General features: G+C 73.8%; 95 protein-coding genes (1 of these 95 running past the window's edge). 41 read left to right on the plus strand and 54 right to left on the minus strand.

The genetic code is table 11. From position 1 onward, the window contains the following. A partial coding sequence (locus Q0967_RS12795; RefSeq protein ID WP_299450363.1) for a PKD domain-containing protein occupies window positions 1-3,226 on the minus strand: 3,226 nt, incomplete at its 3' end. Between the two features lie 250 nt (window positions 3,227-3,476). On the opposite strand from Q0967_RS12795, the gene Q0967_RS12800 reads away from it, so the two are divergent. Together Q0967_RS12800 and Q0967_RS12805 are read left to right on the plus strand one after the other, a co-directional pair. Continuing rightward, complete coding sequence (locus tag Q0967_RS12800; protein ID WP_299450366.1) at window positions 3,477-5,354, plus strand: hypothetical protein; 1,878 nt, start codon at window positions 3,477-3,479, stop codon at window positions 5,352-5,354. Between the two features lie 20 nt (window positions 5,355-5,374). Next, on the plus strand, window positions 5,375-6,118 hold the full coding sequence (locus tag Q0967_RS12805) for a winged helix-turn-helix domain-containing protein (RefSeq protein WP_299450369.1): 744 nt from the start codon (window positions 5,375-5,377) through the stop codon (window positions 6,116-6,118). 14 nt (window positions 6,119-6,132) lie between these two features. Here the strand turns inward: Q0967_RS12805 and Q0967_RS12810 are convergent, their stop codons facing one another. After that, on the minus strand, window positions 6,133-7,065 hold the full coding sequence (locus Q0967_RS12810; protein ID WP_299450372.1) for an NADP-dependent oxidoreductase: 933 nt from the start codon (window positions 7,063-7,065) through the stop codon (window positions 6,133-6,135). Window positions 7,066-7,232: 167 nt separating this feature from the next. On the opposite strand from Q0967_RS12810, the gene leuE reads away from it, so the two are divergent. Beyond that, entirely contained in the window at window positions 7,233-7,883 is a 651-nt protein-coding gene (gene leuE, locus Q0967_RS12815; protein ID WP_299450375.1) for a leucine efflux protein LeuE, read from the plus strand. Here leuE and Q0967_RS12820 read toward each other — a convergent pair. Both Q0967_RS12820 and Q0967_RS12825 read right to left on the minus strand, forming a co-directional pair. After that, entirely contained in the window at window positions 7,858-9,159 is a 1,302-nt protein-coding gene (locus Q0967_RS12820) for a sodium:proton antiporter (RefSeq protein ID WP_299450377.1), read from the minus strand. The genes leuE and Q0967_RS12820 overlap by 26 nt on opposite strands. Window positions 9,160-9,165: 6 nt before the next feature. Then, the gene (locus tag Q0967_RS12825; RefSeq protein WP_298749800.1) at window positions 9,166-9,660 is read right to left on the minus strand and encodes an Lrp/AsnC family transcriptional regulator; all 495 of its coding nucleotides are present in this window, start codon (window positions 9,658-9,660) and stop codon (window positions 9,166-9,168) included. Between the two features lie 107 nt (window positions 9,661-9,767). Here Q0967_RS12825 and pdhA point away from each other — a divergent pair, with 107 nt between their 5' ends. From pdhA to Q0967_RS12840, 3 genes are read left to right on the plus strand one after another with little or no spacing between them, the layout of a single operon-like run. Further along, entirely contained in the window at window positions 9,768-10,895 is a 1,128-nt protein-coding gene (gene pdhA / locus Q0967_RS12830) for a pyruvate dehydrogenase (acetyl-transferring) E1 component subunit alpha (protein ID WP_299450380.1), read from the plus strand. Continuing rightward, window positions 10,892-11,911, plus strand: coding sequence for an alpha-ketoacid dehydrogenase subunit beta (locus Q0967_RS12835; RefSeq protein WP_299450383.1), 1,020 nt, complete (start codon window positions 10,892-10,894; stop codon window positions 11,909-11,911). The genes pdhA and Q0967_RS12835 overlap by 4 nt, the downstream gene beginning before the upstream one ends. Next, window positions 11,908-13,542, plus strand: a complete 1,635-nt coding sequence (locus Q0967_RS12840; protein ID WP_299450386.1) for a dihydrolipoamide acetyltransferase family protein — start codon at window positions 11,908-11,910, stop codon at window positions 13,540-13,542. Before Q0967_RS12835 ends, Q0967_RS12840 begins: the two co-directional genes overlap by 4 nt. 19 nt (window positions 13,543-13,561) lie before the next feature. On the opposite strand, the gene Q0967_RS12845 is transcribed toward Q0967_RS12840, so the two are convergent. Further along, a complete protein-coding gene (locus tag Q0967_RS12845) occupies window positions 13,562-15,427 on the minus strand; it encodes a cell wall-binding repeat-containing protein (protein WP_299450389.1) in 1,866 nt (621 codons plus the stop codon). 43 nt (window positions 15,428-15,470) lie between these two features. Here Q0967_RS12845 and Q0967_RS12850 point away from each other — a divergent pair, with 43 nt between their 5' ends. Continuing rightward, a complete protein-coding gene (locus tag Q0967_RS12850) occupies window positions 15,471-16,412 on the plus strand; it encodes an aminoglycoside phosphotransferase family protein (RefSeq protein WP_299450391.1) in 942 nt (313 codons plus the stop codon). 135 nt (window positions 16,413-16,547) lie between these two features. On the opposite strand, the gene Q0967_RS12855 is transcribed toward Q0967_RS12850, so the two are convergent. The 5 genes from Q0967_RS12855 to Q0967_RS12875 form a co-directional block, all read right to left on the minus strand. After that, complete coding sequence (locus tag Q0967_RS12855) at window positions 16,548-17,540, minus strand: electron transfer flavoprotein subunit alpha/FixB family protein (protein WP_299450394.1); 993 nt, start codon at window positions 17,538-17,540, stop codon at window positions 16,548-16,550. Beyond that, window positions 17,537-18,307, minus strand: a complete 771-nt coding sequence (locus tag Q0967_RS12860; protein ID WP_298749815.1) for an electron transfer flavoprotein subunit beta/FixA family protein — start codon at window positions 18,305-18,307, stop codon at window positions 17,537-17,539. The genes Q0967_RS12855 and Q0967_RS12860 overlap by 4 nt, the downstream gene beginning before the upstream one ends. Continuing rightward, window positions 18,307-20,904: an FAD-dependent oxidoreductase gene (locus Q0967_RS12865; protein WP_299450396.1), complete on the minus strand. Its 2,598-nt coding sequence runs from the start codon at window positions 20,902-20,904 to the stop codon at window positions 18,307-18,309. The genes Q0967_RS12860 and Q0967_RS12865 overlap by 1 nt, the downstream gene beginning before the upstream one ends. Before the next feature lie 176 nt (window positions 20,905-21,080). Beyond that, entirely contained in the window at window positions 21,081-21,875 is a 795-nt protein-coding gene (locus Q0967_RS12870) for an IclR family transcriptional regulator (RefSeq protein WP_298749819.1), read from the minus strand. A 65-nt stretch (window positions 21,876-21,940) separates the two neighbouring features. Then, window positions 21,941-22,651, minus strand: a complete 711-nt coding sequence (locus Q0967_RS12875; RefSeq protein ID WP_299450400.1) for a TetR/AcrR family transcriptional regulator — start codon at window positions 22,649-22,651, stop codon at window positions 21,941-21,943. Window positions 22,652-22,738: 87 nt separating this feature from the next. Here Q0967_RS12875 and Q0967_RS12880 point away from each other — a divergent pair, with 87 nt between their 5' ends. Further along, window positions 22,739-23,440 carry a DUF4386 domain-containing protein gene (locus Q0967_RS12880; protein WP_299450403.1) on the plus strand — a complete coding sequence of 234 codons (702 nt, stop codon included), beginning with the start codon at window positions 22,739-22,741 and terminating at the stop codon, window positions 23,438-23,440. Window positions 23,441-23,474: 34 nt separating this feature from the next. On the opposite strand, the gene Q0967_RS12885 is transcribed toward Q0967_RS12880, so the two are convergent. The 5 genes from Q0967_RS12885 to Q0967_RS12905 form a co-directional block, all read right to left on the minus strand. Beyond that, window positions 23,475-24,716 carry an RNA polymerase sigma factor gene (locus tag Q0967_RS12885; protein ID WP_299450406.1) on the minus strand — a complete coding sequence of 414 codons (1,242 nt, stop codon included), beginning with the start codon at window positions 24,714-24,716 and terminating at the stop codon, window positions 23,475-23,477. Next, window positions 24,700-25,092 (minus strand): YciI family protein, encoded by a 393-nt coding sequence (locus tag Q0967_RS12890; protein ID WP_299450409.1) that lies wholly within the window; start codon window positions 25,090-25,092, stop codon window positions 24,700-24,702. Before Q0967_RS12890 ends, Q0967_RS12885 begins: the two co-directional genes overlap by 17 nt. A 93-nt stretch (window positions 25,093-25,185) precedes the next feature. Beyond that, the gene (locus Q0967_RS12895; protein ID WP_299450411.1) at window positions 25,186-26,352 is read right to left on the minus strand and encodes an exo-alpha-sialidase; all 1,167 of its coding nucleotides are present in this window, start codon (window positions 26,350-26,352) and stop codon (window positions 25,186-25,188) included. A gap of 113 nt (window positions 26,353-26,465) precedes the next feature. Continuing rightward, the gene (locus tag Q0967_RS12900; RefSeq protein WP_299450414.1) at window positions 26,466-26,870 is read right to left on the minus strand and encodes a nuclear transport factor 2 family protein; all 405 of its coding nucleotides are present in this window, start codon (window positions 26,868-26,870) and stop codon (window positions 26,466-26,468) included. A 15-nt stretch (window positions 26,871-26,885) separates the two neighbouring features. Continuing rightward, window positions 26,886-27,728, minus strand: coding sequence for an AraC family transcriptional regulator (locus Q0967_RS12905; protein WP_299450417.1), 843 nt, complete (start codon window positions 27,726-27,728; stop codon window positions 26,886-26,888). A gap of 51 nt (window positions 27,729-27,779) precedes the next feature. Between Q0967_RS12905 and Q0967_RS12910 the strand changes: the two genes are divergently transcribed. Beyond that, window positions 27,780-28,334, plus strand: coding sequence for a TIGR03086 family metal-binding protein (locus tag Q0967_RS12910; protein ID WP_299450420.1), 555 nt, complete (start codon window positions 27,780-27,782; stop codon window positions 28,332-28,334). Between the two features lie 35 nt (window positions 28,335-28,369). Here the strand turns inward: Q0967_RS12910 and Q0967_RS12915 are convergent, their stop codons facing one another. Continuing rightward, the gene (locus tag Q0967_RS12915) at window positions 28,370-29,809 is read right to left on the minus strand and encodes a trimethylamine methyltransferase family protein (protein ID WP_299450423.1); all 1,440 of its coding nucleotides are present in this window, start codon (window positions 29,807-29,809) and stop codon (window positions 28,370-28,372) included. A 139-nt stretch (window positions 29,810-29,948) separates the two neighbouring features. Between Q0967_RS12915 and Q0967_RS12920 the strand changes: the two genes are divergently transcribed. Genes Q0967_RS12920 through Q0967_RS12940 form a run of 5 tightly spaced genes read left to right on the plus strand, consistent with a single transcriptional unit; the run spans window position 29,949 to window position 34,965 of the window. Then, entirely contained in the window at window positions 29,949-30,707 is a 759-nt protein-coding gene (locus tag Q0967_RS12920) for an IclR family transcriptional regulator (protein WP_299450425.1), read from the plus strand. Next, on the plus strand, window positions 30,704-31,381 hold the full coding sequence (locus Q0967_RS12925) for a corrinoid protein (RefSeq protein WP_299450427.1): 678 nt from the start codon (window positions 30,704-30,706) through the stop codon (window positions 31,379-31,381). Before Q0967_RS12920 ends, Q0967_RS12925 begins: the two co-directional genes overlap by 4 nt. After that, window positions 31,378-32,283: a dihydropteroate synthase gene (locus tag Q0967_RS12930; RefSeq protein ID WP_298749842.1), complete on the plus strand. Its 906-nt coding sequence runs from the start codon at window positions 31,378-31,380 to the stop codon at window positions 32,281-32,283. Before Q0967_RS12925 ends, Q0967_RS12930 begins: the two co-directional genes overlap by 4 nt. Then, complete coding sequence (locus tag Q0967_RS12935; RefSeq protein WP_299450430.1) at window positions 32,280-34,337, plus strand: ASKHA domain-containing protein; 2,058 nt, start codon at window positions 32,280-32,282, stop codon at window positions 34,335-34,337. The genes Q0967_RS12930 and Q0967_RS12935 overlap by 4 nt, the downstream gene beginning before the upstream one ends. 37 nt (window positions 34,338-34,374) lie before the next feature. Beyond that, on the plus strand, window positions 34,375-34,965 hold the full coding sequence (locus Q0967_RS12940; protein WP_299450432.1) for a DUF1638 domain-containing protein: 591 nt from the start codon (window positions 34,375-34,377) through the stop codon (window positions 34,963-34,965). 349 nt (window positions 34,966-35,314) lie between these two features. Here the strand turns inward: Q0967_RS12940 and Q0967_RS12945 are convergent, their stop codons facing one another. Further along, window positions 35,315-36,172, minus strand: coding sequence for a methylenetetrahydrofolate reductase (locus Q0967_RS12945; protein WP_298749848.1), 858 nt, complete (start codon window positions 36,170-36,172; stop codon window positions 35,315-35,317). A gap of 117 nt (window positions 36,173-36,289) precedes the next feature. Continuing rightward, on the minus strand, window positions 36,290-36,982 hold the full coding sequence (locus Q0967_RS12950; protein WP_299450434.1) for a dienelactone hydrolase family protein: 693 nt from the start codon (window positions 36,980-36,982) through the stop codon (window positions 36,290-36,292). A gap of 84 nt (window positions 36,983-37,066) precedes the next feature. Here Q0967_RS12950 and recC point away from each other — a divergent pair, with 84 nt between their 5' ends. The 3 genes from recC to recD are packed head-to-tail and all read left to right on the plus strand — an operon-like array spanning window position 37,067 to window position 46,055. Next, window positions 37,067-40,606 (plus strand): exodeoxyribonuclease V subunit gamma, encoded by a 3,540-nt coding sequence (recC, locus tag Q0967_RS12955; protein ID WP_299450437.1) that lies wholly within the window; start codon window positions 37,067-37,069, stop codon window positions 40,604-40,606. Beyond that, window positions 40,603-44,028, plus strand: coding sequence for a UvrD-helicase domain-containing protein (locus Q0967_RS12960; RefSeq protein ID WP_299450440.1), 3,426 nt, complete (start codon window positions 40,603-40,605; stop codon window positions 44,026-44,028). Before recC ends, Q0967_RS12960 begins: the two co-directional genes overlap by 4 nt. Continuing rightward, a complete protein-coding gene (gene recD, locus Q0967_RS12965; protein ID WP_299450443.1) occupies window positions 44,025-46,055 on the plus strand; it encodes an exodeoxyribonuclease V subunit alpha in 2,031 nt (676 codons plus the stop codon). Before Q0967_RS12960 ends, recD begins: the two co-directional genes overlap by 4 nt. Window positions 46,056-46,154: 99 nt before the next feature. On the opposite strand, the gene Q0967_RS12970 is transcribed toward recD, so the two are convergent. From Q0967_RS12970 to Q0967_RS13005, 8 genes are all read right to left on the minus strand, one after another. Next, window positions 46,155-47,000, minus strand: a complete 846-nt coding sequence (locus Q0967_RS12970; protein ID WP_299450446.1) for a hypothetical protein — start codon at window positions 46,998-47,000, stop codon at window positions 46,155-46,157. A 272-nt stretch (window positions 47,001-47,272) separates the two neighbouring features. Continuing rightward, complete coding sequence (locus Q0967_RS12975; protein ID WP_299450448.1) at window positions 47,273-49,756, minus strand: ABC transporter permease; 2,484 nt, start codon at window positions 49,754-49,756, stop codon at window positions 47,273-47,275. Further along, a complete protein-coding gene (locus Q0967_RS12980) occupies window positions 49,756-50,538 on the minus strand; it encodes an ABC transporter ATP-binding protein (RefSeq protein ID WP_299450450.1) in 783 nt (260 codons plus the stop codon). The genes Q0967_RS12975 and Q0967_RS12980 overlap by 1 nt, the downstream gene beginning before the upstream one ends. 137 nt (window positions 50,539-50,675) lie before the next feature. After that, entirely contained in the window at window positions 50,676-51,377 is a 702-nt protein-coding gene (locus Q0967_RS12985) for a response regulator transcription factor (RefSeq protein ID WP_299450453.1), read from the minus strand. Continuing rightward, complete coding sequence (locus Q0967_RS12990; RefSeq protein ID WP_299450456.1) at window positions 51,374-52,690, minus strand: sensor histidine kinase; 1,317 nt, start codon at window positions 52,688-52,690, stop codon at window positions 51,374-51,376. Before Q0967_RS12990 ends, Q0967_RS12985 begins: the two co-directional genes overlap by 4 nt. A gap of 78 nt (window positions 52,691-52,768) precedes the next feature. Beyond that, window positions 52,769-53,971 carry an imidazolonepropionase gene (gene hutI, locus Q0967_RS12995; protein WP_298749868.1) on the minus strand — a complete coding sequence of 401 codons (1,203 nt, stop codon included), beginning with the start codon at window positions 53,969-53,971 and terminating at the stop codon, window positions 52,769-52,771. A gap of 101 nt (window positions 53,972-54,072) precedes the next feature. Further along, entirely contained in the window at window positions 54,073-55,491 is a 1,419-nt protein-coding gene (locus Q0967_RS13000; RefSeq protein WP_299450459.1) for an amidohydrolase family protein, read from the minus strand. Beyond that, the gene (locus Q0967_RS13005; RefSeq protein ID WP_298749872.1) at window positions 55,488-56,741 is read right to left on the minus strand and encodes an allantoate amidohydrolase; all 1,254 of its coding nucleotides are present in this window, start codon (window positions 56,739-56,741) and stop codon (window positions 55,488-55,490) included. Before Q0967_RS13005 ends, Q0967_RS13000 begins: the two co-directional genes overlap by 4 nt. An 88-nt stretch (window positions 56,742-56,829) precedes the next feature. Here Q0967_RS13005 and Q0967_RS13010 point away from each other — a divergent pair, with 88 nt between their 5' ends. Beyond that, the gene (locus Q0967_RS13010) at window positions 56,830-57,315 is read left to right on the plus strand and encodes an aminoacyl-tRNA deacylase (protein WP_298749874.1); all 486 of its coding nucleotides are present in this window, start codon (window positions 56,830-56,832) and stop codon (window positions 57,313-57,315) included. A gap of 37 nt (window positions 57,316-57,352) precedes the next feature. Here the strand turns inward: Q0967_RS13010 and Q0967_RS13015 are convergent, their stop codons facing one another. The 5 genes from Q0967_RS13015 to Q0967_RS13035 form a co-directional block, all read right to left on the minus strand. Next, the gene (locus tag Q0967_RS13015) at window positions 57,353-57,778 is read right to left on the minus strand and encodes a PPOX class F420-dependent oxidoreductase (protein ID WP_299450463.1); all 426 of its coding nucleotides are present in this window, start codon (window positions 57,776-57,778) and stop codon (window positions 57,353-57,355) included. A 73-nt stretch (window positions 57,779-57,851) separates the two neighbouring features. Beyond that, entirely contained in the window at window positions 57,852-59,171 is a 1,320-nt protein-coding gene (locus tag Q0967_RS13020) for a YjiH family protein (RefSeq protein ID WP_299450466.1), read from the minus strand. A 1-nt stretch (window position 59,172) separates the two neighbouring features. Then, window positions 59,173-60,831: a urocanate hydratase gene (gene hutU, locus Q0967_RS13025; protein ID WP_367181623.1), complete on the minus strand. Its 1,659-nt coding sequence runs from the start codon at window positions 60,829-60,831 to the stop codon at window positions 59,173-59,175. 30 nt (window positions 60,832-60,861) lie between these two features. Then, on the minus strand, window positions 60,862-62,469 hold the full coding sequence (gene hutH / locus Q0967_RS13030; protein WP_299450468.1) for a histidine ammonia-lyase: 1,608 nt from the start codon (window positions 62,467-62,469) through the stop codon (window positions 60,862-60,864). Between the two features lie 174 nt (window positions 62,470-62,643). Then, entirely contained in the window at window positions 62,644-63,381 is a 738-nt protein-coding gene (locus Q0967_RS13035; RefSeq protein WP_299450470.1) for a glutamine amidotransferase, read from the minus strand. A gap of 25 nt (window positions 63,382-63,406) precedes the next feature. On the opposite strand from Q0967_RS13035, the gene Q0967_RS13040 reads away from it, so the two are divergent. Beyond that, a complete protein-coding gene (locus Q0967_RS13040; RefSeq protein WP_299450473.1) occupies window positions 63,407-64,042 on the plus strand; it encodes an ASCH domain-containing protein in 636 nt (211 codons plus the stop codon). A gap of 51 nt (window positions 64,043-64,093) precedes the next feature. On the opposite strand, the gene Q0967_RS13045 is transcribed toward Q0967_RS13040, so the two are convergent. Continuing rightward, window positions 64,094-65,113, minus strand: a complete 1,020-nt coding sequence (locus Q0967_RS13045; protein WP_299450476.1) for an NADP-dependent oxidoreductase — start codon at window positions 65,111-65,113, stop codon at window positions 64,094-64,096. 214 nt (window positions 65,114-65,327) lie between these two features. Between Q0967_RS13045 and Q0967_RS13050 the strand changes: the two genes are divergently transcribed. The 5 genes from Q0967_RS13050 to Q0967_RS13070 all read left to right on the plus strand — a co-directional run bounded on the left by Q0967_RS13050 (window position 65,328) and on the right by Q0967_RS13070 (window position 72,268). After that, the gene (locus tag Q0967_RS13050) at window positions 65,328-67,769 is read left to right on the plus strand and encodes a glycogen/starch/alpha-glucan phosphorylase (protein WP_299450632.1); all 2,442 of its coding nucleotides are present in this window, start codon (window positions 65,328-65,330) and stop codon (window positions 67,767-67,769) included. Between the two features lie 38 nt (window positions 67,770-67,807). Beyond that, window positions 67,808-68,572 carry an IclR family transcriptional regulator gene (locus tag Q0967_RS13055; RefSeq protein WP_299450479.1) on the plus strand — a complete coding sequence of 255 codons (765 nt, stop codon included), beginning with the start codon at window positions 67,808-67,810 and terminating at the stop codon, window positions 68,570-68,572. 124 nt (window positions 68,573-68,696) lie between these two features. Next, window positions 68,697-69,989, plus strand: coding sequence for a NupC/NupG family nucleoside CNT transporter (locus tag Q0967_RS13060; RefSeq protein WP_299450482.1), 1,293 nt, complete (start codon window positions 68,697-68,699; stop codon window positions 69,987-69,989). A gap of 116 nt (window positions 69,990-70,105) precedes the next feature. Beyond that, complete coding sequence (gene mraY, locus Q0967_RS13065) at window positions 70,106-71,218, plus strand: phospho-N-acetylmuramoyl-pentapeptide-transferase (RefSeq protein ID WP_298749894.1); 1,113 nt, start codon at window positions 70,106-70,108, stop codon at window positions 71,216-71,218. A 60-nt stretch (window positions 71,219-71,278) separates the two neighbouring features. Next, window positions 71,279-72,268 (plus strand): NAD(P)H-quinone oxidoreductase, encoded by a 990-nt coding sequence (locus tag Q0967_RS13070; RefSeq protein ID WP_298749896.1) that lies wholly within the window; start codon window positions 71,279-71,281, stop codon window positions 72,266-72,268. Between the two features lie 71 nt (window positions 72,269-72,339). Here Q0967_RS13070 and Q0967_RS13075 read toward each other — a convergent pair whose 3' ends face one another. Both Q0967_RS13075 and Q0967_RS13080 read right to left on the minus strand, forming a co-directional pair. Beyond that, window positions 72,340-72,852: an NUDIX hydrolase gene (locus tag Q0967_RS13075; protein ID WP_299450485.1), complete on the minus strand. Its 513-nt coding sequence runs from the start codon at window positions 72,850-72,852 to the stop codon at window positions 72,340-72,342. A gap of 133 nt (window positions 72,853-72,985) precedes the next feature. Next, the gene (locus tag Q0967_RS13080; RefSeq protein ID WP_299450487.1) at window positions 72,986-74,668 is read right to left on the minus strand and encodes an FAD-binding dehydrogenase; all 1,683 of its coding nucleotides are present in this window, start codon (window positions 74,666-74,668) and stop codon (window positions 72,986-72,988) included. A 56-nt stretch (window positions 74,669-74,724) separates the two neighbouring features. Here Q0967_RS13080 and Q0967_RS13085 point away from each other — a divergent pair, with 56 nt between their 5' ends. Then, window positions 74,725-76,470: a metallophosphoesterase gene (locus tag Q0967_RS13085; RefSeq protein WP_299450489.1), complete on the plus strand. Its 1,746-nt coding sequence runs from the start codon at window positions 74,725-74,727 to the stop codon at window positions 76,468-76,470. A gap of 242 nt (window positions 76,471-76,712) precedes the next feature. On the opposite strand, the gene thpR is transcribed toward Q0967_RS13085, so the two are convergent. Then, complete coding sequence (thpR, locus tag Q0967_RS13090) at window positions 76,713-77,285, minus strand: RNA 2',3'-cyclic phosphodiesterase (RefSeq protein WP_299450492.1); 573 nt, start codon at window positions 77,283-77,285, stop codon at window positions 76,713-76,715. Between the two features lie 47 nt (window positions 77,286-77,332). Between thpR and Q0967_RS13095 the strand changes: the two genes are divergently transcribed. Beyond that, a complete protein-coding gene (locus Q0967_RS13095) occupies window positions 77,333-78,235 on the plus strand; it encodes a thioredoxin domain-containing protein (protein ID WP_298749906.1) in 903 nt (300 codons plus the stop codon). Here Q0967_RS13095 and Q0967_RS13100 read toward each other — a convergent pair. After that, on the minus strand, window positions 78,195-78,752 hold the full coding sequence (locus tag Q0967_RS13100; protein ID WP_298749909.1) for a DedA family protein: 558 nt from the start codon (window positions 78,750-78,752) through the stop codon (window positions 78,195-78,197). The genes Q0967_RS13095 and Q0967_RS13100 overlap by 41 nt on opposite strands. 76 nt (window positions 78,753-78,828) lie before the next feature. Here Q0967_RS13100 and Q0967_RS13105 point away from each other — a divergent pair, with 76 nt between their 5' ends. Beyond that, the gene (locus Q0967_RS13105; protein WP_299450496.1) at window positions 78,829-79,755 is read left to right on the plus strand and encodes a carbamate kinase; all 927 of its coding nucleotides are present in this window, start codon (window positions 78,829-78,831) and stop codon (window positions 79,753-79,755) included. Window positions 79,756-79,925: 170 nt separating this feature from the next. Here Q0967_RS13105 and Q0967_RS13110 read toward each other — a convergent pair whose 3' ends face one another. Continuing rightward, window positions 79,926-80,240: a YciI family protein gene (locus Q0967_RS13110; RefSeq protein WP_298749913.1), complete on the minus strand. Its 315-nt coding sequence runs from the start codon at window positions 80,238-80,240 to the stop codon at window positions 79,926-79,928. Window positions 80,241-80,373: 133 nt separating this feature from the next. On the opposite strand from Q0967_RS13110, the gene Q0967_RS13115 reads away from it, so the two are divergent. Together Q0967_RS13115 and Q0967_RS13120 are read left to right on the plus strand one after the other, a co-directional pair. Continuing rightward, window positions 80,374-80,523: a CopG family transcriptional regulator gene (locus Q0967_RS13115; RefSeq protein ID WP_298749915.1), complete on the plus strand. Its 150-nt coding sequence runs from the start codon at window positions 80,374-80,376 to the stop codon at window positions 80,521-80,523. Then, window positions 80,520-81,242 (plus strand): hypothetical protein, encoded by a 723-nt coding sequence (locus tag Q0967_RS13120; protein WP_299450500.1) that lies wholly within the window; start codon window positions 80,520-80,522, stop codon window positions 81,240-81,242. Before Q0967_RS13115 ends, Q0967_RS13120 begins: the two co-directional genes overlap by 4 nt. A gap of 86 nt (window positions 81,243-81,328) precedes the next feature. Here Q0967_RS13120 and Q0967_RS13125 read toward each other — a convergent pair whose 3' ends face one another. Both Q0967_RS13125 and Q0967_RS13130 read right to left on the minus strand, forming a co-directional pair. Further along, window positions 81,329-82,426: a PLP-dependent aspartate aminotransferase family protein gene (locus tag Q0967_RS13125; protein WP_298749920.1), complete on the minus strand. Its 1,098-nt coding sequence runs from the start codon at window positions 82,424-82,426 to the stop codon at window positions 81,329-81,331. Between the two features lie 22 nt (window positions 82,427-82,448). After that, window positions 82,449-83,081: a CGNR zinc finger domain-containing protein gene (locus tag Q0967_RS13130; protein WP_298749922.1), complete on the minus strand. Its 633-nt coding sequence runs from the start codon at window positions 83,079-83,081 to the stop codon at window positions 82,449-82,451. An 88-nt stretch (window positions 83,082-83,169) separates the two neighbouring features. Between Q0967_RS13130 and Q0967_RS13135 the strand changes: the two genes are divergently transcribed. Next, on the plus strand, window positions 83,170-84,207 hold the full coding sequence (locus tag Q0967_RS13135; protein ID WP_298749925.1) for a DMT family transporter: 1,038 nt from the start codon (window positions 83,170-83,172) through the stop codon (window positions 84,205-84,207). Between the two features lie 18 nt (window positions 84,208-84,225). Here Q0967_RS13135 and Q0967_RS13140 read toward each other — a convergent pair whose 3' ends face one another. Continuing rightward, the gene (locus Q0967_RS13140; protein ID WP_298749927.1) at window positions 84,226-84,849 is read right to left on the minus strand and encodes a DUF4230 domain-containing protein; all 624 of its coding nucleotides are present in this window, start codon (window positions 84,847-84,849) and stop codon (window positions 84,226-84,228) included. Window positions 84,850-84,909: 60 nt separating this feature from the next. After that, window positions 84,910-86,424 (minus strand): S10 family peptidase, encoded by a 1,515-nt coding sequence (locus tag Q0967_RS13145; RefSeq protein ID WP_298749929.1) that lies wholly within the window; start codon window positions 86,422-86,424, stop codon window positions 84,910-84,912. Between the two features lie 151 nt (window positions 86,425-86,575). Between Q0967_RS13145 and Q0967_RS13150 the strand changes: the two genes are divergently transcribed. Continuing rightward, window positions 86,576-88,645: a M3 family metallopeptidase gene (locus tag Q0967_RS13150; RefSeq protein WP_298749931.1), complete on the plus strand. Its 2,070-nt coding sequence runs from the start codon at window positions 86,576-86,578 to the stop codon at window positions 88,643-88,645. Window positions 88,646-88,730: 85 nt separating this feature from the next. After that, window positions 88,731-88,967: a hypothetical protein gene (locus Q0967_RS13155; protein ID WP_298749933.1), complete on the plus strand. Its 237-nt coding sequence runs from the start codon at window positions 88,731-88,733 to the stop codon at window positions 88,965-88,967. A gap of 3 nt (window positions 88,968-88,970) precedes the next feature. Here Q0967_RS13155 and Q0967_RS13160 read toward each other — a convergent pair whose 3' ends face one another. Beyond that, a complete protein-coding gene (locus Q0967_RS13160; RefSeq protein ID WP_298749935.1) occupies window positions 88,971-89,438 on the minus strand; it encodes a MarR family winged helix-turn-helix transcriptional regulator in 468 nt (155 codons plus the stop codon). A gap of 60 nt (window positions 89,439-89,498) precedes the next feature. On the opposite strand from Q0967_RS13160, the gene Q0967_RS13165 reads away from it, so the two are divergent. Next, entirely contained in the window at window positions 89,499-92,765 is a 3,267-nt protein-coding gene (locus Q0967_RS13165) for an efflux RND transporter permease subunit (RefSeq protein WP_298749937.1), read from the plus strand. A 31-nt stretch (window positions 92,766-92,796) separates the two neighbouring features. Here Q0967_RS13165 and Q0967_RS13170 read toward each other — a convergent pair whose 3' ends face one another. The 9 genes from Q0967_RS13170 to Q0967_RS13210 form a co-directional block, all read right to left on the minus strand. Further along, window positions 92,797-95,412, minus strand: a complete 2,616-nt coding sequence (locus tag Q0967_RS13170) for a hypothetical protein (RefSeq protein ID WP_298749939.1) — start codon at window positions 95,410-95,412, stop codon at window positions 92,797-92,799. Further along, on the minus strand, window positions 95,399-95,743 hold the full coding sequence (locus Q0967_RS13175) for a monooxygenase family protein (protein WP_298749942.1): 345 nt from the start codon (window positions 95,741-95,743) through the stop codon (window positions 95,399-95,401). The genes Q0967_RS13170 and Q0967_RS13175 overlap by 14 nt, the downstream gene beginning before the upstream one ends. Next, complete coding sequence (locus Q0967_RS13180) at window positions 95,743-97,338, minus strand: phenylacetate--CoA ligase family protein (protein WP_298749943.1); 1,596 nt, start codon at window positions 97,336-97,338, stop codon at window positions 95,743-95,745. The genes Q0967_RS13175 and Q0967_RS13180 overlap by 1 nt, the downstream gene beginning before the upstream one ends. A gap of 54 nt (window positions 97,339-97,392) precedes the next feature. Beyond that, the gene (locus Q0967_RS13185) at window positions 97,393-98,760 is read right to left on the minus strand and encodes a glucose-6-phosphate dehydrogenase (protein WP_298749944.1); all 1,368 of its coding nucleotides are present in this window, start codon (window positions 98,758-98,760) and stop codon (window positions 97,393-97,395) included. 57 nt (window positions 98,761-98,817) lie between these two features. After that, a complete protein-coding gene (locus Q0967_RS13190; RefSeq protein ID WP_298749945.1) occupies window positions 98,818-99,528 on the minus strand; it encodes a VIT family protein in 711 nt (236 codons plus the stop codon). 83 nt (window positions 99,529-99,611) lie between these two features. Next, window positions 99,612-100,868: an MFS transporter gene (locus Q0967_RS13195; protein WP_298749948.1), complete on the minus strand. Its 1,257-nt coding sequence runs from the start codon at window positions 100,866-100,868 to the stop codon at window positions 99,612-99,614. A 121-nt stretch (window positions 100,869-100,989) separates the two neighbouring features. Next, the gene (locus tag Q0967_RS13200; RefSeq protein WP_298749950.1) at window positions 100,990-101,571 is read right to left on the minus strand and encodes a class F sortase; all 582 of its coding nucleotides are present in this window, start codon (window positions 101,569-101,571) and stop codon (window positions 100,990-100,992) included. Between the two features lie 20 nt (window positions 101,572-101,591). Then, on the minus strand, window positions 101,592-102,263 hold the full coding sequence (locus tag Q0967_RS13205) for a hypothetical protein (RefSeq protein ID WP_298749952.1): 672 nt from the start codon (window positions 102,261-102,263) through the stop codon (window positions 101,592-101,594). 177 nt (window positions 102,264-102,440) lie between these two features. Next, window positions 102,441-104,360, minus strand: coding sequence for a sodium:proton antiporter (locus tag Q0967_RS13210; RefSeq protein ID WP_298749955.1), 1,920 nt, complete (start codon window positions 104,358-104,360; stop codon window positions 102,441-102,443). Between the two features lie 130 nt (window positions 104,361-104,490). Between Q0967_RS13210 and Q0967_RS13215 the strand changes: the two genes are divergently transcribed. After that, window positions 104,491-105,477, plus strand: coding sequence for a hypothetical protein (locus Q0967_RS13215; protein ID WP_298749957.1), 987 nt, complete (start codon window positions 104,491-104,493; stop codon window positions 105,475-105,477). A 141-nt stretch (window positions 105,478-105,618) separates the two neighbouring features. On the opposite strand, the gene Q0967_RS13220 is transcribed toward Q0967_RS13215, so the two are convergent. Then, window positions 105,619-106,230 carry a biotin transporter BioY gene (locus tag Q0967_RS13220; protein WP_298749960.1) on the minus strand — a complete coding sequence of 204 codons (612 nt, stop codon included), beginning with the start codon at window positions 106,228-106,230 and terminating at the stop codon, window positions 105,619-105,621. A gap of 188 nt (window positions 106,231-106,418) precedes the next feature. Here Q0967_RS13220 and Q0967_RS13225 point away from each other — a divergent pair, with 188 nt between their 5' ends. Next, a complete protein-coding gene (locus tag Q0967_RS13225; protein ID WP_298749962.1) occupies window positions 106,419-107,438 on the plus strand; it encodes a 6-phosphofructokinase in 1,020 nt (339 codons plus the stop codon). A gap of 102 nt (window positions 107,439-107,540) precedes the next feature. After that, window positions 107,541-108,821, plus strand: coding sequence for a threonine ammonia-lyase IlvA (gene ilvA / locus Q0967_RS13230; protein ID WP_298749963.1), 1,281 nt, complete (start codon window positions 107,541-107,543; stop codon window positions 108,819-108,821). Between the two features lie 67 nt (window positions 108,822-108,888). On the opposite strand, the gene Q0967_RS13235 is transcribed toward ilvA, so the two are convergent. Next, the gene (locus tag Q0967_RS13235) at window positions 108,889-109,719 is read right to left on the minus strand and encodes a siderophore-interacting protein (protein WP_298749965.1); all 831 of its coding nucleotides are present in this window, start codon (window positions 109,717-109,719) and stop codon (window positions 108,889-108,891) included. Window positions 109,720-109,825: 106 nt separating this feature from the next. On the opposite strand from Q0967_RS13235, the gene Q0967_RS13240 reads away from it, so the two are divergent. The 5 genes from Q0967_RS13240 (at window position 109,826) to Q0967_RS13260 (ending at window position 114,405) form a co-directional block, all read left to right on the plus strand. Continuing rightward, on the plus strand, window positions 109,826-110,884 hold the full coding sequence (locus Q0967_RS13240; RefSeq protein WP_298749967.1) for an iron-siderophore ABC transporter substrate-binding protein: 1,059 nt from the start codon (window positions 109,826-109,828) through the stop codon (window positions 110,882-110,884). Then, window positions 110,881-111,939 (plus strand): iron ABC transporter permease, encoded by a 1,059-nt coding sequence (locus Q0967_RS13245; RefSeq protein WP_298749970.1) that lies wholly within the window; start codon window positions 110,881-110,883, stop codon window positions 111,937-111,939. The genes Q0967_RS13240 and Q0967_RS13245 overlap by 4 nt, the downstream gene beginning before the upstream one ends. Window positions 111,940-111,974: 35 nt before the next feature. Continuing rightward, window positions 111,975-112,985, plus strand: a complete 1,011-nt coding sequence (locus Q0967_RS13250; protein ID WP_298750307.1) for an iron chelate uptake ABC transporter family permease subunit — start codon at window positions 111,975-111,977, stop codon at window positions 112,983-112,985. Next, the gene (locus tag Q0967_RS13255; protein WP_298749972.1) at window positions 112,982-113,800 is read left to right on the plus strand and encodes an ABC transporter ATP-binding protein; all 819 of its coding nucleotides are present in this window, start codon (window positions 112,982-112,984) and stop codon (window positions 113,798-113,800) included. Before Q0967_RS13250 ends, Q0967_RS13255 begins: the two co-directional genes overlap by 4 nt. Before the next feature lie 191 nt (window positions 113,801-113,991). Next, window positions 113,992-114,405, plus strand: coding sequence for a hypothetical protein (locus tag Q0967_RS13260; protein ID WP_298749974.1), 414 nt, complete (start codon window positions 113,992-113,994; stop codon window positions 114,403-114,405). A gap of 173 nt (window positions 114,406-114,578) precedes the next feature. On the opposite strand, the gene Q0967_RS13265 is transcribed toward Q0967_RS13260, so the two are convergent. Then, a protein-coding gene (locus Q0967_RS13265) for an MMPL family transporter (RefSeq protein ID WP_298749976.1) crosses the window boundary here: on the minus strand, window positions 114,579-115,343 show its final stretch. The gene runs 1,482 nt beyond the window's last position; 765 of the gene's 2,247 nt are visible here — the last part of the coding sequence; the start codon falls outside the window, past its right edge; its stop codon occupies window positions 114,579-114,581.

Genomic DNA, 115,343 nt, shown 5'->3' on the forward strand with positions numbered 1-115,343 from the left:
CCGACGCCGCCGGCGACCCGTCACCGAAGTCCCACGACCACGCCACCACCGAGTCACCACCATCAGGGTCCGAGGACTCCGACCCGTCGAAGGCACACTCCAACAGATCACACACCGGCTCACCGACCACCGCCACCGGCGGCTGGTTGGCGAGGACGTCGATGTCGACCTCCGCGGTGTCGGTCGCCCCGAACTCGTCCTCGACGGTCAGGGTCACCGTGTAGCTCCCCTCCGCGGAGAACTCGTGGGAGACCTGCGGACCCGTCTGCTCGGGCGACCCGTCGCCGAAGTTCCACGAGTAGGACACGATCGAGTCGTCGGGATCCGAGGATGCGGACCCGTCGAAGCTGCACTCCAGGCGGTCGCACACCGGCTCGGCGATCTCGGCCGTCGGGCCCTCGTTGGCGACGACGTCCACCTCGGAGGTCGAGGCTCCGATGGCTCCCCTGTTGTCCGTCACCGTCAGGGAGACGGTGTAGCTGCCTTCGTCGAAGGTGTGCGTCGGAGCGACGTCGGTGGACGTCGTACCGTCACCGAAGTCCCACAGGTAGTCGACGATCTCCCCGTCGGCATCCGTGCTCGCGGACCCGTCGAAGCTGCACTCCAGACGGTCGCAGCTGACGTCGAAGACCGCGGTCGGAACCTCGTTGGGGGCGGGCGCCGGGCCGTCGGCGAGGAAGGCCGCACGTCCACGCCAGTCCATGTCGTCGATGTCCGGTCCGCTCACGACCACCGGTGCGCCGACGACGGTGCCGTCATCCCACCCGATCCGCGAGAGCGAACCCGTGGCGCGGTTGACGAAGTAGAGGTTCTCGGCTGCCTCGTCGAGGAAGATGCCGCCGAGGTTGGCCGGCGCGAAGCCGGGCACCTCGACCACCTGCTGGCGAAGGACACCGCTGTCGGGGGAGAACCCGCGCGAGTAGATGCGGTTCTGGCCGCTGCGCGTGTAGTACAGGCGCCCGTCGTCGTACGCCATGCCGGTGAGGCTGGGGATCTGGCTGTAGAACGAGGGCACCGTGCCCCGGAAGGTCTGGCCCGAGCCGGTCTCGATGCCGCTCCAGTAGGGGTCGTTGTAGGGGTCGATCTGCTCGGCCGCACCGTAGGTCGACCCGTCGAAGGAACGGCGGACGAAGCCACCGGCCGACGTCCCGTAGAACAGCTCACCGTCGATGACGACGGCACCCCTGACCTCGGCCCAGTCCACGTCGCCCTCCGGCGCCGGCTCGACCGGGTTGGTGACCTGCGCCCCGCCGTACCAGACGCGGCTCAGGTCGGACGCCTCGGGCTGCGGCTCGCCGTCCGGTGCGACCTCGGCGATCTCGATGGCGTTCACCAGGGGGTTCTCGGTGCGGTGCAGCCACTGCAGGTCGATGGTCCCGTCCGAGGTGACCTCGAAGGACTTCATGGTGCCCACCCCGTCACCGACGTCCGCAGCGATGTCGTAGGTGTCGAGGACGGGGTTGCCCTCGAGGGTCACGTCGAAGTTGCGCTGCCCGGGCTGGGTGGTGCAGGTGCATCGGTTCGCGAAGTAGAGCCGGACGACGACCTCTTCACCCGCGGGCACCGGGAAGGCCCAGGCCATCTCACCGCCGTCGTTCCGCGAGCCGGGGTCCCAGCGCTCGGTGTCGAAGAGCTGCACCGGCGTCCCCGCAGGAACGCTGCCGTCGAGGGCGGCGGAGGGGCTCCACCCGGCGGCGTTGCTCCCGCTGTTGCGCAGGGGGTTGGTCGTGCCGTTGTCGGCCGACCAGCTCATCCCGCCATCTCCCGCGGCCACCTCCGGTCCACCGGCGTTGACGCGGTAGAGCACGTCTCCGACGGCGGCCGCCGGTTGCGGGCTGGCCAGGTACACGTTGGACGGGAGCGAGCCGGTGGAGCCCTCGCCGAGGGGCGAGCCACCAGCGAGCGGGAAGAAGGCCAGCCGGGGTCGGCGGTAGCGGTAGTGCCCGATCTGCTCCGTGTCGCTGCCCACCCAGAGACCGTCCTCGGTGACCACGACGCTCTGGGCCCCCACACCCCGAGGGCTGCGCCCTGGGTTCCACGCGATCGGCACTCCGGTGGTCATGTCCAGTCCGCCCAGTCCGGGTCGAGGGACGGCACCCGGCGCCGGGAAGTCACGGCCACCGGCGTTGTTGTGCCAGCGCTGGTGGCCACCCGTGTAGACGGCAGCCCCGCTGGGCGTGGCGCTGTACAGCGTGTCGCCGCCCGTGTCGTCGATCCAGGTCGGCTGCACGGACTGCCCGCTGTCCGCGATGTCCCAGCGGGTCGCCGTGTCGCACAGCGACCCCGGGAACGGACCGCCGGTCGTGGCGACGGTGAAGAACGACCCGTCCGGCGAGGGCTCCACGTCACGGACGTAGGTGTCGAAGGCGTTGGTGGCGCACCCGGGGGCGTACCGGTCGGTCCGCCAGTCCTCCCGCACGGCCGCCTGCTGACCGGTGAGGTCGATGAGCACCATCTGACGCCGCTCCAGCCCGTCCGCCTTGCGGAAGTTGCCGATGACCGCCATCTGGGTGGCCTGCGGGTTCACCGCGATGGCCTTCGCACCGACCGGCGCCTGGGCCTGGCCAGGCTGCCCGGTGTAGTTGTGGTTCTCCGTCAGCGCGACCTGCAGGAAGTTCTCCCTCGCCCCGGTGGTGGCGTTGAGGGTCACCAGACCCCGGTGCGACTGTCCGCCGACGGTCGTGAACACCCCGCCGACGTAGAGACGGTTCCCGACGAGGGACAGGTCGTTCACCGCACCGTTCATGGGCGGGGAGACGAAGCTGGAGATGATCTGCCCGGAGGCGAGGTCCATGAGGACGACCTTGCGGTTCACCCCGTTGACCCCCTGGAAGGTCCCCCCGATGTACGCCGTCCCCGGGGTCGGGCCTGCTTCGACGGCTCGCACCTGTCCGTTCACGCTGGGCGCGAAGCTCGTGTTGATGGCGCCGTTGGTGGCGTTGAAGGCGAAGACGTTCGACCTCGCCAGCACCGGGCTCCCGCCGGCCGGTGCGACCTGCGAGAAGCTGCCCCCCACGGCGACCCAGTTGCCGCTCTGCGCGATGTCGAGCGTCTGCCCGTCGAGGATCTGGGGCGTCCACGGGGCCGGCACCTCGGACACGATGCGGTCGTGCACGGGCAGCGGGTCGACGATCGGGTCCTCGAGGGGGAGCTGCACCGCGGGCACGCCCTGGGAACCGGGCGGGGGGGCCGCCGATGCCGGCAGGGCCACGAAGACACTGAACATCAGGACGCATGCCGACAAGAGCGACGTCAGCTGGACACGACGACGCGCCGGGGTGGTGAACACCATGGGATTGGCCTAACTCGAACATCTTCGCGCCTGTGTAGCGAAGAACCCTGAGAAGCAGTATGCACGCTGCGGCCGCTGTTGACCAGACCCGATCTTGACCTTTTCTTGACCTTCTCTTTACTCTGCTGCAAGGCTCGCCATTGTCTCGTCCCGGTCGAGGCACGGCCTCACGGAGAGGATCTCGATGGGGGCACTGACCAGTCCACGGGTACCGCGCCGCTCGGTGCTGCTGTCGGGCACGGGCGGACTGCTGCTCGCAGGGGTGGTGGGATGTCGCCCGGCGACCACCGCTCCGGACGACCAGGCCGCGACGACCACCGCCGCGTCGGCCGCCCCTGAGCCCGCACCGGTGATGTCGGCGCTGCACGTGCACTCGAGCTTCAGCGAGGGCGCCGGCAGCATGCACGCCCAGCTCGAGCAGGCGGCCGCCCTGGGCGTCCAGGCCCTGTGGTGGACCGACCATGACTGGCGGATGAACGCCCGGGGCTACCTGGACCGCCTGTCACCCGGTGATCTCGCCGGGGACCGGGTGGCCTGGGAGGTCGACGGCAGCGCTGCAGGACCGGGGGGTTCGCACGCCGTCGTCCAGGAGACATCCGGCCGCGCCGCCTCGGCGAGCCCCGTCCTCCAGCTCGAGGCCCGCGCCGAGGGCAGACGGCGTGTGGAGCATCGGCTGCAGGCCCGGTCGGAGCGCTCGCTCTACAGCACCAGCCTGCACGGCCAGCGGTGGACGCTGGCCGTGCATCTCGAGGAGCGCGTGGATCGAGCCTTCCTGGCGGTGGATCTCCTGACCTCCTGGCGACCCGTTCTGGAGCAGCGCTCACCCGGCCCCTACCGGCTCTCCTACCGTTTCAGCGACCATCGCGAGGGTATCCAGGTGGTCGACCACGTGGCGGAGGTCTACATCCGCGTTCCCGTCGGGGCCTGGCAGGAGGTCGTCATCGACCCGGCCCGTGACCTCACGGCGGCCTGGCCGGAGATCGACGGTCGTGACGCCTCGTGCACCCAGCTCTCCGTCGCCGCCCTCGCGTGGGGCTCCGGTGCCGTCCGGGGCGCCGTGGGCGACATGGAGATCGCGCGCACCCACGTCGAGGGCCAGGAACCGGCGGCGACGCAGCGTGACGTGATGACGGCGTACGCAGCGCAGTTCCCTGACGTGCGCCAGATGCAGGGGGTGGAGCTGTCGGTGACGACACCGCACATCTGCTGGTACGGATCCCGCATCCGCCTCCCCGACGAGGACGACGGCGATCCCACGACCCTGGTCCCCGAGATCCGGAGCACGGGCGGGGTGGCCGTCTACGCCCATCCCTTCGGGGTGGCAGGGGGCACCTTGCCGCGGACCGACCAGGAGTCGCTCGTCGCGGCTCGGGCGGCTGACCTGGTCGACACCGGGGCGCACGGTTGCGCCGCCCTGGAGGTCGGCTACCGCCAGCGTGGTGGTGCCGACCTGGACAGCCACGAGCGCCTGTGGGACGAGTGCTCGCGTCGTGGCCTCTTCCTGACGGGCCTGGGGGTCAGCGACAACCACTCAGGGATGAACTGGGCGACGCAGACGAACAACTTCGTCACCTGGCTGTGGTCCGTCACGGCAGAGCAGGACGACCTCCTGGCCGCGCTCCTGCGGGGACAGGCGTTCTTCGGTGACCCCACCCTCTTCACCGGCCGGCTCGACATCCGCTGTGGTGACGACTGCCGCATGGGGCAGGTCGCCGTCGCCGGGAGCGGGTCGACGCGCGTCCGCCTGGTGGCCACGAACCTCCCCCCGCAGTCGAGGCTGGAGCTCGTCCGGGTCGACATGGACGCCTCGGGCCGCGGGAGCGCGACCGAGACGGCGGTCGTCGACCAGTTCGTGCCGGAGGACCTCGGTGCCGGCGAGGTGGAGGTCGACGTCTCGACGGGCACGGACTGCTTCGTCCGGACCCGGGTCCGTCAGGCCTCGGGCGAGGTCGTCGCCCTGTCCAACCCCGTGTGGCTCCTCGAACGACCCCGCGACTACACCGTCCCGTCCGCCCGCCTGCCCGGCGCCACGGCCCAGGGCCGGGAGCGCCCATGGTGGTGATGGCCTCGGACGTGGCACGCATGAACGTCGATGCCTCGGTCTGGCTGATCCCCGTGGGTGCTGGACCTGTCGAGGTGCGGCGCAGCCGCGACCTGCTCCGACGTCGCGCCCGGGCTGAGCTCATCGACCTCGAGGCGCTGCGCAGGCTCCTGGACCACCGACGGCCCAGGGCGGCGATCGTGCTCGGAGGGCCGGTCTCGGCCGCCCTCCTCGACGCACAGCGATGGCTCGACGAGTTCAGGGTGGCCACGCTGGTGGTGGTCGACGACCTCACGCCCCACTTCGAGGCGACCCTGCTCGAGCGAGGCGCGCAGGACGTCGTGAGCTCCTCCACCGCGGCACGCATCCTCGCCGCCCGTTTCGAGGCCCTGCTCCGCAATGCCAGCGGGTGGCTCGTGGAGCCCGGACCGGCCGCCATGCGCCTGCACATCGACCCCGAGTCGCGCTCGGTCCGCCTGGGCACGCAGCACGTGGATCTCACGCGCGCCGAGTTCGACCTGCTCCTGACGCTGACCAGACGCCCCGGGGTCGTGGTGACCCGGGACACCTTGGTCATCGACCTCCAGGACCACACCATCAGCCCCAGAGCCCTGGAGTCGCGGGTCAGCCGACTGCGCCAGAAGCTGCGCCGCCACGGCGCCGGGGAGATGGTGGAGACCGTCCGCAGCGTCGGCTACCGCTTCAACCCCGAGGGCACGTCGGGCCCACCGGACACACGTCCGGGCCTCGGCGACGGGCACCGCCGAGCCCCGTCGCCGTCCTGACGGGGGCCGTCGTCTCAGATCCGTACGGCGATCTTGCCGCCCGGGCTGCCCTCCTGGGAGAGACGGTGCGCGTCGGCGATCTGGTCGAGGTCGAATGTCGCGGCGACGGTGACGCGCAGCTCCCCGCGGTCGACCAGGTCGGCGAGCGCGTCGAGGTGCGCGCGCTCGGGCCGGACGAAGACGTAGTGCCCGCCGATCTGGCCCATCTGCTCGGCGTCGATGACCGAGGCGACCCGGGCGGTGTCCTTCACCTGCGCGGAGATGTCCGCCATGGCGTCGCCGCCGATCAGGTCGAGGACAGCGTCCACAGGTCCGCCGACGGTGCCGAGCTGCTCGCCGACCGGCCCGGCGCCGTGGTCGAGCACGTGGGTCGCGCCGAGGTCGCGCACGAGGTCGTGGTTCGCCGGTGAGGCGGTGCCGATGACCTTGGCGCCCAGGGAGCGGGCGATCTGGACGGCGAACTGGCCGACGCCGCCGGACGCCGCGTGCACGAGCACGCGGTCACCCTCGCCCACGGCGAGGGCCTCGGTCAGCGCCTGGTATGCCGTGAGCCCGGCGAGCGGCACCGACGCCGCCTCCTCGAAGCTCAGTCCGGCGGGCTTGAGCGACACCGTCCGCTCGGGTGCGGGCACCAGCTCCGCGGCCGTACCGGCGAAGACGTCGTCGCGGCGGACGTAGCCCCATACCTCGTCACCGACCTGCAGCCCGGTGCGCACGGCCGGGCCCACGGCCTCGACCACGCCGGCGACGTCCCAGCCCGGGACGATCGGCAGGTGGTGGGGGAAGGCGCCCTGGAGGTAGCCCTCGCGGACCTTCCAGTCCACCGGATTGACGCTGGTCGCCCGGGCCCGCACGAGGACGGTGTCGGGGCCGACCGGCGGGTCCGGCCGCTCACCGACGGTGAGGACCTCGGGGCCGCCGTAGGTGTCGTAGCTGGCTGCGCGCATGACCATCTCCTCCTGGGATCGAGGGTGCCCGGACCGGGCTCGGGGAGGTCAACACCACAGGCTCCTCGCTATTCCGCCGAGGGACGCCCGGGGCCGGGTCAGACCCATGACACGGGCCGGAGGTCCGGGACTTTCCGTGGGGGCCACGCCGGCCCTACGCTGGTCCTGTGCTCCTGGGGATCCCTGACTACGGGACGTTCTTCGTCGCCGCCCTGCTCATCGTCCTGCTGCCCGGTCCGAACTCGATGTTCGTGCTCTCCGAGGCGGCCCGCAGCGGGGTCCGCCGCGGCTGGGCGGCCGCCCTGGGCGTCTTCGTCGGTGACTCGGTGCTCATGGGCCTCACCTTCCTGGGGGCCGCGTCGCTGCTCCGCGGCAACCCGGTGGTCTTCAGCGTGGTGAAGTACCTCGGCGCCGCCTACCTCGCCTGGATCGGGCTGCGCCTCGTGCGCGCCGGGCTGGCCGCGCTGCGTCGCCCCACCCGCGCCGAGGCCGCACCGGCCGACGCGCCGACGCGCCGCGGCGGCTCCTTCACGACCGCCCTCGTGCTCAGCCTGCTCAACCCCAAGGCGATCCTCTTCTTCGTGGCCTTCTTCGTGCAGTTCCTCCGCCCGGACTCCGCCCGGCCGCTGGCCGACTTCCTCGTGCTGGCGGCGACGATGCAGGTGCTGAGCATGCTCTACCTCGGGGCGCTCATCGTCGCCGGCACCGCCCTGGCCCGCGGCTTCCGGCAGCACCGTCGCACCGCCGGCGGGCTCACCGGCGCCGTGGGCGCCGTCTTCGTCGGCTTCGGCGTCAAGCTCGCCGCCACCTCGCTCTGAGGCCGCCGTCCGGGCCCTGGGGGCTCACCCGTGCCGGTGCGCGCGCGCCAGCCGCAGCGGCAGGTGGCTGGTATGCCGGTGCTCGGGGCGCTCCCTCGACGCTCGCGCCGTAGCGTCGGCTGACCCAGGCCGCGCTCAGCCCGTGGAGGTAGACGCTCAGCAGGATGGTCCAGCCGGCGACGACGAAGATCTCCTCGCTCATCGGCAGCCCCGCGGTCGTGACGACGAGGACGGCGTAGACGATCGAGGCCAGGCCACGAGGGCCCGCCCAGCCGACGTAGAGCACCGTCGCCGCGCTCACCCCGCTGCCGAGCAGCGCCAGCGCGGTGGCCAGCATCCGCACGACCAGCAGGGACGCCAGGGCGTAGACGACGTAGCGCCACTCCAGGTCGGCGAGGATGTCGCCGACGATGGCCACCCCGAAGAGCAGGAAGGTGAGCAGGGCCAGCAGCTGGCCCTCGGACCGGGCGAAGGTCGTCGTGTGCTCCAGCACCGGCCGTGCGGTGGCCCCGACGACGATCCCGGCGACGAAGGCGGCCACGAAGCCGTTGCCGCCGAGGACCTCCGCCGCGGAGTAGGCGGCGCCGGCCACGGCGACCACCCCCAGCCGCAGCGAGGCCGCGGTGGTCCAGGACCGGTCGTGGGCCCAGCTCAGCAGACGGCCGCCCAGCCAGCCGCTGAGGCCGCCGACGAGGAAGCCGAGCCCGACGATCTGCACGAGGAGCACGGCGTAGTCGGACAGGGAGCCGGTCCGGTCCAGCGCCACGTCGATGAGGATGACGACGAACGGCACCGCGAGCCCGTCGTTGAGCCCGCTCTCCACGTTGAGCGTCTGGCGGATGCGGCTCGGCACCGAGGGGCTCTCGACGAAGGACTGGCCCAGGGCCGCGTCGGTGGGGGCCAGGGTGGCGGCCAGGACCGCCAGCGCGACGAGCGGCAGGCCCGGCAGCAGCAGCCACCCCGCCCCGGTCCCGATGAGCACGGCGGCCGGCAGCCCGACGAGGAGCAGCCGCAGCGCCATGCTGTGCTCGCGGAGGACCGTCCGCAGGTCGAGCCGGGAGGCGTCGGTGAAGAGGACGACGACGAGGGTGGCCTCCGCGAGGACGCTGACCAGCTCGTCGCGGGGGTCGAGGCGCACGACGTCCAGCAGCGCCGGCCCGAGCAGGATCCCCGCCGTGGTGAAGATCATCGGCATGGTGACGGGGGTGCCGCCGAGGCGGCCGGCCAGGACGCTGAACGCCAGCACGGCCAGGGCCACCACGAGGATGTCGGTCATCTCGCCTCAGCGCTCCCACTCGTCGAAGACCAGCCAGGTACGGGTGGCCCGCACGCCGGGGACGCCCTGGATCCGCCCCAGGACCACGTCCCGCAGCTCGTGGTTGTCCCGCGCCCGCACCTCCACGAGCATGTCGAACTCCGCCCCCACCAGCGCTACCTTCTCGACCCCGGGCAGCGTCTCGAGCGCGTCCAGCACCTCGCGCCACGCCCCCTGCTCGATCGAGACCGACACGTAGGCCGCGGTCGCCAGGCCGAGCTTGTCGGCGTCGACGCGGGCGGCATACCCCGTGATCACCTTCTCGCGGTGCAACCGCTCGAGCCGGGAGTATGCCGTCGCCCGGCTGATGTGCACCCGTTCGGCGAGGGCGCGGACCGAGAGCCGGCCGTCGCGCCGCAGCTCGGCGACGATGGCGTGGTCGGTCTCGTCCAGGGGTGCGGCAACCTGTCCGGCCCCCCTCCGGAGGACCGGACCGCTCTCGGACGAACGGTCTTCTGCCATGCCGACATCCTGCCACCCGTCCAGGATCTGCGCTTGATGTCGTCAGAGTGTGCGCTGGCGCGGGACGATGACCCCTAGACGTCTACGTGAGGACCGAGGACTCGACGATGAGTGACATCACCGAACTGCTCCCCTGCCCCGCACCGGTGCAGCTGCTCGCCGCCGACGGCACCGCCGTCGACCCGGGCGAGCAGGCCCTTGCCCGCGGATACGCCATGCCGGTCCCCGAGGACCTCCTCGCCGTCTGGCGCGGCATGGTCGTCGGCCGCCGCTTCGACGCCCAGGCGACGGCGCTCACCAAGCAGGGCCGCCTGGCCGTCTACCCCAGCTCGCGCGGGCAGGACGCCTGTCAGGTCGCGCCGGTCCTGGCGCTGGCCGAGCAGGACTGGCTCTTCCCGACCTACCGCGACTCCATGGCGCTGGTCACCCACGGCATCGACCCGGTCGAGGTGCTCACCCTGCTGCGCGGCGACTGGCACTGCGGCTACGACCCGCGGGCCACCCGGACCGCGCCCCAGTGCACCCCGCTGGCCACCCAGGCGGTCCACGCCGCCGGCGCGGCGCACGGCCTGACCCGCCGCGGCAGCGACGGTCTCGCGCTGTGCCTCATCGGCGACGGCGCGACCAGCGAGGGGGACTTCCACGAGGGCCTCAACTTCGCCGCGGTCTTCGAGGCCCCGGCGGTCTTCCTCGTCCAGAACAACAAGTACGCGATCTCGGTGCCGCTGGCCAAGCAGACCAAGGCCCCGGCCCTGGCCTACAAGGGCGTCGGCTACGGCGTGCGCAGCGAGCAGGTCGACGGCAACGACCCCGCCGCGATGCTGGCGGTCATGCGGCAGGCCTACGCGCACGCCCGGTCCGGGCACGGTCCGGTGCTCGTCGAAGCGCACACCTACCGCATGGAGGCGCACACCAACGCCGACGACGCCACCCGCTACCGCACCGCCGACGAGGTCGACGAGTGGACCGGGCAGGACCCGATCGTCCGGCTCCAGGCATACCTCGTCCAGGAGGGGCACCTCGACGACGCGCGCATCCAGGAGGTCCGCGACGAGGCCGACGCGCTGGCCGCCGACCTGCGCACCCGGATGAACGCCGAGCCGACGGTCGAGCCGCTCGAGCTCTTCGACCACGTCTACGCCCGGCCGACGCCGCAGCTGCTCGAGCAGCGCGAGATGGTCCGCAGCGAGCTGGACAGCCACGTCACCCAGCAGGAGATGGAGAGCGCGCGATGAGCCCGACCACCTACGCCAAGGCCCTCAACACGGCCCTGCGCGACGCGCTCACCGAGGACCCGGACGTGCTCGTCCTCGGCGAGGACGTCGGTGCGCTGGGTGGGGTCTTCCGCATCACCGACGGCCTCACCCGGGACTTCGGCGAGGACCGCTGCGTCGACACCCCCCTGGCCGAGGCCGGGATCGCCGGCTTCGCGGTGGGCCTGGCCATGCAGGGTTTCCGCCCGGTCGTCGAGATGCAGTTCGACGCCTTCGGCTACCCCGCGTTCGAGCAGGTGGTCTCGCACATCGCCAAGATGCGCAACCGCACCCGCGGCGCGCTGCCGATGCCCATCACCATCCGGATCCCGTATGCCGGGGGCATCGGTGGCGTCGAGCACCACTGCGACTCCTCGGAGGGCTACTACGTCCACACGCCGGGGCTGCACGTCGTCACCCCCGCGACGCCGGCCGACGCCTACTCCCTGCTGCGCGAGGCCATCGCCTCCGACGACCCGGTGGTCTTCATGGAGCCCAAGAGCCAGTACTACGCCAAGGCCGAGCTCGAGCTGCCCACCCGCACCGAGCCCATCGGTCAGGCCGTGGTGCGTCGTGAAGGCACCGACGTCACCCTCGTCACCTACGGGCCGCAGGTCGCGGCCGCGCTCAAGGCCGCCGAGGTCGCGGCCGCGGAGGAGGACTGGGACGTGGAGGTCGTCGACCTGCGCTCCCTCGTGCCCTTCGACGACGCCACCGTCGAGGCGTCGGTGCGGCGGACCGGGCGGGCCGTCGTGCTCGCCGAGGCGCAGGGCTTCGCCGGCATGGGCGCCGAGATCGCGGCCCGGGTGCAGGAGCGCTGCTTCCACAGCCTGGCCGCGCCCGTCCTGCGGGTCACCGGGCTCGACATCCCCTACCCGCCCCCCAAGCTCGAGCACACCCACCTGCCCGGGATCGACCGGATCCTCGACACCATCGCCCGGCTGCAGTGGGACGACGAGCCGGACCTCACCCACGCCCCTCAGGAGGTGTCGGCATGACGCAGGTCTTCCGGTTACCGGACCTCGGCGAGGGCCTCACCGAGGCGGAGATCGTCGAGTGGCACGTCGCCGCCGGTGACGAGGTCGGCGTCGACCAGGAGGTCGTCACCGTCGAGACCGCGAAGGCCGCCGTGTCGGTGCCCTGCCCGTATGCCGGCACCGTCGCCCGGGTGCACGCCGAGGCCGGCCAGGTCCTGCCCGTCGGCGAGCCGCTCATCACCATCGGCGCGCCGGGCGAGTCCGGAGCCGACCGGTCGGGCGCGACCGGCGCGGACGCGACCGGCGCCGGGGGCGGGGCCGGGGCCGGGGGCGGGGCCGGGGCCGGGGCCGGGGGCGGGGCCGGGGCCGGGGCCGGGGGCGGGGCCGGGGCCGGGGCCGGGGCCGGGGCCGGGGCCGGGGGCGAGCAGTACCGCGAGGAGGAGCAGGCGGGCGCCCGCCCCGCCGGGGAGGGCGTGGACGGCGAGGGCGAGGACCAGCCGGAGCGTCCCCTCATCGGCTACGGCGCGGGTGACGGCCCGGCCCGCCGGACGGGCGGCCGCCGCCGGCGTGGCCGCACCACCACGTCCGCTACCGCCCCCACCACCCCACCGAGCACCGCGAATGGTTCCCCCACCACCCCACCGAGCGCCGAGAGTGGTTCCCCCACCACCCCACCGAGCGCCGAGAGTGGTTCCTCCACCACCCCACCGAGCGCCGAGAGTGGTTCCTCCACCACCCCACCGAGCACCGCGAATGGTGGCCGTGCGGTGCGGGTCATCTCCCCCCTGGTGCGGCACCTGGCCCGCGAGCACGGCGTCGACCTGACCGCGGTGACCCCCGGCCCGACCGGGGTCGTCCGCCGGGCGGACCTGGAGGTATACCTCTCCTCCCGGACGGACCACCCGGCCGGCGATCCCAGCCCTGCCGCGGCACAGCCCGGTGCGCCCCGCCGCTCGCCGGGTGACACGCGCATCCCCATCCAGGGGGTGCAGCGGCTCATGGTCGAGCGGCTGTCCACCTCGCGGCGCGAGATCCCGGACGCCACCACCTGGGTCGACGTCGACGCCACCCGGCTGATGAAGGCCAAGGACGCCCTCAAGGCCGCGCGGCCCGACGCCGGGATCGGCGTGCTGCCCCTCTTGGCCCGGATCACCGTGGCGGGCCTCCGGGCCTACCCGGCGCTCAACTCCTCGGTCGACACCGAGGCCGGGGAGATCGTCCACCACGGCGCGGTGCACCTCGGTTTCGCCGCGCAGAGCCCGCGCGGGCTCGTCGTGCCGGTCGTGCACGACGCGCACGCGATGACGACGACCGAGCTGGCCGCCGCGCTGCGCGAGCTCACCCTCAAGGCGCGGGACGGCAAGGTCTCCCCGGCCGAGCTGACCGGCGGCACCTTCACGCTGAACAACTACGGCGTCTTCGGGGTGGACGGCTCGACGCCGATCATCAACCACCCCGAGGCCGCGATGCTGGGCGTGGGGCGCATCGTCGACAAGCCGTGGGCGCACCGGGGCAAGGTCAAGGTCCGCAAGGTCACCCAGCTGTCCTTCACCTTCGACCACCGGGTGTGCGACGGCGGCACGGCGGGCGGCTTCCTGCGGTTCGTCGCCGACTGCGTCGAGCAGCCGGCCGCCCTGCTCGCCGACCTCTGAGAGGGGCGGCGCCCTCCGGTCAGGAGGTCAGCCGCAGTAGCGTCCGCCGGACGTCCTCACCGACCGCACCGGCACCGCCGGTGAGCACGACGCGCTCGGGCCCGATGCGCTCCAGCGCCTCGCGCGTCGCGGTGGGGACCCGGTCGGGCGCCGTCAGCAGCACCGAGCCGCCCCGGGCGGCCGCGACGGGTCCGGCCGCGAGCGCGTCGGCGAAGGCCACCCCGGACCCGACGTGCAGCACCTCGGCACCCCGCCCGGCGAGCAGCGCGGCGGTGGCGTAGCGGTCGCTGCCCCCGATCCGCTCGACGCTGCTGCCCAGGTCTTTCAGGTCCTCCTCGACCGTGCTCGCCACGGCCCCCTCGCCACCGACGACGACGATCCTGGCCGGGTCCAGCTCGCGCAGCGCCGCGGCGGTGGCCTCCGGGACCTCCGTCTGACGCACCAGCAGGATCGGCGCGCCCTGCTGCCCCGCCCGGCCCGCGGCCGCGAGGGCGTCCGGGAAGCCCGCGCCGGTCGCGACGACGACGATGCCCCGCTCCTGCACCGGCTCGACAAGGGCGAGCGCTGCCGCGGTCTCGTGCCGGTCGCGGCCCGACACCCGGTCCACCGGGGCCAGCTCGGCGACCTGTTCCACGACCGTCTCGGGGACGGCGTCCTCGCCACCGACCACCACGACCTCGCTCGGGGCCAGCCGCAGCAGCGCCTCGCGGGTCGCGGAGGGCAGCGCCGGGCCGCCGGTGAGCAGCACCGCCTCGCCGCGGGCGCCGGCCTTGGCCGCCGCGGCGAGGGCGTCCGGGAAGTCGCGTCCGCTGGTGAGGAAGACCCGGCCACCGGGCTCGACGTCGCGGGTCAGGAGGGCGGCGGTGGCATACCGGTCCGCGCCGCCCACCCGGTCGACGGAGGGCCGGTATGACGCCACCCCGGCCTCGTGCAGACGCTGGTGCAGCGGGTCGGTCAGGGTGGCGGTGTAGGTCGGGACGAGGTGGGAGCCGCTGCCGTAGAGCTGGGCGCGGCCGACCACGGCGGCGCACCGCGGGCTGAGGTAGGTCGTGGGGCACACCCAGTCGCGCAGGTCGACGAACATCGCGCCAGGCACCCGGTCGGCCGCCTCGCGTATCGACGGGTTGCCGCTGCGCGACTCCCGCAGCGACACCGCGCAGGACCTCAGGTCGCCCCCGTCCGCCAGGGTCTCGGCGACGCAGGCCGAGGGGTTGCCGTCGCTGGGGACCGGTGAGTCCCACAGCCCTACGACCTGCTCCACCCCGAGCTCCTCGCGCAGCCACGTCCAGGTGCGCTCGTAGCCCTCCGGGACCTCGCGTCGCATCCCCCCGGTGATGACGAGGTCGGGCCGGTGGTCCTCCAGGTGCCCGCGGAGGACGGCCTTGTAGTCGTCGCACTCCGGGTAGGTCGGCTCCGGCTCGTCGACGAAGGAGCAGGCGAGCTTGGTGTACATCCGCAGCCGCCAGCCCTCGCGCAGCGCGATCTCCTCCAGGGCCGGGAAGTACTGACCCACCTTGGAGGAGCCGAGGACAGCCACCTCCACCTCGCCGTCGGGGTCGCCGTAGACGCAGCCGGGGGCCACCTCCGTGCCGCGGCGTCCGACGTGGCAGCCGTCGGCGTAGTAGGAGGGGTACATCCGGGTCACGGCGCTCAGCGGCGGCGTCATGGGGTGGACCGGTGCGGCCTGCGTCAGGTCGGAGAGCTCCAGCGACGGCTCGCTCCATCCCTCGTCCCGCAGCGCCCGGGCGCCCAGGTCGTCCTCGTCGCCGGTCAGGGCTGTCGCGGGCAGCGCGGTGAGCGCCAGCACGCCTCCGAGCAGGGCGGCGAGGCCGGCGCGCCGGGTGGCGCCACGGCCGTGGCGCCGTGCGCGGGGTCGGGGGAACACGCCGGCGAGTCTACGGTCGGGCTCATCTGGCACCATCGCCCGCGTGGAGCAGTCGGAGGTGGTGGCGGTGGCGCGGGCCCGCCCGTGGGCCGACCAGGAGTGGGCGGCCGCGCTGCTGGAACGCTTCCCGGAGGTCCTGGCCCGGACGGTGCGGCGGTGGGACCTGGTGATCGAACGGGCGCACACCGACGGCGTCGGCCTCCCCGTGCTCGAGGTCCGGCGGGGCGGGGAGCCGGCGGCGGTGAAGTTCGACGACGCGGGCACCGACCTGGGCCAGCAGGTGCGGGTCATGCGGGCGGCGGCGGGGCGCGGCTACTGCCGGGTGCTGGACCACGACGCGGACCTCGGCGCAGCCATCCTCGAGCGGCTGGGGCCCTCGCTCGCCCGCACCACCGCCGACGGTCTCGCCCAGGTCGAGGTCCTCGTCCGCCTGCTCGAGCAGGCCTGGGAGCTGCCGCTGGACGTCGCCCAGGACGAGCAGCCCGGGGAGAAGGCCAGCCAGCTGCTCGCCATCGTGGAGACCGAGATCGCCGACGGCGGCTGGGTGCACCGGCACACCGCGGCCTTCGACCGGGCCGCCGCCCTGTCCCGCGAGCTGGTCGAGCACCCGCACCCGGACCGGGTGGTCGTCCACGGCGACGCCCACAGCCTCAACGCGCTCCAACGCCCCGGCGGCGGGTACGCCTTCATCGACCCCGACGGCTTCCTCTGCGAGCGCGACTACGACGTCGGCGTCGCGCTCCGCGACCTCATGACCGAGCTGGAGCATATCTCCAGCGCCGACGGGCCGGCGGCCGCGCGCGAGTGGCACCGCCGCCAGGTCGCCTCGGTGAGCCGGCGCCTCGGGCTGGAGCCGGACCGGGTCGACGCCTGGGCCTTCGTGGAGCGGGTGACGACGGGGGTGTGGCTGCACCGGCTGGGCTACGTCGAGGAGGGCGAGCGCTGGCTGAGCACGGCCGACCTCCTCGCACGGCACGCGCGGTAGGTCCGCGCGACCTGGGGCCCTGTCACGCGTCCGGTGCGGCCCCGACGCGCGTCCGGTGCGGCCCCGACGCGCGTCCGGTGCGGCCCGGGCGCGCGTCCGGTGCGTCCCCGACGCGCGTCCGGTGCAGATGGAGGGCTAGGAGAGCTCCTCCAGGACCGCCGGGATGACCTCGTGCATGTCGCCGATGACGGCATACCTCGCCTTGGTCACCATCGGGGCCTCGCCGTCGGTGTTGATCGCGATGATCGTCTTGGACGAGCTGCAGCCGGCCCAGTGCTGGATCGCCCCGCTGATGCCGCAGGCGAGGTAGAGGTCCGGCGCGATCCGGCTGCCGGTCTGCCCGACCTGCTCGTGGTGCGGACGCCAGCCGAGGCTGGTGACCACGCGCGAGACACCGACGGCACCGCCGAGCCGCGCCGCCAGGGCCTCGACGTCGTCGAACTGGTCCGCTCCCCCGACACCACGACCCGCGCCGACGACGACGTTGGCCCCGGTCAGGGCGGAGGTGTCCCCACCCTCCTTGGCCTCCACGCGCACCACCTGAGCGGCGAGGTCGGCCTCGGTCAGCTCGACCGCGACCTCCTCGACGCGGGTCTCGCCGGGGCTCGGCGCCGGCTCCGGTGCCACGGCATGCCCGGCCACCGAGGCGATCGCGAGGCCGCCCTCGGCCTGCAGCGCGACGCGCTCCAGGACGGCGCCGCCGACGACCTGCCGCTCCACCTCGAGCGGCTCCTCCTGCACGACCGCCACGACGTTGCACGGCATCGGCACGCCGCGGGCCGCGGCGACGTGGGCCAGCACCTCGTTGCCGCGTGCGGTCCCGGCCGCGACGAGGTATGCCGCTCCGCCCGCCTCCGCGGCGCCCTCGACGACCCGCGCCCAGGCGCGGGCGGCATACCGCTCCAGCCGGTGCTCCGGGGTGACGTGCAGCGTCCGCACCCCCTGCTCGCGGCAGTGCGCGAGCACCGCCTCGGGCGGCGCGCCCCCGCAGGGCAGGCCGACGAGCACGGCGTCGACGTCTTCGCCCGGCAGCGTCCGGGCGAAGGTGAGGACCTCCTGGGACACGACCGACAGCCCGGCGCCCTCATCGCCCAGGTCCTCCGGCTCCACCACGACCAGCACGCTCATCGCACGACTCCCAGCTCTCGCAGCACGTCGACCAGCCGCGGCGCGGCGGCCTTCCCCTCGCCGAGCACCTCGACGTTGCTCGCCGGTGGCGGCAGCACGCGCAGCCCCAACCGGCCGCTGCCCTGGGGCACGCCCGAGGGCTCCAGCACCTCCACGCGCGCCTTCTTGGCCTTCATCCGGCCGCTGATGTTGGGGTAGCGCGGCTCGACCCCGCCCTCCCAGACGGTGAGCACCGCCGGCAGCGGGACGTCGAAGACCTCCGTCGGCCCCGAGACGCTGGAGCGCACGTCGAGCCGGTCGCCGACGACCGCGACCTCCTGCGCCCCGGCCACGACGGGTCGGTCCAGCAGGTGCGCCAGCCGGATCCCGACCTGGTGGTCGCCGGTGTCCGCGGCGTCGTTGCCGACGAGCACGAGGTCGAACGGCCGCCCCTCGCTCTCGCGGGCCCGGACGACCTCGGCGATGGCGGCCGCCACGTCGGCCGGCCCGTAGTCGTCGGCGGGGGCGTCGATGCGCACCGCCTCGTCAGCCCCGACCGCGAGCGCGGCGCGCAGCTGCTCGACGCTGTCGTCGTCGCCGAGGGTGAGGACGGTGACCGAGCCGCCGGTGTCGCCCGCGACGGAGACCGCGATCTCGACGGCGCACTCCTCGTGGCTGCTCATGGTGTAGCCGGCGTAGCGTCCGTCGACGCCGCTGCCGTCGGCGCTCAGGACGACCTCGCCCGAGGTGTCGGGCACCCGCTTGACGCAGACCAGGACGTCGGTCATCAGGCCACCCCCACCGGCTCGACCGCCGCGGCGGACTGGGCTGTGCCGCCGTCGGCGGAGGGCTGCTCGAGCTCGGCGTACCGGCCCTTGACCCGCAGGTTGTCCGGGTCGAGCAGCGGGGTCGCGTCCACGCTGGCGACGGTCACCGGGTAGAGCTCCTCCATGTAAGACACGGCCAGCTCGGTGCCGACCACCGCCTGCTCGGGGGGCAGGAAGGCCATGAGCACGTGCGTGCCGAGACTGGGGGCGGAGGCCGCCGAGGTGACGTAGGGGTGGTGCCCGTGCCCGTCGGTGAGGGGCTCACCGTCGCGGCCCAGGATCGGCTCGCCACCGAGCATGTAGCGCTTGACCCCGCTCGCCGAGGTGTGGTCGTCGACGGTCAGTGCGCAGAGCACCGCCTTCGGCGGCTGCCCCGCCTGGGCCAGCACCGCCTCCTTGCCGATGAAGTCGGCGTCCTTGACCTTGGGCCGCTCCATGCCGGTCTCGGAGAGGGTGCGCTCGGCGTCCAGCTCGGCACCGTAGGCGCGGTAGCCCTTCTCGATCCGCCCGGTGGCGGTGTAGACCCCGATGCCGACGGGCACGACCCCGTGCTCGCGCCCGGCCTCGATGAGCCGCTCCCACAGCTGCGCGCCGGTCTCGATCGGCACGTAGAGCTCCCAGCCGAACTCGCCGACGTAGGAGATGCGCGAGGCCAGCACCGACAGGTCGCCCACCTCGATGAGCCGGCAGGTGCCGAAGCGGAAGGTCTGCGGCGAGAGGTCGTCGTCGGTGAGCGCACCGAGCACCTCACCGGCGCGCGGACCCCATACCCCGATCGTGGAGTATGCCGAGGTCAGGTCGACGAGCGAGGCCCCCTCGGGCAGGTGGTCGGCGAACCACTTCTTGTCCACCATGCCGTGCGCCCCGCCGGTGACGACCCGGAACCGGTCGTGCGCCAGCCGCATCACCGTGAGGTCGGAGCGGAAGCCGCCCGTCTCGTCCAGCACGGGGGTGTAGACCACCCGCCCGATCGCGACGTCGGCCTGCGCGACGATGATGCGCTGCACCGCGTCGAGCGCGGCCGGACCGACGACGTCGAAGATCGCGAAGGCGGTGAGGTCGACGATGCCGCCGCGGGCCCGCATGGCCAGGTGCTCGGCGTTGATGATCGGGGACCACCAGCGGGCGTCCCACTCGTGCTCGCGGGGCATGACGGCGTCGCCGAACTCCTCGAGCAGCGGCTCGTTGGAGGCGTACCACTGCGGGCGCTCCCACCCGGCGGCCTCGTAGAACACCGCCCCGAGCTCGCGCTGGCTGGCGTGCATCGGCGAGAGCCGGATGGGCCGGGAGCTCTGCCACTGCTCGGAGGGGTGCACGATGCCGTAGGTCTTGTTGAAGGCCTCGCTGGTGCGGGCGCGGACGTGGGCGCGGGTGCGCTGGTGGGGGTAGAAGCGGGCGATGTCGCTGTGCCCCAGGTCGATCTCGGGGTTGCCGTGGGTCATCCACTCGGCGACCGCCCGGCCGACGCCGGGACCCTCCTTGATCCACACGGCGGCGCAGCTCCACAGGCCCTTGACCTCGGGCGTCTCCCCCAGCACCGGTGCGCCGTCCGGGGTGAGCGAGAGCAGGCCGTTGATGGCGTAGCGGATCTCGGCACGCTCGTCGCCGAGCAGCTCGGGCATGAGCTCCAGCGCCTGCTCGAGCTGGGGGTCGAAGTCGTCCTCGGTGAAGGGCATCTCGGTGGGCGACAGCTTGGCCTGCGCGATGGAGGGGATCTCGTCCGGCTCGTGCAGGATCGCGCGGTGCGCGTAGGAGCCGACCTCCATGTCCGAGCCGTGCTGGCGCTCGTAGCAGAAGGTGTCCATGTCGCGGATGATGGGGAAGCTGATCTCGCCGGGCTTCTCGGCGAGCGGCTCGCACGGGCCGACCGAGATCATCTGGTGCACGGCCGGGGTCAGCGGGATGTGCGCGCTGGCCATCCGCGCCAGCCGCGGGCTCCACACGCCGCAGGCGATGACCACGACGGGGGCCTCGATGTCGCCCTTGTCGGTCTGCACGGCGCTGATCCGACCCTCGGTGACGGTCATCCCCGTCACCTCGACGTTGGCGACGGTGGTGAGCACGCCCTTGGCCTGGGCGTTCTCCCGCATGATCGTGCCGGCCCGCAGCGAGTCGACCACGCCGACGCTGGGCGTGTAGAAGCCGCCGACGATGACGTCCGGGTCGAGGAAGGGCACCATCTCGGCGACCTCCTGCGGCGTCACCATCCGCGACTCGATGCCCCAGGCCTTGGCCGAGGACATCCGCCGTCGCAGCTCCTCCATCCGCTCCTCGGTGCGCGCGACCTCGATGCCCCCCGAGGTGGTGAGCACGCCCATCTCCTCGTACTGCCGCATCGAGTCCAGGGTCAGGTCGGTGATCTCCCGGCTGTGGTCCACCGGGAAGATGAAGTTGGAGGCGTGCCCGGTGGAGCCTCCGGGGTTGGGCAGGGGGCCCTTGTCGATCTGGACGATGTCGGTCCAGCCCAGCTCGGCGAGGTGGTGGACCAGCGAGTTGCCGACGATGCCGGCCCCGATGACGAGGACGTCGCAGCGGTCGGGGAGGGAGGAGGTGCTCATGGTCGCCCTTCTGGTGGTGCGTATCGCGCAACCGTGCGCGTATCACGCAACCAGTCTCATCCCGGGGGCACGAGGTGTCAAGGGTCCGCGCGGTCCGACGGGCACCCTGCGCGGCGACCTGCGGGTATGCCGCCGCCGCGCGCCGTGGTGCCCGTCCCGGCGGCTGGCGGCGCGGCTCAGGCCGCGTGCCAGCCCAGCCGGGCCGAGACGTCGCCGGCCGCCTGCAGGAGCAGCGGCACGATCTCATCGACGCGGGCCTGGTCGATCCGGAAGCTCGGCCCGGAGACGCTGACCGAGGCGCACACCTCCCCGTGCGCGTTGCGCACCGGTGCCGCCACCGCGGTCAGCCCGACGTCCAGCTCGTCGCGGGCGACGGCATACCCGTGGGCGACGACCTCGACGACCAGCTCCTCGAGCCGGCGAGGGTCGGTCACGGTCGCGTCGGTGTATGCCGTGAGCTCCCCCCAGGTGGCGCGTCGCTCGGTCGGGGACAGCTCGCTCACGAGGACCCGGCCGTTGGAGGTGGCGTGCAGCGGGATGTGCTGTCCGACCCAGTTGTAGGAGGTGATCGTCGAGGGACCGATGACCTGGTCGATGTAGAGCGCCGAGCGGTCGCCGAGCACGGCGAGGTTGACCGTCTCGTTGGTCTGCGAGGCCAGCAGGCGGCAGACCGGGCGCGCCTCCTGCACGAGGTCGAGCCGGGCGCTGGTCGCCCCGGCCAGGCGCAGGATGCCCACCCCCAGCCGGACGCGGCCGCGCTCGGTCGGCTGCTCGACGAGGTCGTGGGCGGCGAGGGCCGCGACGAGCCGGCTCGCGGTCGACTTGTGCACCCCCAGCTGGGCGCCGATCTCCCCGACCCCGGCCTCGCCGCGGGCCAGGATCTCCAGGATGGTCAGCGCCCGGTCGACGGACTGGACGGCCCCCTGGCTGCGGGGCTCACCGGCGGGCGAGACGTCACTGTCGTTGCGCATGCCGCAACCCTACGCGCCCTGCGCACAGATCGGGGGCGGACCCCGCCGGGCTGCAACCACCTCGGTCAAGGCACCGTCCGCAACCGCTGCGCCTCGAGTCCGTCCAGCAGCAGGTCGAGGGTGAACTCGAACTCCGCCTGGCTGTCGCACCACCCGAGGACGTCCCCGTCGGCGGCGTGCAGCTCCGAGGCCACCATGGCGCTCAGGTGCGGCAGCGCGTCGGCCATCGCCGTCAGCTCGGCCTCCGAGAGGTCGACGTCCGTGCTGCCCCCGGCCGTGACGGGCGAGAAGAGCTCCTGGGTGAAGCCGAGCGCCATCGACCCGAAGGAGTGCAGCGCTCGGTGCGCCAGGTCATACCCCACTCCCCCCTCGACCATCGTCGCCAGCACCTGCTCGAAGTAGGCGTAGACGCTCGGCGGCACCGAGGCGCGGCTGCTGACCAGTCCCGGGGTCCAGGGATGGCGCACCACGACCGTCCTCGCCGTGAGGAACCGCCGCCGGAGCGCGTCGCGCCAGTCGGCGTCGGCCGCCGCCTCCTCGCCCTGCGCCTCATCGGCCCGCGCCACGGCTGCCTCGATCTCGGCGACGACCGCCTCGACCAGGCCGTCGAGGAGAGCCTCCTTGCCCCGCACGTGGTGGTAGAGCGACATGGCCTCCACGCCCAGGTCGGCTGCCAGCCGGCGCATGGTCAGCGCCGGGACGCCGTCGGTGTCGGCGACGGCCATGGCGGCCGACAGCACCCGCTCCCGGGTGAGGGGCGTCCTGCTCCGTGTCACGTCGACCTCCGGGATCGGCTCGGCTCTTGACCTACCTTACATCGTATGGTTCCCTTACAACGTAAGTCGCCCGCGAGAGGACCCGCCATGACCACGACCACCAGCACACCGCCCCAGCCCGCCGCGCCGGGGCGGACCGCACCGCCCCTGGCGACGGCCCGCACCACGGGGTGGCTCTACCTCGGCCTGGGGGTGACCGGGATGCTCGGCTTCCTGCTCATCCGCCCTCGGGTCGTGGGAGCCGACGGGGCGAGCACCGTCGAGCTCCTGACCGCGCACGAGACCCTCGCCCGGGTCGGCGTCGTGGCCTACCTGGGCACCGTCGTCACCCAGGTCCTCGTCGCCCTGTGGTTCTTCCGGCTCTTCCGCCGCACCGACGCCTTCGTGGCGAGCACCCTGACCACGTTCGGTCTCTTCAACGCCAGCGTGGTGCTCGCCAGCGCCGCCGCGTCGGCCACGGCACTCGACCTGACGCCGCTGGGCCCCCAGGCCGCGGGTGAGGTGCACGCCCTCACCACGCTCGCGGAGAACCTCTGGGGTGTCGGCGCCGTCTTCTTCGGGCTCTGGCTGCTGCCCATGGGCATGCTCGCCCTGCGGGTGGGGATGCCGCGCCCGCTCGGGTGGGTGCTCCTCGTCGGTGGCGGGGGGTATGTCGTCAGCTCGGTGCTCGGGTACCTCCTGCCCGACGCCGCGCTGGCTGCGGCGCTCCTCACGGTGCCCGCGACGGTGGGGGAGTTCTGGATGATCGGCTACCTGCTGCACGGGGGCGTCTTCCGCAGGGCCGCGTGAGGGAGGTCCGCGCGGCCTCTGCGCGGACCGCAGCTCAGCGGTCCAGCTCCTCGATGAGGCCGTCGAGGTGGCGCTGCTCCCGCATGCTCCGCGTCAGCCTGGCCGCCTCGCCCCAGCTGCGCCGTGCGCCGTCGAGGTCACCGGCCCGGGCGAGCAGGTGCCCGCGCACCGCGGGCACGCGGTGCCACCTCCTGTCGGTCACCCGGTCCAGCACGGCCAGCCCGGCCGGGGCTCCCTCGACCTCCGCGGTCGCGGTGGCGAGGGCCACGGTGGTCGCGACCGACGGCGCGACGGCGTCCAGCATGCGGTAGAGGACGAGGATCTGTCGCCAGTCGGTGTCCTCCGGACGCGCGGCCTCGGCGTGCACCGCCGCGACGGCCGCCTGGAGCTGGAACTGACCCACCCCGCCGCGCGGCAGGCATACCTCGAGCAGGTGCACCCCCTCGCGGATGAGCGCGGGGTCCCACAGCCGCCGGTCCTGCCGCTCCAGCGGGACGAGGTCGCCGGCCGCGTCCGTCCGGGCCGGGGTGCGCGCCGCCGTGAGCAGCAGGAGCGCCAGCAGCCCGGCGTTCTCCGGGTCCTCCGGGCACGTGTCGTGGAGCACCCGCGCCAGCCGCAGGGCCTGCTCGACGAAGGCACCGTCCACGACGGTGTCACCGGAGCTGCGCTGGTGGCCCTCGGTGAAGACGAGCGAGACGACGTGGCGTAGGGCCGCCATGCGCTCCGGGAGCTCGGCAGGGTCGGGCGGCCCGAAGGTCGCGCCGCCGGAGGCCAGGGTGGCGCGTGCCCGGCTGATGCGCTGCGCCATCGTCGCCTCGGGCACGAGGAAGCCGGCCGCGATCTCCCGGGTGCTGAGTCCGCCCACGGCCCGCAGCGTCAGCGCCACCCGTGAGCTGGGCGACAGCACCGGGTGGTAGCACCGCAGCATCATCTCCATCACGTCGTCGGGGACGGTGACGGGCTCCTGCTCGTCCGTCGTGTGCACACCGCGGTGCAGCGCGTCCTCCTCGCGGGCGGCGACCTCCTCCCTGGCCTGCCGGGCCGCGTCGCTGCGCACCCGGTCGATGAGTCGACGGGACGCGACCCGCACCAGCCAGGCGCCCGGGTCGTCGGGCATGCCGTCCCGGGGCCACTGCTCGGCGGCCGCCAGCACGGCCTCCTGGGCGGCGTCCTCGCAGTCGCGCACATCACCGTGCCGGCGCGGCAGCGCCCTGACCACCCGCGGCCGGTGGGTGCGCCACGCCGCCTCCAGGGCAGGGTCAGTCGGCGTCGTCACCACCTCCCATGACCGGCCGCAGCTCGACGGTCTCGCCAGGGCCGCTGAAGGCCCGGGTGATCTCCTCGGCCCGCTCCTGCGACTCCACGTCGATGAGGAAGAACCCGGCGAGGTGCTCCTTGCCCTCGGCGTAGGGGCCGTCCGTGACGACCCGCTCCCCACCCGACCACCGGAAGAGCCGCGCGGCGGCCGGGTCGCCCAGCGCCTCGCCGCCGACGAGCTCGCCGCGGTCGCCGAGCTCGCCGAGCATCCGCTCGAAGTCGCCGTTGAGCCGCTCGCGCTCCTCCTGCGACTGCTCCTGGTAGGCGGGGAGGAAGTCGGACGTGGGGTGGCCCCAGGGCTGGGGGTTGGACTGGATGAGGATGACGTACTTCATGCGGGCTCCTTGGTCGTGGCGTGCGGTTACGCGCCGCCGGTCCGGCGACGTCCACCCAGGACGTCGGAGCGGGCGGGCGGATCTCGACATGGGTCAGGTGCGCTCGAGCACCTCCACGGACAGCACCGTCGGGAGGTGCCGGGCGACCTCCGCCCAGCTCTCCCCCTCGTCCAGGCTGGCGAAGACCGAGCCGGTGTTGGTGCCGAAGTAGAGCCCCGCCGGGTCGCCGGCGTCGCCCGCCATCGCCTGGCGCAGCACGGTGAAGAAGCACGACTCCTGGGGCAGCCCGGCCCGCTGCGCCTCCCACGTCGAGCCGCCGTCGGTGGAGCGCCACACCGCGGCGGCGGCGTCCGGCGGGTACCGGCCTTCCATGTCCCCGTTGAGCGGGATGGTCCAGATGGTGTCGGGGTCGCGCGGGTGGACCCGCATCGGGAAGCCGAAGGTGGAGGGCAGCCCGGCGGTGATGTCGCTCCAGGTGAGGCCGCCGTCGCCGGAGCGCCACACGCCGACGTGGTTGCGCTGGTAGAGCACGTCGCCCGGCCCGGGCGCCCTGACGATGTGGTGCACGCACAGGCCCACCTCGCCGCCCCCCGGTCCCCCCGGGTGGTCAACCGCGGCGGCGGCGTCCGGCTCGTCGGGCAGGGCCAGCGCGTTGCGCCGCTCCCACTGGACCCCGGCGTCCTTGGACGCGAAGACCCCGGCGGCGGAGATCCCGAGCCACACCCGGGACGGGTCGCCGGGGTCGGCCAGGATCGTGTGCAGCACCAGCCCCGCCGCGCCCGGGTTCCACTCCTCCGCCGACGGGTGCCGGCGCAGGCTCTCGACCTCGGCCCAGGTCACCCCGCCGTCGTCGCTGGCGAGCAGCGCCGCCGGCTTGGTGCCGGCGTACAGCCGGTCCCCGGCCAGGCCGAGGGACCACACCTGGCTGAACTCCTCGCCGAACGGCACGTCCTGGGGGCTCCACCCGACCGCGGCGGCGAACTCGGGGTCGGCCGCGGCCCACGCGTCCATGGCGCCGGTCGTCAGCCGGCTGAGCTCCCAGGTGCCGCCGCCGTCGGTGGAGCGCCACACGCCCGCACCCGACCACTCACCGCCGCCGCCTGCCCAGATCGTCCCGGTCACGGGGTCGCCGACGACGTGGTTGATCGGCCACCCGTCGCAGAAGGGGCCCCGCACCGCCCAGCCGACGTCCTCGTCGCGCCGCTCGAGGACGAACGCCCCCTTGGTCGTCCCGACGAGCAGCACCGGTCGCCTCGCCATGGCTCCGCCCTCTCCGCGCCGCCGCCGTGGCGGCGCCTCGACCTGATCCTGGCACGTCCCACCGACCGACGTCAGGAATGCGCCTCGGGTCGAGGGTGGGGCAGCAGAGGGCGTCAGGGAGTCGGAGGGCGGGTCCCCTCGGGTGGCTCGGTCTCGCAGTCGGCCCACACCTCGACCATCTCCGCAATGACCCCGTCACGCGCGGTCACGAACATCGCGACCTCGAAGTGCGAATCGGCACCCTCGGAGGTGCCGGTGACGTGCGCCCGCCCGGCCACCCGGTCACCGGCCCCGACGACCTCCTCCAGCCGCATCCGGCCGAAGCCGGGGTAGTCAGCGTTGAAGCGCACCCAGGAGTCGCGGTCGAAGGTCTCACCCGTGTGCACCAGCCGGGACCGGAAGTCCGGCGCCAGCAGGGCAGGCAGGCCGGACCACCGACGGTCGTCGATCGTCTCGACCAACGCCCGGAGCAGCGAGACGGCATCCACGAGGCCGATGCTAGGCCAGGCCCACGCCATACCCGCTGAGTCTGCTCACCGGAGCGGTTGATCACCGCCGAACTCACCGGGGGTCATCCCGGTGACCGCCCGGAAGTCGTGGGTGAAGTGCGCCTGGTCGGCATACCCGAGCCGAGCCGCCAGCTCCGACAGCGACTCGGGCCCCGGGCCGACCTTGAGCGCAGCGACGGCGTCGTGCAGGCGGCGTCGCTGGATGAGCCACTTGGGGCTGAGCCCGACCCGCTGCTCGATCAGCCGTTGCAACGCCCGCTCCCCCAGCCCCGCCCGCCGCGCCAGCTCGTCCACCCGCGTCACCTCGGGGTGGTCGCGCACCCAGGTCATGAGGTCGTTGACCAGCAGTCCGGCGTCGTCCACGGGCAGGTACGCCCTCAGCCACCGCTCGGTCTCCGCAATCGCCTCGGCATGCGCGTCCGGCGAGCCGGGCGCGTCCGCCATCGCGCGGCGGACCTGCACCACCAGGGCCTGGGTGCCCGGCCCGGGCAGCTGAGACAGGTCGAGGTGGGAGTCCCGGACCGTCGCCACCGAGCGCCCCAGCAACAAGCGGCCAGCCGCGGGCCGGAGCAGGGTGCCGACCGCCCAGCCCTCGCCCTCGAGCGTCACCGAGGACCGGCCACGGACGACCCCAAAGAAGCGGGCATAGGTGTTGCTGATGACGACGAGGCATGCCGGGTGCTGCAGCGTGCTCTGCGTCGAGGGAACCGCGAGCGACCACACCGGGATCCAGTAGCGCTCCACGAGGTCGCCCAGGTCGGGAGAAGGCGGATAGCGGTAGATCGGCGGCGAGGGCCGGCTCGCCCCCGTCAGATGGGCTCGGTCGACCGGGTCCGTCGGTCTGGTGACGCCCTCGTCTCGGGACATGTGTCGGATTATCACAAGAGGTGGCACCAGTAGAGCGGTCATGGTGGCTGCATGGACCAGACAGCACGCAGATTCGCCGAGCGCACCGCGCAGTTCACCCAGATCGTTCGCGGGGTCAAGGACCGATGGGACGCCCCCACGCCGTGCGCAGGCTGGACCGGGCGCGACGTCCTCGCCCACGTCATCCAGACCGAGCGCGACTTCCTCGGGCAGCAGGGCTTCGACCTCGGGGCCGCCCCCGACCTCGCCGACCCCGCCAGGGACTGGGAGGAGCACGCCGAGCAGGTCGTGGACATCGTGGACCGGGACGGGGTCGCCGCGCGGGAGTACGACGGCTTCTTCGGCCCGACGACCCTCGGAGCCACGATGGCCGACTTCTACGGCTGGGACCTTCTCATCCACGGCTCCGACCTGGCCCGCGCGAGCGGGCAACCGTGGTCAGTCGACGAGGAGCAGGCCACCGCGCTGACCGCCGTGTCCGACGGGTGGGGCGAGGCGCTCTACAGCGAGGGCATCTGCGCCCCTGCCATCGATGTCCCGGAGGATGCCTCACCGACGGACCGGCTGCTCGCCCGGTTGGGCCGGGACCCGCGCTGGCACCCCTGAGCGGTCCTCACCGCCCTCTCGGGTAGGCCGACGGCTCAGTCGCCCAGCTCGGCCCGGCGCCGCACGACGAAGGCCTCCAGCTCCTCCCGCACGGCGTCGTCCAGCGGTGGCGCCTCGTAGGCCTCCAGCCGGGAGGCGACGACGGCCGAGGCGCGGGTCGCGGTGTCCGGCGACCCCTTGGAGGTCCACCGCTCGAAGTTGTCCGCGCTGGACAGGAACGGCCGGTAGAAGCAGGTCCGGAAGCGCTCCATGGTGTGCATCGCCCCGAGGAAGTGCCCGCCGTGCCCGACCTCGACGTGCGCGTCGAAGGCCAGCGACCCCTCGTCGATCTCCAGCGGCCGGAACTCGTGCTGCAGCATCTCGATGATCTGGCAGTCGACGACGAACTTCTCGAAGCTGCTGACCAGGCCGCCCTCGAGCCAGCCGGCCGAGTGCATGACCCAGTTGGTGCCGGCGAGGAAGGTCGGGAGCAGCGTCATCGTCGCTTCGTAACCCGCCTGGGCGTCCGGCACCTGGGAGCTGGTCAGCCCGCCGCCGCCGCGGAACGGCAGCCCGAAGTGCCGCGCGATCTGCCCGGTGCACAGCAGCCCCAGACCGGACTCCGGCGTGCCGAAGGTCGGCGACCCCGACTGCATGTCGATGGTGGACAGGAACGACCCGAAGATCACCGGCGTCCCGGGCCGGATGGTCTGAGCCAGCGCGATCCCGGAGAGCGCCTCGGTGATCTGCTGGGTCAGGGCCGCGGGGATGGTCACCGGTGACATCGCCCCCATGAGGATGAACGGGGTGAGGACGACGGGCTGCCCGGCGCGGGCGTACTCGAAGAGCGCCTCGAGCATGCGGTCGTCCCAGCGCAGCGGGCTGTTGCAGTTGATGAGCGAGATCGAGGCCGGGGTGACCTCGATCGCCTCGCGCCCGCCGAAGAGGATCTCCCCCATCGCGATGACGTCGCGGGCGTTCTGCCCCGACACCACGTTGCCCATGTAGATCTTGTCGGTCTGCGTCATGAGCGCGAGCGTCATGTCCAGGTGCCGCGAGTCCAGCGGCAGGTCGTTGGGCTCGCAGACGACACCACCGGCGGAGTCCAGCACGTCGAAGCTCTGCGCCAGCCGGGCGAAGCGCTGGTAGTCGTCGAAGGTGCCGTCCCGCCGCGCGTCACCCTCGCGCACGAAGGGCGGGCCGTAGACCGCGCCGAAGGCCATGCTGTCGCCGCCGATGTGGACCGAGCGCTGCGGGTTGCGCGCCTGCACGTCGAACTCCCGCGGCGCCTTCGCGACCTGCTCCAGCACCCAGTCCGGGTCGAGGTATGCCGTCTCCCCCTCGACCTTCTGCCCCGCCTGGCGCAGCAGCTCGAGGGCGTCCTCGCTCGCGAACTGCACCCCCACCTCGGTCATCAGCCGGCGCCACGCGCCATCGAGCTGGTCCATCGCCTGCTCCGAGAGCACCTCGTACCTCGGCATGCGGTTGACGAACATCCCACTCCTCCTCCCCGCCCCCGGGCGGACCCGGGCGACGCGCCGGACGCCGCACCCTTGCGCCGTCTCACGATATGGGCATACGCTCCCACATAGTGAGCACTCAGGGAAGAGGGCTCAGAGAAGAGGGACACGAGGAATGGCGACTCAGGGGACCCAGGCGATCGACCGGGCGGCGGACCTCGTCGTGCGTGTCGTCCAGTCGCCCGACCCGCTGAGCACCCCCGACCTGGCCCAGGCCACCGGCCTGGCTCGCTCGACCGTGTCCCGACTGCTGTCAGCCCTGGAGCGCTCGCACCTCATCTCGCGCGACGTCGAGGGCAACGGCTACCTGCCCGGCCCGCTCTTCGAGCAGTACGCCGCCCGCACCGACACCCGCGACTGGCTCGCCCGCGAGGCGCAGCCGACGATGGCCGCCCTCAGCGAGGCCACCGGCGAGACCATCAACCTGGGCGTGCCGGTCGGCACCTCCGTGGTGCAGATCGCCCAGGTGGACTCCACCTTCCTCATCGGCAGCCGCGACTGGGTCGGGGTGAACCTGCCGGCCCACTCCTCCTCGCTCGGCAAGACCCTGTACGCCTTCGGCGCGCTGGAGCTGCCCGACCGGCTGCCCTCGCTCACCGCGCGCACGGTCACCGACCCGGACGCGCTGCGCGCCGAGTTCGAGGTCATCCGGGCCCGGGGCTGGGCGACCACCGTCGACGAGCTGGAGGTGGCCCTCACCGGCATCGGCGCCCCCGTCCGGCTCCGCGGCCGCCTCGTCGCGGCCATCGGCGTGTCCGGCCCCACCTCCCGACTGTCCGGCCGGCTCGACGAGCTCGGCCGCCTCGTCTCCGGGCACGCGGACGACCTGTCCGGGCGCCTCACCGAGCCGCACGTGATGAAAGGTGCCTCATGACTCCCGACGAGCTCCTGCAGGGCCTCTACGACCGCACCCTCGTGGGCAACGGTCCAGGCGTCCTGGAGCTGACCCACCAGGCCCTCAGCATGGAGATGGAGCCGCAGGTGCTCCTCTTCGACGCCCTCATCCCCGCCCTGGAGGAGGTGGGGGCGCGCTTCGAGCGGGGCGACTTCTTCGTGCCGGAGATGCTCATCGCGGGCAAGGCCATGGCTGGCTCGATGGAGGTGCTGCGACCCCTGCTGGCCGATACCGGCGTGCAGACCGTCGGCACCTTCCTCATGGGCACGGTCAAGGGTGACGTCCACGACATCGGCAAGAACCTCGTCAACATCATGCTGGAGGGCGCCGGCTTCGAGGTCATCGACCTCGGCGTGCAGGTGGCGCCGGAGAAGTTCGTGGCCGCCATCGAGGAGCACCAGCCCGACGTCGTCGGCTTCTCGGCCTTCCTCACGACGACCATGCCGATGTTCAAGGCCAACATGAACGCCCTCGAGAAGGCGGGCATCCGCGACGAGGTCATCGTCATGGTCGGCGGCGCGCCGGTCACGCAGGAGTACGCCGACGCCGTGGGGGCCGACGGCTACGCCGCCGACGCCTCCGCGACGGTCAAGAAGGCGAAGGCCCTGCTCAAGGACCGCCGCGCCCGCACCGGGGCGGCGGTGCCGGTATGAGCCCGGCGTGGGGGTCGGCGGCGCTGGCCGGGGGCCCGCTGCACACCGTGCTCCGCTCGGCCACCAAGGAGGTCGTCATCGGGGCCGACCAGCGCTTCTGCGTCATCGGTGAGCGCATCAACCCCACCGGTCGCAAGGTCTTCCAGACCCAGCTGCGCGAGGGCGACCTGTCGGCGATCGAGAAGGACGTCGAGGCGCAGGTCCTCGGCGGCGCCGACGTGCTCGACGTCAACATGGGCGTGCCGCTCACCGACGAGGCCGACCTGCTCGTCCGGGCGATCCAGGTCGTGCAGGCCCGCACCGACCTGCCGGTCTGCATCGACTCCTCCGTCGTCGAGGCCCTGGAGGCCGGGCTGGAGGCCTACCAGGGCCGGGCGCTGGTCAACTCGGTGACCGCCGAGGACGAGCGGCTCGAGGCGATCCTGCCGCTGGTCAAGAAGCACGACGCCGCGGTCATCGCGCTGCCCAACGACGCCGACGAGATCCCCATGGAGTCGGGCAAGCGCCTGGAGCTGGTGGAGAAGATCGTCCGGGTCGCGACGCAGGAGTACGGCATCGCGCTGCAGGACATCGTCATCGACCCGCTGGCCATGCCGATCGGCGCCGACAGCACCGTCGGCGTGACGACCCTGGAGACCGTCGCCGGGGTGCACGAGCGCTGGGGCCTCAACATGACCTGCGGCGCCTCCAACGTGTCCTTCGGCATGCCGGGCCGGCACGCGATCAACGGCGCCTGGCTGCCGCTCGCGATGGCCGCGGGCATGACCAGCGCGATCATGGACGCCCGGACCGCCGAGGTGGTGGACTCGGTGCGTGCCGCCGACCTGCTCCTCGGGCACGACGAGTGGGGTATGTCGTGGATCGCCACGCACCGCGCGCGGCAGGCGGCCGCTGCGACGTGAGGCAGGAGCAGGCGGGCGCGGCCACGGCGCGTGGCCCGGTGCAGCGCGCGGCGGGCGCGGCCGCCGAGGTGGAGGACGTCGGCGCGGAGGAGACGGTCGACGACACCCAGCCCGCGCCGGAGGAGCAGCAGGGCGAGACGCCCGTCGCCACGGAGGACGAGTGGCCGGAGCGGGTCGACCTGTCCTACACCCCGTCGGGGGCGACCGTGCGCGTGCCGGCGGGGGTGAACCTCTTCGAGGCGGCGAGCTGGAACGGCATCGCCGTGGACTCGACCTGCGGCGGGCACGGGACGTGCCGCAAGTGCAAGCTGCGGGTCACCGAGGGCGACTGGATGCCCCCGGTAACGCCGCAGGACGAGCGCACCTTCTCCGCAGACCAGCTGGACGCGGGCTGGCGGCTGGGATGCCTCGCCACGGCCTGGGGGTCGATGACCGTCGACGTGCCGCCGCTCACCACCCGCCCCAAGGCCTCCACCGTGGGAGTGGGCCGGCAGGTCATCCTGCGGCCCTCGGTGCAGAAGCGCTACGTCGAGCTCGCCGAGCCCACCCTCGCCGACCAGCGACCCGACCTCACCCGGGTGCTCGACGCCATCGAGGACCTCGAGCCGACACCGGAGCTGCACGCGCTGCGCCGGGTGGGGCCCGCGTTGCGGTCGGCGGACCACAAGGTGACCGCGGTCGTCGCGGACGACCGGCTCATCGACGTCGAGGCGGGCGACACCACGGGGCGCTCCTTCGGGCTGGCGGTCGACCTCGGCACCACGACCGTGGTGGCGACGCTGATGGACCTCACGACCGGCACCCCCGTGGCGGTCGCGTCGATGCTCAACGCCCAGCAGCCCTTCGGCGGCGACGTCATCTCCCGGATCAGCGCGACGATGCTCGACCCCCAGGCGCTCCCGCGGCTGCGGGCCCGCGCGCACGAGACGCTGGCCGAGCTGGCGGCCGAGGTGTGCGCCGAGGCCGGGGTCGAGCCCGGCGAGGTCTACGACGTGGCGATCGCCGGCAACGCCACGATGGTCGCGCTGCTGCTGGGCCAGGACCCCGAGCCCCTCGGCGTGGCGCCCTTCATCCTGGCCGCCGACCGCTGGCCCCTGGTCCCGGCCGTCGAGGTCGGCCTAAGCTCCTCGGTGCACCCCGCGGCCCGGGCCTTCCTGCACCCGGCCCTCGGGGCCTACGTCGGCGGCGACATCGTCGCCGGCATCCAGGCCTCGGGGATGGACCGCGACTCGCGGGTGCGGCTCATGATCGACATCGGCACCAACTGCGAGATCGTCCTGTCCGACGGCACCCAGCTGGTCGCGACGGCCGCTCCTGCGGGGCCGGCCTTCGAGGGCGCCTCGATCCGGTGCGGCATGCGGGCGGCGGACGGAGCGGTGGAGACGGTGAAGCTGCTCGCCGACTGGCCCGAGGCCGCCACCGGCGAGGAGGAGCTGCCGGACCCGGTGCAGCTCGGGGTGATCGGTGACGTCGAGCCGCGCGGGCTCTGCGGCTCCGGCCTGGTCGACGCGGTGGCCGAGCTCAGCCGGGTGGGCCTGCTGGACCCCTCCGGCCGCCTCGTCGACGAGGAGACCGCCCGGTCGCTGGCCCCGGCGCTGGCCGACCGGCTGGCCAGCATCGGCGAACCGGGTGAGCGGGTCTTCGTGCTCTACCGCGAGTCGCCGGACGCCCCGGCGGCCGAGTCGGTCTACCTCTCCCAGCGCGACGTGCGCGAGCTGCAGTTCGCCAAGGCCGCCATCTCGACCGGGTGGACCCTGCTGCTGGAGGAGGTCGGCCTGGAGCCCCGCGAGGTGCAGCAGGTGCTGCTCGCGGGGTCGTTCGGCTCCTACCTCTCGCCCGCCGCCGCGGTGCGGATCGGGCTGGTCCCGAAGCTGCCCACGCTGCGCATCGTGGCGGCCGGCAACATCGCCGGGGAGGGCGCCAAGATGGTGCTGCTCTCGGCGACCGAGCGCACCGGCGCCGAGGCCCTGCTCGAGGGGGTGCGCTATGTCGAGCTCTCCGACCGCAGCGACTTCAACGACCGCTTCGTCGACCAGCTCTCCTTCCCGGCCTGACGCCTCCGCAGGGCGGCTACGGCCCGGCGGAGCACGCGTGGCGCTCGTCGCCTGCGGGGCCCTGGCGACCCACGCCGCGGCCGCCGCGGCACGGCATACCCCTCCCCTGCCCGTCGACGTGCACCCGCTGCCACCCCTCCTGCACAACCACCCGGAGCGGATCGCCGGCGAGGTCGAGGCGGTCGTCGACCGGCTCGCCGGACGCTACGACCGGGTCGCCGTCGGGTATGCCGACTGCGGCACCTACGGCGCGCTGGACGCGCTGTGCGCCCGCCGCGGGGTCGCGCGGCTGCCCGGGCTGCACTGCTACGACCTGTACGCCGGAGAGGCGCGCGTCGCCGCGCTGCTGGAGGAGGAGCCCGGGACCTACCTGCTCACCGACTTCCTGGTCCGCAGCTTCGACCGCACGGTGTGGGCCGAGCTGGGGCTGGACCGGTACCCCGGGCTGCGGGACGACTACTTCGGCCACTACACGCGGTGCGTCTGGCTGGCCCAGGAGCCCGACGACCCCGAGCTCACCGCGCTGGCCCTGCGCGCCGCAGGCCGGCTGGGGCTGGCGCTGCAGGTGGAGCGGACCGGCACCGCCGGCCTCGACGACGCCCTCGCCCGCCTCGTCCTCGGGCCCTGACGTCGCGGTGGCCTGACCAACGGCTGGCCGACCGTCCCCCCTCGCCCCTGCCTCCGACCGAGCGCCGCGAATGGTTCCCCACCGACCGAGCGACGCGAATGGTTCCCCACCGACCGACCGAGCGACGCGAATGGTTGTCCCCTGACCCGCCGACCTTCGTGCCGTCCTCAGGACGTGTCCGCGCGCAGTCTTCGGCCCCGCCCGGAAGGTCGCGACTGCACAGGGTATGTCGTGGAATCGCCCTCGCGGGCGACGTATCCGCTGCAGTCGCGCACCACGGGACACGGGATCGGGCCGCATCGGACGTCGTGACGAATCAGAGGAGCATCCTGGTCCGCGTTCGGGCCGCCTAGCCTGAAGGCCGGCGCAGCGCCGCGACCTCGGCGAGCTGCTCGCGCCGCCACGCCTCGGTCTTCTCGACCTGGTTGAAGCTGTAGAGGTGCAGGCCGCCGATGCCCAGGCGCTCGGTGCCGGCGAGCGCGGCGATGCGGTGCGCGAACCGGGTGGTCGAGAAGCCGGGCAGCGCGATCCGGGTGAAGACCCCGCGCTGCTTGCGCAGGAAGCGCATGGAGTCGCCGACCCCGATGACCGTCGCCATCTTCAGCAGCTTGGCCGGGTCGACCGGGCCGGGCACCCCGACCCACACCGGGTGCTCGATGCCGCGTCGGCGGACCCGCTCGAGCCACTGACCGACCTGCTCGTCGTCGAAGGTCATGTTGGACACGATGTCGGTGGCGTAGCGCCGCTTGTCCCACATGGACTGGACGATGACGTCGTCGTCGATGCCCGGGTGGGACTCGGGGTAGCCGGTGATCCCCACCCGCTCGAACGGCCCGCCCAGCTCGGCCAGCTCCACCAGCAGGTCCAGGGCGTTGCCGAACGTGGTGTCCGTCGGCGTGGCGTCCCCGCCGGGCACGAAGATCTCGGTGACACCCGCCTCGCGCAGCCGCGCGACGAGGTCGGGCAGCTCGGCCCGCTCGACCATGCGCGCGGCCAGGTGGGGCACGACGTGGTAGCGGTCGGCCAGCTGCTCGGTGAGCGCCAGCGTGGCCTCCAACCCCTTGGCGGGGGACGCCGTGACGGTGACGGTCCGGCCCGGCTCGACGTGCGCGTGCACCTGCTCGGCCACGGAGTCTGTCGGCAGGATCTCCAACCGCGCGCCCAGCAGCAGCCGCTCCAGCGCCGCCGAGGGATACTTGTTGCTCATCACGCAACGCGATTCGCCATACGCACAACCCCAGCGTAGAAGCAGCCCGGCGCCCTGACAAGAGCCGTCCGGGCGAGATCCACCCCGGCCGACCCTCGTCGGTCGGGGCCCGGCCCGTCAGCCCCGCAGGTGGGCGGCGAGGAACGCCAGGGTGCGCGGCCACGCCGCCGCCGAGGCCTCCGAGTGGTGGAAGGCGGGGTGCGGGTTGTCGAAGGCGTGGCCGGCGCCCTCGTGCCACACGAACTCCACCCCGTCGCGGTCCAGGGCGCGCTCGATCTCTTCGACCGTGGCCCGGGGGATGAACGCGTCCTCGGTGCCCCAGTGGTGCAGGCTCGGAGCGGTGACCTGGGGCGCGAGCTCCAGCAGCTGCGGCAGCGCGGACCCGTAGTAGGACACCAGGGCGTCGACCTCGGTCCGCGCGGCGGTCGCGAAGGCGACCCCGCCGCCGTAGCAGAACCCGACCAGACCGACCCGTCCCGAGAGCTCGCCGCGCAGGTGCTCCACCGTGGCCAGGGTGTCCCCGACCGCGTCGTCCCAGTCGGTCGCGGCCATGAGCTCCATGCCCCGCTCCAGCATCCCCTCGCCCCCCTCGTCGACCTCGTGGTCCGGGATCCGCCAGTAGAGCTCGGGGACGTGCACCTCGTACCCCTGCTCGGCGAGGCCCCTCGCCCGGTCGCGCACGTAGGAGGAGACGCCGAAGATCTCCTGCACGAGGACGATGCCGGCGCCGGAGGGCTCGGTGGGGCGGAAGCGGTGCACCGGCAGGTCGCCGTCCGGTCGGGGCAGGGTGATGACGTCAGGAGTCGACATGGGCCCAGTCTGCGGGGAGGGGCGCGCGAGGGCCACCGGACCGGGGCCCCGGGTCCGTCGGTCGGCGTGGATAGGGTCGGCGCCGTGACCCTGTTCGTGCATCGCGACACCAGCACGGCGGCCCTCGCGGAGGGCCTGGCCGACCTGCTGGCGACGCCGCTGCCCGACCCCTTCGCGGAGGAGGTGGTGGCCGTCCCCGCCAAGGGGGTGGAGCGTTGGCTGGCGCAGCGGCTCTCGCACACGCTCGGAGCCGGGCCGTCGGGGCACGACGGGGTGTGTGCCGGGGTCCGCTTCCTCCACCCCCACTCGCTGGTCTCGATGGTCCTGGGCATCGAGCGCGACGACCCGTGGCACCCGGACCGCCTCGTCTGGCCGGTGCTGGAGTCGATCGACGCCAGCCTCGACGAGGAGTGGGCGGGCACCCTCGCCACCCACCTGGGTCACGGCCTCACGGAGCCGGCCGCCCGGCTGCGCCGCGGTCGACGGTATGCCGTGGCGCGCCGCCTCGCGGGCCTGTTCGCCGCCTACGCCTCCTCCCGTCCGGCGATGCTCACCGACTGGCGGGGTGATGGAGACGGCGACGGGATCGGCGGTCGGGTCGACCCGGACCTCGCCTGGCAGCCACCGCTGTGGCGGGAGGTGCTGCGCCGGGTGGACGCCGAGCCACCGGACGTGCGTCACGACCGGGTGGTCAGGGCGCTGCGCGCGGCCCCGGAGGACCTGACCGAGGACGGCGCGGCCGGCGTCCCGCAGCTCGACCTGCCCGGCCGGCTCTCGCTCTTCGGGCACACCCGCATCGCGCGCAGCGAGGTCGAGGTCATCGCGGCGATCGCGCAGCGCCGCGACGTCCACCTGTGGCTGCCGCAGGCCTCCCCGGCGGCCTGGGACGCCCTGGCGGGCACCGCCCCTGGCGGGCCGGTCCCGCGCGAGGAGGACACCAGCGCCCTGCTCGTCGAGCACCCGCTGCTCGCCAGCCTCGGGCGGGACGCCCGCGAGCTGCAGCGCACCCTGGCGCTGGCCCCGCACACCCCCGGTGAGAGGCACCCGCGGACCGCCCCGGCGGGCGCCGGGCCCGCTCACGTCGAGACCCGCACCCCCTCCACCCCCTCGATCCTGCAGCTGCTCCAGGCCGACCTCGAGGCCGACCACGTCCCCACGGACGCCGAGCGGGCCGCCCGGCACGTCCCCGCCGCGGACCGCAGCATCCAGGTGCACGCGTGCCACGGGCGGTCGCGGCAGGTCGAGGTCCTGCGTGACGTGCTCACCGATCTGCTGGAGCACGACCCCACCCTGGAGCCGCGCGACATCCTCGTCATGTGCCCGGACATCGACACCTACGCACCCCTCGTCCACGCCGGTTTCGGGCTGGGCGAGGTGGTGCGCGAGACCGGCCCCGGCGGGGCGGTGCCCGCCACCCACCCCGCGCACACGCTGCGGGTCCGGCTGGCGGACCGCTCCCCGACCGTGGCCAACCCGCTGCTGGCGCTGGCCGCCGGGCTGGTCGGGCTCGCGGGGGGCCGGTTGGGCGCGGGCGAGGTGCTCGACCTCGCCCGCAGCGCGGCGGTGCGTCGCCGCTTCGGGCTGGACGACGACGACCTCGAGCGGATCGGTGACTGGGTGGGGGCGGTCGCGATCCGGTGGGGTCTGGACGACGCCCACCGCGGGGACTACGCCCTGCCCGGGCTGAGCCAGAACACCTGGGAGTCCGGGCTCGCCCGGGTGCTCGTCGGCGCCGCCGTCGACGGCGAGGAGCTCGACCACCTCGGCACGACCCTCGGCCTCGACGACCTCGACAGCGCCGACCTCGACCTGGCCGGACGGATGGCCGAGCTGGTCGCCCGGCTGGGTGCCACCCTGCGCGCCCTGCGCCGTGCCGACACGGTCGGCGAGTGGGTCAAGACGCTCACCGACGGCGTCCTCGGGCTGGCCGACGTCGCCCCGTCGGAGGCGTGGCAGGTCACCCAGCTGCGCCGCGAGCTCGACCTCGTCGGGGCGCACGCCGGCCCCCGCTCCGGCGACGGGCCGGGGCTGTCCCTGTCCCTCTCCGACGTGCACGCGCTGCTGGACGAGCACGCGGCCGGGCGGGCCACCCGGTCCAACTTCCGCACGGGCACGCTCACCGTCTGCACCATGGTGCCCATGCGCTCGGTCCCGCACCGGGTGGTCGCCCTGGTCGGCCTCGACGACGGCGTCTTCCCCCGCACCACCGCCCCGGACGGTGACGACGCCACGGCACGACGCCCGGTCACCGGGGAGCGCGACCCGCGCAGCGAGGACCGTCAGCTGCTGCTCGACGCGGTCATGGCGGCCGGCGACGCCCTCGTCATCACCTACACCGGCTTCGACGAGCACACGGGGGCACCACGCCCACCCGCGGTGCCGCTGGGCGAGCTGCTCGACGCCGTCCGGCGGACCGCGGACCCCTCCTCCCCGGGGGTGCTCCGCGTGCTCGCCCACCACCCGCTGCAGCCCTTCGACCCGCGCAACCTCGGTGCGGCGCGTCCGGGTGCCCCGGCGCTGCTGCCCGGCGGCGGGCCGTTCAGCTACGACCCGGCGGCACTGGCCGGCGGCCGGGCCGCCGTCTCGCACCGGGCGCCCCGACCCCGGCCCGTGGACCCGGCCCTGGAGCCGCTGCCCGGTGACACGGTCGAGCTGGACGCGCTGCTGCGCTTCTTCGACCACCCGGCGCGCGCCTACCTGCGCGACCGGCTGGGGCTCGTGCTCCCCGAGGTGCCCGAGGAGCAGGGCGAGGGCATCCCCATCGACCTGGGCGGGCTGCAGAAGTGGGCGGTCGGCGACCGGGTGCTGCAGGCGGTGCTGGCCGGGCGCGACCCCGGGGCGACCGTCGACGCCGAGCTCTGGCGCGGCGAGCTGCCGCCCCGGGCGCTCGGTGCCGGCGTCCTCCGGGAGATCACCGAGCAGGCCCAGATCGTGGCCGAGGCCACGTGGCGCACGGCCGGGCGGGGCGGCTGGGGGCTGCCGCTGGAGCGGGAGACCCTCGACGTCGACCTCGTGCTGCCCAGCGGCACCCGGCTGACCGGCACCCTCACCGGGCTGGTCGGCACCCGCGTGGTCACCGCGACCTACTCCACGGTGCGGGCCAAGCAGCGGCTGCGCTCCTGGATCACCTCCCTGGTCCTCGCCGCCGCGCTCGGCCCGGAGGCGACCAGCCACCTGCTCGGGGCCCAGAAGCGCGGGCGCCGTCCGGGCGGGGTGCACCTCACCCACGGGCCGCACGACCCCGGCCGCGCCCTCGAGCTGCTGGACCAGCTCGTCGACCTGCGCTCCCGCGGCCTCGTGGAGCCGCTCCCGCTTCCTCCACGGACCGCTCTGACCTGGGCGGAGGCATACCTGCGGGGCCCGGGTGACGCGCAGGCCGCGACCCTCGACGCGGTGCGCGAGTGGCGCACCGACGACACCTTCGAGACGGCCTTCCCCAAGGAGCAGGACGACCCGAGCCACGCCTACGTCCACGGCGACGGGGTGCCCCTGCGCGACATCCTGGGGGTGCCCCGGGACGACGAGCGGTGGACCCCGGGCGTGGGGCACCGGCTGGGGCAGCTGGCGCTACGGGTGTGGGGCCCGGTGCTCACCGACGGTGCCGAGCGCAAGGAGCGGCTGTGAACGCACCGACCCCCTTCTCGATCACCGACCCGTTGCCCACCGGCACCATCCTGCTGGAGGCCAGTGCGGGGACCGGCAAGACGTGGACCATCGCGGCACTGGTGACCCGCTACGTCGCGGAGGGCGTCGTGACCCTCCCGGAGATGCTCGTCGTGACCTTCGGCCGGGCCGCGAGCCAGGAGCTGCGGGCCCGGGTGCGCGAGCAGCTCGTCGCGGCGGAGCGCGCGCTGGCCGACCCCCCGGCCGAGGGCGGGGGCGACGACCTGGTCACGCTCCTGCTCGACGCGGACGAGCAGGAGCGGGAGGTCCGCCGTCGACGGCTGCGGACCGCGCTCTCCGACATCGACGCCGCCACCATCGCCACCACGCACCAGTTCTGCCAGCAGGTGCTGCGCAGCCTCGGCGTCGCGGGGACGGCGGACGCCGACGCCGAGCTCGTGGAGGACCTCGACCGGCTGCTCGTCGAGGTCGTCGACGACCTCTACCTGCGTGCCTTCGCGCTGCGCGACGACGAGCCCTTCTTCACCCGCCGCGAGGCGCTGCAGATCGCCCGCACCGTCGTCGACGACGTCCACGCCGAGCTGCGCCCCACCGCCGCCGAGCCGCGCTCGGTGCCCGACCGGCGGGTCCGCTTCGCGCGGGCGGTGCGCGAGGAGCTCGACCTGCGCAAGCAGCGGCTGCAGGTCCTGCACTACAACGACCTGCTCACCCAGCTCGCCGAGGCGCTGGAGGGCGAGCACTCGCCCGCGCGGGCACGCATGCGCCAGCGCTGGCGGGTCGTGCTCGTCGACGAGTTCCAGGACACCGATCCCGTCCAGTGGTCGGTGCTCGACAGGGCCTTCTCCGGCCACGCCCACGCGATGGTGCTCATCGGCGACCCGAAGCAGGCGATCTACGCCTTCCGGGGCGGCGACGTCCCGACCTACCTCACGGCCGCGGGCACGGCGGACGAGCGGCGCACCCTCCTGCGCAACTACCGCTCCGACCCGGGCGTGGTGGCGGCACTCGGCGCCATGCTCTCCGGGGCCCGGCTCGGTGACGAGCAGATCGTCGTGCACCCCGTCACGGCGCACCGGGACGGGCCGCGGCTGCATCACGCCCCCAGCACCGCGCCGGTGCGGCTGCGACAGGTGCTCCTGCGTGACCACCTCGGTGGCGACACCCGGATGCCGACCGTCCGCCCCTGGATCGCGCGCGACCTCGCGCACGACGTCGCCGCGCTGCTGGCCTCCGGCGCCACCTTCGACGGGCGACCCGTCCAGGCCCGCGACGTCGCCGTGCTGGCGCACCGCGCCAAGGACCTGCACGAGGCGCAGCGCGCGCTGCGCGAGCTCGGGATCCCCGCGGTGAGCACCGGGGGCTCCACCGTCCTGCACAGCCGCGCGGCGCACGAGTGGCTGGCGCTGCTCGAGGCGATGGCCGCGCCGCACCGCCCGGTGCTGACCCGGGCGGCCGCGCTCACCGACCTGCTCGGGTATGCCGTCGCCCGGGTCGGCGACCGCGGCGAGCGGCAGGACGACGAGCTCGAGGACGAGCTGGCCCTCACCTGCCGGGAGCTGGCCGGCCTCTACGCCCGGCAGGGCATCGCCGCGGTCCTCGAGCTGCTCACCGCCCGTGGCCTGCCCGGACGGGTGCTGGCCCAGGTGGGCGGCGAGCGCACGCTCACCGACCTGCGGCACGTCGCCCAGCTGCTGCACGAGACGGCCCGGCGCGACCAGCTCGGCCTGGTGGCGCTGCTGGAGTGGCTGCGCGCCGGGATGGCCGAGGACTCCCCGCAGAGCGCCGGCGCCCGGACCCGCCGCCTCGACAGCGACGCCGCCGCGGTGCAGCTGGCGACCATCCACGGCAGCAAGGGCCTGCAGTACCCCGTCGTCTACCTGCCCTCGCTCGGCGACCGGTGGGTCAGCGACTCCCCCGCCATCCCGCTCTTCCACGACGAGCCGCCGGAGCGCACCCGCTGCCTCGACGTGGGGGGAGACCACCGCGCCAACCCGGGCTGGTCGGAGGCCGTGCGACGGCACAAGGACGAGGACGCCGGGGAGTCGCTGCGGCTGCTCTACGTCGCCCTCACCCGGGCGCAGAGCCAGGTGGTGACCTGGTGGGCGCCGGTCAACAACGCCAGCAGCTCGGGACTGCACCGGGTGCTCTTCGGGCGCGAGCCCGGTGAGGGTGAGGTGCCGCACCAGGTGCGGGTGCAGCGCCAGGACGACGCCGCGACGCAGCGGCTGGCCCGGTGGGCCGAGGAGGGGGCCTTCACCCTCGAGCGGGCGGACCACGCGAGCGACGTCGTCCCGGCGCCGTCGCCGGAGGCGCCCGAGCTGGCGGTCGCGCGATGGACCCGCCGGGTCGACCACGACTGGCGGCGCACGTCGTACACCGCGCTGTCCACGCCGTCGGAGACCAGCCTCGACACCGCCGCGGGGGTCACCACCGAGCCGGAGGTCGGTCTCACCGGCCGCGAGGACGAGCCCGGCGGACCGGACCCGGTGGCCGACAGCGTCCCCGCCCTGCCCGGCCTGGGCGAGGTGGTGCCCGCACCCGGCGCCGGGGTGCTCTCACCCATGGCCGAGCTCCCGGTCGGCGCGACCTTCGGCTCCCTCGTGCACGCGGTGCTGGAGCACGCCGACCCCGGGGCCGAGGACCTGGCCGGTGAGCTGCGCACCCATCTGCACGAGCAGCGCGTCCAGTGGCCGGTGGACCTGGGCGAGGGCGGCGAGGACCTCCTCGTCGACGCCCTGGTCGCCGTCTGCCGGACGCCGCTGGGGCCGCTGGCCGGAGGCACCACGCTGCGCGAGGTCGGGAGCTCGGACCGTCTGTGCGAGCTCGACTTCGAGCTGCCGCTGGGCGGCGGCGACCTGCGTCGTGGCCGCGCCGGCGACGGCGCGGCCGTGCTCGGTGACCTGGTGCCGCTGCTGCGGGCCCACCTCCCCCCGGGGGACCCGGTGCGCGGGTGGGCCGAGGTGCTCGAGGCGGCCCCGGACCTCGCGGGTCAGCAGCTGCGCGGCTACCTCACCGGGTCGGTCGACGTCGTGCTGAGAGTGCGGTCCACCGGTGGCGACTCCTTCCTCGTCGTCGACTACAAGACCAACTGGCTGGGAAGCCCGGAGGAGCCGTTGACCGCGGCGGACTACCGACCGGAGCGGTTGGCGGAGGCCATGGGGCACTCCTCCTACCCCCTGCAGGCGCTGCTCTACGCCGTCGTCGCCCACCGCTTCCTGCGCTGGAGGTTGCCCGGCTACGACCCGGAGCAGCACCTCGGCGGGGTGCTCTACCTCTACCTGCGCGGGATGTGCGGCCCGGACACCCCGGTCGTCGACGGTATGCCGTGCGGCGTCTTCTCGTGGCGGCCGCCGGTGGCGCTGGTCGTCGGCGTCTCCGACCTGCTCGACGGGGCGGACCGGACGACGGGGGTGGTCGCGTGAGCGGGCCGCCGGACCACACCACCAGCACGGACGACACCGTCGCCACCGGAGTCGTCGCCGGCACCGCGGCCGGAGCCCGTGCGGACGTCGAGGCCGGTGCGGCCGTGCTGGACCTCTTCGAGCGGGTCGACGAGCACGACCGGCGCCTGGCCCTGACCGTGACCAGCGGGTCGGCGCTGGGCGCGTTCAACGAGGCCGGCCTGCTCACCGCCGCCGACGTGCACGTGGCCACCGGGCTGGCCCGGGCCGCCGGGGAGAAGGACGCCGACGTCGTCCTCGCCGCGGCGGTGGCGACCCGGGCGGTGCGCTCGGGGTCGGTGGCCGTCGACCTCGCGGTGCTCGCGACCCAGGGGGCGCAGGCGCTCCCCGACCTGCCGTGGCCGGACCCGGCGGGGTGGACCGCGCTCGTCTCCGGCAGCCGGCTCGCCGCCGAGGGCGGGCTGGTCGTCGAGGAGGCCAGCGGGCTCGTCTACCTCCAGCGCTACCACCACCAGGAGGTGCAGGTGGCGGCCGACCTGCGGGCGCGGGCCGCGCTCGGCCCTCCCGAGGTCGACGAGGAGGTGCTGAGCGCCGGGCTGGCCCGGATCTTCCCGGGGGAGGGGTACGCCGAGCAGCGCGCGGCGGCCGAGGTGGTGGTGCGGTCGCGGACCGGCGTCATCACCGGCGGCCCGGGCACCGGCAAGACGACGACCGTGGCGGGCGTCCTGACCCTGCTGGCCGAGCAGGCCGCCGCCGCCGGCGAGCGGCCGCCCCGGGTCGGGCTGGCCGCGCCGACCGGCAAGGCCGCCGCCCGGGTCAAGGCCGCGGTGGACCGGGCGCTGGACGACATCGAGGCACGCTCGCCGGCGTCGTCGGGGATGGCGGTCGTCGACCGGCTGCGTGAGGTCGAGCCGCGCACCCTGCACCGGCTGCTGGGGTGGCGACCCGGGTCCCGCAGCCGCTTCCGCCACCACCGCGGCAACCGCCTCCCCCACGACGTCGTGCTCGTCGACGAGGCCTCGATGGTCTCGCTCACCCAGATGGCCCGGCTGCTCGAGGCGCTGCGCCCCACCGCCCGCCTCGTCCTCGTCGGGGACGCCGACCAGCTCGTCTCGGTCGAGGCCGGCGCGGTGCTGGCCGACCTGGTGGCCGCCGTCCCCGAGCGCGACGCCGCCGGGCGGGACACAGCCGAGGGCAGCGCCGCCGCGCGGGACACAGCCGGGCACGACGCGCCCGAGACCTCTGCCCGCCAGGACGGCCCCGCCGAGGCGCGGCGGCCGGCTCCCCTCGCCCTCGCCCGGCTGCGCACGGTCCACCGCTTCGGGGAGACCATCGGCGCGCTCGCCCACGCGCTGCGGGTCGGTGACGCGGACGCCGTGGTGGATGCGCTCTCGGCGGGCAGCGAGGAGGTGCGCTGGGAGAGCGGGTCCGAGCCGGAGGCATACCTGAGGGGGATCCTCACCGGGCAGGCCCTCGACATCCTGCGGGCCGCCCGGACGGGCGACGACGACGCCACCCTCGCGGCGCTGCACCGCCACCGCCTGCTCTGCGCCCACCGGGAGGGTGAGCGCGGCGTGCGCCGGTGGAACCACCTCATCGAGACGTGGATGGCCGAGGAGACCGGGCTGAGCTTCTACGAGCCGATGTACCTCGGCCGGCCGCTGCTCGTCACCGCCAACGACTACGCCACCGGCGTCCTCAACGGCGACACCGGCGTGGTCGTGGCCTCGCAGACGCCCGCCGGGGTCCCGGTGCGGATGGCGGTGATCGACGGCACGGGGGGACGCACCAGGTATGCCCCCTCCCGCCTCGGTGACGTCGAGACCATGCACGCGATGACGATCCACAAGGCGCAGGGCAGCCAGGCCCGGGAGGTCACCGTGCTGCTCCCCGAGCTCGACAGCCCGCTGCTGACGCGGGAGCTGTTCTACACCGCCGTGACCCGCGCCGAGCGGCAGGTGCGGGTGGTCGGGTCCGAGGAGGAGGTGCGCGCCGCCGTCCGGCGACGGGTCGTCCGCGCCAGCGGGTTGCGCCAACGGCTGAGCTGACTGCGTGCTGCTCGGAGCGGTCGCCATGGTGACGGGCGAAGGGTTTCCGGCGTACGTCTCTACGGGCAGTCGGAGGAGGGCCGGCAACTGACGGACTTCTCAGCTGGGTGGGGTCGCCCATTCCGGTAGTGGGGCCGACGAGTCATCCGCCTCCCATGACTCCAGGATCTCGAAGCCGCTGGCGGTGCCCGTGAGTCGGAGAGCGCCGTTGGGTTCTGGACCAGGAGCCCCTGGCAACCTGCCCACGGCGATGACCTCGGTGTTCCCCGAGGTGTACCAGGTGTCCAGGCACGGGTTCTGCAGCGACGCCACGTCGCACGTCTGGACCTCTCCCAGCTCCCAGAAGTCGCTCACCGCGACCCGCGGGTCCCACCCCTCCAGGACCTCCCCCACCGGGTAGTTCGCCAGCCGCTCCTCCTCAGCGGCCTCGGCCTCTGACTCCTGGGCGTCCAGTTGTGTCTGGTATTCGTGAAGGCCCAGTGCGAAGCCTGCTCTGTAGGCCTGCTCCGCCTCCACCCCGGCGAACGAGCCCTGCTCGCTCACGGTCCTCGGGTCGTAGTAGTCCTCCCGACCGTAGAGCCCTGCCTGGTGGCCGCTGCGGAACGCCCCTTCGAATCCTGGATGGTCGTCAGCCGACGCGTCACCGTCCGGCTCCGGCGGCGTGTCCATGTCGACGGCAGCACTCACCTCGACGGCGGACTCGGAGCCGTCGTTCGCTTCATCGGTGACAGCGCCCTCCGACGACTCCTCTTCGGACTCGGCGTCCTCGGTTGGCGCCGCCACATTCGCGGACTCGCCCTCACCTCCGACGTCATCACTCTCGCCGCAACCAGCCAGGATGACCAGCAGAGCCAGGGCGGGGATCGATGACGTGCCGTACGAAACTCGAGTCATGTGCGCCTCCCACGGATGAGGTGCAGCGAGCGTAGCGGTGCCGACGTCCACGCGCCAGTGTCCGATGGAATGCGTGAAGGCCGATGCGACACCCGTCCCGACGGTGCCCTCGGCCCGGTCCTCCCCCGGCCCGGGAGGGCGCGACTGCACCGGGTATGTCGTGGAATCGCCCTGGCGGGCGACATATCCGCTGCAGTCGCGCACCCCGAGGGGCGTCGGGCCGGCCGGGAGTCCCTGCCCGGCCGGCCCGTGAGGGCCTGCCACCCGCCACGCGGGGAGACCCTGGTCGGGGGCGGTGAGTCCCTGCACCGCCCCCGACCGGACTACGCCGCGGCCAACCCCTCCGCGGGGCTCACCCGGGCCGCCCGCCGGGCCGGCAGCACGCTGGCCAGGACCCCGGCCAGCAGGGCCACGCCCACGATGACGCCGACACGGGCCCAGGGCACCGCCAGCGCCAGCGGGGTGCCCGCCGGGAGGATCGTCTGGACGCCGAGCGCGGCATACCCGATCCCGAGCGCGAGGCCGAGCCCGGCGCTGACCAGCGCCAGCAGCACCCCTTCGGTGAGCAGCATCGCGCGCATCTGGCCACGGGTGAGCCCGAGCCCGCGCAGGAGGGCGTGCTCGCGGTGCCGCTCGATGACCGACAGCGACAGGGTGTTCGCGATCCCGACGACCGCGATGAGGACCGCCACCCCCAGCAGGGCGGTGGCGACGAGCACCATGACGTCCAGCACCTGGGCGACGAGCGCGCGCTCGGCGGCAGCCCCCTGGACGGTCATGCCGCCGTCCTCGGCGACCTCGCCGACGGCGGTCATCGTGTCGCCGACGTCCGCGTCGTCGTCCAGCCGGAGCAGGACCGCACCCGGCTGCAGGTTCGCCCCGCCTCCGGACAACGACTGCAGGTCCTCGGGCTGCAGCGCCAGCCCGGCGGCACCCAGGCCGAGCTCGACGACCGTGAGGTCCCGGCTCCCGCCCGGTCCGCCGACCGTCAGGGTGTCGCCGGCCTCGACGCCGTAGGCGACCCGGTCGTAGGACCCGAGGCCCACGGTGCCCGGTGCCAGGGCGGCGACGAGCTCCTCGCTGCGCAGGACCTGCTGCGCCGTGGCCGGGGCGAGGGCCGCGGCCGGGACGCCCTCCATGGCGCCCACGTCGAGGTATGCCGTCTGCACCACCTCCGCGGCGGCGACGCCGTCCACCGCGGACAGCCGGTCGACCAGTCCTGGCTCGACGGCCGTGGGCACGGGCACGTCCCCCTCCAGCCCCGGCTCGGTCTGGGCCACCAGGTCGACGGCGAACGCCTGGTCGATCTCGCCGAGCGCGGTGCGCTCGCCCGAGGCGGCGCCCACCGAGGTCATGGTGATGAGCGTGACCCCGACGAGCAGAGCGGCGCTGGTGGCGGCTGCCCGGCCCGGGTTGCGCACGGCCCCGCTGACCGCGAGGCGGCCGGGCACACCGGCCGGACGTGCGGCCAGGCCGAGCAGACGCACGAGCGCGGGCACGAGCACCACCGCCGCCAGCAGCACGCCGACGAAGGAGACCAGGCCGCCGGCGACGCCGAGCAGCACCTGCCGCAGGAGGGCCGCGAGCACCATGAGACCGGTGCCCCCGGCGACGAGGAGCAGCGCGAGCAGCACCCGCACCCGGCTCACCCGGGAGGTGGCGGCTGGCTCCCCGGCCGGCCGCAGCGCGGCCAGCGGCGACACCCGGGTGGCCCGTCCCGCAGGCCACCAGGAGGCCAGCAGGGTGATCGCCAGTCCCACGAGCACCGGCACCACCAGGCTGAGCCACCCGACCTCGAGACCGGTGCCCAGCGGGATGCCGAGATCGGCCCCGCGGGCCAGGCCCAGCAGCAGCTGGGCGACCCCGAGCCCGGCGCCCACCCCGACCACCGAGGCCGCCGTCCCGAGGACCAGCGCCTCCAGGAGCACTGAGCGGCGCACCTGACCGCGGGTGGCTCCGACGCAGCGCAGCAGCGCGAGCTCCCCGGTCCGCTGGGCCAGGGTGATGGTGAAGGTGTTGGCGATGACGATGGCCGCCGTGGCCAGCGACACCGCACCGAAGCCGAGCAGGACCGACCCGAGCACGAAGGTCTGACCGGTCAGACCGGCGACCCGGTCCGCGGCGGCCTCCGGCCCGGTCCGGAGCGCGGCCCCCGGCACCGCCTCGGCCAGCGCCTCGCGCACCTCGTCGACGGTCGCCGTCCCGGCCACCGTGACCTGCGCGGACTCGTAGGACACCCCGGGGTCCAGCTCGCGCAGCGTGGCGTCGGTGGTGAGGAACCCCTCGGTGTAGCTGAGCGTGTGCACCTCCCCCGGGTCCACCACCCCGACCACGGTGAGCGTCAACGGGTCACCGACCGCGCCGTCCACGGTGCGCGTGGCGAGCGTGAGCTCGTCCCCGACCGCGACCTGGCCGGCGAGGGCCTGGTTGACGGTCGCCTCGTCGGCACCCGTCGGCATCCGGCCCTCGAGCAGGGTCATCCCCCCGGCCGGCACCGAGGTCGCGGCGAGGAAGCTGCTGCCGTGGTCGACGCCCACCGTCGCGTCCGCGACGACCCGGTCCACCCCTGGCGTCCCGGCCACCCGGTCCACGTCGTCGGTCGCCAGCCACGTGTCGTCCGCCCCGGTCACGACCAGGTCGGCGTCGCGCAGCCCACCGGCCACCGCGTCCTCGAGCCCGGCCTGGGCGGTCGAGACGACCACCAGGCTGGTGGTGAGGAAGCCGACCCCGATGAGGATCGCCACCGCCGCCGAGGCCAGCCGCCGGCCGCGGGAGGCCAGCCCGGCGGCCATCCACCGGGCCGCCATCAGGCGACCTTCCCGAGGTCGCGGATCCCGGCCAGCACGGTGTCGGCGTCCGGGTCGAGGATCTCCCCGGCGATCCCGCCGTCGGCGAGCAGCAGCACCCGGTCGGCGACCGCCGCGGCGTTCGGGTCGTGGGTCACCATGACCACCGTCTGGTGCCACTCGTCGACCGACCGGCGCAGCAGGGCGAGGACCTCCGCGCCGGTCGTGCTGTCCAGGGCGCCCGTCGGCTCGTCGGCGAAGATCACCTCCGGCCGGGTCACCAGGGCACGGGCCAGGGCGACCCGCTGCTGCTGGCCACCGGAGAGCTCGCCGGGGCGGTGGTCCAGGCGGCCACCCAGGCCCAGGGCCTCGACCACCGTGCCCTCCCAGCCGGCGTCGACAGAGCGGCCGGCCAGGTCGAGCGGGAGGCGGATGTTCTGCCGCGCGGTCAGCGTCGGCAGCAGGTTGAAGGCCTGGAAGACGAAGCCGACGGAGCGCCGGCGCAGCCGGGTGAGCTGGGCGTCGGACAGCGAGGTGAGCTCGTGCTCCCCGAGGTAGCTCCGCCCGCTGGTCGGGGTGTCGAGGCCGGCCAGCAGGTGCATGAGGGTCGACTTGCCCGAGCCGCTGGGCCCCATGATCGCGGTGAACCTGCCCGCCTCGATCCCGACGGACACGCCGTCGAGGGCGGTGACCGCGGCCTCGCCGCGGCCGTAGGTCTTGGTGAGGTCGAAGGCGCTCGCGGCCAGGGTGCTGCCCTGCCGGGTCGTGCCGGTCCGGCCGTGCTGAGGTGTCGTGGTCGTCATACCCAGGACGCTAGGGACCGGCCACCGCTCGCGACATCATCCACCGGTCGTGACCTGCGGCTGCGCGGGTCCACCCCGGGTATGACGTGGGCCGGCCCGACCCGGCGGCGGGCGGCCCGCCCGTCGCTCGGGCGGACCTACTCCGGCCGGCCGACGAGGCCGGTCTGGTAGGCGGTGATGACCATCTGCACGCGGTCGCGCAGGTCGAGCTTGGCGAGGACCCGGCCGATGTGGGTCTTGACGGTCGCCTCGGCCAGGAAGAGCTCCGCGGCGATCTCACCGTTCGTCAGGCCCCGACCGACCGCCTCGAGCACCTCGCGCTCCCGCTCGGTCAGCGGTTCCAGCCGCGCCACGGCGGCACGCCTGCCGGCGGCCCGGGTGCTCTCGGCCCCGGCATCGGGAAGCTCCGGCACGAAGCGTTCCAGCAGCCGCCGCGTCGTCGAGGGCGCCATCGCCGCGTCCCCGGCGCGCACGGCCCGGATCGCGGCCAGCAGCTCTTCCGGACCCGCGTCCTTGAGCAGGAAGCCGGAGGCGCCCGCCCGCAGCGCGGCGAAGACGTAGTCGTCGAGGTCGAAGGTCGTCAGCACCAGCACCTTGGGCGGCTCCAGCGGTCCGGGGTCGCGCAGCAGCCGGCGGGTGGCCTCGACCCCGTCCATGCGGGGCATCCGGATGTCCATGAGCACGACGTGGGGGCGGGTCTCGGCGATCGCGTCCAGCGCGGCGGACCCGTCGCCGGCCTCGCCGACCACGGTCATGTCGTCCTGGGCGTCGAGCACCATCCGGAACCCGGCACGCACGAGCGCCTGGTCGTCGACGAGGAAGAGGCGGATCGGGGTCATCGGGTCCCTCCTGAGGTATGCCGTGCCGCCGGCTCGGCGCCGTCCGACCGGTCGCGCGGTGGGCCCGCCTCGGCGGAGGCGCGCACGACCGGCAGGGTGGCCACGACCTCCCAGCCCCGTCGGGTCCGTGGCCCGGCGCTCACGCTGCCCCCGAGGACCTCGACCCGCTCGCGCATGCCGATGAGACCGTTGCCCTCGCCGTCGTGGTCACCCTGGGTAGCCCCGTCGCCGTCGTCGGTGACCCGCACGAGCAGCACCTCGGGCGTGCGCAGCAGGTCGACGTCGACCGAGGCGCCCGGCCCCGCGTGCTTCATGGCGTTGGTCAGGGCCTCCTGCACCACCCGGTAGGCGGCCAGGTCCACGTCGCGGGGCAGGTCGGCGACCTCCCCGCGGACGTGCGCCTCCACGTCGACGCCCGACCCGCGGACCCGCTCGACGAGCTCCTCCAGGTGCCCCACCCCCTCCAGGGGCGCGTACTCCGCGCCGCTGCCGGTGTCCCGGAGCACCCCCACGAGCCGCCGGGTGTCCGCCAGCGAGGTCCGCGCCGTCTCCGCGAGGGTCTCCAGCGTCCCGGCCGCCCGCTCCAGCGCCGCCCGGTCCGCGGCCATGCCCGGCTCCTTCGCCAGCGCCTGGCGCGCGGCATACAGCCCGCCGTCGGCCTGGACCACGACCACGGCGAGGGAGTGGGCGACCACGTCGTGCATCTCCCGCGCGATGCTGGCGCGCTCGTCCTGGGCGGCGAGCCGGGAGCGCTGGGCCTGGTCGCGGGCGAGGGCCCGGTTCTGCTCCTGGAGCCGCGCCACCACCTCGCGGCGACGCCGCATGACGTCCCCCAGCGCCCAGGCGACGCCGACGAAGCAGACCATGAAGACCGTCTGCACCGTGACGATGCCGATGTAGGAGCCGAGCCCGAAGTAGGCGGACCAGCGCAGGGCCCCGAGCAGGGCGCCGGCCACGGCCAGGGCGAGGACCGCCCGGGCGGTCCGCCGGCTGCCGAAGGCGGCAGCGCTGTAGACCACGACGAGGACCGCGATGTTGGTGGGCATCGGGCCGTCGCTGAGCAGCAGCTGCAGCAGGCAGCCGGCCGCGACGACGGCGGCCACCGTCATGGGGTGCCGGCGCCGCCAGAAGAGGGGCACGATCTGCAGCAGGCTGACGACGGTGCGCCCCGGCCCGTCCCAGCCGACGCCGGTGACGAGGTAGAGCAGCAGGAAGGCCGCCACCACGGCCGCGTCCGGCAGCCACGCGCGGGAGCGCAGGCCGCGCGCCAGGTCGGCCGCCTGCTCCCGGGCGGCCTGCAGCGTGTCGCTCATCCATGGGAGCCTAGGTGCTCGGGGCGGGGCCGCGCGTCATACCGGGGTCGTGGCCGGGTCCACCCACGGGCGGACGGCTCAGATCTCCAGCGCCCGCACGATCGGCACCCCCACGCGGTAGGGGATGTGCAGGACGCTGGGGGCGGCGACCACCGCCAGGTCGGCGCGGCGGCCCACGCGCACCTGCCCGACGTCGTCGCGGCGCAGGGCGCGCGCACCGCCGACGGTGGCTGCGCGCAGCGCCTCCGCGGGGGTCATGCCCATCTCCCGGACCGCCAGCGCGATCATCAGCGGCATCGACGAGGAGCTGCACGTCCCGGGGTTGCAGTCGCTGGCGAGGGCGACGTCGACGCCGGCGTCGATGAGGCGACGCGCGTCGGGATAGGGCTGGCGCGTCGAGAACTCGACGCCGGGCAGCAGGGTCGCGACCGTGCCGCTGCCGGCCAGGGCGTCGACGTCGGCGTCGGTGAGGAAGGTGCAGTGGTCCACGCTGGCCGCACCGAGCTCGACCGCCAGCTGCACGCCCGGGCCCTCGGACAGCTGGTTGCCGTGCACCCGCAGCTCGAGCCCCGCCGCCCGGCCCGCCTCGAGGACGCGCCGCGACTCCTCGCCGTCGAAGGCATACCTGCTGGCCGGCTCGCAGAAGACGTCGACCCAGCGGGCGTGCGGCGCGCAGGCCGCGAGCATCTCGCCGCAGACCAGGTCGAGGTAGGCCTCCCGCCCGCCCTCGCCGCGGGCGTCCGGCGGCACGACGTGGGCGCCGAGGAAGGTGGTCTCGGTGGTGACCTCCCGGGCCAGGCGCAGTGCGCGGACCTCGTGCTCGACGTCGAGGCCGTAGCCGCTCTTGATCTCGACGGTGGTGGTGCCCTGCGCGCGCATCTCGGCGACCCGCGCCTGCAGGAGGGCCCGGAGCTGGGCGTCGGTGGCCTCCCGCGTCGCGGCCATGGTGACGGCGATGCCGCCGCCGTCGTAGGGCTGCCCGGTCATCCGGGCCGCGAACTCGGCCGACCGGTCGCCCGCGAAGACGAGGTGGGAGTGGCTGTCGACGAAGCCGGGGATGACCGCCTGGCCGCCGAGGTCGATGGCCCAGTCGGTGTCGGGCGCCTGGGCAGCCGGCCCGACCCACTCGACGACGGGGGCCGAGTCCTCACCGCCGCCCCCGACCACGAGGGCGGCGTCCTCGACCACCCCCAGCCCCCGGGTCAGCGGCGACCCGCTGCCGTCCTCGACCGTCTCGTCACAGGTGACGAGCTCACTGATGCCGGTGATGAGCATGCTCATGCGTCGATCCTCTCGCGTCGTTTCCTCATGCGTCGTCCCGCTCGCACCTCACGCCGCCCCGCGCCCTCCTGCACCGGGCGGGCGGGGAGGGCGGGCACGGGTCAGTCCCGCCACAGCGGGCCGATCGCGTCGGCGAGCAGGCGGCCGACGTCGCCCAGGCGGTGCCGTCCGCCCTCGACGACGACCGCGCCGCCCACCACCACCGTGTCGACGTCGGCGGCGCCGGCCGCGAGCAGGAGCTGCGCGGCGTCGGCGCCCGCCGTCCGCACGGTGTCGTCACGGACGGCGACGAGGTCCGCCCGCGCACCGACCTCGAGGCGCCCCGCGTCGGGCCAGCCGATGCTCTCGTGCGCGGTCGCGGCGGCCAGCAGGTCGGCCGGGCCGAGACGACCGCGCTCCAGCGTGGCGAGCCGCTCGTGCATCTCCAGCGCCCGCGCCTCCTCGACGAGGTCGACGACGGCGTGCTGGTCGGACCCGAGGGACAGGCGGGCCCCGGCCTCCCGCAGCGCCCGCGCCGGGCCGATGCCGTCGGCCAGGTCGCGCTCGGTCGTGGGGCAGAAGCAGGCCCAGGCCCGGTGCCGGCCCAGGAGCTCGACATCGGCCCCGGTGAGGTGGGTGGCGTGCACGGCGGACAGGTCCGGGCCGAGGACCCCCTCCGCTGCGAGCAGCCCGGTCGGGGTGAGCCCGTGCGCGGCGAGGCAGGCGTCGTTCTCGGCGGGCTGCTCGGACAGGTGCAGGTGCAGTGGTCGCCCGGCCCGGTCGGCCCCGCTCCCGGCCCCGCCGTCCACCGCCGCCCGGCGGCGGCCCGCGGCGTCCGCACCCTGGTCCGCCCGCGCCCAGTCGGCCACGACCCGCAGCTGGTCCCGCGGCACGGCCCGCACCGAGTGGATCGCCGCCCCGACCCGCAGGTGCGCCGGGCCGCCGTCGGTGTGGTCACGCAGGTCCTCCGCCCGTAGCGCCCACGCCTGCGCGTCCAGGTCGCCGAAGCGCAGCTGCGGACCCTCCAGCTCGGCGTACCCCGCGCCGTCCAGCCCGCCGGCGAGGTAGCACGTGTCGAGCAGCGTCAGCCGGATGCCCGCGTCCGCCGCAGCCTGCACCAGCGCGTGCCCCATGGCGTTGGGATCCATGTAGCGCCGGCCGCCCGGTGCGTGGTGCAGGTAGTGGAACTCCCCCACCGCCGTGATCCCGGCGAGCGCCATCTCGGCGTAGACCGCCCGCGCGAGCCCCAGGTAGGAGTCCGGGTCGAGCCGCGCGGCCACGGCATACATCCGCTCGCGCCACGTCCAGAACGTCCCGCCGCCGTCGTGCGTCCGCCCGCGCAGCGCCCGGTGGAAGGCGTGGCTGTGCGCGTTCGCGAGGCCGGGGAGGACGACGCCGGGCAGCCGGTGGTCACCGTCCTGCGCGGGTATGCCGTCGCCCACCTCGACGAGACGCCCCGCCTCCACGACGAGCCGGACGTCGCGGCGCACCCCGTCGGGAAGGTGCGCGGCGGCGGCGTGGAAGGCGGTGCGCCCGCTCACGACGGCTCACCGACGAGGTCGGCCACGCACGCGGCGAGGGCGTCCACGCCCGCGTGGCAGTCGTCGGGCTCGGCGTGCTCGGCCGGGCTGTGCGACACCCCGGTGGGGTTGCGCACGAAGAGCATCGCCGTCGGGACCCCGGCCCCGGCGAGGATCCCGGCGTCGTGCCCCGCCCCGGTCCCCAGCACCGGCACGCTCAGCTCGGCCCGGGTGCCGAGCACCCCGCGCAACCGGTCGGCGAGGTCGGCGTCGAAGCGGGTGGTGGGGGTCCACGACTCGCGGGTCACCGTGGCGCCCGCCGCGGCCGAGCCCTCGGTGAGGTCGGCGACGAGCGCCTCGACCTGCGCCTCGTCGGCGCCGCGGGCATCGAGCCAGCCGGTGACGTGGGAGGGGATGGCGTTGACCCCGCCCGGGGTGACGGCGACCTTGCCCACCGTCGCGACGCACCCACGGCGCCCGGCGGCCTCGCGGGCCCCGAGGACGAGGTCGGCATACCCGAGCATCGCGTCCTGACGGTCCTCCAGCAGCGTGGTGCCGGCGTGGTTGGCCTCCCCCGGGAAGTCGAAACGCCAGCGTCCGTGCGGCCAGATGTCGCTGCCGACCGCGACCGGGGCGCCGAGGTCGACGAGCGCGCGGCCCTGCTCGACGTGCAGCTCGACGAAGCACCCGACCCGGGATAGGGCCTCCTCGTCGCGGCCGAGCTGCGCGGGGTCCCGCCCGGCCGCCGCCAGGGCCTCGGCGTAGGTCAGGCCGTCGACGTCGGTCAGCGCCCTGGCCCGGTCCGCGTCCAGCGCCCCGGTGAGCACGCGGGACCCGGCGCAGGCGATCCCGAAGCGGGCCCCCTCCTCGTCGACGAAGTGCGCGACGGCGACCGGCACGGCGGGGAGGACCCCCTGGGCGCGCAGCGCGTCCAGGGCGGCGAACGAGCTGACCACCCCGAGCGGCCCGTCGAAGGCGCCGCCGTCGGGCACCGAGTCGAGGTGCGACCCGATGACGACTCCCCGACGGCCGGAGCGCGCGGCCTCGTCGACGCTGCCGGGCCCGTCCCACCACCAGGCCCACTGGTTGCCGACGCGGTCCTCCACGAGGTCCAGCCCGCGGGCGACCGCCTCACCGGCGAACCACTCCCGCAGCTGCGCGTCCTCCCGGGTCCAGACGAAGCGGCGGTAGCCCCCGCTCCCCACCCGGCCGACCCGGTCGAGGTCGGCCCACAGGCGGTCGAAGGTCCGGAGGTGCTCGGCGTCGCTCACCTGCCCGACTCTAGGGGCGCCGACGCCCGGGCGGCAGGGGCGCCGCAGCCCCGGAGTCTCGGATGCCGGACGGCATACCCTGGGCACCATGAGCGAGGAGCGCGCCGTCGCGGCGGTCGAGGCCGCCGGGCTGGAGTATGCCGTGACCCGGCACGGTCGGGTCGGGAGCCTGGAGGAGGCGGCCCGGGCCCGGGGTGTCGAGCCCCGCGACATCGTCAAGACGCTGGTCGTGCGCCGTGGCGAGGGCGACCACCTCTTCGTCCTCGTGCCCGGCGACCGCGAGATCTCCTGGCCCAGGCTGCGCGCCCTGCTCGGGGTCAACCGGCTCTCCATGCCGGACGCGGAGACGGCACGGGAGGCGACGGGCTACGAGCGCGGCACGATCACGCCGTTCGGCTCGACCACGGCCTGGCCCGTCGTCGCCGACGCCTCGCTGGTCGGCGACCCGGGGCGGCTCATCTCCCTCGGCGCCGGCGCCCACGGCGTCGCGGTCACCGTGCAGGCCGAGGCCGCGCTGCGGGCCCTGGACGCGCAGGTCGCCGAGGTGACCGAGGTCGGCGGCACCGGCGGATGAGGGCGGCAGGCCCCGTCGTCCCCAGCCGCACCGCCGGTCAGGCGGCGACGTCCTCCTCGGGCCGGACGAGCACGACTACGTCGCCGTAGCTCAGCTTCTTGCGGCGGCTCGCGAGCGTGCCGAGGACGCGGAACACCCGCGTCTGCCAGCCGTACTTCTCCCGCACCCCGGCCTGGACCTCCTCGAACTCCGGCCCGCTCTGCACCATCTCGGCGGTGCCCTGCACCGGGAGGGTGCCGGGTGTCGGGGTGCCGCCGCGCGAGCACGGCTGCACGAGCACGCGCGGGGTGTGACTCATGCGCTTGGTCTTGCCGGTGCCCATCGTCGTGTAGAACCCGATGCGCTCGCCGTCGCGCAGCGTCACCACCCAGACCGGCGTCGGCACGCCCTCGCCGCTGCGCCGGAAGGTGGTGAGGAGGATGAACTCCTCGGCCCCGAGCCGCTGGACCTCTGGTGACGTCATGGTCCCGAACCTACGCCGTGCTCAGCGTCCCGTGGGAGTCGGCCACGGTCACGACGTCCACGGGACGCTCGTGTCAGAACAGCAGCAGCCCCACCGGGATGGCGAGGACCAGGCTGAGCACCACCCGCTCGAACCAGATCACCAGCAGCCGCGGGATCGACACCGGGATCTGCGTGCCGACCAGCGAGGGGACCATCGCCGAGAAGAAGATGACCTGGCTGACGCAGACCACGCCGACGACATACTTCACCGACATCGCCGACTCGGCGACCAGCGCGGCCGGCAGGAACATCTCGGAGACGCCCAGCGCCGCGGCCTTGGCGACGAGCAGCGGCTCCGGGATCTGCAGCGCCCAGGTGATCGGGTAGAAGAGGTACCCCAGCCAGTCGAACAACGGGGTGTACTCCGCCAGCACCAGCCCCAGCAGCCCGATCGACAGGATGCTCGGCAGGATCGCCATGGCCATCTTCACCCCGTCGACGAAGGTCGAGGCGACCACCCGGCCGATGCCCGGGTCCGCGGCGACGGTATGCCGTGCCTCGTCCCACGCGGCGGCGACCCGGCTGCCCTCGACCTCGCGCTCGGGGCGCGCCTCGACGCCGGGCGCCGTCTCGTCCGGCATCCGGCCCAGCGGTGGGATGCGGACGGTGACGGCGGTCACGACGAAGGTGATGAGCAGGGTGGACCAGAAGTAGAGCGACCAGTGCTGCATGAGGTCGAGGGCGTTCGCCACGACGATCATGAAGGTCGCCGACACGGTCGAGAAGCCCGTCGCGATGACCATCGCCTCGCGACGCGAGTACTTCCCCTCCAGGTAGACCCGGTTCGTGATGAGCAGGGCCAGGGAGTAGGACCCGACGAAGCTGGCGACCGCGTCGATGGCCGAGCGGCCCGGGGTCCGGAAGACGGGGCGCATGACCGGTCGAGCCAGCACCCCGATGAACTCCATGAGCCCGTAGCCGGTGAGCAGCGCCAGGAAGATCGCCCCGATCGGCACCAGCAGGCCCACGGGGACGACCAGCGCGTCCAGCAGGAACGGGCCCATGCCGTCGGCGAAGAGCCAGGCCGGACCGACGCCGAGGACAAGCATGACGCCGACGACCAGCCCCACGACGCGGGCCGCCGAGAAGACGAGGTCGGTCGTGCTGCGCCGCCAGCTGCCGGTGACCCACGGCTGCACGGCGCCGGCGAGGATGAGCGCGAGGGCGTACCACGGCAGGACGGCCGGGACCGCCTCCCGCAGCCAGGACACGACGTGGTCCAGCGGGATGGTGCTGCGGCCACCGAGGGTGACGGGCACGAAGAACATGAGGACGCCGATGGCGGAGTAGACGAAGAACTTCCACATCGGGGCCCGCTCGGGCGCGACGACGCCCCCGGTCTCGGTGCTCATCTCACTCCCCCTCCCGCATGGGCACCCGCACGCCACGCTCGGCGGCGACCTCGTCGGCGCGGTCGTAGCCGGCGTCGACGTGCCGGATGACTCCCATCCCCGGGTCGTTGGTGAGGACCCGCTCGAGCTTGCGCCGGGCCAGGTCGGTGCCGTCCGCGACGCTGACCTGCCCGGCGTGCAGCGAGCGCCCGATGCCGACGCCGCCGCCGTGGTGGATCGACACCCAGGACGCCCCGGACGCGGTGTTGACCATGGCGTTGAGCAGCGGCCAGTCGGCGATAGCGTCCGAGCCGTCGGCCATCGCCTCGGTCTCCCGGTAGGGACTGGCCACCGAGCCGCAGTCGAGGTGGTCGCGGCCGATGACGAGCGGGGCGCTGACCTCCCCGGAGGCGACCATGTCGTTGAAGCGCACGCCGGCCCGGTCCCGCTCCCCGTAGCCGAGCCAGCAGATCCGCGCAGGCAGCCCCTCGAAGGACACCTTGTCCTGGGCGCCGCGGAGCCACTTCTGCAGGTGGTCGTTGTCGGGGAAGAGGTCCATGACGGCCCGGTCGGTGGCGGCAATGTCCTTCGGGTCACCGGAGAGGGCGGCCCACCGGAACGGGCCCTTGCCCTCGCAGAACAGCGGCCGGATGTAGGCCGGCACGAACCCGGGGAAGTCGAACGCCCGGTCGTAGCCGCCCTGGCGGGCCTCGTCGCGGATGGAGTTGCCGTAGTCGAAGACCTCGGCGCCCTCGTCCAGGAACCCGACCATCGCCTCGACGTGCCGGGCCATCGACTCCTGGGCCCGGTCGGTGAACTCCTCGGGCTTCTTCTGCGCGTAGTCCTGCCAGTCGGCCAGGTCGATGCCCGTCGGCAGGTAGGACAGCGGGTCGTGCGCGGAGGTCTGGTCGGTGACGACGTCGATGTCGACGCCCCGGCGCAGCAGCTCGGGGAACACCTCCGCGGCGTTGCCGACGACACCGACCGAGAGGGCCTCGCGAGCGCCCTTGGCCGCGAGCACCCGCTCCACCCCGGCGTCGAGGGAGTCGGCGACCTCGTCCAGGTAGCGGGACCGGACCCGACGCCGCAGCCGCGCCTCGTCGACGTCCACGACGAGGCATACCCCGCCGTTGAGGGTGACCGCGAGCGGCTGCGCACCGCCCATCCCCCCGCAGCCGCCGGTGAGCGTGAGGGTGCCGGCCAGCGTCCCGGCGAACCTCTTGGCGGCGACCGCCGCGAAGGTCTCGTAGGTGCCCTGGAGGATGCCTTGGGTGCCGATGTAGATCCACGACCCGGCGGTCATCTGGCCGTACATCGTCAGCCCGAGCTGCTCGAGCCGGCGGAACTCCGGCCACGTCGCCCAGTCACCGACGAGGTTGGAGTTGGCGATGAGCACCCGCGGCGCCCATTCATGCGTCTGCATCACTCCGACCGGGCGGCCGGACTGGACCAGCATGGTCTCGTCCTCGCGCAGGTCGGTGAGGGTGCGGACCATGGCGTCGAAACTGCTCCAGTCGCGAGCCGCGCGGCCGGTGCCGCCGTAGACGACGAGGTCGTCCGGGCGCTCGGCGACCTCGGGGTCCAGGTTGTTCATGAGCATCCGCAGCGGGGCCTCGGTGGCCCAGGAACGTGCGGTGAGCTGGGTGCCGCGGGGTGCGCGGACGGGGCGGGCGCCTTCCATGGTGGTCTCCTTCGACGTGGCGGTGTGCGGTCAGCTGAGCAGCCCGGTGACCCGCTCGGCGGCGGCGCGGACGCGGCCGTCGAGCACGAGGTCGATGACGGTCTCGATCTCCGGGCTGAGCTGGCGGTCTGGGCCGGGGCCCTCGACCCCGGATCCGCGGAGCAGCGCCACGACGGCGGCGGTGGCGGGGGCGGGCGCGAGCGGGGCGCGCAGGTCGAGGGCGCGGGCGGCGGTGAGCACCTCGATCGCCACGACCCGGGCGAGGGCGTCGACGGCGCGGCGCAGCTTGCGGGCGGCCCCCCAGCCCATGCTCACGTGGTCCTCCTGCATGGCCGAGGAGGGTATGGAGTCCACGCTCGCCGGGGCGGCGAGCCGCTTCAGCTCGGCGACGAGGGCGGCCTGGGTGTACTGCGCGATCATCAGCCCGCTGTCGGTGCCGGGGTCGTCGGCGAGGAAGGGCGGGAGTCCGTGGCTGCGGGCCACGTCGAGGAAGCGGTCGGTGCGCCGCTCGCTGATCCCGGCGACGTCCGCGGCCACGATCGCGAGGAAGTCCAGCACGTGCGCGACGGGGGCGCCGTGGAAGTTGCCGTTGGACTCCACCCGCCCGTCGAGGGTCACGACCGGGTTGTCGACGGCGGCGGCGAGCTCGTGGTCGGCGACGGTGCGGGCATACCCGCAGGTGTCGCGGGCCGAGCCGTGCACCTGCGGCGAGCAGCGCAGGGAGTAGGCGTCCTGGACGCGGGTGCACGCCTCCGTGCGGTGGGACTCCCGGATCGCGCTGCCGCTCAGCAGGGCGCGCAGGTTCTCGGCGGAGCGGGCCTGGCCGGGGTGCGGGCGCAGGGCCTGCAGGTCGGCGGCGAAGACGTCGTCGGTCCCGAGCTGGCCCTCGACGCTCATGGCGGCGGCGACGTCCGCGGTGGTGAGCAGGGTGCCGAGGTCGTGGAGGGCGAGGACGAGCATCCCCAGCATGCCGTCGGTGCCGTTGATGAGGGCCAGCCCCTCCTTCTCGGCCAGCTCGACGGGCGCGATGCCCGCGCGGGCCAGGGCCTCCCCGGCCGGGAGCAGCTCCTGGGGCGTCTGCGTCCAGGTGGCGTGGTCGGCGCCCGCGGCCGGGCCGACCCGCACCATGCCCTCGCCCATGACGGCGAGCGCGCAGTGGGCCAGCGGGGCGAGGTCGCCCGAGCACCCGAGGGAGCCGTGCTCGCGCACGACCGGGGTGATGCCGGCGTTCAGGAGCGCGGCATACGCCTGGGCGGTCTCGAGCCGGACGCCGGTCCGGCCGGTGGCCAGCGTCGAGAGCCGGAGCAGCATGAGGGCCCGGGTCACCTCGCGCTCCACCTCCGGGCCCGAGCCCGCGGCGTGGCTGCGGACCAGGCTGCGTTGGAGCTGCGCGCGCTTCTGCGGCGGGATGCTCGTCGTGGCGAGCGCGCCGAAGCCTGTCGAGATGCCGTAGTGCGGCCGGCTGTCGCCGGCCAGCTCCTCGATGATGCGGCGGGTGGCGGTGATGCCCTCGGCGGCCTCGTCGGACAGGGTGACGCGGGCACCGTGCCGGGCGACGGCCACGACCTCGGTGAGCGACAACGGGCCGACGCTGGCGACCACCTCGGTCGGGCTGTCGGGTTCGGGAAGGCGGCTCATGCACACCATTAAGCCGCTGCCGGCCCGCCGCGTCACCAGCCTCCGGCGCCTCGGTGTCTCAGATCCCGGACTCCATGCCGCGCGGGTCACGCCGGCCCACCCCCGAGGGGACCTGAGCAGAGAAGGATGCCCGACGCAGGTGGTGCACCCCCTGCCTCGGGCGGTTCTCTCTGCTCAGGTCGCGGTCGGGCGCCCGAAGCGCTCGACGAAGGCGGGCAGCAGGCCCCGGACGGGCCCGAGGTCCACCGACCTCGCCTGGGCCACGATGGGCGCGACCTCCTCGGGCTCGCAGTAGCCGTGCCCGGCGTAGATGTGCAGCCGGCGCTCCAGCGACTCCGCGTCCAGCTCGGGGTGGAACTGCGTGGCGTAGACATGCCGCCCGATCCGGAACATCTGCGTCGGGCAGCCCGCCGAGGAGGCGAGCAGCACGGCCCCCGGCGGCAGGACGGCGCAGGCCTCCTTGTGGCCGACGATCGCGTGGAACGGGTCCGGCATACCCGCGAGCAGCGGGTCGGCCCGGCCCTGCTCGGTGAGCGAGACCTCCACCGCCGCCGGCGCCTCGCCGTACCTGCGGTCGACCGTCCCTCCGCAGGCCAGCCCCAGCAGGCCGATCCCGTAGCACGCCCCCAGGAACGGCACGTCCGCCTCGACCACCCGGCGGACCAGCGCCGCCAGGTCGCGCTCGACCCGCTGCTGCACCTCCCCCTTGTGCTCGTCGGAGGCGTTGAACGGGCTGCCGCCCAGGACGATCCCGCTGTAGGCCTCGAGGTCGACCGCCGGCAGCGGCGCCGCCTCGACCCGCACCCGGTGCAGCTCGGCCTCCGCCAGGCCGGCGTAGCGCAGGAACCCGGCGTACTCGTCGTCCGCGGCGTCGTCCTCGGCGCGCGTGCCGAGCAGCAGGAAGGGCCTCACACCCGCAGAGCCTAGGGTGGGCGGTGTGGACGAGCCGACACCGACCGACCAGGAGCAGAGCCGGCGCGACCGCGCGATCGCGGCCTTCTGGGCCGACGCGCGCATCCGCGGCAAGCTCAACCGCATCGAGGTGTATGCCGGGGGGCAGGTGAGCGACACCCTCCCGCCCCCGGCGTGGAGCTTCGGTGACGAGGACGACCCGACCACCGCGGACCGGCTGCTCGAGCTCGTCCTGGACGGCCGCAAGACCGCGACCGCGAGCGCCTACCGCGACTACGAGGAGGAGGCGCGGCAGCGGGGGGCCGGACCCGTCGACGACACACCCGGCGACACCCTCACCCGGGCCCGGGTCGGCCTCGACCTGGCCCTGCCCGAGCCGGGCCTGCTGTCGATCATCCTCGACGGGTCGGGCCAGCCTCGGGCCCTGGTGCGGATCACCGACGTGGAGGTGTGCCGCTTCGCCGACGTCACCGAGGAGCACGCCCGGCTGGAGGGCGAGGGCGACGAGAGCCTCGAGCAGTGGCGGGCCGTCCACCGCGAGGCCTTCGCCGCCACCGCGCCGCACGGCGAGCCGGTCGACGACGACACCCTCGTGGTCCTCGAGCGGTTCGAGGTGCTGGTGCCGGCGTCCGCCCGGAGGGCCGCGCGACGGCATACCTGAGGCGCGTCGCGGCTGCGCCCCCCTACCCGGCGGATCCGGGCGGTAGCGGACTCAGACGCGCACGAGCATCTTGCCGGTGTTGTCGCCGCGCAGGAGGCCGAGGAAGGCGTCGACCGCGTGGTCGATGCCCTCGACGACGGTCTCGCGCGACCGCAGCTGCCCGGAGGAGAGCCACCCGGCGGCGCGCTCGGCGAACTCGCCCGCGAGGTCCTGGTGGTCGGCGACGAGGAAGCCGGTCATCGTGCCGCGCACCTGGATGAGCCGCGCGAGGTTGCGCGGGCCGGGCGCCGGCTCCGTGTCGTTGTAGCCGGAGATGGCGCCGCAGATGGCGATCCGCCCGCCCTGGCGCAGGGCCCCCACGGCGGCCTCCAGGTGGTCGCCGCCGACGTTGTCGAAGTAGACGTCGACCCCGTCGGGCGCGTGCTCGGCGAGCTGGGCGGCGACGTCGCCGTCCTTGTAGTTGAAGGCCGCGTCGAAGCCGAGGTCGCCGACGAGGTGGTCCACCTTCTCCTGCGAGCCGGCGCTGCCGATGACGCGGGCCGCGCCGAGGGCCTTGGCGATCTGACCGGCCACGCTGCCGACGGCGCCGGCGGCCCCGGAGACGAAGACGACGTCGCCCTCGCGCAGCTGGGCGATCCGGACCAGCCCGGCGTAGGCGGTGAGCCCGGTCATCCCGAGCACCCCGAGGTAGGCCGAGGCCGGGGCGGCGTCGGTGTCGACGACCCGCGCGGAGGCCGCGTCCACCACCGCCTCCTCGCGCCAGCCGAGCTGGTGCAGCACGTGGTCACCCACGGCATACCCCGGCGCGCGGGACTCCTGGACGACGCCCACGGCGCCGCCCTCCATCGCCCGGCCCAGCTCGAAGGGCGCGACGTAGGACCGGGTGTCGTTCATCCGGCCCCGCATGTAGGGGTCGACGGAGATGAGCTCGTTGCGCACCCGGATCTGGCCGTCGCCGAGCTCGGGCAGCTCGCTGGTGGCGAGCTCGAAGTCGGACGGCTCGGGCCAGCCGTGCGGGCGGGCGACGAGGCGGACCTCACGGGCGGGGGCGGTCTGGTCGGCAGTGGTCACGGGTGAGAACCTCCGGTGTCGGGTGCGATGCTCAGGACTCTCGCTGCCAACACGCGCTTGACGCGAGGTATGCCCCGCAACCCCCGAGGCCCTACCCTTACGACTCGTGACCTCCACGCACCCGCAGCCTGTGATCACCGACGAGAGCCCGTCCGCCGACGCCAACCGGCGGGGCCCGAGCTTCGAGGCCACGCACGAGCTCGCGACCGGCCCGGTGACCTCCCCGCCGGCCACCGTCGACGGCTTCGTGCGCGAGTTCCTCGACCAGCTCAACTTCGGTCAGGGCGTCAAGCTGTCGCAGTCGACCATCAACGACCAGTACATGGCGCTGGCGCGGACCGTGCGCTCCTACCTCATGGCCTCGTGGCTGGAGACCGGCCACCGCCGCCGCAAGGAGGAGACCCGGGTCGTCGGCTACCTCTCCGCGGAGTACCTCCTCGGCCGTCAGCTCGGCAACAACCTGCTGGCCAGCGATCTGCAGGACGTCGCCGACCAGGCGATGGAGCGGTGCGGGATCGACATGGCGGCCGTGCGCGGCCAGGAGGTCGAGCCCGGCCTCGGCAACGGGGGCCTCGGGCGCCTCGCCGCGTGCTTCGTCGACTCCCTGGCCACGATGGACGTCGCCTGCATCGGCTACGGCATCCGCTACGAGTACGGCATCTTCCGCCAGACCTTCGTCGACCACCGTCAGGTCGAGGAGCCGGACAGCTGGCTGCGGCTCGGCAGCCCGTGGGAGTTCCCGCACCCCGAGCGCGCCGTGCAGGTCGGCTTCGCCGGGCACACCGAGACGTACACCGACGACCAGGGCCGGGAGCGCACCCGCTGGGCCCCGGCCTGGCAGGTCCGCGGCGTCCCCTACCACTACATGGTGCCCGGCTTCCGCAACGGCGTCGTCAACACCCTGCGCCTGTGGAGCGCCGAGGCCAACCAGGCCTTCGACCTGCAGACCTTCAACCGTGGCGACTACGCGCAGGCCTCCCGCGCCGAGATCTTCGCGGAGAACATCTCCAAGGTGCTCTACCCCGACGACTCCACCCCGCAGGGCAAGGAGCTGCGGCTGCAGCAGCAGTACTTCTTCGTCGCGTGCTCGCTGCGCGACTTCATCGAGAACACCCTGCCCCGCGACTTCGACCTGCACCGGCTGCCCGAGCGGATCATCTTCCAGCTCAACGACACCCACCCGGTCATCGCGGTGCCCGAGCTCATGCGGATCCTCGTCGACGAGAAGGGCATCGACTGGGACGAGGCCTGGGGCATCACCCGGCGGTGCTTCGCCTACACCTGCCACACCCTGCTGCCGGAGGCGCTCGAGGTGTGGCCGGTCGAGCTCCTGGGCCGGCTGCTGCCGCGCCACCTGCAGATCATCTACCGCATCAACGAGGAGTTCCTGCTCGAGGTGCGCGAGGCCTTCCCCGGTGACGAGGGCCGCATCCGCCGGATGTCGATCATCGCCGAGCAGCCGCAGCGGGCCGTGCGCATGGCCTACCTCGCGACCGTGGCCGGCGCCAAGGTGAACGGGGTCGCCGAGCTGCACAGCCAGCTGCTGCGCGACGACGTGCTGCCCGACTTCAACGCCATGTGGCCGGAGAAGTTCACCAACGTCACCAACGGCATCACGCCGCGCCGCTTCCTGCGGCTGGCCAACCGCAAGCTCTCCTCGCTCATCACCGACACCATCGGTGACGGCTGGGTGACCGACCTGGACCGGCTGCGCGAGCTGGAGCCGTATGCCGACGACCCCGAGTTCCGGCAGCGGTTCCGGGACGTCAAGGCCGCCAACAAGGCGCGCCTCGGCGACCTGCTGCGGGTGCGCGACGGCGTCGATCTGCGCCAGGACCACCTGCTCGACGTCATGGTCAAGCGGCTGCACGAGTACAAGCGGCAGACCCTCAAGCTGCTGCACGTCGTCTCGGTCTACGAGGGCGTCCTGTCCGGCCGCACCCCGGTCGAGCAGGTCACCGCGCGCACGGTGCTCTTCGGCGCCAAGGCGGCCCCCGGTTATCACATGGCCAAGGAGATCATCTACCTCATCAACGCCGTCGCCGCGAAGGTCAACACCGACCCGGTGATGGACGGCCGGCTGCAGGTGCTCTTCCCGGCCAACTACAACGTCACCCTCGCCGAGAAGGTCATCCCCGCGGCCGACCTGTCCGAGCAGATCTCGCTGGCCGGCAAGGAGGCCTCGGGCACGGGCAACATGAAGTTCGCGCTCAACGGGGCCCTGACCATCGGCACCCTGGACGGCGCCAACGTCGAGATCCTCGACCTGGTCGGGAAGGATCACTTCTTCCTCTTCGGCATGACCGAGCCGGAGGTGGACGAGCTGCGCCAGCACGGCTACGTCCCCAGCGCCTACTACGACCAGGACCCGGTGCTCAAGGCGACCATCGACCTCATCGGCAGCGGCCACTTCACCGGCGGTGACGCCAGCGCGGTGTCGGCGGTGCTGGACAACCTCCTCAACCACGACCCGTTCATGGCGCTGGCCGGGTTCCAGCCCTACCTCGGCGCCCAGGACCGCGTGGAGCAGGCCTACGCCGACCCCGAGGGGTGGAGCCGCTCGACCATCCTCAACGTCGCCCGGTGCGGGTTCTTCTCCTCCGACCGCTCCATGCGCGACTACCTCGACCGCATCTGGGCGCCCGGGCAGGACTGAGCGCGAGCGGGAACGCGTAGGCGCATACCCTCAGGCTCATGGCCACCGGCAACGCCCCCGCCGCCGGGCACGCCCTGGCCATCCTCACCCTGCTCGCCCGGCACGCGACGCCGGTCGCGGCGGCGACGATCGCCCGCGAGCTGGGGCTGCCCCGGTCCACGACCTACCACCTGCTCACCGTCCTCGTGGAGCAGGGGTATGCCGTGCACCTGCCCGAGGAGCGGCGCTACGGCCTGGGGGTCGCGGCCTACGAGCTGGGCTCGGCCTACACCCGGCAGGCGCCGCTGCAGCGCCTGGCCCGGCCCCGGCTGGCCCGGCTCGCGGACGCGTCGCGGCACAACGCCCACCTCGCGGTGCTGCACGGCCCGGACGTCCTCTACGTCGTCGAGGAGCGGGTCGCCGGCCGGCCCTCGCTCGTCACCGACGTCGGGGTCCGGCTTCCGGCGACCCTCACCGCCAGCGGCCTGGCCATCCTCGCCGCGCTCCCGGAGGCCCAGGCGCGCGCGCTCTTCCCCTCGCGCGAGGCCTTCGTGCAGCGCCACGGCACCGGCCCGCGCTCCCTCGTCGAGCTCCGTCGCGAGCTCGTCGCCACCCGCGCCAGGGGGTATGCCGTCGAGGACGGCCTCGTGACGCCCGGTCTGGCATCCGTCGCCTCGGCGGTGCGGGACCACTCCGGCCACCCCGTGGCCGGAGTCGCCGTCACCTACCCGGCCGACGACGACGTGGACGTCACCGGCCTCGTCCGGCAGGTGCGGTCCTGCGCTCGGGAGCTGTCCGACCGCCTGGGTCACCGCACGCCCTGACGGTCCCTGCGCCGCAGCGCTGCCGTGCCCCGGCGCGGCGCCCGGCCCCTCCGCGTCGTCCCGGCCCCACCCGGCGCGATACGGTCGCCGCACACCTGCGACGACGCATACCGGGAGGTCCAGCATGGATGTGCTCTGGGGCATCGGCGGCATGGCAGCACTCATCGGGCTGGCCCTGCTGCTCTCGACGAACCGACGGGCGGTGCGATGGCGCACCGTGCTGGCGGCGCTGACCATCCAGGTCGTCTTCGGCGTCCTCGTCCTCTACTGGTCCTGGGGCCAGCGGGCCCTCGAGCAGGTGTCGCTGGGCGTGCAGGCGATCATCAACTCCGCCAACGCCGGCATCGAGTTCCTCTTCGGGCCGGTGCTGCCGCAGGGCGAGGACGCCGGCTCGGTCTTCGCCTTCCAGGTGCTTCCGGTCATCATCTTCTTCGCCTCGCTCACCGCGGTGCTCTACCACTTCAAGATCCTGCAGTTCGTCGTCGAGCGCCTCGGTTCGGCGCTCGGCTGGGCGCTCGGCACCCGCAAGGCGGAGTCGGTCAACGCGGCGGCCAACATCTTCGTCGGCCAGACCGAGGCGCCGCTGGTCATCCGCCCCTACCTGGGCGGTCTGACGAAGTCCGGTCTCTTCGCGGTCATGGTGGGCGGCCTGTCGACCGTGGCCGGGTCGGTGCTCGTCGGCTACTCCCTCCTCGGCGCCCCGCTGGAGTACCTCATCGCCGCCTCCTTCATGGCGGCGCCCGGTGCCCTGCTCATGGCCAAGCTCGTGCTGCCGGAGGAGGTCGACGACGTGCCGCCGGACGAGAAGGCCGACGAGGACGCGACGACGGCCGGCGACGAGGACGACGCGGGCACGGCGGCGGCCGAGGTGGACGACGACGACGAGCTGGAGGGAACGGAGTACCGCAACGTCATCGACGCCGCCGCCTCGGGCGCCGCGGACGGGCTCAAGCTCGCGCTCAACATCGGCGCGATGCTGCTGGCCTTCATCTCCCTCATCGCGCTGGTCAACCTGCTCATCGGCGCGGTCGGCGGGTGGTTCGGTGCGCCCGACCTCACCTTCGAGCAGATCCTCGGCTACGTCTTCGCCCCGCTCATGACCGTCATCGGGGTCCCCTGGAGCGAGGCGACGAGCGCCGGCAGCTTCGTCGGCCAGAAGGTCGTCGTCAACGAGTTCGTGGCCTTCTCCAACTTCGCGCCGGTCATCGACGAGTTCAGCCCGAAGACCGCGGCGATCGTCACCTTCGCGCTCACCGGCTTCGCCAACCTCGGCTCGCTCGGCATCCTGCTCGGCGGCCTGGGCGGCCTCATCAAGGACCGTCGTCACGAGATCGCCCAGCTGGGCATCCGGGCCATCCTCGCGGCCACCCTGGCCAACCTCATGAGCGCGGCGATCGCCGGCATCCTCATCGGCTAGCGGCCGCGGCGCGCCTGGCGAGCTCCCGGGGCGAGCGGTCACCGCGGGTCTAGAGTGGTCCGGCTGGGTCGCCCACGGCCCGACCGGGCCGGCGGGAGCGGGCAGGAAGGGACTCGATGGTCAACGTCATGCTCGCCGGCGGGCTCGCGATGCTGCTCGCGCTGCTGTGCACGCCGCTGTTCATCCGCTTCCTCGTCCGGCGCAGCTACGGCCAGTTCATCCGGGACGACCTCACCCACCACCACGTCAAGCGGGGCAAGCCCACGATGGGTGGGGCGGTCATCATCGGGGCGGCCCTCGTGGGCTACTTCGGCTCGCACGGCGCCGTCCTGCTCCTCGACCTCACGGGGCTGCTGGACGTCACCGCCACCCCCATCTCGGTCAACGCGCTGCTCGTGCTCTTCCTGCTCACCGGGCTGGGTGTCATCGGCTTCTTCGACGACTACACCAAGATCCGCAAGGAGCGCAGCCTCGGGCTCACCTCGGGCCAGAAGCTCGTCGGCCAGACGCTCGTGACGGTCGTCTTCGCCCTGGCCGCGCTGCTCGTCGAGGACGAGGAGGGCCGCTCCCCGGCCTCGACCGCCATCTCCTTCGTCCGCGACACCCCGCTCGACCTCGCCTTCGCCGGCCCGGTCGTCGGGCTCCTCCTCTTCCTCCTGTGGTCCAACCTGCTCATCACCGGCGCGTCCAACGGGGTCAACATCACCGACGGCCTCGACGGGCTCGCCACCGGGGCGTGCACGATGGTCTTCGGCGCCTACGTCGTCATCGCCATGTGGCAGCACAACCAGGCCTGCGGCATCGAGCCCGGGTCCAACTGCTACTCCATCAGCAACGCGCTGGACCTGGCGGTGGTCGCCGCCGCGATCTCCGGGGCCTGCGCCGGCTTCCTGTGGTGGAACGCCTCCCCCGCCGCCATCATCATGGGCGACACCGGCTCACTCTCCCTGGGCGCGGCCCTGGCCGGTATGGCGATCCTCACCCACACCCAGCTGCTCCTCGTGGTCCTGGGCGGGCTGTTCGTCATCATCACGGCCTCGGTCATCATCCAGGTCATCAGCTTCAAGACGACCGGCCGACGCGTCTTCCGCATGGCCCCGCTGCACCACCACTTCGAGCTGCTGGGGTGGGCCGAGATCACCATCGTCATCCGCTTCTGGATCGTCGCCGGCATCTGCGTCGCCGCCGGGCTGGGGCTGTTCTACGCCGAGTGGGTCGTCACCCTCTGAGCCGCGACGTCACGCGCGGCCCGTCCGACGGCGCCCCGCACCGCCCGTTACGTTGGGGCCATGCGAGCGATCACCATCCCCGAGCCCGGTGAGGCCGACGCCCTGGTCCCCGCCGACGTGCCCACCCCGACGGCCGGAGAGGGCGAGGTGCTCGTCGACGTCGTCGCCGCCGGCGTCAACCGCGCGGACGTCATGCAACGCAAGGGCGCCTACCCGCCCCCGCCCGGTGCCTCCGAGCTTCCCGGCCTCGAGGTCAGCGGGCGCATCAGCGCCCTCGGCGAGGGCACCGAGGACGCCGGGTGGTCGGTCGGCGACGAGGTGTGCGCCCTGCTCGCCGGCGGAGGGTATGCCGAGACGGTCGCCGTCCCGGTCGGTCAGCTGCTCCCCGTGCCCGACGGCATACCTCTGGAGGACGCCGCCGCACTGCCCGAGGTGGCGTGCACGGTGTGGAGCAACCTGGTCATGGAGGCCGGGCTGCGCGAGGGCGAGACCGTGCTGCTGCACGGCGGCTCGAGCGGCATCGGGACGATGGCCATCCAGGTCGCCAAGGCCCTCGGCGCCCACGTGGCGGTCACCGCCGGGTCGGCGGACAAGCTGGCGGCCTGCCGGGAGCTCGGTGCCGACGTGCTCGTCAACTACCGCGAGCAGGACTTCGTCGAGGAGGTCAGGGCCGCGACCGACGGCCGAGGTGCCGACGTGATCCTCGACGTGGTCGGCGCGAAGTACCTCCCCGACAACGTCCGTGCCCTCGCCCGCGACGGCCGGCTCGTCGTCATCGGCCTGCTCGGTGGCCGCACGGGCGAGCTCGACCTGGGGGCGCTCCTGGCCAAGCGCGGCCGGGTCCAGGCGACCTCGCTGCGCTCCCGGTCGCCCGAGGGGAAGGCCGAGATCGTCGCGGCCGTGCGCGAGCACGTGTGGCCCTGGGTCGCGCAGGGGCGCGTGCGCCCGCTCGTCCAGTCGCGCCACCCGCTGGAGGAGGCCGCCGCCGCTCACCGCGAGATGGAGGCCAGCCAGCACATCGGCAAGATCCTCCTCACCGTCGCGGGCTGAGGGCCGGGGAGACTCGAGCGGGCCGGGCATACCGGCCCTGACCTGGGCACAGGCCGGCAGCCCATCCGGGCCTACCCCTGGGCGTCGAGCAGCCGCCCCGGCCGGGCCGGGACCCCGGCCTGCTCCAGGGCGGCGAGGATGCCCCGGGTGTCCCGGTCGGCCGCACCCAGCTCCCCGCGGCGGGTCCAGCGGGCCTTGCGGGCCTCGGTCGCCAGGTCGAGGTCCGGGCGCTGGTCGAGGAGGACCCGGAAGACGACGTCCACCCCTTGCTCGACGGCGTCGACGCGCACGGTCACCGGGTCGCCGGGGTCGATGTCGAGCCCGACCTCCTCGGCCACCTCCCGCCGCACCGCGTCCGCCGGCTCCTCGCCCCGACCGAGCAGCCCGCCCGGCAGGCTCCACCCCCTGCGGTGCGGCTGCCACAGCACGAGGATCTCTCCGTCGTGCTCGATGACGCACACCGCGCCGACGGTGTAGCTGGGCGCGACCGTGCGCACGACCAGGCGCTTGAGCGGCCCGGGCGTGACGCGGAAGCCGACCAGCGCGGCCGTGCTCGCCTTCCGGCGCAGCGTCGAGAGGTCCATCCCGTCAGCCAACCACACCGCCCCCGACCTGCCGTTCTGGACATAGGTTCCTGGGGAGCGGGCCCCAGAAAGCCATGTCCAGAACTTCCGGAGTCAGCGGGTCCCAGGACCGACCTCCAGGACGGTCAGCGGACTAGCGGGTCGCGTCGGCAGCCGCCCGCCCGGCGGCCCGGCCGGTGAACAGGCAGCCGCCGAGGAAGGTCCCCTCCAACGACCGGTAGCCGTGCACCCCACCACCGCCGAACCCCGCGACCTCGCCGGCGGCATACAGCCCCGGGACCGGCGACCCGTCGTCGTCCAGGGCCCGGGAGGACAGGTCGGTCTGCACCCCGCCGAGGGTCTTGCGGGTGAGGACGCGCAGCCGGACGGCGACGAGCGGGCCGTGCCGCGGGTCGAGGAAGCGGTGCGGCGGCGCCGTGCGGATGAGCCGGTCACCCAGGGAGCGCCGCGCGGCGCGCACCAGCGCGGTCTGCACGTCCTTGCCGTAGCCGTTGGCCAGCTCCCGGTCCCGCGCCTCCACCAGCCCGCGCACCTGCGCGGCGTCCACCAGCTCAGCCCCGGTGAGCGCGTTCATCCTGGCCACCAGCTCCTCCACGGTGTCCGCCTCCACGACGTCCGCGCCGTGGTCCACGAAGGCCTGCACGGGCGCGGGCACGTCGGTCGTGACCCGTCCCAGCACCTGCCGCACGGACCGGCCGGTGAGGTCCGGGTTCTGCTCGGAGCCGGAGAGCGCGTACTCCTTGCCGAGCACGGTCCGGCTCGCCACGAACCAGCTGTGGTCGTGCTCGGGCACGGTCCGCCGCAGGTGCGCCAGGGTGCCGAGGGTGTCGAACCCCGGGAGGTATGGCGCGGGGAGCCGCCGCCCGGTCGCGTCCAGCCAGAGGCTGCTGGGTCCGGGCAGGATGCGGATCCCGTGCCCGGGCCAGACCGGCGAGTGGTTGGCCAGGCCCTCGACGTAGTGCCACATCCGGTCACGGTTGACCAGGCGGGCGCCGACCGACTCCAGCGGGTCGAGCATCGAGCCGTCGACGTGGGCGGGCACCCCGGTGACGACCTCGCGCGGCGGCGGGCCGAGCCGCTCGGGCCAGAAGCGGCGGACCAGCTCGTGGTTGGCCCCGATGCCGCCGCTGGTGACGACGACGGCCCCCGCCTCGATCTGCACCTCGCCCACGACGGTGCGGGAGGACGGCATACCCCGGTCCACCGGGTCGTCGGCGAGGACGTGGCAGCGCACCCCGGTGACCGACCCGCCGCTCGTCACGAGCCCGGTGACCCGGTGGCGGCCGCGCAGCTGCACGAGCCCGGCGGCCACCCCGTCGCGGACCGCCCGCTCGAACGGCTCGACGAGCCCGGGCCCGGTGCCCCAGGTGAGGTGGAAGCGCGGCACCGAGTTGCCGTGCCCGCTGGCCGTGCCGTCGCCGCGCTCGGCCCACCCGACCACGGGGAAGAGGCGCACGCCGCGCTCCCGCAGCCAGGCCCGCTTCTCCCCGGCGGCCCAGTCGACGTAGGCGCGGGCCCAGCGGCGGCCCCAGTCGTCCTCCCCCGTCCGGCCCGCCTCCCCGTCGCGGTCCCACCCCGCGCTGCCGCACCAGTCCTGCCACGCGAGGTCCACCGAGTCGTGGATGCGCATCCGCCGCTGCTCCGGGCTGTCCACGAGGAAGAGCCCGCCGAAGCTCCACCAGGCCTGGCCGCCCAGGTGCTCGGTGCGCTCCTGGTCCACCAGCGCGACCTGCCGGCCGGCGGCGACCAGCTCGGCGGTCGCGACCAGACCGGCGAGCCCCGCACCCACGACGACGACGTCCACGTGCTCGCTCATGGCCAGGGACGTTACCGCGCGCCAGGCCCGGTCGACCGCTCGCTAGGCTGCGGCCGATGGGCATCCGGCAGAGCTCCGCGGCAGCGGTCCCGTGGCTCCGGCGCATCGGCGTCGTGGCCATGCTGCTCGTCGTCGCCTGGACCGGCGGGGTGGCGGCCACCCAGCTGTGGCCGGTGCACACGCAGACCCGCTACTTCGCGGCGGACATCTCGATCCAGCCGCGGCTCGACTCGACGCTGCTGCTGCCGACGGTCGTCGGCGACATGGAGGTGTCCTTCGACCGCAGGGTGCTGCCCGCGCCGGGCCTGGAGGCGCGCGTCCAGGTGCGCGAGGAGGTCACCGACCTGCTGCGCCGCGGCCAGCTGCGCACCGCCGACCTGGAGCCGACCCCGGAGGAGCTGCGCGCGGCCATCGACGACGGCGTCGCCGAGCTGGCGTGGAAGTTCGCCGCCGGCGCCCTGGTCACGACGGCCCTGGTCATGCTCGCGTATGCCGCCGCGCGGCCTGCGCACGTGGCCCGCGGCCTGGTCGCCTCGGCCGTCGCAACGGTGCTGGCGATGCTCGTGCCGGGGACGGCGGCATACCTGACCTATCGGACCGACCGGGTCTCCGAGTTCCGCACCACCAGCCTGCTGTCGCTCGTCGAGCAGAACACCGACATCCTCGCCGGGCTGGACCGTAAGGCCGACCAGGGCGCGGTCTACGTGACCAACCTGCTGGCGCTGTCCTCGGCGATGCGCGAGGAGTTCAGCCCGGACGCGGTCCAGACGGAGCCGTCCGCCCGGTTCCTGCTCGTGAGCGACATCCATGGGCTCAACCAGTACCCCCTCATGCGCGAGATCGTGCAGACGCAGGACATCGACGCCGTCATCGACGCCGGCGACATCGTCAACTTCGGGCGGCAGGACGAGGGCGACCTCACCGACATCTACGACGGCATCGAGAGCCTCGGGGTGCCCTACATCTTCGTCCGCGGCAACCACGACGGCGCCTTCGCGGGGGACGAGAGCGTGCTGAGGCGGCTGGCGCAGGTCCCCAACGTGCTGCTCGTCGAGCCGACCGAGGGCGAGCTGCAGCAGATCAGCGTCAACGGCGTGACCATCACCGGGTTCAACGACAGCCGCTACTTCAACCAGCGCAGCGACGACTACGGCGCCGACCAGGCCGCGCTCGCGGAGCGCTTCCGCGAGGCGACCGCCGGGCTGGACCCGAGCGACATCGTGCTCACCCACCAGCCCTACGCCGCCGAGCGGGTGACCGCGGGCGCCGTGACGATCAACGGGCACATGCACATCCCCGGCCTCACCGGGCAGCACCTGCAGGTCGGGTCGTTCACCGGCGGCGGGTTGGTCAACCAGTTCCGGCTGCCGCCGCTCACCGAGCGGGCCCAGGAGGCGGCGGAGGAGGACCCGGAGACCGCGGGCGAGCTCCAGGCCCACGCCTACAGCTTCGACATCCTCACCTTCGGCGAGGACTGCGCGATCAGCAGCCTCACCCGCTACAGCTACCGCAACCTCGTGTCCGGCCGCCCGCAGTTCGACGACGTCAGCCTCATCAACGGCCGCACCATCCAGCCGCAGGTGCCGCAGGACCGGTCGTGCTCGGCCGGCCAGGGGGTCGAGGTGCAGGCGGTGGAGCAGCTCGTCGACGACGCCGAGGCGGACCCGACGCAGGTCGAGGTCCCCCCGCCGGACGACGCGGTCGTCACCACGCTGCCGCCGCTGGAGCTGCCGGAGATCGACGACGAGACAGGGGGCGGAGCCGGCGCGGGCGACCGGTCCGGCGCGACCCAGCAGCCCTGAGCCTCGGGACGGCCGCGAGGACGCTCACACCGCGCCATACCTGAGCCTCGGGACGGCCGTACGCGAGAGGCCCCGAGCACGCTTGTGCATCTCGTCGTGCAGGATCTCGTGTCACACGCGTCGCTCGAGCGACGCATGTGTCACCAGAGTCTGCACAAGCGTGCTCTGGGTCGGGCTCCGGTACGTTGCCTAAAGTCCGGATAGCGGGCGGTGGCAGGGCACCATCGGGCGGTGGCGGGCGGTCAGGCGAGGGACCAGGTGTGGCGGACGGCATACCTCGGGGTGCCGCCGGGGCCCTGGCCGAGCTCGGAGCGCACGAGACACACCTCCTCCGCCCGCCACGACGAGGTATGCAGCGTGTCCAGCGCCTGCACCAGATGACCGGCGGGCCGCGGTCGGCCGACGGAGCGGGCCAGGGTGACGTGGGCGCGGAACCGGGTGCCGTCCACGCGCGCTCCGGACCGGCTGGCGAGCGCCCGGAGCGCGTGCGCCCAGGCGGCGAGCGAGCCCTCGGCCGGCTCGACGACGTCGGCCCACAGGACCCGGGCGGCACCGGGGTCGGGGAAGGCGCCAGCCCTGTGGAGCGCGAGCCGCAACGGGTGGTTCCGCTCCGCCCAGGCCGCCCCCGCCTCGACGAGCTCCTCCTCGCGCCACTCCTCCAGCTCAGGCAGGAACGCCAGGGTCAGGTGGCGCTGCTCGCTGCGGGTCCAGCGCCAGTCCCCGCGGGGGGCCAGCGCGTCCTGCCGGGGCTCCAGGAAGCGGTCGAGCTCCTCGGTGACCGCGTCCGGCGGCAGCAGGGCGATGAAGGCGCGCACCGCACCATCCTGGCAGCAGCGTCGGGCCGGTGTGCGACGCTGGCCCCGTGAGCACGCCGACCTCGCCCCAGCCCCGGACCGACCGCACCGTCGTCGCGGTGGCCTGGGCCGTCGCCGCGGTGGTCGTCGCCCTGGTGGCGGCCTTCATCGCCTGGCTGGCCCTGGGCGAGCGCGGCGAGCAGCAGGCGGTCGCACCGTCGCAGACGGCCGGCAGCGAGGCCGAGGCCGCTCCGGCCCCCGAGGGGGACGGTGCGGACGAGGGCGGTGCGGACGAGGGCGACGGTGAGAGCGCGCCGCGGGGTTCCTCGACCCCCGACGGCGGCTCCGCGGCCGAGCCGCCGGCCGACCCGGGGGCGGCGCAGCAGACCCCTCCCCCGGAGGTCGCGCAGATGATGCTGGACCTGCAGCGCCGGGACCCCGAGGACCCGATGGCCGTGGGTGAGGTGGACGCACCGGTGGTCATGATCGAGTACGCCGACTACCGCTGCCCCTACTGCGCGCGGTTCCACCTCGAGATCCGGCCCGAGCTGATGCCGCTGGTCGAGGACGGCACGCTGCGCATCGAGTTCCGCGACTTCGTCATCTTCGACGAGACCTCGCAGCTCGCCGCCGTGGCCGGCCGCGCCGCCGCGGAGCAGGACCGGCTGGAGGAGTTCCAGAGCGCCGTCTTCGCGCTGTCCACGGACGGCCACGGGGAGTACGGGCAGGAGGAGATCCTGGAGATCGCCGAGGAGGTGGGGGTCCCCGACCTGGAGCAGTTCGAGGCCGACCTCACCGACGCCGAGCTCACCGCCGCGGTCGAGGCCGACAGCGCCGAGGCCCGGGCCATCGGCGTCTCCTCCACCCCCACCTTCCTCATCAACACCCAGGTGCTGCAGGGCGCCTACCCCGCGGACCGGATGCTGGAGATCATCGAGGAGCAGAGGCAGGACGCGACCGAGCAGTCGTGACCTCGTCGGCGGCGCTCCTGCCGCGGCGACGGCGCACGGCATACCACCGGTGCCCGAGCGCGACCAGCAGGGTGAGGGCGACCGCGAGCCCGGCGGCGAGCCACGGCCCGCCCGCGAGCAGTGCCTCGAAAGCGAGCGCCCAGATGGCGAAGCCGACGGTCGCGTAGATCGCGGCCCAGGCCAGGGCGCCCACCGACTGCGCGAGGGTGAAGCGCCACCACCGCATCCGCAGCACCCCCGCCGAGGCGAGCACCACCGTCTGCAGCCCGACGGTGAGGTAGCACAGGGGCACCGCGCCGATGCCGCAGCGCTCCACCGCCCCGCGTCCGCGGTCGACGGCGTCGCTCGAGAGCCAGCGGTGGACGGCGGCGCGCCAGCCCGACGTGGGACGGGTGTGCCGCAGCGTCTGCTCGGTGACGCTGCGCGCGATCCAGTAGGTGACCTGGCCACGCAGCATGGCCACGCCCCACAGGAAGGCGAGGGCGAGGCCGAGCGGGAAGGACTGCCAGGCGTCCACGACACCATGATCCCATGCGACGGCGCGCCCGCGCGGCGCGGCCGGTCGCCGACGGGCCGCACGGCATACTCCGGCCATGAGGATCGTCGTCGCCCTCGGGGGCAACGCGCTGCTGCAGCGCGGCCAGGTGCCCGACGCCGCGGCGCAGGTCGCCAACATCCGCCGCGCCATGCGGGCCCTCGCCCCGCTCACCGACGACCACCAGGTCGTCATCACGCACGGCAACGGGCCGCAGGTCGGCATCCTCGCGATGGAGAGCGCGGACGACGCGCGGCTGAGCCAGCCCTACCCCTTCGACGCCCTGGGGGCGATGACGCAGGGGCTCATCGGCTACTGGATCCTGCAGGCGATCGGCAACGAGCGGCCCTACCGCCAGTTCGCGGCCGTGCTCAACCAGACCCTCGTCGACGCCGAGGACCCGGCCTTCGCGGACCCGACGAAGTTCGTGGGCGAGGTCTACGACGAGGCGACCGCCCGCGAGCTCGCCGACCGGCACGGGTGGCAGGTCAGGGCCGACGGCGAGCACTGGCGCCGCGTCGTGCCCTCGCCGCGCCCGCGCGAGATCATCGAGACCCGGCTCATCGACCACCTGCTCGACGAGTCCGTCATCGTCGTCTGCGCCGGCGGCGGCGGCGTGCCGGTCGTCCGCACGGGCAGCGGCGACCTGCAGGGCGTCGAGGCGGTCATCGACAAGGACCTGTCGGCAGCGCTGCTCGCGCACAGGCTCGGCGCCGACCGACTCCTCGTGCTCACCGACGTGCCGGCCGTCATGGAAGGGTACGGCACGGACCGGCAGCGCGAGATCCGGCGCACGACGCCGGAGGAGCTCAGGTCCCTGGACCTGCCGGCCGGGTCGATGGGCCCCAAGGTCGAGGCGGTATGCCGGTTCGTCGAGGTCGCGGGATCAGCGCGGCCCAGGGTGGCGGCCGCGATCGGGAGCCTGGACGAGGTCGCCGCGCTGGTGGACGGCTCGGCCGGGACCTACGTGACCGCCGAGGGCTGACGCAGCCGACCGGTCGGCCGGTCAGCGCCGGTGCACGGATCCATCACCCGACGGCGCGACCTGTGCACGGATCTGCCACCCGGGCGCGACCTGTGCACGCTTCTGCAGCCAGGACGTAGGGAAGAACACATGCACAGGCTGCACCAGCGTGCCCAGGTCCGACAGAGCCCTCAGAGCTCGCCGGCGAGGGGCCCGTCGAACCAGGCGCCGAGCACCGGCGACCACTCCCGGATGGCCACCTGCTCCACCAGACCCAGCTGCTGGAACGGGTCCTCCCGCAGCAGCTCGGCCAGCTCGGCCGCGCTGTCACCGCGCAGGATGAGCATGGCGGCGTCGGGGGCCTCCTCGACGTCGGCGTAGGGACCGGTGAGCAGCGCGGTGCCCTCCTGCGCCAGACCGCCCAGGAACTCCCGGTGGGCGGGCCGGTGCTCGTCCCGCGCCGCGGTGTCGTCGGAGTAGGTGTAGTGCACCACGAAGAGGCTCATGACTCTCATCCTAGGGACGCAACCGCACGGACCGCCGACCGTGACGGCGCCGGCCGGGGCGCAGCGCTGCACCGCCCGTCGGTTTCGGCCTGACGCCCTTGTCCCGACTTGGCTAGGTTGCTAGCATTCTAGGATGACCGAGAAGGCGCAGTTCAACGTCTACCTGCCCAAGGACCTCATCACCGAGATCAAGCACCGGGGCATCGACGAAGCCCTCAGCCTGTCCGCGCTGGTCGAGAAGGCGCTGCGGGCATACCTCACCTCGACGCAGGAGGACGCATGATCACCGACCTGATCGCCCAGCCCATCCGCTTCACCGCCGACATCCCGGCGTGGCAGCGCCTCCTCGAGGCTCTGGGCGCCCGGCTGATCCTGGAGCGGCCCGGCTGGCTGGTGTATGCCGTGGGCTCGGGCCGCGTCGCCCTGCACCAGGCGAGCGACGACCAGCCGCCCGGCACGACGCTCGCCTTCTCGACGACGACGCCGGTGCCCGACGCGGTCACGACGGCAGCCAAGGCCGGGGTGCCCGTCACCCTGGGCCGCCCCGACCACGGCGAGGCGGGCATGGTGTCGGCGCCCGACGGCACGGCCTTCACCCTCGACGCGCCGACCCCGGTGGAGCAGAGCGGACCACCCGCCGACCCACGCCTGCTCGTCCTGCCGATCTGGTACGGCCCCGACACCACCATGATCCGCGCCGTCCTCGAGGGCATCGGGGCGCGGCCGCGGCTCGTCGCCGACGACGGGATCTGGACCGACCTCACCTGCGACGGTGGAGGGCTCGTGGCCGCCCACCGCGAGGACGACACGGCCGTCGAGCTGGCCTTCGAGTGGGACGGGGACGTGGAGGAGGCCCTCGCCCTGCTCACGGCGGCAGGCGTCCGGGCCACCCTCATCGACGAGACCTACAGCCGGACCGTCCAGGTCGAGGACCCCGACGGGGTCAAGGAGGTCTGGATCAACGAACGGCAGTCCGACCACTACGGCTACACGCGTCTCTGACCACGCGTCCGGTGCGGCCTGCCCACGCGTCCGGTGCGTCCTGCCCACGCGTCCGGTGCGGCCTGGCCACGCGTCCGGGTGTGGGGTCAGGCCGGGTCCAGCGCCCTGTCCAGCGCCCGGGCCAGGTCGACCCAGAGGTCCTCGACGTCCTCCACGCCGACCGAGAGACGGACGAGGTCCTCGGGCACGGTCGCGACCTCCAGGGGGTGGCGACGACGGCGCTCGATCTGGCTCTCCACACCACCCAGGCTGGTCGAGTGCGTCCAGAGCCGTGTCGCCGCGCAGACCCGCTCGGCACCCTCCACCCCTCCGGCGACCTCGATCGAGAGCATCCCGCCGAAGCCCGGGTAGCGCACCCGCCGCACGGCCGGGTGCTCCGCCAGCCGCCCGGCGAGCACCTGCGCCCCGACCTGGGCCCGCTCCAGGCGCAGGTGCAGCGTGCGGACGCCCCGCAGCACCAGCCACGCCTCCATCGGCCCGGGGATCGCCCCGTGCAGCGACCGGTGGGTGTGCAGCCGGTCGCGCAGATCCACCCGGGCGTCAGCGACGACGGTCGCCCCGAGCAGCACGTCGGAGTGCCCGGCGAGGTACTTCGTCGCCGAGTGGATGACGACGTCCGCGCCCCAGGCCAGCGGCTGCTGCGCGAGCGGCGTCGCGAAGGTGTTGTCCACGGCGACGAGCGGGCGGGCGTCGGCATACCTCTCCCGCAGCCCGCGCACGACGGCCGGGACGTCGGTGAGCTCCATCATGGGGTTGGTGGGCGACTCCAGCAGGAGCAGGTCGGCACCCTCGCTCGCCTCGACGATCGCGTCGACGTCCTCGGCCTCGACCCGGCGGACGGTGAGCGCCCCCGCCGCCTCGCGCTCGTCGAGCAGCCCGGTCGTCCCGTTGTAGACGTGCCGCGGCGCCACCACGACCCCGCCGACGGGCACCAGCGCCACGACGGCCGCCACCGCACCCATCCCGGAGGCGAAGGCCAGTGCCGAGCCGCCCTCGAGCGAGCCGAGCACCTCCTCCAGCGCCTCCCACGTCGGGTTCGAGGTGCGCGCGTAGGCGACCTCCCCGTCGGCGACGTAGGTCGAGGTGAAGGTCACCGGGGTGCTGACCGGCGCGCCGGGCTCCCGGTCGGGGCGCCCGAGCGCCACGGCGCGGGTGGCGGGGGCGAGGTCGTCGTGGTGGGTCATCGCACTCTTCCGGTATGCCGTCTCATCCGTCCGCGGACCCCTCACCGGGGCCCGCGTCGCCCTTGTCGGACTGCCGCCCACGATAGGCCGCGGCGGCGACCCGGTTGCCGCAGGCGGTGCTGCAGAAGCGCTTGGACCGGTTGCGCGACAGGTCGACGAAGACCCCGTCGCACCCGTCGGCCTCGCACCGCCGCAGCCGCTGCAGCTCGTCGGCGCGCACGACGTCGACCATCGCCATCGCCGCCTCGACCGCCATCCGGGTCGCGAAGGGGGCGTCGTCCGGCACGGCGTGCAGGTGCCACCCCCAGCCGTCGTGGTCGACCAGCCGGGGCACCGCCCGCTCCTCGGCGAGCAGCGCGTTGACGAGGTCCACGACCGCCTCCTCGCCCAGCTCCCAGAACGTCGCGAGCCGCGGCCGGACGAGGCGCACCCGCTGCACCTCGGCGGACCGCCGCGGCGGCGTACCCGACCACTGCCAGTGCTCCACGAAGGCCTCCAGGTCGGCCACGGTCGTCAGGGTGTCGACACCCTCGGCGCGCGCCTGCGCGGCCCGTTCCGAGGGCAGGTGGTCGCTGCCGCTGCCGGCTCCCGTGCGGGTGTTGACCAGGGCTGCGGCCGAGCGCAGCGCCTCCACTGCGTCATGAGTGAAAGGCAAGTTGACTCCTGACGTCGGGCCTCGGTATCGTCATGAGTGTCGTAGAATTACGCTCCTGACGCCAACCACGAGAGAGGGGGCCAGCCCCATGACCACCACCCGGACCAGCCTCGACCACCCCACCACGTCGACCCGCCGGGCGGGCGCGCGCACCCTCCTGCTGGGGCTGGCGGTCGCGCTGCTCTCCGCCTCGATGTTCGGCACCGCGGGCGCGGTCGGCAAGAGCCTGCTGCTGGAGGGCTGGACCCCGGGGGCGGCCGTGACCGCCCGGGTCGCCCTGGGCGCCCTCGTGCTCGCCGCCCCCGCGGCCATGGCCATGCGCGGGCGCTGGCACCTGCTGCGCCGCCCGATCACCTGGATCCACACCGGGCTCTTCGGACTCGTCGCGGTGGCCGGGTGCCAGCTCTTCTACTTCCTCGCCGTCGAGCGGCTGTCGGTCGGTGTCGCGCTCATGCTGGAGTACCTCGGCCCCATCCTCGTCGTCGGCTGGCTCTGGGCCCGGCACGGCCAGCGCCCGCGACCCCTGACGATCGGTGGCGTCGTGCTCGCGGTCGCCGGCCTGCTGCTGGTCCTCGACGTGCTGGGCGACGTGCAGCTCAGCGCCGTCGGGGTCATGTGGGGCCTGCTCGCGGCGGTCGGACTGGCGGTCTTCTTCGTCGTCGGTGCCGACGACGCCAGCGGCCTTCCCCCGACCGCGTTCGCCGCGATGGGTATGACGATCGGCGCGGTCGCGCTCACCCTCGCCGGCGTCCTCGGCGTGGTCCCGATGGGGATGAGCACGCAGGACGTGCTCCTCGCCGGTGTCGACGCGCCGTGGTGGGCGCCGGTGCTGTGGCTCGGCCTGGTCGCGGCCGCCGGGGCATACCTCAGCGGGATCGTCGCCGCGCGCATGCTCGGCGCCAAGGTCTCCTCGTTCGTCGGCCTGGCCGAGGTGATGTTCGCCGTGCTCTTCGCCTGGCTGCTGCTGGCCGAGATGCCGGCACCGGTGCAGCTGCTCGGTGGCGTGCTCATCGTCGCCGGGGTCGCGGCGATCAAGGCCGACGAGCGGGAGAGCGGGCTGCCTGTCGCGACCTACGAGGTCGAGCCGCTCCCGGACGTCGCCGACGACACGACGCCGATCCGCTGAGCACGCGGCCAAGGCCGCTCAGCCCTCGAAGGTGACGGTCACGTCGCCGTGACCCAGGGCGTCGAGCAGTCCCTCGAGCATGGCCACCGTGTTGCTCTCGGCGAGGTCGGCCAGCGGGCCTCCCTCGGAGGCGGCCCGGCTCATCTGGGCCACCGCGGTGCGCTGGGCCTCCTGCTCGAGGTCGGAGCCACGGAAGCGGTTGGTGATGCCGCGGTCGACGCTGACGACGTAGCTCTCCTCGAGGTCCAGCGTCGGCCCGCCGACCGTCGGCTGCGGCAGCAGGACCGTCACCGCGCCGTCCTCCTCGGACACCTGCACCCGGCGGGAGTCCAGCTCGCCGAAGTCGACGATGGCATCGACGTCGCCCTTGCCGACGTAGAGGACCCGCTCGCCGCTGATCCAGTCAGGCACGAAGCGGGTGTCCCGCTCGAGGTCGACGACCGTCTCGTAGTAGGCGCTCGCCGCGTGGAACTCGCTGATCTCGGTGAGCGACTGCAGGACGGAGGGGCCGGTGCGGTCGACCTCCTCCTCGGCGAAGGGGTTGAGCGAGGGCCGCCAGTCGGTCAGCAGGCTGAACCCGCCGAAGACGGCCAGCAGCACGACGGGAATCATCAGCAGGACTCCGACGACGCGACCCAGCATGCGGCACACCCTAGCGACGGGCCGCCCCGCGGTCCTCGTGAACCACGACGTGCAGGCCGGTCAGCGGCCCGCTGCCCTCCGGACGAAGTCGGTGATGCCCTCGGCCTCCTCGACCCGGGAGGTCTCGCCAACGTAGGGCATGTGGCCGGTCTCGAACCACGCGTGCTCGACCCGGTCCATGGCCGCGTCCGGCAGCCGCAGGTGGGCGACCGTGTCCTCGGCGGCCCAGTAGGGCGTGGCCAGGTCGTAGTAGCCGTACTCGAAGCGGACGCGCAGGTGCGGGTTGGCGCGCATGACCCGCTCCAGCTTGTCGGCGACGTTGATGGGCTTGGCCTCGAACTCCTTGTAGGACCAGTGCTCGATGGCGTCGGAGAAGACGGCGTAGGGCAGGTCGAGCTCGGAGCGCAGCTCGGCCCGCAGGTAGTGGTGGATGGCCGCGGCGTACGGCCCCATGATCGCGTCGATGCTGGGGTCGGCGTCCATGCCCTCGGCGATCCCCGAGTGCAGCACGCCACGGATGCGCCCGTCGATCCGCCCGACCGTCTCGCCACGGTCGCGCAGCAGCTCGGTGCAGAAGCGCCAGTGCTCGGGCCTCAGGTCGCACCGCTCGACGTAGTCGCGGGACAGCCCGGTCAGGGCCGCCAGCCGCTCCACCACGTCGGCCCGCTCGTCCTCGGTGAGCCGGTTGCCGCGCGCCAGCGCCCACCGGTAGGTCCCGGCGGCGAACTCCTCGGCCTCCTCGAGCACCTCCGAGAGGCTGCGCCCCTGGTGCTTGCCGTGGTAGTGCGCGATCGCGGCGTAGGTCGGCAGGTAGGACAGGCAGGCCTCGTCGTGGCGAAGGAAGCGGAAGTCCTGGGTGCCGAAGTCCAGCACGCTGGAGATGAGGACCAACCCGTTGAGCTGCATACCGAAGCTGCCGAAGAGGCGCTCAGCGACGGACACGGCCCGCGTGGTGCCGTAGGACTCCCCGGCGAGGAACTTCGGGCTCATCCAACGGTCCTCGCGGGTGCACCACAGCCGGATGAGCTCGGTGACCTGCTCGACGTCCTTCTTCCACCCGTGGTAGTCCTTGGCCTTGCCGCCCTCCACCGCGCGAGACCAGCCGGTCGACATCGGGTCGATGAAGACCAGGTCGGAGGCCCGCAGCAGCGTCTGCGGGTTGTCGTGCAGGGCGTAGGGCGGCGCCGTCGGGTCGTTCGGCTCGCCCGCGTCGGCGATCCGCGGCCCGAGCACCCCGAGGTGCAGCCACACCGAGCTCGACCCGGGGCCGCCGTTGAAGACGAAGGTGATCGGACGGCTGCGGTCGGGCTCACCCTCCCCGTCGACCAGGGTGTATGCCGTGACCGCCAGCTCCCCGCGCGGCGTCCAGCCCTGGAAGACCTCGTCCTTGACCTCCTCCTCGCGGATGACGATCCGCCCGGTCCGCGCGGTGTAGGTCAGCTCGCCCTCGGTGGTGCCGATGGTGTGGGTCGTCTCGACCAGCACGTCGCGCGGCTCGGGGCGGTCCTTGCCCCCCGGGGTCGCGGGGTCGGTCGCCGGGCTGTCGCCGGTGGTCGTCGAGGCCTCGTCGCTCATGGTCGCCACCCTATGCAGTCCTTATCGCGGCCCGACGACAGGCTGGATATCACTCCTGAATCAGCACTTCTGGACATCGGTTTCTGGGGCCCGTTCCCCAGAAAGCTATGTCCAGAAGTGTGCGTGGGTGGCCTGTGATGTGATGAGAGGTATGACCAACCCCCTCCTCTCCCCGTCCACGCTGCCCTTCTCGCTCCCCGACTACGCGAACCTCACCGACGCCCACGTCCGGGAGGCGGTCGAGGTGGGGATGGCCGAGCAGCTCGAGGCGCTGCGGGCCCTGGCCGAGGACCCGGAGCCGGCGACGGTGGAGAACGTCCTGCACGCCTGGGAGACCTCCGGGGCGACGCTGGACCGCACGCTGTCGGCGTTCTGGGTCGCCAAGTCGGCCGACACCAACGACGAGCGGGACGCCATCATGGCCGAGTTCGCGCCGCGGCTGGCCGCGCACACCGACACGATCATGCTCGACCAGGGCCTGTATGCCCGGCTCTCCCAGCTGGGCGACCGCGCCGATGCCGGGGAGGTCGACCTCGACGAGCAGGACGAGTTCGTCCTCACCGAGCGGCTGCGCGCCTACGAGCGCGGCGGGATCACGCTCGACGCCCCCGGCCAGGCCCGGCTGCGCGAGCTCAACGGGGAGCTGGCGACGCTCTCGACCGAGTTCGACCGGCTGCTGGTGACCGGCCGCGCGGCGGCCGCGGTGCACGTCACCGACGAGGCCGAGCTGGCCGGGCTGGACCAGGACGCGCGGGCCGGGCTGCGCGAGGCCGCGGAGGCCAGGGGCCTCGACGGCTGGCTCGTCACCCTGACGAACACCACCGGGCAGCCGATCCTGGACGGCCTGGAGCACCGTGGCCTGCGCGAGCGGGTCTTCCGGGCCTCCGTCGAGCGGGGGCTGGGCCGGGAGGGGCACGAGGCCCACGACACCCGCGACATCCTCGTGCGGATCGCCCGCCTGCGCGCCGAGCGCGCGACGCTGCTCGGCTACGAGCACCACGCGTCCTACGTGCACCAGGTCGGCTGCGCCCAGACCACCGACGCGGTCAACGACCTGCTCGGCCGGCTCGCCCCGGGCGCCGTGGAGATCGCCCAGCGCGAGGCCGACGCCCTGGCCGAGCAGCTGCACACCCTCGAGCCGGGGGCGACGCTGGAGGGCTGGGACTGGCAGTTCCTCGCCGCCCGCAGCGCCGGGGAGGGCTTCGACACCGGGCAGCTCACGCCCTACCTGGAGTTCGAGCGGGTGCTCACCGACGGCGTCTTCGCCGCGGCCACGGCGCTCTACGGCATCACCTTCCACGAGCGGGAGGACCTCGTCGGGTACACCGAGGCGGCCCGCGTCTTCGAGGTGCGCGAGGCCGACGGCAGCCAGCTGGGCGCCGTCGCCATCGACCCCTACACCCGGCCGACGAAGAAGGGCGGGGCGTGGATGACGAGCATCGTCGACCAGTCGCACCTGCTCGGCGACCTGCCCGTGGTGACCAACACGTGCAACGTGCCGCCGCCGTCGGCCGGCCAGCCCAGCCTCATGACCTGGACCAACGTCATCACGCTCTTCCACGAGTTCGGCCACGACCTGCACGGGCTGCTCTCGGACGTGCGCTACCCCTCGCGCTCGGGCACGTCGGTGCCGCGCGACTTCGTCGAGTTCCCCAGCCAGGTCAACGAGATCTGGGCCTGGGAGCCGGCGCTGCTGCGGCGCTACGCGCGTCACCACGAGACCGGCGATCCGGTCCCGCAGGAGTGGGTCGACCAGCTCGTCGACAGCCGCACCGAGACCGGATACCACACCATCGAGCTGCTCAAGGCGATGATCCTGGACCAGGCCTGGCACCAGACGCCGCTGGCGGAGCTGCCGGAGGACGGGTCCGGCGTGGAGGCCTTCGAGCAGGCGGCCCTCGAGCAGGCCGGGGTGGCCTTCCCGCTCGTCCCGCCGCGCTACCGCAGCGCCTACTTCCACCACATCTTCGGCGGCGGGTACGCCGCGGGTTACTACTCCTACCTGTGGTCGGAGGTCATGGATGCCGACACCGTCCGGTGGTTCCGCGAGCAGGGCGACGCCGACCACCCCGGAGGTATGACGCGCGCCGCCGGCGACGTCTTCCGCCGGGAGCTCCTGGGTCGGGGCGGGTCCATCGAGGCGCTGGAGACCTACCGACGCTTCCGCGGCCGCGACCCCGAGGTGGGCCCGCTGCTGGAGCGGCTCGGGCTGACCGGCTGAGCCGTCCGGGGTCGCCGTGATCCTCGCCGACCGGCGGCGAGGAGGCGACCTTGTTAAGGTCATGAGTCACCTGAGGAGGTGGCCGATGAAGTCCTTCCCGCTCATTCCCTACGCCGTCGCCGGTCTGGTCGTGCTCGGCTGGTGGGTGGTGACCCAGTCGTGGGTGGCCCTCGGAGTCATGGTCGTGCTCCTCGCGGTCGCGTCACTGCACGTCATCAAGGCCACGAGCGGCCCCGGCTCCCTCGGCAGCGGCCAGGACGAGGCGGAGTCGCGCGCCCGGGCCACCTTCCCCACGCCGCCGGAGCGCCCGCACGGCCTCTGACGCTCAGCCCCGCTCGGCGTCGATCTGCTCGGCCACGTCCTGCATGCGTTCGGTGAGGCGCGCCAGGTCGGCGAGCTCGGCGTCGCTCAGCCGGTCGAGCACCTGAGCCTTCGCCTGCAGGACCGGACCCTCCAGCGAGGCGAGGACCTCCTCGCCCTCCGGGGTGATCCGCAGCACCAGCCGCCGCCGGTCGGCCGGGTCGTGCTCGCGCCGCAACCACCCGCGCGCGACGATGCGCTCGAGGATCCCGCTCGTGGTCGGGGTGGACACCCCCAGGTGCTCGGCCAGGGCCTGCCCGCTGAGATCAGGGTTGGCCCGGACCAGCACGAGCACCTGGACCTGGCGCAGGGTCAGCTCGGCGGGGACGGGCCGGGGGTCGAGCCACCGCATGGCGACCGCGTGGAGCCGGGCCTCGCTGGCGCCGATCCGGCCCAGCAGCGCCGCACGTCCGTGCTGGTCGGGCCGATCCATACGTCGCACTCCTTCGTCGATTCGGTCGAGGGTAATGGTTCGCCTTAGGCTAGGCATCCTATGGCACGTCTCACCCTGTTCAGCGTCCGCAACCGGGCGCTCGTGGCGCTCGCCACCGTCTTCGGCATCCTGGCCGGCCTCTGGTCGGCCAGCAGCCTGCCGCGGGAGCTCTTCCCGTCGCTGCAGTTCCCGGTGCTGGTCGTCGCCACCAGCACGCCCGGGTCCAGCACCTCGGTCGTCGAGGAGCAGGTCACCGAGCCGGTCGAGGTCGCCGCGCAGGGGCTGAACAACGTCGTCGAGGTGTCCTCGACCAGCACCGACGGCTTCTCCTCGGTCGTCATCGAGCTGGACTACGGCACCGACACGGGCGCGGCGCAGACCGACCTGCAGCGGGCCGTGCTGTCCCTGCCCGACCTGCCGGACTCGGCCTCCCCACAGATCTTCGCCGGCAACCTCGACGACTTCCCCATCATCCAGCTCGCCGGAAGCGGCGGGGAGGACGCCCGCGACCTCGTCGACCGGCTCGAGCGGGTCGTCATCCCCGACATCGAGGACATCGACGGCGTCCGCTCGGTCACCCTCTCCGGGGTGGCCGACCGGGTGGTCACCGTGGACCTCGACGAGGAGGAGGCCGCCGACGCGGGGGTGACGCTGCAGACGGTGAGCCAGGTGCTGCAGGCCAACGGCGTCGTGCTCCCGGGAGGCTCCGTCCTGGACGGTGACACCGAGCTGCCGGTGCAGGTCGGTTCGCGGCTCACCTCCGCCGAGCAGATCGGCGCGCTCCCCATGCTCGGGCAGCAGGCCGTCGCCGCCCAGCAGGCGGCGGCGCAGACCCGGGCCCAGGCGCAGGAGGCCCAGGCCGCGGCGGACGAGGCCGCCCAGGCGGCCCAGGCCGCACCGCAGGACCCCGAGCTGGCCGCGGCCGCGGCGGCTGCCGCCGGCGCCGCGGAGCAGGCCACCGCCGCCGCCGAGGAGGCGGGCGCCGTCGAGGTCCCCCTGCTGCGCGACGTCGCGACGGTGACGCTGGAGGAGCGCGAGCCCACGGCATACACCCGCACCAACGGGGAGCCCAGCGTCGGCCTCGCCATCACCAAGACGCCGGACGGCAACGCGGTGGAGATCTCCAGCGAGCTGGCGGCGCTGCAGGACCAGATCACCACCGACCTCGACGGCGGCGAGCTGGTGACCATCTTCGACGGCGCGCCGTTCATCGAGAAGTCCATCGAGGACCTGGCCACCGAGGGCCTGCTCGGGCTCGGCTTCGCCATCCTCGTGGTGCTGCTCTTCCTGCTCTCGGTCCGCCTGACCCTGGTCACCGCGGTGTCGATCCCGCTGTCGCTGCTCATCGCGCTGCTGGGGCTGCAGGTGGCGGACTACAGCCTCAACATCCTCACCCTCGGCGCCCTCACCATCTCGGTCGGCCGCGTCGTCGACGACTCGATCGTCGTCATCGAAAACATCAAGCGCCACGTCGCGCGCGGCGAGGACCGGCGCACCGCCGTGGTCGAGGCGACCCGGGAGGTGGCCGGCGCGATCACCTCGGCGACCATCGCGACGGTCGCGGTCTTCCTGCCGCTGGGCTTCGTCGGCGGCCAGGTGGGCGAGCTGTTCCGGCCCTTCGCGGTCACCGTGACCCTGGCGATGCTGGCCTCGCTGCTCGTGGCGCTGACCATCATCCCGGTGCTGGGCTTCTGGTTCCTCGGCCGGAGCTCCGGCGTGGGCAAGCACGAGCCCGAGTCGGCCCTCACCGAGCACACCGACGAGCCGGACCGGATGCAGCGGACCTACCTGCCGGTGCTGCGGAACGCCCTCGGCCGGCCCTGGCTCACCGTGGGCCTGGCCGTGCTCCTGCTGGGCGGCACCGGGTATGCCGCGACCCTGCTCAAGACCGACTTCATCGGGGGCACCGGGGAGAACACCCTGCAGGGCACGCTCACCATGCCGACGGGCACCACGCTCGACGACACCGACGAGCAGGCCACCGAGGTCGAGGCGTGGCTCGCCGACCAGGACGAGGTCGTGACCTACCAGGTCACCGCTGGCAGCCCCGGCGGGATCGAGGCGGTCTTCCTCGGCAGCGGGGCCAACTCCGCGACGTTCGCCGTGACCTTGGACGACGGCGTGGACGGTGAGGCCTTCGGCGAGGAGCTGACCACCTCCGTCGACCTGCCCGAGGGCGCCACCTTCACCGCGCAGGCCGGCCAGCAGGGTGGGCCCACGACCGCCGGGCTGGAGGTGCAGGTGCAGGGCCAGGACCTCGACCAGCTCGACGCGGCGGCCCAGGACGTCGTCGCGCTCATGGAGGAGGCCGGTGCGCTGGACGTCACCAACAACCTCACCGACACCGTGCCGGCCCTGCAGGTCGAGGTGGACCGCGAGGCCGCCGCGGCGGCCGGGCTGGCCGAGGCCCAGCTGGGCCAGACGATCCAGGCGGCCACCGACGGCGCGGTCGTCGGGCAGGTGGAGATCGACGCCACCCAGGTGGACGTCGTCGTGAGCGAGGGCTCGGCCGACGACGTCGCCGCCCTGCGGGACCTGGAGGTCGGCTCCGACCCCGACGGCGACCCCGTCGCCCTCGGCGAGGTGGCCGAGCTGCGCACGGTCGACGAGGCGGTCAGCATCACCCGGGTCGACGGGCTGCGCGCCGCCACGGTCAGCGGACGCTCCGCGACCGACGACCTCGGGGCGCTCACCGCCGACCTGCAGCAGCGCCTCGACGACCTGGAGACCCCGGAGGGCGTCGAGGTGACGCTGGGCGGTGTGAGCTCGGACCAGCAGGACGCCTTCGCGGCGCTCGGCCTGGCCCTGCTCGCGGCCATCGCCATCGTCTACCTCGTCATGGTCGCGACCTTCAACTCGCTGGTCCAGCCGCTCATCCTGCTCGTGTCGGTGCCCTTCGCGGCGACCGGCTCGATCGCGCTGCTGCTGCTCACCGACACCGCGCTGGACGTCGCCTCGATGGTCGGCCTGCTCATGCTCATCGGCATCGTCGTCACCAACGCGATCGTGCTCATCGACCTGGTCAACCAGTACCGCGCCCGCGGTCTGGGCCGCACCGAGGCCGTGCTCGAGGGGGCGCGGCACCGGTTCCGGCCGATCGTCATGACCGCGCTGGCGACCATCCTGGCGCTCACCCCGATGGCCTTCGCCGTCACCGGAGGCGGGGCGTTCATCTCCCAGCCGCTGGCCATCGTCGTCATCGGCGGGCTCATCAGCTCGACCGCGCTGACGCTCATCCTGGTGCCGGTGCTCTACGAGCTGGTCGGCCGGGGAGCCACCTGGGCGGGTGGCCTGCGGTCCCGTCGCGAGGAGCGCCAGGCCGCCTGAGCGACGCCGGACCCGTGACCGCGCCGTCGGCTCAGTCGGTGAGGCGAGGGCTGCGGTAGGGCAGGGCGTCGGGGCGGCCGCAGCGCCACACGGCATACACCGCGGCGGGGTGTCCGAGCTCCCCCGTGACGTGGGCGTCGACCGCGGCCGCGGCGTGGGGCTCGTCCAGCAGCTCGCTGAGCGGGTGCGCGGACCAGCCGCCACGCTCCCCGGCCAGCCAGCAGGCCAGGAGCGACCCGCCGAGCGGGCCGAGCTCGTCCGGCGTGAGGCCCGGTGCGGCCCACAGGGCGAGAACCGCGCCGCGTGGCCGCAGCGCGCTGGTCCGCGCCACCCACCGGTCGAGACGGCTGGTCTCCAGCGCCCGACGCAGGGGCCCGGCCGAGGTGAGCAGCGCGAGACCGCGCGCCTCCGCCGCGGAGAGCCCGAGCGCCGTCGCGCTGAGACCGTCGAGGTCGCGGCGGGGGTGGCGTGGCGACAGCCGCAACCACTGCGCCAGCTCCGACGCCGCGGGCCCGGTGAGGGTGTGCGCGGTCGCGCGCGGGAGCAGCTCGTCGACGAGGTCGTCCGGCAGCTCCAGCAGGCCGCAACCCTCCCCGAGCCCGGCGGTGCGGGCGATCTCGGCGACCTGGCACGGGTTCGGCCGCTGCGGGTATGCCGTGCGGACCGTCGCCCGCGCGTGCAGCTCCGCGACGGACCAGGGCGGCGGCGCCTGCCGGGCGCCCGCGGCCGCCGGCGACGGACGGCGCTGCGGGGGCTGCGACCGGGTCTCGGGGCCGGGGAGGGCACGGAGCGTGACCACCGCGGCCCGGCGGGCGTCGACGTCCACCCCCCAGGTGACGTCCGCCTCCAGCCCGAGGTCGGCCGCCACCACCTCCAGGCTGAGCGCGAGGGCCCCGAGCGAGAGCAGGAGGTCGCGCCGGCCGGCGTCGGCGACGGGCAGCTCGCGGTCGGCGTGCCACCCGAGCAGCAGCCTGTCCTCGTCCAGCACCCGCACGTCCCACGGCTGGGTGTTGTGCGCGCTGGGGGCGCGGCCCCAGTCGTGGGCGCGGGCCAGCAGCCGCACCGCCGGGCCGCGCTCCTTGACGGCCGAGGTCGGGGCCGCGACCGTGCGCTGGTCACCACTCGGGGTCCCGCCGACGTGCACCGCGCGGGTGTAGAAGCACGTGCCGTGCAGCGGCCGCCCGCCCATGGCGACGAACTGTGCCTGCGACCCCGTGTTGTCGTCCTCGACGAAGGTGACCCGGAGCGCGTCATACCCTCCGGCCTGCAGACCCTGCAGCAGCTCTCGCGACAGGTGGCGCATGAGCCCCTGCCCGCGCGCCCCGGGCACGGTGCCCTTGATGATGAGGACGGCCTCGCGCCGGTAGCGGCGCCGGCTGGCGAGGAGCCGCACGGTGTCGACCGGCCCGAGCCGCCCCCCGGTGGAGCGGACGAAGTCGGTGAGGTCGGGCACCACCAGCACGAAGGCCACCGGCTCCCCGCCGCGCTCCAGCCAGAGCAGCAGGCGCTCGTCGAGCAGGTGCGCGAGACCGTCGGTGGCAGCGGCCAGCTCGTCGGCCTCGATCCGGGTGAAGTAGCCGAGCTCGGCGAAGGAGGCGTTGAGCATCTGCCGCAGGACCGGCAGCTGCTCATCCAGCCGGCGTCGGTCGGCGTGCCGCAGCACGACGCCCTCCGGGAGCGGGTCGTCGCCGAAGAGGGCCGTCGGGTCGAGCGAGCCCAGGTCGGGGCAGATCCAGGTGGACCCCGTCCAGACCCGCTCGAAGCCGGCCGCCTCCCAGTCCCGGACGTAGTGCGGCGGGCTCCACGGCCCGTCGAGGAAGCCCGGCTCCTCCCACCCCGACGTCACCACCCCGCCGACCTGGTTCGGCAGCAGCGACACCGGGCCCAGGAGCCGCGTGCGCCCGCGCTGCCGCGCCAGGGCCTCGGCGTACTCCACCATCGCGACCAGGGCCGCCTCCCCGGCGAACTCGGTGGCCCCCATGAGCAGGGTGCGCTCGCCGAGCTTGTGGTCCATCCGGTCGTCGGTGTGCAGCGTCGTGCGGCCGTGGACGATGCCCCACGGGTCGCGCACGACGTAGAGCTGGACCGCCCCGTGCGCGTGGTGCGGCCCGCTGCCGGTCCACCAGGAGCGGACGGTGCTGTGCCACAACGGCACCCCGTGGGTCTCGCGCCGCGTCCCCCACGGCGGCACCCGCAGGACGTCGCGCAGGTCGGCCCGGGTGCGGACCGGCTCGACCCGCAGGCCCGAGCCCCTGCCGGAGCGCTCCCGCACCACCGGGGGCCCGACCTCCTCGCGGCCCACCGGGGTGAAGCGCTCCACGTGGGCCATCCGCCCGTCCTCGGCCCGCCACACCCCGTTGCTGTAGCCGTCCGGATCCGCCTCGTGCACCTGGACCACGACCCCGCCCTCATCCTCCACCCGCCGGCGCGCGTCCGCGCCGGCGGCGGCGTCGGCATACCAGGCGATGACACCCGTGCGACGCACCCCGACGCGCAGCCACTCGCGCCGCACCGGGCCGGGCCCCTCCAGCGCGCGGGTGACCGAGCGCAGCCACGCGCCCGAGGCGCGCCCCTGCTCCGGCTCCACGGTGAGCATCACCGTGGCCCTGGCCAGCGGCGGTGCGGCGGAGAAGTCACGCGTGCGCACGACGCCCCTCCTCCTCGACCGGCGCGCCCGTCACGGGCCGCTCGTAGACCCGGATGTAGCCGCCGGTCGCGTGCTGCGTACCGTCGGTGACCCACTGCATGAGCTCGCGGTGCACCCCGCTGCGGGCGAAGCGCAGGAGGTCCTCGCGGGTGGAGAAGTAGCCCACGGTGCCGAGGGTGAACGGCGGGTCGAGGTAGACCTGGTGGTGCACGTAGCCCGGCATCCGGCGCATCTGGTCGACCATCGCCCGCCAGCGCGGCGCCAGACGCACCCAGGCCAGCGGGGAGGTGTAGCGCGTCGCGCCGACGAAGACCGCCCCAGCGCCCTCCATCAGCCCGCGGCACCCGGACGCAGGTAGACGCGCTTGAGCGTGGTGGGCGTCGCGGCGAACGGCCCGGTGCCGGCGTCGTGCACCCGCACCTCGATGTCGTCGCTGCGCTCGCTCTCCTCCAGCGACTGCGCGAAGTCGCGGCTCGTCCGGGCGAGGTAGTCGACGACGCCCTCGCGCACACCATCGGCGAGCGCGGTCCGCTCAGCCGGCTCGAGCTGCACGTCCTCGCGCAGCTCGAGGTGGATCGTCGGCTGCTGGCGGGTCGCGTCCTGCTCGACGTCCTCGAGGGTCAGCGTGAACGAGCCGATCTGGGCGGCCCGCCGCGGGTCGGTGTAGAGGCCGTTCTCCACGTCCTGCGGGTAGATGTTGGCGCCCATGAAGGAGATCGTGGCGTCGGCCCGGCCAAAGAGCAGCAGCAGCGGCAGCTTCATCCTCTGCTTGGCGAAGGCCTCGCGGGCCGGCCCCTGCCACTCCGGCTGGCTGCGCAGCACCGCCGCGAGGTCGTGCCAGTCCATGAGCCGGGCCTCGTCACCGATGTTGTAGCGCAGCTTGGGCGAGAGCACCGCGGTCGAGGTCAGCGTGCAGAGCAGCTCGCCCTCGGGGGTGGTCTCGAGGTAGGTCTCCAGGGGGTTGTACTGGAAGATCATCGGGGTCCGGGTCTCGCCCGGGCCGAGCACCGCCTCGCGCAGGTCGTGGTCCTCCAGCAGCGCACGCCGCAGCCACACCGTGAGGTCGGTCTCGCCGCCGATCCCGATGGTGAGGTCGGAGGCACCGTAGCCGGAGCGGACGGTGAGGAAGCGCTCCTCGCAGTAGTCGCGCAGCGCCTCGGTCATCCCCTCACCGCCGACCAGGCCGTGCATCCGCCAGGCCGGCCAGTCCCAGCCCTCGGCGTCCAGCCGGTCGCGCAGGTCCTTGAGGAAGGGCGGGTAGGCCGAGACCAGGTAGGTGAAGCCCGGCCCGAAGTGGCGCATCGTGTCGACGATCTTGTCCAGGTCGGGGCCGGTGTTCTTGACCATGGCGATCTTGGCCATGGCGATGCCGGTGTTGGTGCCGGTGGCCCACGCCCCCATGGAGTAGGCGTTGATGACGAAGAGCCGCTCCTCGTCGCGCATCATCAGCGCGGTGAAGCCGGCGACGTTGCGGTGGATGTCGGCCAGCTCGTCGCGGCCGCGCACCCAGTTGAAAGGGGTGCCGGAGCTGCCCGAGCTCTCGTCCACGAGCGTCCCGCGCAGCTCGAGGCGACCGGAGCGCGTGCGGGAGGTCTCGTCATACCGCTGGACGTAGCTCGCCTTGTCGGTGGGCGGGTAGTTCTCCAGGTCCCACCAGCGGAAGCGCCAGTCGTGCTCCGCGAGGTGCTGACGGTATGCCGGGACGTGCAACGAGCCGAGCTGGCAGGTCATCCAGGCGTGCAGCCGGGCGAAGTCGCCCATCCACGGCTGGTAGTGCGTCGCGGTGAGCCGCCAGGTCGCCGGGTGCACCTTGTAGAGGCTGTACGTCGTGCTCAGCGCCCGGGTCCCCGCCCGGAGCGCACCCCGGCGCGCCACCGTCAGCGGTGTGCTCGTCCAGACCGACTCCCCCAGGTCTCTCCATCCCATGGCCGGACTCTAGCGCCTGGGTGGGCGGGGGGCGCCGGAGTCCGCCACCCGGGGTCAGACCCAGCCGTCGGGGCCGGCCGAGCCTGCGGCGTACTCCTCCAGCGGCACCTCGTCCGCCTGCCAGGCGTCGAGGACCGGCTCGACGATCCGCCACAGCTCCTCCGCCTCGTCGCCGCGGATGGTCAGCAGCGGGTTGCCGTCGAGGATGGAGCCGAGGATCTCGCCGTAGGGCAGCATCCGGGCCTTGCCGAGCTCGGCGGACAGCTCCTTCTGCTCCAGCTCGAAGGGGTCGCCCTCGGCGTTCATGGACAGGTCGAGCGAGACGCTGCCGGGCTTGAGCTCCAGCACGAGCCGGTCCGGGTCCGGGGTGTCGGTGAGCCCGTCGGGCACGTGCGCCGGCGCCCGGAAGGTCACGACCACCTGCTTGGAGGCGGTGCCCAGCGCCTTGCCGGAGCGCAGCACGAAGGGCACCCCGGCCCAGCGGGCGTTGTCCAGCTGCACCGTCAGCTGGGCGAGCGTCTCGGTCTGGCGGGTCGGGTCGACACCCTCCTCGTCCGCGTAGTCGGGGACCGTGCGGTCGCCGAGCCGACCCGCGACGTACCTCGCCCGCCGGGACGCGGCGACCGGGTCGTGGCCCCACGGCTGGGTCGCCCGCAGCGCCTGCGCCTTGAGGCCGCGGATCTCCTCGGCGTGCATCGTCGCGGGGGCCTCCATCGCGAAGAAGGCGAGGACCTCCAGCAGGTGGCTCTGGATCATGTCCATGAGCGCGCCCGCGTGGTCGTAGTAGCCGGCCCGCCCCTCCAGCGCCAGCGTCTCGTCGTAGCAGATGTCGACCCGCTCGATGTGCTCCGCGGACCAGATCGGCTGCAGCAGCCGGTTGGCGAAGCGGATGCCGATGAGGTTGAGGATGGTGTTGACGCCGAGGAAGTGGTCGATCCGGAAGATGTCGCCCTCGGGGACGACCCGCAGCAGCTGTCGGTTGAGGGCGCGTGCCGACTCCAGGCTGTCGCCGAAGGGCTTCTCCAGGGCCAGTCGGGTGCCCTCGGGCACCGTGAGCTCCTCCAGCAGCGCGCACACCTTGATGGTGATCGCCGGCGGCAGGGCGAAGTAGAGCACGACCGGCTCGTCGACGGCGTCGAGCAGGGCCTGCAGCTGGTCCCGCTCCAGGAGGTCCGTCCGGAGGTAGGTCGCCGCGCTCACCACCGGCTCGGCGACGTCGTCGGGCACCTCGGCCTCGGCGAGGCTGTCGCGGACCCTGCCCCGCCAGTCCTCGTCGCTGAGCTCGAGCCGGTCGGCGCCCAGGACCCGCACCCTGCGGTCGGTCTCCTCGCGCAGCAGCGTCCCGAGCCCGGGCAGCAGCAGCCGCCGGGTCAGGTCACCGGAGGCTCCCAGGATGAGCAGCGTGGTGGTCTGGTCGGCCATGCGGACGTCCTTCTTCCCTCGGGTATGACGCGTCCGCGCCAGTGTGGCACCTCGGGGTCAGAGCTGCGTGCCGACCAGCGCACCGATGGCATAGGTCACGGCCATGGCGGTGAGGCCGCCCAGCACGTTGCGGGCGATCGCCCGCGGCCGCGGCGAGCGGCCCAGGGTGGCGCTCACCCAGCCGGTGAGCACGAGGGCGAGCAGCACGGAGCCCACGGTAACCGGCACCCGCCAGGCCAGCGGCGGGGAGAGGATGGCGAGCAGCGGCAGCAGGGCGCCGAGGGTGAAGGCGACCAGCGAGGCCCAGGCGGCGTGCCAGGGGTTGGTGAGCTCGTCGGGGTCGATGTGCAGCTCGGCCTCGGCGTGCGCCGCGAGCGCGTCCCGCTCGGTGAGCTCGACGGCCACCCGGTGCGCGAGTTCGGGGGACAGACCCTTGCCGCGGTAGATGTCGGTGAGCTCGGCCAGCTCCTCCTCAGGCATCTCCTGCAGCTCGCGCCGCTCCAGGTCGAGCAGGGCGCGCTCGCTGTCGCGCTGGGTGCTGACCGAGACGTACTCCCCCACCGCCATCGACATGGCGCCCGCGGCCAGACCGGCGAGCCCGGCGGTGAGGATCGCCGTGCGGTCGGTGGTCGCCGCGGCGACACCGATGACCAGGCCGGCGGTCGAGATGATCCCGTCGTTGGCGCCGAGGACCCCGGCGCGCAGCCAGTTGAGCGTGCTCGCGGTGGTGCGCGGCTCGGCGTGCTGCTGCAGGGATGACCCGACCATGTCTCCAGCGTCCTCCGGGTCGGCCGGGCGCGCCAGGACGGTGAGGCTTCGCTACCTCGATGCGCGGTAGGAGCGTGTGGCGTTCAGCGGGTCAGGTCCGCCTCGCGCCGGCCCCGGGCGGCCCGCGGCCCCACGTGGCGTCGGTGCACGAGCAGCGAGACGCCGAGCACGACGAGGCCGGCCACGGAGAGCGCGGCGCCGACGAGCGCGGGCGCGCGGTAGCCGTAGCCCGCGGCGATGACCAGCCCGCCGACCCAGGCGCCGAGCGCGTTGGCGACGTTGAGGGAGGCGTGGTTCATGGCCGCCCCCAGGGTCCTGGCCGGACCGGCGACCTGCATGAGCCGCAGCTGCAGCCCGATCACCCAGGCCGAGCTGAAGAGGCCGATCGCGGCGACCGTGACCATGGCCGGCACGAGGGCGCCGGAGCTCCAGAAGAAGACGAGCAGCGCGGCCGCCGACCCGGTGCCGGTGAGGACCAGGGTGCGCAGCACCGACCAGTCCCCCAGCCGACCGCCGAGCCACGTCCCCACGACCGACACCACGCCATACACGAGCAGGAAGACGGGCACCCAGCTCTCGGCGAGACCGGTGACGTCGGTGAGCGTCGGGGCGATGTAGGAGTAGGTGGCGAACATGCCGCCGAAGCCGATGGCCCCGATCGCGAGCGTGAGCCAGAACTGGGTGCTCGTGAAGGCGCGCAGCTCGGCCCGGCGCGAGCGGGTCCGGTCGCGGGGGGTGCGCGGCACCCACAGGCGCACCAGCACCGCGGCCAGCAGCCCGATGACGGCGACCGCCCAGTAGCTCACCCGCCAGCCGAAGACCTGCCCGGCCCAGGTGCCGAGCGGCACCCCGACCAGCAGGGCGATCGGGATGCCCAGCATGACGGTGCCGACGGCGCGGCCGCCCCGGCCGGGAGGTGCGAGCGAGATCGCGACCAGGGAGGCCAGCCCGAAGAAGCCGGCGTGCGGCAGCCCGGCCACGAAGCGGGCGGCCACGAGCGTGCCGAGCGTGGGGGCGAGGGCCGCGGCCGCGTTGGCCAGCGCGAAGAGCAGCATGAAGCCGACGAGGACGGCGCGGCGGGGCAGCCGGGCCGCCCCCACCGCGGCGACCGGGGCACCGACGACCACGCCGAGCGCGTAGGCGGAGATGGCATACCCGGCCGTCGGGATGGACACGTCGAGGCCGGTCGCGATCTGCGGCAGCACGCCCATGGTGACGAACTCGGCGACGCCGATGCCGACACCACCCAGGATGAGGGCCGCGAAGGCGAGGGGAGGCGGCTGCCCGCCCGCGGGGGGACGTGCGGTGCGGGGCTGAGCGGTGGCGGACAGGGTCGACAAAGGAGGGCCTCGGGTCTGAGGGGCACGACGATGGGGGACGTCCGCACCCCGGGCGCGGACCTCTCCAGCCTAACCCCGCGGGCCCCCGCCCCCGTCCCCGTTCCCCCTGACCGCGCCCGGGTCAGCCGTCGACGGCCTCGGCGATCGCGACGAAGTTGGCCTTCTGCCCGCCGTCGCTGCGGGCGCCCAGGGAGGGGTCGCAGGTGATGAGGGCGATCCGCGCCACCTCGTCCTGGTCGCCCCAGACCGCGTCGCTGCGCTGCAGGCCCTCCTTGGAGATCTGCTGGGTCGAGGTGACGACGAAGTCACGGGTCCCGCCGTGGCCGTAGCCGACCGTGACGACGTCGCCGTCGCTCACCTCGGCCAGGTCGTAGAACACGTCCGGCTCGTCGTAGTAGGTGACGTGCGCGGCGATGACCGCCGTCCCCACCTGGCCGGGGACCACGCGCCCGGACCCGGCGTACCAGATCGCCTCGCCCTGGTCGGGGTTGATCGTCCCCTGGGGCGTGAGGCCCTCGGGCGCGATGGGCTCCTCCTCCAGCCCCGCCGCCGGCACCGTGACCCAGGCCGGCGCCGCGTCGCCCTCGGCGTGGACGGGCCGCCCGTCGGTGCCCTGGATCGCCCCCACCGCCTGGACGGCGAGCGCACTGACCCCGAGCGCGCCCACCAGCAGCCCGGTGGGCACCAGCAGGCGGGCGTTCACGCTCGGGACTCCGGAAGGGCTCAGCCCTGGTGGCGGTGCTGCTGGCGACGCACACCCAGCGCGGCAGCACCGGCACCGGCGACCGCCAGGACGGCACCACCGACGAGCAACGGCGACAGCCCGGCCTCCCGCAGCGGCCCGTCGGTCTCGACCGCGGGCCCGGCGGCCTGCACGTCCTCCTGGGCCTCGTCACCCGCGGCCGCGTCGTCGCTGCCCGCGCTCGCCTCGTCGTCCCCGGCGGCGGCCTCGTCGCCGGCCGCCGCACCGTCGTCCTCGGCCGCCGCACCGCCGTCCTCGGCGGCCGCACCGCCGTCCGACTCCTCCTCGGGCGCCGGTGCCTCCTCCTCGGCGGCCGCGCTGCCCTGGCACAGGGTGATCTCGCGGATGACGGCCCCGCCCTCGCTGCTGTAGGTCTCCCCGTAGCCCGGGTCGGCGACCTCGACGGCGCTGTCGTCCGAGGTGAGGGTCAGGGCGACCCACTCGTTGCCCCCCTCGAGGTATGGCCCGTGGGTCGCCTCGTCGAGGTACGTCGCCGTCGCCGTACCGGGCATGGCCATGACGTCGCACCGCACGTTGTCGTAGGTGTCGGCCAGCTGGTCCTCGTCGACCGCCAGGGCGGGGCCGGCGGCCAGCGCCGTGAGCGCGGCCGCTCCGGCCGCGACGGTCAGGGTCCGCAGGGTCGTGGTGCTCATGAGGGTCCTCTCCGCAGGCACGCGGTTCGTCGCGGTGCCGGGCCGTCCTGCGCGCGGACCAGCCCGGTCACACGAATCACATCTGTCACATTCGACGCTTCCGCACCCTAGCGAGGCCGACGCGGACCCTGAACCACCAGACCGGCGTGTCGCCGAACCGCGGGGCAGCGGGCCCGGTCAGCGCGCGTGCACGAGCGCCACGAGGGTGGCGCCCTCCTGCGGGAGGTGGCTGCGCGGGGTGACGACCGTCGCCACCCCGTCCTGCACGACGAACATGAGGACCGCGTCCGGCTCGCGCTCCCGGAAGTCGTCGAGCGTGTGCTGGGAGGTCAGCCGGGTCTTGCGCACCTGCATCCCCTCCCGGGTCGCGGTGTCCAGCTCGGGCGCCGACATGGGCGGGGCGAAGGCGACCTGCGCGGTGAGCTTGCTGGCGGTCTGCTGCTTGGCCTTGGCCTCCGAGAGCGTGCCGCCGCTGCCCCCGCTGGTGCGGTCCCGGGGCCTCGAGCGCCGCGGCAGCGACTCGCCCTGGCGCCGCAGCTGGTAGGTGTTGGACTGGCCGAGGGCGTGCCCGAACTCCCGCGCCGCCGTCGAGTTGGTGTCGTCGTCGTGCGTGGCCGCGACGAGGGAGCCGAGACCGGCCAGCTCCATGTCCTCCACGGCATACTCCGAGAGGATGTGCGTCCGCTCCACCCGCAGCCCCGCCATCCGCGCCTGCGCCACCTCGGCCGGCGCCAGCGAGACGAGCAGCGTCGGCACCTTGAGCTCGGTGAGCACCCCCGCGGCCTGCCGCGCCCACAGCGGCGCCCCGGCGAAGAGGACGCCGTTGGGCGTCGTCGTCGCCAGCCCCAGCCGCTCGGCCAGGCGCCCCACCCCCAGCCCGTAGACCGCGACCGTCACGACGATGGTCACGAACACCAGGGGCACCAGGTCGGCCGAGGCGAGCACGAGCTGCTCCAGCCGCTCTGCCGAGGCCTCGAGCGCGAGGCTCTCCCGGGCGTCCTCCCCGCCGAGCGCGGCCAGCGAGCGCGCCTCGTCGGCCGCGTGCTCGATCTCGAGCGCGAAGATGCTCGTCACCGCGGCGGCGACGATGCCCCGGGGCGCCATGAAGGCCAGCAGGGTGCGTTCCTGCCGGGTCGCCTGGGTGCCGAGCAGCCCCAGCGCGACGGACGCGGGGCGCACCACGAGGAGCAGGAGCAGGACGAAGACCGCCGCGGTGGGCGCGACGGCGACCACCTCGGCGGGACTGACCCGCCCGGCCAGCAGCACGAACAGCGCGCCCACGATGAGCACCTGCAGGTGCTCCTTGAACTCCCGGACGTGCTCCAGCCGCAGCCCGGGCCGGTTGGCGAGGTAGATGCCCAGCATCGTCACGGTCAGCAGGCCGCTCTCGGACTGCAGCTCGTTGGAGATGACCAGTGACCCCACCGCGACGGCGAGGAAGGTCACGCCCTCGAGGAAGTCAGGGATGAGGTGACGACGCATCGCCACCTCCAGCAGGACCCCGAAGAGCAGCGCGAGCACGGTGGAGATGACGACCGTGCGGCCCAGCGTGAGGGCGGCCGTCGCGAGCGCCCCGTCCGGGCCGCCGACGATGATGGCCTGGAAGACCAGCACGGCGAGGATCGCACCGATGGGGTCGACGACGATGCCCTCCCACCGCAGCATGGAGGACACCCGACGCGTGGGGCGCAGCTGGCGGATGATGGGGGCGATGACGGTGGGGCCGGTCACCACGAGCAGCGCCCCGATGAGCAGGGCGAGCTGCCACTCGACCCCGGCCACGATGGCGGCCACGGTCGTCAGCGCCCACGCCAGCAGCACGGTGACGGAGCAGAGCCGGACGACGGCCGTGCTCAGGCCCCGCAGGTCACGGAACCGCAGCGACAGCGACCCTTCGAAGAGGATGACGCCGACCGCCAGGTTGACGCCCGCGAAGAGCAGGTCCCGGCCGAGCACGGTCTCGGGGCTGACGAACTGCCCGAGCCCGAACCCGACGACGAGCAGCAGCAGGATCGAGGGCACCCGCAGCCGGTATGCCGCGAGCTGGCAGACGATGGCGACCCCGAGCACGAGGGCGAGGTAGGGGGCGGGCGGCACGCTCGCAGTCTGCCAGCACAACGCGTCCTGGCCCCGCTCACCGGCGCGTCGGGGTGGCCACGTGCACGTCATCGACGGGGGCGACCCGCTGCGGGAGGTCGACCTGCGCGGCGCTGGCTAGCCTGGCCTCGTGGACGAGCAGGCGGACGAGGAGGACGAGTCCGACTCGGCGCTGCGCGAAGCGGTCTCCGCGGTGTATGCCGCCGCGCCCGCCGACTTCGTCGCGACCCGTCAGGAGTGGGTCACCCGGCTGCGCTCCCAGGGGCGCAGGGACCTCGCGAAGGAGGCCGGGGCGCTGCGCAAGCCGAGCGTCGCGGCGGCCGCGGTCAACGCCCTGGTGCGGGCCGGGGACCCGGCCGCCGAGAGGTTGACGGAGGTCGGGGCCCGGCTCCGGCACGCCCAGTCGGCGATGGACGTGACCGGGCTGCAGGAGCTGCGCGCCGAGCGCGACGCGGTGCTGGCCGAGTGGGTCGCGGCCGCCCGCCGGCACGCGCCCGTGCCGCTCACGGCCGCCGGTGAGGGCGAGGTCCGCGACACCGGGGTCGCCGCCCTGGCCGGCGCCCACGCGACCGAGGTGGTCCTCGGTGGGACGTTGACCCGGGCGCTGGCCTACAGCGGGTTCGGCGAGGTCGACGTGGCCGACGCCGTGGCGCGCACGAGCACCGGTGTCGTGCTCACCCGGATCGAGGGTGGCGGCGCCGCGGACCAGCCGGCACCCGCCGGGGTCGGGGACCCGTCCCGCGACGACGACGGGGCGACGCCAGCCGGACCCGACGGACCCGACGGGGCCGCTGAGGAGCCCGACGACAGCGACGCACTGCCACGGCTGCAGGACGAGCTGGAGGCGGCCGAGGCGGAGGTCGGCCGGGCGCGGGAGGCCCGCAAGGAGGCCGCGGAGGCGGCGGGCCGGCGACGGGACGAGCTCGAGGTCGCCCGGTCCGGGGTGGAGCAGGCCCGCCGGCTGCTGGCCCAGGCGGAGCAGCACGCGACCACGGCGCAGGAGCGCGCCGACCGTGCCCAGGGCGAGGAGGACGCCGCGGACGAGGGCCTGGCGGCGGCACGCACCGCCCGGGACGAGGCGCGAACCCGGCTCGAGGAGGCGCAGGACGCCGGCTGAGCAGGCCGGTTCGAGTCCCCCGCCGGGGAGGGGCGCCCCGTCACGTCACGAGCCTGCCGACCCCACTCATACGCAGAAGGTGTTCCTCTGCGGGGATGCATCCCGGCGGAGGAACACCTTCTGCGTGGGAGTGTGGTGCGCTCAGTCGCGCCCGGAGTCCAGACGGCGCACGAGCGCCCAGACGGCGGGGAAGATCGCGGCGGCGATGCCGGCCTTGATGATGCCGGGCACGATGAAGGGCGTGACGCCGATGGCGGCGATGGCCGCCGGGTCGGTCATGCCGAGGATGCCGGCCATGTAGGGCACGCCCACGAGGAAGGGCGCGGCCGTGGCGAGGAGGAAGCCGACCATGGCCAGCCCGACGTGCCGGTCCCAGGCCCGCTCGGCGGCCCAGCCGGCGATGGCCGCCGCGGCGACGAAGCCGATGATGAACCCGAAGGTCGGCGACATGAGGTAGAGCGGACCACCCGCTCCGCCGGCGAAGATCGGCGCTCCCGCCAGGCCGGCGACCATGTAGGTCGTCAGGGCCGCGGCACCGCGGCGCATGCCCAGCGCCGACCCGACGAGCATGACGCCCAGGGTCTGCCCGGTGATGGGGACCGGCCCGATGCGGAACTCCACGAGGGCGAGCAGCGACACCACGACCACACCACCGGCGACGAGCCCGACGTCGGTGAGGACCCCCCGCCGCGGCAGGAGCCGGTCGGCGAGGACGAGCGACGGTGCGGGGGACGAGGCGGAGGCGGTCGACATGGGCCACAGGATGCCACAGCCGCACCCGCGCGGCGGCCCGCCACGACCGGCCCCGCCGACCTGGGGCGACTGGCACCCGGGTGACCCCACGTCATACCCTGGGAGCCGCACTGGCGCCGGTCACTGCCCCCTGGGGTGGCCGGCGCGATGTCGTTGCCGCCCTGTGAGACCACGACGAAGGACACTGCATGAAGATCGGCCTGCTGACCTCCGGCGGCGACTGCCCCGGACTCAACGCCGTCATCCGTGGCGTGGTCCTCAAGGGGGACCGGATCTACGAGCACGAGTTCGTCGGCATCAAGGACGGCTTCCGCGGCCTGGTCGAGGACGACATCGTCCCGCTCCCCCGCAAGCGCGTCCGCGGCCTGTCCAAGGTCGGCGGCACCATCCTCGGCACCTCCCGGATCAGCCCGATCCGCACCGGCGGCATCGACAGGGTCAAGGAGGTCATGGACAAGCACGAGATCGACGCGCTCGTGGCGATCGGCGGTGAGGGGACGCTGACCGTGGCCCGCATGTTCCACGACGAGGGCATCAACGTCGTCGGCGTGCCCAAGACGATCGACAACGACCTCTCGGCCACCGACCGGACCTTCGGCTTCGACACCGCGGTGTCCATCGCGACCGAGTCCATCGACCGGCTGCGCACCACCGGCGAGGCGCACTCGCGCTGCATGGTCGTGGAGGTCATGGGCCGGCACGTCGGGTGGATCGCCCTGCACGCCGGCATCGCCAGCGGCGCGCACGCGATCCTCATCCCGGAGGTGCCGGTGGCCACCGACCAGCTGTGCCAGTGGGTGCAGAACGCCATGGACCGTGGTCGCGCGCCGACCATCGTGGTCGCCGAGGGCTTCACCTTCGCCGGGGCCGAGCAGGTCGCCAGCGACCGGGTGGACGGCTTCGGGCGCCCGCTGCTCGGCGGCATCGGCGAGGCGGTGACCCGCGTCATCGAGGAGCGCACCGGCATCGAGACCCGCAACACCACGCTGGGCCACCTGCAGCGCGGCGGCGTCCCCAGCTCCTACGACCGGGTGCTGGCCACCCGGTTCGGCACCGCCGCCATCGACTCGGTCAGCGCCAAGAAGTGGGGCACGATGGTCGCGCTGAACGGCATGGACATCGTCAACGTCAACCTGCGCGACGCGACCAGCGAGCTCAAGCTCGTCCCCCGCGACCAGTGGGACGAGGCCGCCATCATGTTCGGCTGACGCCGGAGGCCGGGCCGCGGGCCGACCATGGTCGCGCCGGCACCTCTTGACCCGGCGTCACCCCGGTCCAGGGCAGGTGCGGCGCGCACCTAGGATCGCGGTATGCCGTTCTCCGAGCCCGTGCACGCCTCACCCGACCAGGCGCTGCCGACGGCGACCGACATCGAGGAGGCCGCAGGGCGCATCGCGGGGCGGGTGGGCCGGACCGCGCTGGAGCGCAGCGACCGGCTCTCGGAGCAGACCGGCGCCTCGGTGTGGCTCAAGCGGGAGGACCAGCAGCCGGTGCGGTCCTACAAGGGTCGCGGGGCCGCCAACCTCATCGCCCAGCTGGACAGCGAGCAGATCTGGGCCGGGGTCGTCTGCGCCAGCGCCGGCAACCACGCCCAGGGCGTGGCCCACGCCTGCGCCACCCTGGGCGTCAACGCCCGCATCTACCTGCCCGCGAACACCCCCCGGCAGAAGCGGGACCGGGTCGCCGACATCGGGGGCGACTGGGTCGAGGTCGTCGTGGGGGGCCGGACCTACGACGAGGCCGCCGCCGCCGCGCTGGCCGACGCGGAGCGCACCGGTGCGACCCTCGTGCCTGCCTTCGACCACCCGCACACCATCGCCGGGCAGGGGACGATCGCCCGGGAGATCAGCGAGGACCTGCCCGGCCCGCCGGACGTCGTGGTCGTGCCGTGCGGTGGCGGCGGGCTGCTCGCCGGGTGCCTCACGTGGTTCGGCGAGCACGCGCCCGGGGTGCGGGTCGTCGCCGCCGAGCCGGCCGGCGCCGCCAGCATGATGGCAGCCACCCGCGCCGGCGAGCCGGTCGCGCTGGAGGAGATCGACCGCTTCGTGGACGGTGCCGCGGTGCAGAAGGTCGGGAGGCACACCTTCGAGGTGGTGCGACGGCACACCCCCGAGCTGGTCGCCGTGCCGGAGGGCCGCATCTGCACCGAGATGATCCGGCTCTACCAGAGCGAGGGCATCATCGCCGAGCCTGCCGGGGCGCTGGCTCCCGCTGCGCTGGAGGGCCTGGGCGACCTGCGCGGTCTCACGGTCGTCGTGGTGGTCTCCGGCGGCAACAACGACCTGCTGCGCTACCCCGAGGTGATGGAGCGCTCCCTCATCCACGAGGGCCTCAAGCACTACTTCCTCGTCGACTTCCCGCAGGAGCCGGGGATGCTGCGGCAGTTCCTCAACGAGGTGCTCGGCCCGGACGACGACATCGCGCTGTTCGAGTACGTCAAGCGCAACAACCGCGAGACCGGCCCGGCCCTGGTCGGCATCGAGCTCGGGGCCCGGGAGGACCTCGCGCCGCTGCTGGAGCGCCTGGAGGCCAGCTCGATGGAGATCGAGCCGATCCAGCCCGACAGCCCGCTCTTCCGCTTCATCCTCTGAGCACAGGACGCGCGGCCGGGCCGCACCGGACGCGCGGCCGGGCCGCACCGGACGCGTGGCCGGGCCGTCAGTGGCTGGCGCCGGCCTTCCAGTAGCCGCAGAAGCTGATCTGCTTCTTCGGTATACCGTGGCGCACCCAGTGCCGGCGCGCGGCGGTGGCGAGGTCGGACTCGCCGGCGACCCAGGCATACACGGGGCCGTCGGGCACCGGCACCTCCCGCAGGGCGGCGAGGACGGCCGCCCCCGGGGTCGCCCCCGCCGGACGCACCACCCAGCGGACGTCGATGCCCTCCGGCCCCTCCAGCGCCTGCCGGTCGTCGGGGTGCGGCACCTCGACGACCGCGGTGCCGCGGGCCTCGCTGGGGGCGTGCCGCAGGATGCCGGCGAGCGCCGGCAGCGCCGACTCGTCGGCGGCCAGCAGCAGGGGCGCCTCCTCGAGCGGGTGGTAGATCGCCCCCTCGTCGATGATGGCCACCTCGTCGCCCACCTCGCAGCGCTGCGCCCACAGCGACGCGGGGCCGGCGTCACCGTGCTCCTCGCTGCCGTGGACGACGAAATCGACGTCGAGCTCGGGCCCGTCCACCCCGTGCTCGCGGTAGGCCCGCACGGTGTAGTTCCGGATGACGGGACGCTGGGAGGCCGGGACGAGCATGAACTTCGCGTAGGCCGCCGTGGTCAGCTGGTCCGGCACGTGCCGCAGCGAGTCCGGCCCCCCGGTGGGCAGGAAGAGCCGGAACCACTGGTCGTCACCGATCACCTCGAAGTCGTCCAGGTCGGCTCCGCCCAGGGTGATCCGGGCGAAGGTGGGGGTGGGGCGGTACGCACCCCGCACACGGAGGCGCAGGGCGCGCGCGACCCGGGGCTTGCGTCGGGTGGCCTGCAGGTTGCTCTTGGCCATGGTGATCGGTCTCCTGCGGTGTGGGGCGACGGGGCGGGGTGGTACCGACCACCCAGCGCCAGCATATACATTAGGTTCGCCTTGCCTAACTCGACTAAGGAGAACCATGCGATCCTCTCGCGTCCTCGGCGCCGCCACGGCGCTCACCCTCGCCCTGGCGCTGACCGCCTGCGGTGAGTCGTCCGGCTCCTCCGAGGAGACCGACGCCGAGGCGGGCGCCACCGAGGGCTCGTCCGACGGCGCGTCCGAGGGCACCTTCCCCGTCACCATCGAGCACGCCTTCGGCGAGACGACCATCGAGGAGCAGCCCGAGCGGGTCGCCTCGGTCGCGTGGGCCAACCACGAGGTGCCGCTGGCCCTCGGCATCGTGCCGGTGGGCATGAGCGAGGCCACCTGGGGCGACGACGACGACAACGGCGTGCTGCCCTGGGTCGAGGACGCGCTCGCCGAGATGGACGCCGAGACCCCGGTCCTCTTCGACGAGACCGACGGCATCGACTTCGAGGCCGTGGCCGACACCGAGCCCGACGTCATCCTCGCCGCCTACTCCGGTCTCACCCAGGAGGAGTACGACACCCTCAGCCAGATCGCGCCGGTCGTGGCCTACCCCGAGCTGGCGTGGGGCACCACCTGGCAGCAGATGGTCGAGCTCAACAGCCAGGCGCTCGGGATGGCCGAGGAGGGCGACGCCCTGGTCGAGGAGCTGGAGGGCTACGTCTCCGACACCGTCGCCGACTACCCCGAGCTCGAGGGCAAGAGCGCCATGTTCAGCTCGCACAGCACCGACGACCTCAGCCAGGTCGGCTTCTACACCACCAACGACCCGCGGGCGCTCTTCCTCGAGGAGCTGGGGATGACCACGCCCGAGCTGGTCGCCGAGCGCTCCGCGGAGAGCGACACCTTCTACGAGACGGTCAGCGCGGAGAACGCCGACCTGCTCGAGGACGTCGACCTGCTCGTCACCTACGGCGACGACAGCCTCCTGACCCAGCTGCAGGACAACGCCCTCGTCTCGGAGATCCCGGCCGTCGAGGACGGCGCCGTCGTCATGCTGGAGAACGACACCCCGCTCGCCGCCGCGGCCAACCCCTCGCCGCTCGCCCTCGAGTGGGGCCTGACCGACTTCCTCGACCTGGTCTCCGCCGCCGCAGAGAAGAGCCGGTGACCGACACCCTCACCGCCGCCCCGCCGGACGCCGCGACCCCCGCGGCGCGCCGGCGGGTCGGCACGCGGGCATACCGCCTCATCACCCTCGTCGTGGCCCTCGGTGCGCTCGTGCTCGCCGGGGTCCTGTCGGTCACCTTCGGCGCCCGAGAGATCGGGTATGCCGATCTCGTCGCCGCGCTGGGTGGCGCGCAGGACAACATCTCGCAGGCCGCCGTCGCGCAGCGCGTGCCCCGCACCCTCCTGGCCATGCTCGTCGGCGCGGCCCTGGGCCTGGCCGGCGCCGTCATGCAGGGCGTCACCCGCAACCCCCTCGCCGACCCCGGCATCCTCGGGGTCACCTCCGGCGCCTCGCTGGCAGTGGTGGTCGGCATCGCCTTCTTCGGGCTGTCCACCGCCGGTGGCTACATCTGGGTGGCCATCCTCGGTGCCGCGGTCGCGTCCGCCGTCGTCTACGCGATCGGCTCGATGGGGCGCGGCGGCGCCACCCCGCTCAAGCTGGCCCTCGCCGGTGCCGCGATGTCCGCGGCCTTCTCCTCGCTGGTCAGCGCGATCCTGCTGCCGCGGATCCAGGTGATGGACTCCTTCCGGTTCTGGCAGATCGGTGGCGTCGGCGGGGCCACCCCGGAGAAGATCCTCGTGGCCCTCCCCTTCCTGCTCGCCGGCACGCTCCTGTCCTTCCTCGTGGCCCGGGGCCTCAACTCGCTCGCCCTGGGTGACGACCTGGCCGCCGGGCTGGGCGAGCGGGTGGCCCTCACCCGCGTGCTGGCCGCGGTCGGGGCGGTCACGCTCTGCGGCGCTGCGACCGCCGTGGCCGGACCGATCGGCTTCGTCGGGCTCGTCGTGCCGCACGCCTGCCGGCTCGTCGTCGGCACCGACCACCGGTGGCTGCTCCCGCTGTCCATGCTGGTCGGGGCGGTCCTGCTCACCCTCGCCGACGTCGTCGGGCGGGTCGTGGCGCGGCCGGCGGAGGTCGACGTGGGCATCATCACCGCGCTCATCGGGGCGCCGGTCTTCATCATCATCGTGCGCCGGATGCGGGCGAGGGCACTGTGAGAACGGCACCCGCCACCCGCCCCGCCCCGTCCCCGCTGCGCGCGGGCCGTCGGCGGCGCGCCGCGAGCCGTCGTCGTGCCGCCGCCCTCCTCGGGGTGCTCGTGCTCGCGCTCTTCGCGCTGAGCCTCATGGTGGGGCAGACGTTCTACGGGCCTGGGGAGGTCTGGCGGGTCGTCCTCGGGCAGGACGTGCCCGGAGCCTCCTTCACCGTCGGCACCCTGCGGCTGCCGCGCGCCGTCCTCGGGCTGGTCGCCGGTGCCTCGCTCGGGATCGCGGGCGTGACCTTCCAGACCATGCTGCGCAACCCCCTCGCCTCCCCCGACATCATCGGCATCAGCGCCGGGGCCAGTGCCGCCGCCGTCATCGGCATCGTGGTGCTGCGGGTGGACGAGGCGTTGGTCTCCGGCATGGCGATCGTGGCTGCGCTGGTGACGGCGCTGGTCATCTACCTCCTCGCCTACCGGGACGGCGTCCTGGGTACCCGGCTCATCCTCATCGGCATCGGCATCGCCGCGATGCTGGACTCGGTCGTCGCCTACGTCATCGTGCGCGCCGCCGCGTGGGACCTGCAGGTCGCCATGCGCTGGCTCACCGGCAGCCTCAACGGCGCCACCTGGGGCATCGTGCTGCCGCTCGTCGTGGCGGCGGCGGTGCTCATGCCCGTGCTGCTCGCCCAGTCGCGCCAGCTGGACCTGCTGCAGCACGGTGACGACACCGCCAGCGCCCTCGGGGTGCGCGTGGAGCGCACCCGGCTGACGGTCATCGTGGCCGCGGTGGCGCTCATCGCCTTCGCGACCGCCGCCGCGGGTCCCATCGCCTTCGTCGCCTTCCTCGCCGGGCCGATCGCGGCGCGCGTCGTCGGACCGGGGGGCTCGCTCATGGTCCCGGCCGCGCTCACCGGCGCCCTGCTCGTGCTGGCGGCGGACCTCGCCGGGCAGCACCTCTTCGGCACCCGCTACCCGGTCGGGGTCATCACCGGGGTCCTCGGGGCCCCCTACCTCGTCTACCTGCTCGTCCGCACCAACCGCGCCGGAGGCTCGTTGTGACCGACTCGCACACCCTTGTCGCCGAGCACGTCAGCCTCGGCTACGGCGACCGCACCGTCGTGGACGGCCTCGACCTCACCGTCCCCCCGGGTCGCATCACGACCATCGTCGGCGCCAACGCCTGCGGCAAGTCGACGCTGCTGCGCGCGCTGTCGCGGCTCCTCGCGCCCAGCCAGGGCCACGTGCTGCTGGACGGCAAGGCCGTGCACACCCAGCCCACCAAGGCCGTCGCGCGCACCATGGGCCTGCTGCCCCAGAGCCCCCTCGCGCCCGAGGGCATCGCGGTCGCCGACCTCGTCGCCCGCGGGCGCAGCCCCCACCAGCGGATGCTGTCCCGGTGGGCGGTCGCCGACGAGCAGGCGGTCGAGGAGGCGCTCGAGCTGACCGGGACGACCGACCTCGTCGACCGGTCCGTGGACGAGCTCTCGGGCGGGCAGCGGCAGCGGGTCTGGATCGCCATGGCCCTCGCCCAGCAGACCGACATCCTGCTCCTCGACGAGCCGACGACCTTCCTCGACATCTGCCACCAGATCGAGGTGCTCGACCTGCTCACCGACCTCAACCGGACGCGGGGCACGACGATCGTCATGGTGCTGCACGACCTCAACCTCGCGGCGCGCTACGCCGACCACCTCGTCGCGATGTGCGGCGGCCAGCTGCTCGCGGGCGGGACCCCCGAGGAGGTGCTCACCGCCGAGACCGTCGAACGGGTCTTCGGCATGCGCAGCGAGGTGGTGGCCGACCCCGTCTCCGGCAAGCCGATGGTGCTGCCCATCGGCCGCCACCACTCCGCCCAACCCGTCGGGCACGCCTGAACCGCACCGGACGTGCGGTCAGGACACACAGGACGCACGGTCGGGACACACCGGACGCGCGGCCAGGACGCACAGGACACGCGATCAGGACACACCGGACGCACGGTGCACGCAGACCCGTCCCGTGGGCATGCCTGGCGCTGACGATGCGACGGCAGCAGCAGCGGCGTCGTGACTGCCACGATGGGGGTATGCCGCGCGTCCAGATCCAGCCCACCCGCACCCAGTTCTGGCTCATGGTCGCTCCGTGGCCCCTCATCCTCACCGCGAACCTGATCGGCCTGGTCGACGGTGGTCGGGACGGTGCCGCCTGGCTGGTCCTCGACCTCGTGTTCGTGCTGGGCCCGGCCGCGCTGCTCGTCATGATGGTGACCGGCGCCCAGACCACCACCGCCGATGCCGACGGCCTGCACCGCCACTGGTTCTACGGCCGTCGGCGGGTCCCCTGGAGCGAGGTCACCGAGATCCGACCGGCTCCCAGCTACCCGGAGCGCCTCGTCATCCGCGGCGAGGCCCGCCGGACCCTGGTCGAGGGGATGAAGCCGACCGACGACGAGGTGGCGCAGCTGCATACCTGGCACCAGGCGGCTCTCCGCACACCCTGACCGCCCGTCGGGTGTGACGGGACGCCCTCGTCGGCTGCGAGGGACCGGACTCATACGCAGACATGCTTCCTCTGCCGTGAGGCGTCACGACAGAGGAAGCACTGGTGCGTACGAGTGGACGGTGCGGACCGGACGCGCGTCCTGTGCGGACCCGACGCGCGTCCGGTGCAGCCCTACCGCGCGTCCGGTGCGCCGGCAGGGGCCAGCTCCGCCGTGCCCTGGCCGCCGGCCTCCGTGCCCTCCTCGTCGGTCCGGTGGCGGCCGGCCTGGTCCACGCGCCGCGGCCACCAGAAGCGCTCGCCGAGCACCCGGACGATCGCCGGGACGAGCACCGTCCGCACCAGCAGCGTGTCGAGCAGCACACCGATGCAGATCACGACACCGATCTGGGCCAGCACCACCAGCGGCAGCACCCCCAGCACCGCGAAGACCGCCGCCAGCAGGATGCCGGCCGAGGTGATGACGCCACCGGTCGCACCCAGCGCCCGCAGCACGCCGTCGCGCGTCCCGTGCACGCCGGCCTCCTCCAGCGTCCGCGTGATGAGGAAGATGTTGTAGTCCACGCCGAGCGCCACGAGGAAGAGGAAGGCCAGCAGCGGCATGCTGGCGTCGATCGCCCCGAAGCCGAAGACGCCGGTGAAGAGCCACCACGACACCCCGATCGCCGCGCAGAACGTGGCGACCACCGAGGTGACGAGGATGACGGGGGCGAGGACCGAGCGCAGCAGCCCCATGAGCGCCAGCAGCACCAGCGCGAGGATGAGCGGCATGACGACGAAGCGGTCGCGGACGTTGCCGTCCGACTCGTCCAGCGCGGAGGCGTCACCGCCGGTGACGTGGGTGTCGGCATACCCCTCGACCGCGGCGCGCACCTCCCCGACGGTCTCCTGGGCGGCCTCGCTGCCGGGCTCGGCCTCCAGCACGACCTGCACCTGACC

Source organism: uncultured Serinicoccus sp., from assembly GCF_947500995.1.
Taxonomy (GTDB): domain Bacteria; phylum Actinomycetota; class Actinomycetes; order Actinomycetales; family Dermatophilaceae; genus Ornithinicoccus.

Excerpts from the sequence above, each read along its gene's own strand:
- Q0967_RS12930 (WP_298749842.1), top strand. The coding sequence starts at position 31,378 with ATGAGCCCGGCGTGGGGGTCGGCGGCGCTGGCCGGGGGCCCGCTGCAC.
- Q0967_RS13150 (WP_298749931.1), top strand. The coding sequence starts at position 86,576 with ATGACCAACCCCCTCCTCTCCCCGTCCACGCTGCCCTTCTCGCTCCCC.
- Q0967_RS13225 (WP_298749962.1), top strand. The coding sequence starts at position 106,419 with ATGAAGATCGGCCTGCTGACCTCCGGCGGCGACTGCCCCGGACTCAAC.
- Q0967_RS13145 (WP_298749929.1), bottom strand. The coding sequence starts at position 86,424 with ATGAGCGACGAGGCCTCGACGACCACCGGCGACAGCCCGGCGACCGAC.
- Q0967_RS12895 (WP_299450411.1), bottom strand. The coding sequence starts at position 26,352 with ATGGCGAGGCGACCGGTGCTGCTCGTCGGGACGACCAAGGGGGCGTTC.
- Q0967_RS12865 (WP_299450396.1), bottom strand. The coding sequence starts at position 20,904 with ATGAGCACCTCCTCCCTCCCCGACCGCTGCGACGTCCTCGTCATCGGG.
- Q0967_RS12840 (WP_299450386.1), top strand. The coding sequence starts at position 11,908 with ATGACGCAGGTCTTCCGGTTACCGGACCTCGGCGAGGGCCTCACCGAG.
- Q0967_RS13085 (WP_299450489.1), top strand. The coding sequence starts at position 74,725 with ATGGGCATCCGGCAGAGCTCCGCGGCAGCGGTCCCGTGGCTCCGGCGC.
- Q0967_RS13205 (WP_298749952.1), bottom strand. The coding sequence starts at position 102,263 with ATGAGCACCACGACCCTGCGGACCCTGACCGTCGCGGCCGGAGCGGCC.
- Q0967_RS12925 (WP_299450427.1), top strand. The coding sequence starts at position 30,704 with ATGACTCCCGACGAGCTCCTGCAGGGCCTCTACGACCGCACCCTCGTG.
- Q0967_RS13160 (WP_298749935.1), bottom strand. The coding sequence starts at position 89,438 with ATGGATCGGCCCGACCAGCACGGACGTGCGGCGCTGCTGGGCCGGATC.
- hutU (WP_367181623.1), bottom strand. The coding sequence starts at position 60,831 with ATGGAAGGCGCCCGCCCCGTCCGCGCACCCCGCGGCACCCAGCTCACC.
- Q0967_RS12880 (WP_299450403.1), top strand. The coding sequence starts at position 22,739 with ATGACCACGACCACCAGCACACCGCCCCAGCCCGCCGCGCCGGGGCGG.
- hutH (WP_299450468.1), bottom strand. The coding sequence starts at position 62,469 with ATGAGCCGCCTTCCCGAACCCGACAGCCCGACCGAGGTGGTCGCCAGC.
- Q0967_RS13105 (WP_299450496.1), top strand. The coding sequence starts at position 78,829 with ATGAGGATCGTCGTCGCCCTCGGGGGCAACGCGCTGCTGCAGCGCGGC.
- Q0967_RS12825 (WP_298749800.1), bottom strand. The coding sequence starts at position 9,660 with ATGGCAGAAGACCGTTCGTCCGAGAGCGGTCCGGTCCTCCGGAGGGGG.
- Q0967_RS12905 (WP_299450417.1), bottom strand. The coding sequence starts at position 27,728 with ATGTCCCGAGACGAGGGCGTCACCAGACCGACGGACCCGGTCGACCGA.
- Q0967_RS13080 (WP_299450487.1), bottom strand. The coding sequence starts at position 74,668 with ATGAGCGAGCACGTGGACGTCGTCGTCGTGGGTGCGGGGCTCGCCGGT.
- Q0967_RS12860 (WP_298749815.1), bottom strand. The coding sequence starts at position 18,307 with ATGACCGACGTCCTGGTCTGCGTCAAGCGGGTGCCCGACACCTCGGGC.
- Q0967_RS12945 (WP_298749848.1), bottom strand. The coding sequence starts at position 36,172 with ATGAGCAACAAGTATCCCTCGGCGGCGCTGGAGCGGCTGCTGCTGGGC.
- Q0967_RS12835 (WP_299450383.1), top strand. The coding sequence starts at position 10,892 with ATGAGCCCGACCACCTACGCCAAGGCCCTCAACACGGCCCTGCGCGAC.
- Q0967_RS12870 (WP_298749819.1), bottom strand. The coding sequence starts at position 21,875 with ATGCGCAACGACAGTGACGTCTCGCCCGCCGGTGAGCCCCGCAGCCAG.
- Q0967_RS13135 (WP_298749925.1), top strand. The coding sequence starts at position 83,170 with ATGACCACCACCCGGACCAGCCTCGACCACCCCACCACGTCGACCCGC.
- Q0967_RS12855 (WP_299450394.1), bottom strand. The coding sequence starts at position 17,540 with ATGAGCGTGCTGGTCGTGGTGGAGCCGGAGGACCTGGGCGATGAGGGC.
- Q0967_RS13220 (WP_298749960.1), bottom strand. The coding sequence starts at position 106,230 with ATGTCGACCGCCTCCGCCTCGTCCCCCGCACCGTCGCTCGTCCTCGCC.
- Q0967_RS13165 (WP_298749937.1), top strand. The coding sequence starts at position 89,499 with ATGGCACGTCTCACCCTGTTCAGCGTCCGCAACCGGGCGCTCGTGGCG.
- Q0967_RS12920 (WP_299450425.1), top strand. The coding sequence starts at position 29,949 with ATGGCGACTCAGGGGACCCAGGCGATCGACCGGGCGGCGGACCTCGTC.
- Q0967_RS13155 (WP_298749933.1), top strand. The coding sequence starts at position 88,731 with ATGAAGTCCTTCCCGCTCATTCCCTACGCCGTCGCCGGTCTGGTCGTG.
- Q0967_RS13260 (WP_298749974.1), top strand. The coding sequence starts at position 113,992 with ATGCCGCGCGTCCAGATCCAGCCCACCCGCACCCAGTTCTGGCTCATG.
- Q0967_RS13185 (WP_298749944.1), bottom strand. The coding sequence starts at position 98,760 with ATGGCCGACCAGACCACCACGCTGCTCATCCTGGGAGCCTCCGGTGAC.
- Q0967_RS13175 (WP_298749942.1), bottom strand. The coding sequence starts at position 95,743 with ATGGAGGGCGCTGGGGCGGTCTTCGTCGGCGCGACGCGCTACACCTCC.
- ilvA (WP_298749963.1), top strand. The coding sequence starts at position 107,541 with ATGCCGTTCTCCGAGCCCGTGCACGCCTCACCCGACCAGGCGCTGCCG.
- Q0967_RS13140 (WP_298749927.1), bottom strand. The coding sequence starts at position 84,849 with ATGCTGGGTCGCGTCGTCGGAGTCCTGCTGATGATTCCCGTCGTGCTG.
- Q0967_RS12980 (WP_299450450.1), bottom strand. The coding sequence starts at position 50,538 with ATGACGACCACGACACCTCAGCACGGCCGGACCGGCACGACCCGGCAG.
- mraY (WP_298749894.1), top strand. The coding sequence starts at position 70,106 with ATGGTCAACGTCATGCTCGCCGGCGGGCTCGCGATGCTGCTCGCGCTG.
- Q0967_RS12985 (WP_299450453.1), bottom strand. The coding sequence starts at position 51,377 with ATGACCCCGATCCGCCTCTTCCTCGTCGACGACCAGGCGCTCGTGCGT.
- Q0967_RS13235 (WP_298749965.1), bottom strand. The coding sequence starts at position 109,719 with ATGGCCAAGAGCAACCTGCAGGCCACCCGACGCAAGCCCCGGGTCGCG.
- pdhA (WP_299450380.1), top strand. The coding sequence starts at position 9,768 with ATGAGTGACATCACCGAACTGCTCCCCTGCCCCGCACCGGTGCAGCTG.
- Q0967_RS13010 (WP_298749874.1), top strand. The coding sequence starts at position 56,830 with ATGAGCGAGGAGCGCGCCGTCGCGGCGGTCGAGGCCGCCGGGCTGGAG.
- Q0967_RS13190 (WP_298749945.1), bottom strand. The coding sequence starts at position 99,528 with ATGGTCGGGTCATCCCTGCAGCAGCACGCCGAGCCGCGCACCACCGCG.
- Q0967_RS12900 (WP_299450414.1), bottom strand. The coding sequence starts at position 26,870 with ATGGCGTGGGCCTGGCCTAGCATCGGCCTCGTGGATGCCGTCTCGCTG.
- Q0967_RS13120 (WP_299450500.1), top strand. The coding sequence starts at position 80,520 with ATGATCACCGACCTGATCGCCCAGCCCATCCGCTTCACCGCCGACATC.
- Q0967_RS13125 (WP_298749920.1), bottom strand. The coding sequence starts at position 82,426 with ATGACCCACCACGACGACCTCGCCCCCGCCACCCGCGCCGTGGCGCTC.
- Q0967_RS13055 (WP_299450479.1), top strand. The coding sequence starts at position 67,808 with ATGGCCACCGGCAACGCCCCCGCCGCCGGGCACGCCCTGGCCATCCTC.
- Q0967_RS13115 (WP_298749915.1), top strand. The coding sequence starts at position 80,374 with ATGACCGAGAAGGCGCAGTTCAACGTCTACCTGCCCAAGGACCTCATC.
- Q0967_RS13240 (WP_298749967.1), top strand. The coding sequence starts at position 109,826 with ATGCGATCCTCTCGCGTCCTCGGCGCCGCCACGGCGCTCACCCTCGCC.
- Q0967_RS12805 (WP_299450369.1), top strand. The coding sequence starts at position 5,375 with ATGAACGTCGATGCCTCGGTCTGGCTGATCCCCGTGGGTGCTGGACCT.
- Q0967_RS12820 (WP_299450377.1), bottom strand. The coding sequence starts at position 9,159 with ATGACCGACATCCTCGTGGTGGCCCTGGCCGTGCTGGCGTTCAGCGTC.
- Q0967_RS13075 (WP_299450485.1), bottom strand. The coding sequence starts at position 72,852 with ATGGACCTCTCGACGCTGCGCCGGAAGGCGAGCACGGCCGCGCTGGTC.
- Q0967_RS13015 (WP_299450463.1), bottom strand. The coding sequence starts at position 57,778 with ATGACGTCACCAGAGGTCCAGCGGCTCGGGGCCGAGGAGTTCATCCTC.
- Q0967_RS12915 (WP_299450423.1), bottom strand. The coding sequence starts at position 29,809 with ATGTTCGTCAACCGCATGCCGAGGTACGAGGTGCTCTCGGAGCAGGCG.
- Q0967_RS12975 (WP_299450448.1), bottom strand. The coding sequence starts at position 49,756 with ATGGCGGCCCGGTGGATGGCCGCCGGGCTGGCCTCCCGCGGCCGGCGG.
- Q0967_RS13020 (WP_299450466.1), bottom strand. The coding sequence starts at position 59,171 with ATGAGCACCGAGACCGGGGGCGTCGTCGCGCCCGAGCGGGCCCCGATG.
- Q0967_RS12950 (WP_299450434.1), bottom strand. The coding sequence starts at position 36,982 with ATGTCGACTCCTGACGTCATCACCCTGCCCCGACCGGACGGCGACCTG.
- Q0967_RS13060 (WP_299450482.1), top strand. The coding sequence starts at position 68,697 with ATGGATGTGCTCTGGGGCATCGGCGGCATGGCAGCACTCATCGGGCTG.
- Q0967_RS12800 (WP_299450366.1), top strand. The coding sequence starts at position 3,477 with ATGGGGGCACTGACCAGTCCACGGGTACCGCGCCGCTCGGTGCTGCTG.
- Q0967_RS13110 (WP_298749913.1), bottom strand. The coding sequence starts at position 80,240 with ATGAGCCTCTTCGTGGTGCACTACACCTACTCCGACGACACCGCGGCG.
- Q0967_RS13180 (WP_298749943.1), bottom strand. The coding sequence starts at position 97,338 with ATGGGATGGAGAGACCTGGGGGAGTCGGTCTGGACGAGCACACCGCTG.
- Q0967_RS12810 (WP_299450372.1), bottom strand. The coding sequence starts at position 7,065 with ATGCGCGCAGCCAGCTACGACACCTACGGCGGCCCCGAGGTCCTCACC.
- Q0967_RS12890 (WP_299450409.1), bottom strand. The coding sequence starts at position 25,092 with ATGAAGTACGTCATCCTCATCCAGTCCAACCCCCAGCCCTGGGGCCAC.
- Q0967_RS13070 (WP_298749896.1), top strand. The coding sequence starts at position 71,279 with ATGCGAGCGATCACCATCCCCGAGCCCGGTGAGGCCGACGCCCTGGTC.
- Q0967_RS12990 (WP_299450456.1), bottom strand. The coding sequence starts at position 52,690 with ATGAGCGACACGCTGCAGGCCGCCCGGGAGCAGGCGGCCGACCTGGCG.
- hutI (WP_298749868.1), bottom strand. The coding sequence starts at position 53,971 with ATGAGCATGCTCATCACCGGCATCAGTGAGCTCGTCACCTGTGACGAG.
- Q0967_RS12910 (WP_299450420.1), top strand. The coding sequence starts at position 27,780 with ATGGACCAGACAGCACGCAGATTCGCCGAGCGCACCGCGCAGTTCACC.